We start from the raw sequence: 109,837 nt of genomic DNA on the forward strand, positions 1-109,837 counted from the left end.
CGGCGCGCCGTGGCGTGAGTTCCATATCGGTCCATTCGCGACCACGGTGTTTCTGATTTCGCCTATTCCCACCGCGTTGGAATGGGGTGTTGCGTTAAAGTCCCGTTATTCCTCATGACCGGGTATGGCCGTTGATTCGACAGCAGAGGGAGCCGCGTCCTCTGCCGCGCGCGCGTCCACCGATGGCGGCGTGCCAGCAAACGCGGATTCCCAAGGTGATTCCGGGCAGGCTGACCCCCCGGTGGACTCTATCGTCGGGACGGCCGACGACGGTATCGTTCGCGAACTCGAACACGACGATTTCGACCCGGTCGGGACGCTCGTGCTCGTGCTCATCTACATGGCGATTCTCATCGGCATGTGGGTGTTCATGTACTTCGTCGAGTTCCTCGGACGTGGTCTCACGGTGGTGGGATAGATGGAGATTCACGCCTACGAGAAGCTCTGGTTGGCGCTGGCGCTCGTCCTCATCGTCGGGTTCATCGGGACGATTACCTACGGGGCCGCCGGCGCGGGTATCGAGATGATAGACGACAAAGGCGGCACGGTCGACCCGGCGACGCTCGACCAGCACCCGAAGTTCGGTGACCCCGGCATCGAGCGGACCGGTGAGAACAGCTACGACGTGTACGTGGTCGCCCGCCAGTTCGTCTTCGAACCCGGGACGACCGAGCCGCTTCGCGTTCCCGCCGGCAGCACGGTCACCTTCCACGTGACCGCCGCCGACGTCATCCACGGCTTCGAGGTCGTCGGCACGAACGCGAACACGATGGCGATTCCCGGGCAGGTCTCGGAGTTCACCGTCCAGTTCGAAGAGGCCGGCGAGTACGGGATGCTGTGCAACGAGTACTGTGGCTCCGGCCACCACGTGATGGAAGGGAAGATTGTGGTTATGGAACAAGGAGAATTCGACAGTTGGTACGAACAGCAGCAGGCGCAAGGGGAGGCTGAGAACTGATGGCGACCGCGTCCGGCGGCGGCAGCGAGTTCGTCGATAAGTTCCCCGACGAGGCGGCAATCATCAAGGCGAGTTTCCTCATCGCGTTCGTCTCGCTCGGCATCGGGGCCTTCTTCGGTCTCATTCAGGCGCTTCACCGCACGAACGTCCTCCGCGTCATCGACTCGGCGGACTACTACACGGTGTTGACGGGCCACGGCGTGCTGCTCGCCATCGTCTTCACCATCTTCTTCCTCTGTGGGGTGTTCCACTGGGCGGTCGCCAGGAGCCTCGACCGGCCCGCCGAGAGCGCGCTGTTCTCGTGGGCGTGGGTCGGCCTGATGACGACGGGCACGGTTCTGGCCACCGTCGCCATCCTCGGCGGCCTCGTCCCGAACCTCGGCATGAGCGCGGACGTGCTGTTCACGTTCTACGCGCCGCTCCAAGCCCATCCGATATTCTACATCGGCCTCGCGATGTTCATCGTCGGGACGTGGCTCGCCGGCGCGGACTGGTTCCTCTCCTACCGGGCGTGGCGGCAGGAGCACTCCGACGAACGAATCCCGTTGCAGACGTTCATGGTCCTCACGACCATGATTATGTGGTACATCTCCACCCTCGGCGTCGCCGTCTCGGTGGTGTTCTTCCTCATCCCGTGGTCGCTCGGCCTCATCGAGAGCGTCAACCCGCTTCTGACGCGGACGCTCTTTTGGTACTTCGGCCACCCCATCGTCTACTTCTGGCTGATGCCGGCGTACCTGCTTTGGTACACCGTGCTCCCCAAGCTCGCGGGCGGGCGACTGTTCAGCGACCCGCTCGCACGCGTGGTGTTCGTGTTGTTCCTCCTGCTTTCGACGCCGGTCGGGATTCACCACCAGTACCTCGACCCCGGCATCGCGGAGGGCTTCAAATTCATCGCCATGACGAACACGATGTTCCTGCTCCTCCCGTCGCTGCTGACTGCGTTCACCGTCGTCGCCAGCGTCGAACACGGCGCGCGCCAACGCGGCGGTGAGGGCTACCTCCGCTGGCTCGGCGCGCTCCCGTGGCGCGACCCCGCCTTCACCGGCATGGCCCTCGCGGGCGCGATGTTCGCCGCCGGCGGCTTCTCCGGCATGATTAACGCCGGGATGAACATCAACTACCTCATCCACAACACGCTGTGGGTGCCGGGGCACTTCCACCTCACCGTCGGCACGGCCGTCGCGCTGACGATGATGGCCGGGTCGTACTGGCTCGTCCCGCAGGTCACGGGCAGGAAGCTTTACAGCCGCCCCATCGGCCTCCTGCAGGTCATCATGTGGTTCGTCGGCATGGTGTTCATGTCGAACGCGATGCACCGCGCCGGCCTCGCCGGCATCCCGCGGCGCACCGCCGAACCGCAGTACCAGAACTTCGAGTTCCTGACGCCCATCGGGAGCATCTTCGAGCTTCGGGTGCAGATCGCCCTCGGCGGGACGCTCCTGTTCCTGTCGGTGGTGCTGTTCCTGTTCAACATCCTCCTGACCTCACTCGGTGAGGAGTCCGACCGCCCGGTCGATTCGTACCTCCCCGAGCCGCTTTCGGGGCCCGAGGGAAGCCCGCGCATCCTCGACAACCTGACGATGTGGACCGGTATCGCGGCGGTGCTCGTCGTGCTCGCGTACACGCTCCCGCTGGCCGGCATCATCCAGAACGGCGGCGGGCTGTTCGGCGGCGGCCTCCCCGTCCCGGCGACCGTCTCGGCCGGCGTCGACCTCGTGTTGACGACGGTCACGAGCGCCTTTAACACCCTCTGGGGGGTGGTCGCGTGAAGCTCACGAAGGCGCGGGCGCTCGTCCTCATCGCGATTAGCGTCCCCGTCGCGATCGAACTGCGCACGGTCGCGGGGTTCTTCAACGTCGAACTCCCGCTCATCGCCGTGGCGGTCATCGAGTTCCTGTTCCTCGCCCTGCTGTTCGTGCTGTACGGGCTCTACGGCGAGGGGTCTGAGTCGGCGGCGTAGCCGACGACTCGGGCACACGTTTTCGACGCACGGTTTCGACCCTCTGATTTTCCGGTTCGTCGCCGCGGTCCCGTCGCGGGACGACCCGCGTACCAACATAAATCCCCCGCGATATCGGGGGAGACGCTCGGTCAGTTTCCCGGACGCTGGGAAGCAGTCTCCGTTTATATTCGGTCGTCTCGCGTAGGCTCAAGCGACCATGAGCAACCTCGACTTGATGAAAGCTGGCATCGGCCTCGCGGTCGTCATCGGCATCGTCCTCACGGCGGTCGCCGGCTACGCGCTGTTTACGACGTTCGGCGGCATCGACGGCCTGACCGTCGCTCCGGAGCTCCTCGTCTCCGTCCTCTTCGGCGGCCTGCTCGTCGCGGCCGCCGCGAGCGTCCGCCGGGTCGCCCCCAAACCGCGCACCCGCGTCTGAGGGACTCGACGCCGACCGCTCCGACCGGCTCCGCTGACCTCCATTCTCCGGTTTTCGACCCGTAGAGCGACTGCACCGCCCCGAGAGCCGTCTCTCCGACGAAAAAGACGATATCGTCGGGACGCCAATGAACTGATATGTACGATACCGTTCTCGTCCCCACCGACGGCAGCGCCCGCTCCCGCGCGGCGGCCCGCCGCGCCATCGACCTCGCGGGTACGTCCGGCGGGTCGATTCGCGCCCTCTCGGTCATCGAGGTCGACGACCTCGGGCTGTGGACCGCCGCCGACGTGCCGGTCGAACGAGTGCGCGCGAGCCTCCGCGACGCGGCCGAGATGGCCGTCGAGGAAATCGCATCGCTCGCCGGAGACGCGGGCGTCGACTGCGCGACCGAAATCCGAATCGGCGTGCCGTACCGGGAGATTCTGGACGCGACCGCCGAGACCGACGCGGACCTCGTGGTGATGGCGACCCACGGACGAACCGGGCTCGAACACGCGATTCTCGGAAGCACGACGGAGCGGGTCGTCAGGCTCTCGGACGTGCCCGTGTTGACCGTCAGGGAGTGAGACAAGAGCGAAGCGAGGCCGACTCAGACCAGCGCCCTGAGCCCGTCGCGGAGCGCCCGCCGGCCGTAGACCGCGAGGCCGACGGCCCCGGCCGCGCCCAACAGGAGCGGAATCACGTCGAAGCCGTCGACCGCCAACCGGAGCGCGCCCCAGACGAGGAACGCCGCGGCCTGCGCGACGTAGAACGCGAGGGTTCCGTTGAACGGGACGAACCCGCCGGCGAGGAAGACGACACAGAGGAGCGCGATGCCGACCACGTCGGCGCTCATCGGCGGGAGCCAGCCGACCGCGACCGCGGCGACGGCGAACGCGCAGAAGACGACGCCGACGGCCAGCCGGAACGGTGCGATTTCGGCGAACAGCGATTTATCCGGCGGGACGACCTTCGAACCGCCGTCCGTGGGCGTCGTCGATGTCGGTGACACGGTCGTAGTTCGCACAGAACTGTCAAAAAATTATTCTCTCTCTCTTTCGGGCTCACTCACGAGGATGCGACTGCCGCCGTTCCCGTCGTGCGACCGATGGGATGCCGCGAGGCCCCCAATTTAATACGATATGTAGTAAACGTCGAGACAACGATGGTCGCACTCGACGTACACGAGGACATGCAACGACTCGCCGACAGCGGCGTCGTCGCGGTGATGCGCGGCGCGGACGCGGACACCATCATCGACGTGGCCGACGCGCTCCACGAGGGCGGCGTCACCGCCTACGAAATCACGGCCGACAACCCCGACGCGATGGACCTCATCCGCGAGGTGTCGGCGTCCTTCTCGGACCGCGAGGCCATCGTCGGCGCTGGGACCGTTCTCGACGCCCCGACCGCCAACGCGGCCATCCAGGCCGGCGCGGAGTTCGTCGTCGGGCCGAACTTCGACGAGGGCGTCGTCGAGACCTGCAACCGCTACGGGACGCTCGTCGCGCCGGGCATCATGACGCCGACCGAGGCGACCGACGCGTACGCCGCGGGCGCGGACCTCGTGAAGGTGTTCCCCGCCTCCTCGCTCGGCCCCGGCCACCTCAAGAGCATGAAGGGGCCGCTCCCGCAGATTCCGATGATGCCGACCGGCGGCGTCGGCCTCGACAACGCCGCGGACTACATCGAGGCCGGCGCGGTCGTCGTCGGCGCGGGCGGCGCGCTCATGGACGACGAGGCAATCGAAAACGGCGACTTCGAGGTCATCACCGAGACGGCCCGCGAGTTCTCGAACGTCATCGACGACGCGCGAGACGACTGAGGGAGAGCGGGTGGTCGTCCTAATTTAAATAATAGAATATATAATATGTATTTAGCTATCCAAGACGAGATATAATATAATGACAAAAAGGAACGAAAGGACGGCCGTTTGGAATGGAATTATGTTTAGTTCTGAACCAAAATATAAAAATACAGCAATAAATAAACTAATCTTATCATACCCCTTCAGGTTATACGACTGACTATCTCCGCTTGGGCTGAGTTCGTTTCCTTCCATTTGCGTTAATCACTCCCCTGTGAGAAAATAACCATGCCGGATTTATGATTTCGGCTCGTGAGTACCCATCGATCTGCTTAGAGCTGGTTTCTTAATTTTAGTTTGGGGTATATTGTTTCCCGTTTCTGAGGTCTTCTTGTTCGTAGGCCGGAGATACGGTCCAGGAATCCTCCTCGTTAGTAATACCAAAACTGATTCCATCATCGGATATATTGGTATCTCCTAGACTTGCCGAATCATACAGCATTGAATAGGAGAAATAAATCTCTCGTTCATTTAGGGGAACAGATGTGTCTGGATCAATATAAAGCGTCATGTAATCTTGTAGATCTAAGTCACCTCCGACTTCACCATCTCCAATTAGTGGATTCTGACCTTTGAAGTATAGGCCATTATACCGTGCAATAGCTCCCCCTTCTGGTGTTTGCTTTTTGCCAAGCTCAACCATGTCAGATCCAAAGCTATACCAACTCTCCCCATCTCTCTCCGGGGGTTTACTGTAGTGGTCTGGGTTATAGCCAATCTTAGCTATATCTTTTGGCTTTCCAGTATATGCATCATCTATACCACTGTTATCGAATGACCAGTGTAACTCTACTGCGTCATAACTACCAAGGCTGTAGTAAGTCATTGTTAGAGTAAGGTCTTTTTCCTCAAATCCCGAAATGATCTGTGTTGACGGGCCATCTGTACTTGAACCCGTTTTCAGGTCTACTTTTGTTGTTTTTTGTTCATTCCCGTATTCTATATCTTTATCATCGATGTATTTGAACCATTTATCAAGGCTCCAATCTTTTTTATCCCGATTCTTCATGGCTTTGTCAAATTTCACCACGCTGTCTTCTTTCCCGGAACTGATTGTTGGGACCAAACCAACTCCAGCAGCTGCACCCATAGCTTGTAGAACAGTTCGTCGATTCGGTTGTTCTATGTTCTTATCAGACATCCAACTAGACTCTGACAATCAAAAACCATACTCTTTTCTAAACAGTTGGAAATCCAATATGTGTTTCAGATCTGTAATGTTTATAATATCCATTGGTTCCCACGTATTAACTCTAAGAATTGGTCTTGATTAATATTGATTTGTTGTTATTATCTCCGTTCAATACCTTCCTCTCTGAAACAACCGCTGAGTAGGTGTGTGATACTTGTCGTGGCGGGGTTACTGATACAAGGGGTGCGGTAGACCCACAGTCTCATCCTAACAATTGTTCAATATGAATTGAGTCGAATAAAGGGACAAGGCGTGCTGTATATACTCTCTATTCTGCACGCAATTCAGCTCAGAAATCACGGGTTCCAACGGATCAAATCCCCTCGAACCACCCGCCAATCGCTTCTTACCGAATCGACCGCACGCGTTCTTCGAACCCATCGGGAACCACGTCGGCGAGCGCGTCGGGGTCCGACTCGCCGTTGGCCGCGACGAGGTAGGCCGCGCCGTCGGCGTCGCCGTAGACGCGCTGGAAGTCGTAGACGAAGCCCCAGCAGTCGGTCGCCTCGGGAATCTCGTCGCTCTCGGTGAGGTACTCCACCTGCCGGACGACCGCGTACTCGACGAGTCGGTTGACCGCCTCGCCACCCGGCGTCTCCGCGTCGAACACGCCGAGTTCACGGGCCTCCTCGACGAGCGGGACGAGCCGCGAGACGGCGGCTTCGACCGACGCGGGCAGGTCTCCGACACTCTCGCCGGTGGCCGTCGCGTAGGCGGCCGTCACCGCGCCGCAGCCCGTGTGTCCGAGGACGACCACGTCGGTCGACTTGAGCGCCGACACCGCGTAGCCGACGGCGTCGTTGACGACGAGTCGTCCGTCGACATCGGTCCACACCTGATTGCCGACGTTGACCGACGTGAACAGCTCGCCGGCCTCGTCGGCGCTCCAGACCGCGTCGGCGGGGACGCGGGAGTCCGAACAGCTCACCGAGACGACCGCCGGCGACTGCGCCTCGCGGACGCCCTCGAAGTGGTCGACGCCGAGGCTCTCGACGTGTCGCGCGTTCCCGGTCAAGAGCGACTCCAGCACTGTTCGCGTCATTGGATTACGTTTCGTCCCGACTCTATATAGCATCCCGCTCGTCGCTCGATTCATCGGAGTCGTCCGCTTTTTCGTCGTCCCCGCCCGCTGACTCGACCGGCTCGCCCCAGATGAAGGGGTCGTCTGTCTCCGCCGACTCGTCGGCGTCGGCGGTGTCGGCGTCGGCGGTGTTAGCGTCGTCAGTGTCTCCAGTGTCCGCAGCATCCTCAGCGTCGTCGTCGGCCCCGGCGGCCGCGGGTTCGGCTTCCTCGACGAACTCGGGCGTCTGGCTCACGTCGGCCTCGGCGTCGGTGACTGCCCCCGAATCCGATGCGTCGGCGTCGCGGTCCGGCTCCGCGGCGCGGATGCCGAGTGCGGCTTGTCGGGACTGCTGTCGGGCCTCGCGGCGCGCCGCAAGCGCCTCGCGGAGGCGGTCGTTCAGCGTCTCCCGAAGCTCCGCCGCGTCGGTGACTTCGATGTCGACGGCGGTCGCGTCGCCGCCGACGAGGGAGATGCTCCCCGCGGTGTCGGCCGTGACCGTCGAGACGCGCCAGCGACGCTGGAAAATCGTCCGGCGCTCGATGACCGTCTGCACCCGGTAGTAGGGGACGAAGCGCGTCTCGCGCTTCCAGAACCCGTTTCGGGTGACGATATGGTCCTCGGTGAGCGCGTAGCCGCGGTGCCGCCACTGGAGCGCGCCGGCGACGACGGCCACCGGGACGAGCGCCAGCGGGACGAACCACGGAATCTCCTGCGGGAGGACCCGGTTTGCCCCGTAGAGCGCGAGCGTCGCCGCGCCGAGGACGAGCGAGTAGCGGACGGCGTAGCGCCGGCGGATGCGCGTCGGCGGCCCCTCGAACGTCGGCAGCTTGACGCCTTCGAGGTCGGCAACGAGGCCGAGCACGCGGTCGCGGGTCGCAAGCGGGATGGCCGCCTCGGAGCCGCGACCGCCGCCGCCGGACCCGTTTGTCCCGTCGGAGCTGGGGGCGTAGCCCGCGGTCTCGACGAGGAGCGTCGCGTAGCCGAACCGGCGCTTCAGGGGGTTGTCCTCGACGGTGAGCGTCTGGAGTTTGTCGAGCGGAATCGACCCGTTGTAGCGCTGGAGGAGGCCGCGTTCGTACTGGAGTTCGTCGCCGACGCGGGTCAGCCGGAAGCCGTAGTAGTTCACCACCGCGGAGGCGAAGCCGGCGGCCCACGAGACGAGCGCGACGAGGAGGACGAGCGCGACGATGCCGACCCCCGCGGCCGCGGCGCTCCCGGCGGGGACCGGCACGTCCACGTACGACGCGACGATGGGGAAGACGGTCGACCCGAACACGAAGACGAGACCGGGCAGTCGGAGGTCGAACGACAGCGCGCCGACGATGGCCAACTCGCGGGGCGTCAGTTCGAACAGGAGTTCCCGTTCGGGTTCAGGCGCGTCGCCGTCTTTACCGCCGCGTTTCAGGCGGGCGACTTCAGACTGGATGCGGCGGGCCTCCTCGTAGCTGACGAATCGGAGACTGCCTTCGGTCTCGCCGCCGCCCGCGGTTTCGAGGTCCACGGCGGCGATACCGACCAGTCGCTGGGCGACGTTGCGGGAGATGTCGACGTTCTGGATGCGCCGGTAGGGAATCTCGCGGTTGCGCCGGGAGAACACGCCCGACCGGATGTCCAGCGTGTCCGGCGTGAGTTCGTATTCGAACCGGCGGAAGTAGGCGAGTTCGTAGCCGGCGATGGCGACCACGACGACGCCGACGAGCGCGACCGCGCCGAGACCGCCGAGGAACCCGCCGAACGTGGTCCCGCCGGTGAACGCGAGGAACGCGAGCGCGAAGGCGATGCTGGCGCTGCGCTGGACCGCCCGATAGGGCACCGAGAGCGGCGACAGCCGGGTCATACCGCGTCGTCGCCCTCGGACGCGATTGCGAGGCGCTTCAGTCGGTCCTGAAGGTCCTCTGCGCCCTCCGGAGTGAGCCCCGGAATCGCCACGTCGGCCCCGCGGGAGCCGGCGGTGTAGACGACGGTCGATGCGAGGCCGACGAGCCGTTCGAGCGGGCCGCGGGCCGAGTCGACGTGCTGGACCCGGACGAACGGGACCACGGTGTTGACCTTGGTGAGGACGCCGCGCTGGAGGTACAGCGAGTCGTCGCGGACCTCGTAGCCCCACGCCCGATACCGGAGCAGGGCGACCGCGACGCCGACGACGAGGAAGACGCCGCCGACCGCGACGGGGACGAACGTCGGTATCGGGACGGGCGCGAACAGCGTCGCCGCGGTCGCTACGCCGCCGGCGACGAGCGCGAACACGACCGCTCGGGCGACCCAGAGAAGACGGATACGGGGGTGGAGGCGATTCACGGGAATCCCTCCGAGCGCGTGAACATCGTACACTCCGGCGTCTCCTTGAACGGATAAATAACTGTGGCCGCGCCCGAATCGGCTTACGGGGTGGCGGCGAGGTGGCGCTCGACCCGGCGGGTCGCGGTGGCGAGCGTCGCGCCGACCGCCGCGAACGTCGCGAGCACCGGGTACCGGACCGACAGGTCGGCGTAGAAGAACTCCGTCACGTCCGGCACCAGCCCGGAGAGCGTCCGTCGATGGTGGGAAATCGTCTCCTGTCGCGCCGCGACGAGTCCGTCGAGTCGCTCGCGGAGCGCCGAAAGCTCCCCGTAGAGCGCCAACAGCGCGTCGAAGCCGCGGTCGGACAGCGGCGTTCGGTCGAGGTCGTCGAGGCGTCCGAGGAGGTCCTCGATATCGCCGCGCATCGACGCCACGGACTCGGCCTCCTCGTCGACGATGTCGATGAACTGCCCGCGTTCGTCCAGCGACGAGGCGGCGGCCGCTGCAATCGTGCGCCGGAGCGGGGCCGAGAGAACGCTCGCGGACCGGAACGCGGTCGCAACGTCCGGGCCGAACTCGGCGGCGAAGCTCTCCCCGAAGTCGTCGCCGTACTCCTCGTCGTAGTGCGGGACGGACATCACGGTCCGCTCGTAGCTCCGGCGCAGGCCGGAGAGCGCGGCGTCGGTTCCGCCCCGCCCGCCCCGCTGGCCGACGAGCGTCGCGGCCGCGGGGGTCTGATTCGGAGTCGACGCCGTCGCCTGCGACGCGGCGACCTCGCGGCGGAACGACCGGAACGCCTCGCGTTCGTCCACGCAGCGGCGACGCTCGGCGCGGAGTGCCTCGCGGGCGTCGTCGAGGCGGCCGAGGCTCACCGCCATCGAACCGCCCCCGGAACGTCCGAGCCGACGACCCGTCGCGGCGGCCTCCGCTCGTCGACGAGGGGGAGCGCCGACAGCTGCCCGCGGTCGGCGTGCGCGGCGATGCCCTGCCCGTGGGCGGCCCCGCTGGCGGCGAGGGTGTACGCCTCGGCCATGCCCTTCGGCCCCGCGAGCGGGACGAGTCGGACGGTCGTCCCGCGGCGGTCGATGTCGACCGCGACGAACGACTGCGGGAACGAGCAGGTCGCCGGGGCGATGAGTTCGCGGACGCCGGCTCGCACCGCGGTCGCGGGCCAGTGGATGTGCCCGGAGAGCACGAGCGGCACGTCGTGGCGCGCGAGCACCGCGGCGAGTTCGTCGGCGTTGCGGAGTTGGTAGAAGTCGGCGTCGGGGAACTGGCCGGTGTGGCGGCGAGGGTGGAAGACGTTGTGGTGGAGGACGACGAGTGGGGTCGTCGCGTCAGCGAGGACGGTGTCGAGCCAGCGGAGTTGGGCGTCGGGAACGGCCCCCTCGTGGGTGTCGGTGAGAGCGAGGTCCGGGCCGCCGCCGGCGGAGTCGAGGCCGACGATGTCGACGCCGCCGACCCGGCGGACGAACGGGAGGGAGCCGTCGGCGTAGCGCGCCGCGAACTCGGCCGGCGTCGGGGCGTCGTAGTCGTCCCAGCGCTTCGGCACGTCGTGGTTGCCGGGCACCGCGACCCGCGGCCCCGGCAGGTCGCGGAGGAGTTCGTCGACCACGTCGTACTCCTCCGGGCGGCCGTCGCGGGTCAGGTCGCCGAGCAGGACCGTCGCGTCGACGTCGAGGTCGGAGATGGTCGAGACGGCGGTCCGAAGCCGCGTCTCGCTCCGGTGGTAGGCCTTCCACGTACCGGAGCCCGTCGGCGTGACGTGCGGGTCGGCAACGACCGCGAGTCGAGTCGGCGTCTCCGAGACCGGCCGGCCGAGGCGTGCGAGCACGGGACCGGGACCGCGCTCGTCGGGGCTCCCAACCGGCGTCTCCCCGATTATCGGCGGGGCGTCCGGACTCATCGGTCGATGGTCCGCGTGAACGTCCCCAGCGCGGTTTCCCGGTGGACGCGAATCCGCCCGGTGTCGGGACACAACTCGATTCGAAGCGGCGACTCGGTGGCGCGCGTCTCGTCCCCGTGCATACACGTGGATGCATCCGGAGCGAGATGATAAACATGTCGTACAGAATATATATTTTCGAACGTAGATATAGATACTCTACGGAGTCCTCGGGAGTCGGGGCCGGCGTCAGTTGAGGAGCAGGCCGGCGTCGACGAGGAGCAAGACGGCGACGAGCGCGGCGCCGAGATAGAACGGTGCGGCCTTCTCGGCGGGCGTGCGGACCTTCTTCTCCGCGAGGCCGTCTTTCGCACGGGCGCGGCCGACTTCGACGAGGCCGGTCAGGACGAACCAGAGCGCGAGCATCCCGAGGACGAGGTGGCCGCGGCCGGAGCCGAACAGGCTCTCGGCGGTGTAGCGCGTGCCGGCGAGGTGGCCGCCGGTGGCGAACATCACGAGCGAGGCCCCGCGGGACCACATCGTCAGCCGCGAGACGACCGATTCGAACGCGGCGGCGCGGATGTTCCCGGCGCGGGCGGTCGGCAACACGGCGAGCGCGAAAAAGAGGACGCTCCCCGTCCAGAGACCGCCCACGACGAGGTGGAGCGTTGCCATCACGGTGTCGATGAGTGCCATGTCCGTCGGGTTAGTTCAGCGATGCTTGAAGGTTTCACCTTCGGGCGGGCGAGGCGGGTGGCACAGCCTCATGCGCACGCAGCGAGTGAGCGACAGCGGCGAGGCGACCAACCTCAGCGAAGCACGGCGGGCGGCTTCGCCGTCACGTCGAGGTCGGCCGCGTAGTGGAGTATCTGGTCGCCGCCGGGGTGGTCGAAGCCGCAGGCCTCGAACATCGTGTTCGCGCGAATCTCCGCCTCCACGTCCTGTATCGGCCACGGGTCGTGGTCGATGTCGCCGATGACGACGGGCCAGTCGTCCGTGTAAAAGCGGTAGTTCTCGACGAGGAACGCGTCGAGCGAGCCCGGTTCGAGGGTTCGGACCTCGCCGGTCGGTTGGTAGGTCGCCTCGAACCGCGCCGCCGGCGTCTCGGCGGTCGCCGGTCGGTAGCTCTCGTAGTCGACCGCGCCGTCTCGTTCTTCGACCGAGATGTTCGCGTAGTGGTACGGGAGCCGGTAGCCCAGTCGGGCCATCGTCACGCCGAGGCGGTCCGCGGCGTCGAGGGTGAAGAAGTAGACGCCGCGGGGGCCGCCGTCGGCGGGTTCGACGTAGGTCCGGAGGTTCACCTCGGGGAACCCCAGTCCGATGGGCGACCCGCGCGGGCGGATGTCCGTCATGTCGAACGAGACGACGCCGAGCCACGCCCGCCCGTCGTGAGTCGCCACCGAGAGCGGGTCGGGGAGCCGCGGCTCCACGAGTTCGGGGGCGACCGGCCAGTGGGCGAACAGCGTGTGCCGCCAGCGCATCGACAGGAGGTCCATGGCGGCCGTTAGGACCGAGGATGGGTGTGGGTTTCGGCGGTCCCGGCGGTCGGGAAGCCGCGGTCGATTTCCCCCAGCGAAACGCACAGGTGAGTGGCGACTAACTGACACGCATGGGACTCGAAAACGCCAGCGGCACGTTCGACATCGGCGGCGACCTCACGGTACACCGACTCGGCTTCGGCGCGATGCGAATCACCGGCGACGACATCATCGGCGAGCCCGACGACGTGGAGAACGCGAAGAAGGTGCTCCACGAGACGCTCGTCCACGGCGTTGACCTCATCGACACGGCGGACTCCTACGGTCCCGCCGTCTCCGAGCGCCTCATCGGCGAGGCGCTCGCGCCCTACCCGGACGACCTCGTGGTCGCCACGAAGGGCGGCCTGCTCCGCAACACCGATGGTGACTGGAAGCCCAACGGCGACCCCGACTACCTCCGGAACGCCGTCCTCGGGAGCCTCGACCGCCTCCGAACCGACACCATCGACCTCTATCAGCTCCACCGCCCCGACCCGCACGTCCCCTTCGAGGACTCGGTCCACGCGCTCGCGGAGCTGAAAGACGAGGGGCTGATTCGACACGTCGGCCTCTCGAACGTCTCGGTCGAACAGCTCGACGAGGCGCGCGACATCGTCGACATCGCCACGGTCCAGAACCGGTTCAACATCGGTGACCGCGAGTTCGAGGCCAGCCTCGACGCCTGCGAGAAGTACGGCGTCGGCTTCATCCCGTGGTACCCGCTGGGCGCGGGCGACCTCGGTGACCGAGCCGACGCCGTCGCCGCGGTCGCGGAGAAACACGACGCGACGCCCCAGCAAATCGCCCTCGCGTGGCTCCTGCATCGATCGGACGTGATGCTCCCCATCCCCGGCACGTCCAGCGTCTCGCACCTCCGCGACAACGTGGCGGCCTCGCACATCGCCCTCGACGACGAGGACATGGACCGACTCGCCTGACGTGGAGGCCTAACCGTGGTGGCGCGTGACGTGCGCGACGCGACCGACCCGGACCCGTCGGCGGGAGAAACCGACGCCGACGGAGTCGCCAGCGGAGACGCCGGCCCGGAGCTGTGCCCCGTCTGTTCGACGCCCTACGACTCCGTCTCGCTCCACGACCGCGGTCTGCTCGTCAATCTCCTCGACAACGAGCGCTACCGACGCGTCTGCTTCGAGCCGGTCGAACGCGACGGCCGGCCGCACGTCCGATTTTTCCACCACACGCACGAGCAGGTCGGCGCGGACGACTGACCGGGCGGCGTCGTCGGCGACGCGTTCACCACGTTCGCCCTAACTCCACGGGCGTTCCGTGAACTCGCCGGCCTCGATTTCGCGCTCTATCTCGCGGAGCGTCGCGTCGTCGACGCTGACGAGGTGACAGAGCGGGTGGCCGGGCGCGGCGACCGGGTTCTGGAGGACGCCGGCGACGAGGCCGGTGAAGGGGGCCGAGACGCGCTTTTCTCTCGTCTTGAAGTGGTCCGAGATGGTGCAGATGGTGTCGCCCTCGTGGACGAGGGGCACGTCGCCGTACTGCATCTCGACGAGGCCGCCAACGTCGGCGCGGAGCCACGTCTTGTCCGTCGCGGAGTCGATGACGCGCGTCCAGCCCGGCCAGCTGACCGCCTCGTCAGGGAGGACGCCGTACTCTGCGAGGACGCTCTCGACGCCGTCGAGCGCGCGGTCGACCATCGCCGGCTGGAAGCGGTGGGCGCGACCCATCTCGACGGTGATGGTCGGAATCCCGTCGTTGGTGGCGACGGTGCGGAGCGAACTCGCCTCGGCCTCGCCCGAGAGGATGAGGTTCGCGCCGAACGACCGCGCGAGGCGGGCGACCTCGGGTCGGCTCATGTCGGCGCGGACGTGGTACATGGTCGTCCGGTTGCGCGTCGAGGTGTGGAAGTCGATGCCGAGGTCGCAGGGCTCGACGAACCGGCGGTAGATCTGGTTCGCCATGCGTTCTGCCGTGTTCGCGCCGTCGCGGCCGGGGAACGACCGGTTCAGGTCGAGGTCGTAGATGGGGATGTAGCGCTGTTGGGCGAGGTAGCCCGGAACGTTCGCCACGTGGATGCAGACGATAGTGCCGTGGATGTCCGCGGGGTTGTACCGGCTCGCGACCTCCTGCATCACCTTCACGCCGTTGAGTTCGTCGCCGTGGAGCGCCGCGGTCATGAAGACCGACGGCCCGCCCTGCTCGCCGTTGATGACGGTGACGGGTATCTCGACGGGGTCGCCGAGGTACGTCTCGCTGATTTCGTATCTGAGGTGTCGCACCTCGCCCGGCGGCACCTCCGAGTCGTACCTGAACGGTTCGGGGTCCATGAGACGGTCATCGGCGGCGACAGGCAAGAAGGTTGACCGGCGGCCGACCGCCGCGTCGATTCGATTTACGTCGCTCGCGCGCCACTTCCACTCATGGCGACTCCCCGGCTCGACGACCCGCTCGACATCGGCGGGGTCACGCTCCGAAACCGGCTCTACCGCGCGCCGGTGCTCGAATGCGCGGGCACCGGTCCCGACGCGCCCGAACGCCTCGCGGCCGAACTCGAACCCGCGGCGCGGGCCGGCACGGGCCTCGTCTGTCAGGGGGCGACCATCGTCCGCGAGACGGGCGGCTGTGCCGCGCCGGGGATGACCCGAATCGCGGACCCCGAGTTCGCGGCGTCGCTGTCGGCGGTGACGGAGCGAATCCACGACTACGGGTCGGCTATCGCGGTCCAGTTGGAGTACGGCGGCCTGCGGAGCATGGAGACGTGGCACGCCGCGTACCGACGCGACCACCCGGAGTTACAGCAGCTCGCCGTCTCCCGACCGCCGCGACCCCTCAGACTGCTCGACGCCCTCGGTTTCCTCGACTACGACGCGCGCGTCATGACGACCGACGAGGTGTACGACCTCGCGGCCGACTTCGGTCGCTCCGCGGCGATGGCCGTCGACGCCGGCTACGACGTGGTCCACGTCGCCGGCGCGAACATGGGCGTCGTCCACCAGTTCCTCTCGCCGTTCTACAACCGCCGGGACGACGAGTTCGGGGACGGCGTCCGGTTTCTGGAGGCCGTCTCCGACGAGGTGCGCTCGCGGGCGGGCGACGTGCCGCTCATGACGAAAGTACCGGCCGAGACGGCCGCGCCGCCCGGCATCCGCAGACGCCTGACCGAGGACGACGCGCTCGGAATCTGTCGCCGCCTCGACGACGCGGGCTACGACGCGCTCGTCCCCGTCTCGGGGTCGGTGTTCTGGGACGCGAGCATCGTCCGGGGGTCGTTCCCGGCCCGCGCGTGGCGCGACGACCGCTACCGCGACGGCTACGCCGCGGCCTTCGGCGGCCCGCTCCGGGCGCGGCTCGTCGAACTCGGCAATCGAATCGAGGCCGCGTGGTACGACTTCGACCCGGCGTGGAACGCCGACCTGTGCCGCCGCGTCCGCGACGCCGTCTCGGTGCCCGTGCTCTGCGAGGGCGGCATCCGCGAGCGCGGCGATATCGACCGACTGCTCGGTGACGCCTGCGACGCCGTCGGGATGGCCCGGCCGTTCTACGCCGAACCGGAACTCCCGGCGCGACTGCTCGGCCGCGACGTGTCGGCCGACACGCGGGTCGTCTGCGAGAACTGCAACAACTGCGCGGTGCCGCAGGCGACGGGCGCGCCGGGGGTCTGTCGAACCCCCGCGGTGTTGGCTCGCGCGGGGACCCTCAGAATGGAGGGCGCGTACGATACAGACGCCGAGACCGCGGACGCCGACGAGGCCGACCCGGAGGGTTAATAAGGCTCTCGTCGGTCAATCTGGGTAATGGCGCGCGACCGGTCCGCGATGGAGTCGGCCGAACTGACGGCGGTGCTCGACGCGCTCGACGACGCGGACGCCCGAGCCATCATCAGAGGACTCGAAGAACCCATGACGGCAAGCGAAATCTCAGATACGTGTGACATCCCGCTTTCGACGACGTACAGGAAGCTGGACCTGCTCACGGACGCGGCGCTCCTCTCCGAGGGGACCCAGATTCGCGCGGACGGTCACCACGCGACGACCTACGAGGTCGCCTTCGACGAGGTGCGAATCGCCCTCAACGACGAGCGCGACTTCGACGTCGCGGTCGGCCGCCCCGAGCAGACGCCCGACGAACGCCTCGCCGATATCTGGTCGCGGGTACGGAGGGAGACCTGATGGGGCATCTCACCACATCGCCGACGATTGCGACGATGATTATCGTCGTCAAGACCGGCATCCTCGTCCTCGGCGGGCTCATCACCTACTTCAGCTACAAGGCGTACCGGAACACCGGGGCGGCGTCGCTCCGCGCGCTCGCGCTCGGCTTCGGCGTCGTCACGCTCGGCGCGATGCTCGGCGGCGCGCTCGACGTGATTCTCAACGTCGACCTCGCCACCGGACTGCTCATCGACTCGGTGCTGACGCTCATCGGCTTCGCGGTCATCACCTACTCGCTGTACGTCGACTGAGCCGGACCGAAAGACAGCCTTCGAACTTCCCGAGCCGCCTCCGAACCAACCCGTAACTCGCGGTCGCGTCGCCGCCGTTTCTGTCTCGTCTCTCGGTCGCAACCCACAGCGGCGTCTCCGGAGCGTGCCGTCTGTCACCACGAGCCACTCTCTGCGGATATTATTGCTCAAATTGTGCAAAACCGTTATTACGTCGCGGCCGGTATCGGTAGGTATGTCCGACGACGAACTGACCGACATCCGGAAGCAGAAACGCGAACAACTCGAATCCAAGCTCCGCAGCGACGGCGGGAGTGCGGCGAAAGAAGCCTCTGCTGGCCCGGCAGAGCCCATCCACGTCGACGGCGCGGACGAGCTGGACGACGCCGTCGCCTCGTACGACGTGGTGCTCGTGGACTTCTACGCGGATTGGTGTGGTCCGTGCAAGATGCTCGAACCCACCGTGAAGAAGCTCGCGGAGAACACCGACGCCGCGGTCGCCAAGGTCGACGTGGACGCGAATCAGGAGCTCGCCGCCCAGTACCAGGTTCGGGGCGTCCCGACGATGGTGTTGTTTGCCGACGGCGAGGCGGTCGAACAGCTCGTCGGCGTCCGCGGTTACGACGACCTGAAGAACCTCGTCGAAGCCCATCTCGCGTAAGCGTTCTCTCCCCCCGAGACTCGGGGTCGATTTATTGGCGCTCTCGTCCGACCTTCGGGTATGCAACTCCTCGCCGAGCCCATCGACATCGGAACCCGGTCGCCGACGGTCCTCCTGAACGAGAGCGACGCGGCCGAACTCGGGGTCCACGCGCTCGAACGCGTCCAACTGCGCCGGGACGGGCGGACGACCATCGGCATCGTCGAGCTGACGGACGAACTCGTCTCCGAGGGGACCCTCGGCGTGACGCGCCGCCTCGGCCACATCGAGGGCGACGTGGAGGTGTCGGTCGCGCCGCAGCCCGACTCGGTGTACTACATCCGCAAGAAGCTCGACGACATCGAACTCGAAGCCGACGAACTGTCCCAACTCGTCCGCGACATCCACGAGGAGCGTCTCGCCGACGTGGAACTCGGCGCGTACGTCTCCGCGACGTACACCAACGGGCTGTCCATGGAGGAGACGATGCACCTCACGGAGTCGATGGCGGCGGTGGGCGAGGCCATCGCGTGGGAGGAGCCGGTCATCGTCGACAAGCACTCCATCGGGGGCGTCGCGGGCAACCGCGTCACGCCGATTCTCGTCCCCATCGTCGCCGCGGCGGGGCTGAAGATTCCGAAGACCTCCTCGCGGGCCGTCACCTCCGCGGCGGGCACCGCCGACACGATGGAGGTCCTCTGCGACGTGGCGTTCTCCGTCGCGGAGATACGCGATATCGTCGGGAAGACCGGCGGCTGTCTCGTCTGGGGCGGTGCGGTGAACCTCTCGCCGGTCGACGACCGCATCATCCGCGCCGAGACGCCGCTTTCTATCGACCCCAAAGGACAGCTCATCGCCTCCGTTCTCTCGAAAAAGAAGAGCGCCGGCTCGACCAACGTCGTCGTCGATATCCCTTACGGCGAGGGCGCGAAAGTCGAGAGCCTCGCGGAGGCGCGCGAACTCGCGGAGGACTTCAACCGCGTCGGCGACCACCTCGGGATGGCCGTCGAGTGCGCCATCACGAACGGGGGCGCGCCGGTCGGCCGCGGCGTCGGCCCCGTGCTCGAAGCCCGCGAGGTCCTCGCCACGCTCGCCGGCGGCGGCCCGAACGACCTGCGGATAAAGGCGATTCGCCTCGCCGACCTGCTGTTCGAATCCACCGGCGTCGACGCCGACGCCGCCGAGATTCTGGACTCGGGTCAGGCCGAAGAAACCTTCCGCGAGATACTCGCCGCGCAGAACGGCGACCCCGACGTTGAGGCGGCGGACCTCTCGCCCGGCCGGCACACCGTGTCGGTTCGCGCCGACCGCGACGGCGTGGTCACACACGTCAACAACCGCCTCGTCAACGAGGTCGCCCGCCGGGCCGGCGCGCCGCGAGACCCCGGGGCGGGCCTCGAACTCCACCGGCGCGTCGGCGAGATGGCCGCCAGCGGCGAGACGCTGTTTACCGTCCACGCCGAGTCCGAGGACAAACTCGCCGACGCGAAGGCGCTCACCGAGCGCGTCGAGACCGTCCGGGTGCGACACCCCGACGAGGCGCTGGTCGAGCGGGTGTGAAACCCCTCGCCGCGGCGACCTTTTTCCATTCGACGCCCGTAGTTCTCGCATGGACGACCGCGTACACCCCGAGGTCCGGCGCACCGCGACGGAAATCGACACGATGGAGATTCGCGGCGCGGCGACCATCGCCGACGCGGCCGCGCGAGCGCTCCGGACGCAGGCCACGGAGAGCGACGCCGCCGACGCCGAGGCGTTCAGAAGCGAACTCCGCGCGGCCGCGAGAGCGCTCTACGAGACGCGGCCGACCGCCGTGAGCCTCCCCAACGCCCTCCGGTACGTCCTCCGCGGCATGTCGAGTACGACCGTCGAGGGACTCCGACGGAACGTCGTCGAGTCGGCAGACGAGTTCTGCGCCCGTCTCGAACGCGCGCAGGCCGACCTCGGGGAGGTCGGCGCGAACCGCCTCCGCGACGGCGACACCGTCATGACCCACTGCCACTCGACGGACGCGCTGGCGTGCGTCGAGGCCGCGGTCGAGCAGGGAAAACATATCGAGGCCGTCGTCAAGGAGACTCGGCCCCGAAATCAGGGGCACATCACCGCGAAGCGACTCGACGAACTGGGCGTGCCCGTCACGCTCATCGTCGACTCGGCGGCGCGGCGCTACCTCAACGACGTGGACCACGTGCTCGTCGGCGCGGACGCCGTCGCGGCCGACGGGAGCGTCATCAACAAAATCGGGACGAGCGGCCTCGCGGTCAACGCCCGCGACCGGGGGACGCCCATCATGGTCGCCGCGCAGACGCTCAAGCTCCATCCCGGGACGATGACCGGCCACACCGTCGATATCGAGATGCGCGACACCGCGGAGGTCATCGACGACGAGACGCTCGCGGACCTCGGCAACCCGACCGTACAGAACCCCGCGTTCGACGTGACGCCGCCGCGCTACGTGGACGCCATCGTCACCGAGCGCGGGCAGTTCCCGCCCGAGAGCGTCGTCATCCTGATGCGGGAACTGTTCGGGGAAGGTACCTCGGAGCCGTGGGTCGAACCGTAGTCAGGCCGATTCGACGCCGCCAATCGGAGGCGGTCACGGCCCGCCGACGAGGTCGGCCATGACTTTCATCTCCGCCTTTCGCAGGTGTTCCGCCGCGGTGCTCGTCGAGCAGTCGAGCCGCGCGGCCACGTCGGCGACCGCCCCGGTCCGCGGCTCGCGGTAGTAGCCGCAGTCGACGGCGGCCTCGACGGCCTCGCGCTGGCGGGGCGACAGCGACCCGGCGGAGACGCTCCCCGGTCCCGTGTACTCCCGCACCCGAACGACCTCGAGGCCGCGGCCCTCCGGCAGCTCCTCGACCGCCGACTGGAGAGCGTCGTCGGTGCCGACGAGCGTCACCGACACCGTGCCGTCGCCGTCGAAGACGACCGGCGGAACGACGATGAGGTCCCCCCGCGTGACGGCCGCCGTCTGTCTCGCGCCCGCGGCATCGAGCCGCTCGTTCACCACGATGAAAAACGAGTCGCCGGGGAGCTGTGAGACCTCGTACGACCGGATGCGCTCTGTCTCCGCGAGCGCCGCCTCGTAGGCCTCGATGTCGGAGCCGACGACCTCGAAGACGATGGTGTTTCTGTCGGTCACCGTCGGGTTCCAGTGGTGGAGTTCGGTCCGCTCGAACGCCTCGTGGTCGACGACGAACTCGTGCATCGGATGCAGCTGCCCGTCGTCGGGCGTGAAGCGAAGCCTGACCGATTTCATGCCCGCGGGTTGATTCGACCGCGACATAAAAACTGGCCGCACTCGTGAGGCAGAACGCCGAACCGGTGTTCGGACGAACGAACGGGTGTCAGCCGCCATGTCACTCGAACGCCCGCGACAGACCCCCGACTCCGACGACGACCCCGCCGCGCTCGCCGATGACGACGCCGGTCCCCTCGACGCCGACGCGCTCCGGCGGGCGTTGGGCGACGCCGTCCTCGCCACCGAGGAGCACGTCCACGCGCCCGCGGTGCAGATTCGTCCCGACGCGGTGCAGTCGTCGCTTTCGGCCCTCCGCGAGAACCTCGGCCTCGACCACCTCTCGTGTGTGACCGCACAGGAGTACGAGGACCGCTACGAGTCCGTCTATCACCTGAAATCGTACGACGACCCGACCCGAGAGGCGAGCGTCGTCGTCCCGACGCCGCGCTCGGACCCGGTGAGCGAGTCCGCCGCGCCGGTGTTTCGGACGGCCGAGTGGCACGAACGGGAGGCGTACGACCTCGTCGGTATCGAGTACGACGACCACCCGGACCTGCGTCGCATCCTCCTGCCGGAGACGTGGCAGGGTCACCCGCTCGGGCGTGACTACGACCGGACGCGCCCGCAGGTCGTCCGGTACGACGAGAACGCGAACCCGCTGGCGGAAGACGGCCGCGCCGACACGAACACGATGCTCCTCAACATCGGGCCGCACCACCCGGCGACCCACGGCGTGATGCACCTACAGGTCGCGCTCGACGGCGAGCAGGTCGCGGACGTGGAGCCGGATATCGGATACATCCACCGCTGCGAGGAGCAGATGTGTCAACAGGGGACCTACCGGCACCAGATTATGCCGTACCCCGACCGCTGGGACTGGGGCGGCGGCGGCCTCCTGAACGAGTGGGCCTACGCCCGAACCGCCGAGGCGCTGGCCGACATCGACGTGCCCGAGTACGCGCGGGTGCTCCGGACGCTGGCGGCCGAACTGAGCCGCATCCTCTCGCACATGCTCGCGGTCGGCGCGTACGCCCTCGACGTCGTCGGCGACTTCACCGCGACGTTCATGTACGCCATGCGGGACCGCGAACTCGTCCAGAACGTCCTCGAAGACCTCACGGGCCAGCGGCTGATGTTCAACTACTTCCGGCTCGGCGGGGTCGTCTGGGACCTCCCCGAACCCCGCGAGGAGTTCTTCGAGAAGATTCNNNGCCCGGACGGTCGGGACGGGGGTCCTGCCGCCGGAAGTCGCAAAGAGCTACGGCGCGACCGGGCCGGTCGCCCGCGGCTCCGGCATCGACTACGACCTCCGCCGCGATGACCCCTACGGCTACTACGACGAACTCGACTGGTCGGTCGCCGTCGAGGACGACTGCGACAACTTCGCGCGCCTGCTCGTCCGCCTCCGCGAGGTCGAGGAGTCGGCCAACATCGTCGCCCAGTGCGTCGACCTGCTCGAAGACTGGCCCGACGACGAGCGGACCATCCAGTCGAACGTCCCGCGCACCCTCAAACCGGACGATGACACCGAGGTCTACCGCGCGGTCGAAGCCGCGAAAGGTGAGTTGGGTATCTACATCCGCGCCGACGGCACCGACACCCCGGCGCGGTTCAAGATTCGCGGCCCCTCGTTTTCGAATCTCCAGTCGCTCCCCGAGATGGCCGAAGGCGAGTACATCCCGGACCTCATCGCGGCGCTCGGAAGTCTCGACACGATAATGGGAGAAGTAGACCGGTAGTCGGCGGCGGAACGGCCGGCGTCGCGCGGTGTCGCGCGTCGCCGCCGGCTCAGTCGTCCGAGGGCGAGGCGGGACCGGTTCCCGAGCCGTCGGTGACCGCCTGACTCATCGACTGCGACGACGCGGCGGGACTCGTCTCGCCCGGTGCGGCGTCGCCACCGCGGTCGCTTCCGCCGGCGTCGCCGGCGTCGCCGACGTCGCCGGCGTCGCCGACGTCGAACCGGCCGACGAGGTCCTTGAGCGACTGGGCGGACTCCGACACCTGTTGGATGTTCCGCGTGACCTCGTTTATGGCGGCCGTCTGTTCTTCGGTCGCCGCCGAGACCGTCGCCGTCTCCGAGGTGGTCTCCTCGCTTACGCTCGACACGTCGTCGACCATCGAGACGACCTCCTCGGTCGAGACGGCCTGGTTCTCGGTCGCCTGCGATATCTCCTCGACGCCGTGTTCGGCCTCGCGAATCGCCCCGGAGATGTGGTCGAACATCTCGATGGCGTCGCCGATGGTCTCGGACCCGCTCTCGACGCTGTCCTGCATGGACTGCATGTCGTCGACCGTGTCGTCGGCGCTCTCGCGCACCTCGCCGATTCGGGACTCCACCTCGTCCGTGGCCTCGCTCGCCTCCTTGGCGAGCGCCTTGATTTCGTTGGCGACGACGGCGAAGCCCTCGCCGGCCTCGCCGGCGCGGGCGGCCTCGATAGAGGCGTTGAGCGCGAGCAGGTCCGTCTGCTCCGCGATGTCGTTGATGAGCTGGACGATTTCGTTGATTTCGCCCACCTGCTCGCCGAGGGCTTCGACCCGCTCGACCGCCTCGTCGGCCTCGGTCTCGATGGTCGATATCTCGGCTGTCGCCTCCGCGGCGTGGTCGCGCCCCTCGTCGGCGAGCGACACGGCCTCGTTGGCGGACTGGACGACGCCGTCGGCGGAGGCGGCGACCTCCTCGATGGTCGCTGAGAGGTCGTTCATCTCGTCGGCGACCGTCTGGAGCCGCTCGGTCTGCTGTTCCGCGCCGTGGGCGATTTCCTCGACCGACCGCGCGGTCTCCTGGCTCGCGGACTCGATTTCCTTCGCGCTCGACACCGTCTCGTTGCTCACCGCAGCGAACTCGTCGGCGACCGACTGCACCTCGACGAAGCCGTCTTGGAGCTTCTGAATCCCGGTGTCGAGGTCGGACATGATGGCTCCGAACTCGCCGGGGAGGTCGGTTCGGAGGTCCTGGTCGAGATTGCCGTCTCCGAGTTCCGTCCCGGCGGTCCGAAGCTCGGAGACCTGCCGTTGGAGGTTCTCCTGCATGTCGTCGAACGCCTCGACGAGTTCGCCGAGTTCGTCGTCGTTGGCGTCGATGTCCTCGTCGTCGTCGAACCGCCCGCGGGCGAGCGACTTGGCGCGGTCCCGGAGCGCCTCTATCGGCTCCGAGAAGTACCGCGCGGCGACGTAGCCGACGCCGACGACGACCACGATGATGCCGACGATTAACAGGAGCATGATGTTTCGAGCGGTGTCCGCCCGGTCGTTCATCGCCTGCCCGAGCTGTTCGACCGGGCCCGTCACGTCGGACTCGGGGACGGTGGCGACGAGTTCGTACTGTCCGTTACCGAAGTGGAGCGGCGCGTAGCCGACGAAGTAGCGAGCCGACTCGCCGCCGTCGCCGGTCGTCTCGTGGGTGGTCAGACCGGTCTGGCCGACAATCGCGGTCACGTTCCCCGCGATTTCGGACTCGACGGTGCCGAGCGATTCCCGGGAGTCGGTCAACAGCGTCCCGCGCTCGCTCACGATAGTCAGGTGGCCGGTCTCACCGACCTGGATGTCGTCGATGAGCGTGTTGAGGAGTTCGAAGTTGAACTGGAGCGTGATGGTTCCGGCGAGTTCTCCCCCGCGGTACACCGGCGCGGTGACGTACACCGCGGCGTCGCCGTCGACGGTCGTCACCTCGCTCACCTGGATTTCACCCTTCTGAAGCTCTGTCGCGGTCTCGAACCACGCCTCGTCCGCGAACGAGGTGCCGGACACCGACTCGGTGGCGATGCCGTCGTCCGTGCGCGTCGCTTGGACGATGCCCTGCCCGTTCTCGTCGGTGAACAGAATCTCGTCGTAGGCGGGGTGTTCCTCGCCGTCGATGGTCACGGCGCGGGTTTCGAGGTAGCTCCGGAACGAGTCGTTAATCTGGTCGCGCGCGTCGGTGACGGCGGCCGTCTGGAGTTCGTAGTAGTAGACGCTCGGCGCGAGCACCCATTCGAAGTCCTCGTGGTAGGTGTACGCGACGAACTTCTCTTCGACGGGGTTGCCCTCTTGGGTGGTGTCTTCCCACTCGTACTCGACGATGCCCCAGTCCTCGCCGTTGCGGATATCGGCGTTCGACTCGATTTCGGCGGGCACCTGATTGAACGCCGCTATCCCGGCGTCGTCGACCGTGTTGACCCCGTCTTCGAGGCCGTGGTGGACGACGAAGTCGAGGTTCCTGTCGAGGATGAACGCGTAGCCGGTCGACCCGACGTAGCCCGGTCGGAACGCGTCGGAGAGCGTCCCGCTCTGTTGGACGCCGTCTCCGGCGGTTCCGGCGATTCGAGCCTCGACACGGTCTTTCACCTGCTGTTGTTGCGCCGGCGAGAGGTCCGCCCAGTCCTGCCCGCCGTACTGGTTCGCAAGGACGCTCTGTTTCGTGGTCTCGACGGTGGCGCGCATCTGGAGCGCCATGTAGCCCAACTGCGCTTGGCTCTGTTCTTGGACGAGCTCCATCTCCCCGTCGCGGGCGGCCTCGTAGTTCTGCACCGGCGCCGAGTCAGCCAGCGCGAGCGCGTCGATTCGGCGGGCGTCGAGGAGGTTCTGTATCTCCTCTTGCCGGGCGGCGACGGTCTGATTCAGGTCGCCGGTAATCTGCGATTCGAGCGTCGCCTCGCTTTGGTCTTGTGCGTAGTTTCCAATACTACTCATCCCCTGGACGCCTGCGACGCCGACGACTGACACGGGTATCAGCGAGATGGCGAGACAGAGCGCGATAAGTTTCGTTCGTATCTTCATGGTTTGATTGATATCGTCGGCCCCCGGAGTTCCTCAGTATGCGCCGTTTGACCGAGAAATCGCCCGGTTCACTCTGAATATAGCTCTGCAAAAACAACGGTATAAATCTCACTCGCCGGTTATTATTACCGATACTCGGCCCCCGGATTGCCTCGTAATTCCCACCAAATAGCGGGCCGAGCCCCTCACTCGGTATTGCAGTAATCACTCAACACGTTTCGAACCATTGTCACAAAACAGCAACAATTGCGAACGCGAGGAGACCGCGCCGTTCCTCCCCGCCTACCGCGGCGTCTCCGTCCCCCACTTATCGAGGGCGACGGCGAGTTCGGGCGTCTCTTCGGCGGCCTCGGTGATAGCGCGCCCCTCGACGTAGGCGTCGATGGCCGACCGGAGCGCGACCGCGCCCGCGCGGGTTCCGTCGGGGTGGCCGTGGATTCCGCCGCCGAGCTGGACACAGACGTTCGTCCCCGTGGCGTCGAGCAGGTCGGGGAGCAGACCGGGGTGGAGTCCGCCCGAGGCGACCGGCAGCACGTCGGTCGCGCCGTGGAGGTCGCCCGCGAGCCACTCGTTGATGCCGACGGTGTCCTCGTTGGCGAGTTTTCCGAGGCCGGCGGTGCCGGTGTGGAGCTGGTCGACGCCGCAGAGGCGACTTATCTGCGCGAGCACCCGCATCGAGACGCCGTGGGCCGGAAGCCGGTCGAAGGCGGCGTGCATGGCGCGGTGGGCGTGGATGGCGAGACCGTGTTTCTCGGTGCGCTCGCGGACGGTCTGGAGGCCCGCCCAGCCCGCGGTGATGATGTCCACCATGACGTACTCGCCGCCCTGCGCGGCCACCTCGTCCACACGGTCGAGCATCGTCCGGGTGTCGGCGGTGACGTTGATGAGGTAGGACTTCTTCTCGCCCGTCTCGTCTTCGGCGTCGTCGCGGAGCGACAGCGACTCGGTCAGGCGGTCCGAAAAGGGGTTGAACGCCTGGTCGGTCAGGTTCTCGTCGTCCTTCAGGAGGTCGACGCCGCCGACCCACGCGTCGTAGCCGACCTGCGCGTGCGCCGCCGTCGAGAGGCCGACTTTCGGCTTGGGGACCGTCGCCGTGATGGGGCGGTCGGTGACGCCGAATATCTCCTCGCGGACCGACGACCCGTACAGCGGGCCGGGGTACGCCGAGACGACCGACTCGGGCCACTCACAGTCGAGGAGGCGAATCGTGTCGACCGCCTTCATGCCCATGATGTTGCCGGCGATGCACGACAGCACCTGCGGCATATTGCCGGGTTCGAACAGCCCGGCGGGGTAGGCGACCCGAATCAGGTCGCCGTCGATGTCGAACGTCGTCGCGCCCATGTCGGTGAAGTCCGCGCCGGTCTGGAGGGCCGCCCACGTCCCGTTGGAGGACTCCGAGGCCACGCGGCTCGCCGCCGCCTCCGTCGACATCCCCGTCGCGGGGTCGATGCGGAAGGTGCAGACGAGGTCCTCGTCGGTCGGTTCGTAGTCGAGGTCGAGGAAGTCTTCGTACGTGATACCCATAGCCTCGCCTACGCCCCCGCGAAGCTTAAAACGGCATCCCGAAGCGCCTTTGCCCCCGCGACGCGAAAGGGAACGGCTCGGCGCGAAGCGATGTCATCACGGGAGCGTCACGCGTCCGGGCCTCCGATTCAGGGCGACAGCAGCGCCCGGACCTCGCGGAACTCGGGTACGTCCGCGTCGAGGGCGGTACAGAGGGCGTCGGCCGCGCCCAACAACCACTCGGCGCGCTCGACGCGGGACTCCACGTCGCCCGGCCCGATTCGGTAGCGTTCGACGAGTTCCTCGATGTCGGACCCCTCGGTCCACTCGTGGAGGATGCGGGCGGTCTTCACCGCCGTCAGCCACTCCTCGAAGGGGTCGGCGTCGTGCATCGCGGTGGTGAACTCCGCGGCGTGACTCCGGGCGTACTGATACATCTGCGCCCGCTCTTGGTTGCCGAGGTAGGTGTCGTGCATGTCCGGCGTGTCGCAGACGACTTCGAGGGCGGTCCGGGCGGTGACGTGCTCGTCGGCCATCGTCTCGATGGTTCGGATGCCCGAGACGATGCGCGCCCCGGTCGTCGGCGACACGTACTGTCTGGAGGTCTGTGCGCCCAGCGTCGTCGCCGACAGCGTCTCCCCCGTCGCGTCGAGGAGCTCCATCGCTTCGAGGTCCGAGACCACCTCGGCGACGAGGTCCGCGAGGTCCACGTTCGGGTTCTGGTGGGCGTAGTACGTCGCCGAGAACACGTCGGCGACGCCGTCGAGGCTGTCGGCGAAGCCGGAGGCGACGACCGAGAGGACGTGGGTCCGGAGTGCCTCGGGGTCAGCGAACTGCGAGTCCACGGCCTCGGCGTCGGCGGTGACGTAGCGGTCGACCAGTTCGGCTTTCGTGTCCGCGTCGCCGACGAGAACCGCCTCGCCGAACGGGTCGAGGTGCGGGCGACCGGCGCGGCCGCACATCTGGTGCACGTCGAGGACGGGTATCCATTCCATCGCGTCGCCGGTGTAGCGCTTCTGGTCGCGGATGACGACCCGGCGAGCGGGGACGTTCACCCCGGCGGCGAGCGTCGGCGTCGCGCAGATGACCGCGAGCCGGCGGTCCCGAAACGCGTTCTCGACGGCGACGCGGTGGGCGCTCCGCAGCCCGGCGTGGTGGAAACCGACGCCGGTGCGGGCGCACGCCGAAAGCTGGCGGCCGGTCGCGGTGCCACCGAGTTCGTCGAGCTCGTCGCCGAGGGCGGGCGCGGGCGACAGCTCCTCGTCGGCGAGGCGGTCGGCCAGCGCTTCGGCCTCGCGGCGCGACCGGACGAACGCGAGACACTGCCCGCCCGTCTCGACCGCGTCTTCGACGAGCGCGACGGTCGCCTCGGTCGCCTCGTCGTCGTTCGGGCCGGTCGGGGGGACGACCACGTCGAGGTCGGTGCCGTCGTCGAATTCGACGGTCTCGTCGGCGTAGACGCCGGTGCGGAGCGAGACGGGCCGCCACGTGCTCTCGACGAGTTCCGCGTCGAGCCAGTCGGCGATGGCTTCGGGGTTGTCCACGGTCGCTGAGAGGGCGACGAGTTGGAGGTCCGGGACGCGACGTTGGAGTGTCGAAAGCGTCACTTCGAGCGTCGGCCCGCGCCCCGGCGCGCCGAGCAGGTGGACCTCGTCGACGACGACGCACGCGAGGCGGTCGACCCACGGCGCGCCGTTTCGAATCGCGGAGTCGACTTTCTCGCTCGTGGCGACGACGATGTCGTGGTCGCCGAGTTCCTCCTCGGCCGCGTCGAAATCGCCGGTGGAGATACCGACGCTCACGCCGGGGAGTTGGTCGAACGTCTCGTACTTCTCGCGGGCGAGCGCGCGAAGCGGGACGATGTACAGCGCCGGCCCGTCGGCGGTGAGCATGGCGAGTTCCGCGATGAACGTCTTGCCGCTGGCGGTCGGAATGGCGGCGACGACGCGGCCGCCCGCCGCGACGCCGGCCTCGACGGCGGCGGCCTGCGGCGGGTACAGCTCCTCGATACCGTTCGACTCGTAGTGAGAGACGAGAGCCGCCGACAGCGGGAGGTCGCGCACGCGCATCTGTCACAGAGGTGGCGGCGGACTCACATAAGTATCTTCGCCGGCGGGACGCCTTCGACCAGCGGTCGGCCCGGCGGGCGGTCGGGCGACGAGAAACCGATGTGGCAGGTGGCTAGTGCTGCCGGTGGCGGCGGTGCGACAGTCGGGGCTCTCAGGTGAGCCCGCCGATAAAAAATCGAGAACGTCGGCCGCGTGGTGGCCGATTATCGCGGAGGCGTTTCGTGGTCAGTTACGCGTTAGGGCCGGACCACCGCTGGAGGGTCGCGGAACTCGACCCCGCTTCGTCGGTCCAGACGATGCGGACGGTCTGGTCGGAGAGCGATTCGCCGTCCTCGGGTATGATGGTGACCGAGGTCCCCGCCGTCACGTCGGTCTGCGTATCACCGTTTAGTGCGGTCCAGGTTCGACTCTCCGCTGCATCCCCGGTTGCTTCATCAGGTGCGTAGATGCCGACACCCGTCGAAATGTTCAACTGGTCAGAGTCGATTGCGCCACCGCTCTCGTGGGTGATGTTGAGGTAATCTGCGCTACTCTGGTTGTAGTCGAAGCTGAAGCTCGCTTGCGGAGCGGTTGCGGTCTGTTCACCGAGTCCCAACACGAACGTCCCGATGACGGCCGCGAGGATGACGGTAATCGCGACCATCAGAATCACACCGATGACCGGCGACACCGCGTCGTCGTCTGCGAATAGTTGTTTGAGTTTCATGTGTTGTCTCTCATATACATACGCGGTTTATCCGCGGAAATCCCACCCGGAATGCGGTATGTATGGTTGCTACATGGGCGCTCTCGAACATAAATCTAATCAAGCGTACGACAACAAAAATCACGTTCGCCGCTAGCATACTGTTCAGTCAAAAATCACGACTCGGGGAGCGACCTCGGTGCGTCGCCCGGAAAAATCGGGTCGCCGCGGGCGGCTCAGATGTAGTCGTGGTCGGCGAGGCGCTCGACGGCCTCGCGGAGTCGCTCTTCGCTCGCGGCGTAGGAGATACGGGCGTAGCCCGGGGCGTTGAAGGCGCTTCCGGGGACGGTCGCGACCTTCGCGTCCTGAATCGCGCCCTCGCACCACGCCTGGTCGTCGTCGTCGACGGGGAGCATCATGTAGAACGCGCCCTTCGGGACGGCCACGTCGACGTCGTGTTCGGCGAGGAGGTCCACGAGCATGTCGCGGCGGGCCTCGAACGCCTGGCGCATCTCCTCGACGTCGTCGTCGGTGCGCTCCGAGAGCGCCTCGACGCCGGCGTGCTGGACGAAGTTCACGGCGCAGGAGACCGAATGCGAGTGGAGCTTGCCGGCCTGCGCGATGAGGTCGGACGGGGCGTGGAGGTAGCCGAGCCGCCAGCCGGTCATCGAGAACGCCTTCGAGAAGCCGTTGATGGTGATGGTGCGGTCTTCCATCCCGTCGAGGGAGCCCAGCGAGGTGTGCTCGAAGCCGTCGTAGACGATGCGCTCGTAAATCTCGTCGGAGATGACGGCGAAGTCGTGTTCGACCGCGAGGTCGCGGACGCCTTCGAGCGCCGCGTCGGAGAAGACGCCGCCCGTCGGGTTCGACGGCGAGTTGACGACGAGGAGCTTCGTCTCGTCGGAGACCGTCTCGGCGAGTTCGTCGAGCGCGGGTTCGAGCCTGAAGTCGTGCTGTGCGAGGTCGACGCGGCTGAGCGTGCCGCCGGCGAGTTTGACCATCGCCTCGTAGGAGACCCACGCGGGGTCGAGGAGCACGACCTCGTCGCCGTCGTCGACGAGCGTCTGGAACGTCTCGAACAGCGCCTGCTTACCGCCGGGCGTGACGATGACCTCGTCGGCCTCTGCGTCGACCCCGTTCCCGCGGAGCTTCGCCGCGATCGCGTCCTTGAGTTCCGGAATCCCGTTCGACGAGGTGTAGCTCGTGTGTCCCGCGTCGAGGGCGTCCTTCGCCGCCTGCGTGATGTTGTCCGGGGTCGGGAAGTCCGGCGCGCCGACCGAGAGGTCGACGACGTCTTCGCCCTGCGCTTCCAGTTCGCTCGCGAGGTTCGAGATGGCGAGCGTCGCGCTCGGTTCGACGCGGCCGACTCGGTCGCTGAAATCGAAGTTCATGCCAACGCCTCCACCATATCGGTCGCGGCGTAAACCGCTTCCGCACCTTTGCTGACGCGCTCGCGGGCCTCAGCCCCGCTCATTCCGGGGCCGGAGACGCCGAACGCGACGGGTTTGTCGCGGTCCAGCGAGACCTCCGTCAGCGACTTCGCGGTCGCGTCGGCGATGACGCGGTCGTGGTCGGTGTCGCCGGTGACGATTGCGCCGATGACGACGACGGCGTCGATGTCGTCGCGGCGGGCGAGTCGGTCGGCCGCGAGCGGCGAGTCGTACGCGCCGGGGACCTGAATCGTTTCGACGACCTCCGCGTCGCGCTCGGCGGCCGCGTCGCGGGCCGCCTCCTCCATCTGCTCCGTGACCGACGAGTTGAATCGGGCCACGACGAGTCCGAGAGAGACCATGGCCGACCCTTCCCGTCTCGGATAAAAGAACTACCGACACCGACCGGATTTGGCCCCGTCGACGGGCAAGCACAAAAGTTGTATTGTCGGCGTCGCGATGGGTGGGCATGAGTACTGACAGTGGGACCGAGGCGGTCGCTCGGTCCCGTGCCCTCCTGGCGATTCTCGGCGTGACGGCCCTCGCCCTCCTCGCCCGCCTCGCCGACCTCGGCGGCCGCATCTTCCACTGGGACGAAGGCCGCGTCGGCTACTGGATTCTGCGGTATCACGAGACCGGCGAGTTCTCCTACCGGCCCATCATCCACGGTCCGTTCCTCCCCGTGGTCAACGACTATCTCTTCGCCGTCCTTCCGGCGACCGACTTCACGGCGCGGCTCCCCGTGGCGCTCGTCGGCGGCCTGCTCCCGCTTTCGGTCTGGCTGTTCCGCGAGCACCTCCGCCGCGACGAGATGGTCGCGCTCGCGTTCTTCCTCGCGGCGAACCCGCTTTTGGTCTACTACTCGCGGTTCATGCGCAACGACGTGCTCGTGGCCGCCTTCTCGCTCGCCGCGCTCGGCTTCGTCGTCCGCGCGTACGACACCGGCCGCCTCGCCTACCTCATCCCCGCCGGGGCCTCCTTCGCAACGGGGGCGGCGACGAAAGAGAACTACGTCGTCTACCTCGCTTGTTTCCTCGGGGCGGCGTTCCTCGTCTTCGACCACCGGCTGCTCGCCCGCACGTCGACCGGCGAGTCCGCCCGCGACATCCTCTTTTCCGAACTGCCCGCGAATATCCGCGAGCGACTTCGCGCACGCGGGGCGGGAAGTCTCGGTTACGGCGCGGTTCGCTACGTCGCGGGCGTCCTCGGCGGCCTGCTCGCGTTCCTCGCCGTCTTCGTCTTCTTCTACGCGCCGCGGCCCGACCTCTGGAACGCGCTCGGCGGCTCCGCCTCGATGCTCCCGGTTCTCGAAGCCGGAAGCGTCGGCGCGGTCTCCGAGATGGTCGGCAGTTGGCTCGGCGGTGGCCACCAGTCCCACGAGTACCTCCCGTATCTGAAGGACTTCCTCGAAACGTTCGTCTACGGCGCGCCGGTGCTCATCGTCTTCGCGCTCGTCGGCATCGTCGTCGACCGCTACGGCGTCGTCGCGGGTCGAATCCGGTGGCTCGTCGCCTTCGCTACCTACTGGGGCGTCGTGTGTATCTTCGGCTACCCGCTGGCGACCGACATCCAAGCGCCCTGGGTCGTCGTCCACGCGGTCGTCCCGCTCGCGGTCCCGGCGGCGGTCGGCGCGGCGTTCGTCTTCCGCTCCGGCGTGCAGGCGCTCGACGCCAAAGACACGGTCGGCGTCGGCCTCGCGGCGCTCGTGCTGGTCGCCTCCGTCGGCGGCGTCGCGGCCGCGAACGTCGACTACTGGAACGCCTCGACCGACGAGGACAGCGAGGTGCTCCAGTGGGCGCAACCCGCGAACGACTTACGGGCCACCCTCGACGACGTGGAGCGCGTGTCGGCCGCCAACTCCGGGACGGACGTGCTCCTGTACGGCACGCAGCCGCCGGACAGCGACGAGACGCACTTCTACGTCGAAAACGAGTCTGCCCCCCTCGACGGGCCGTCGTGGCACAGTCGCCTCCCGCTCCCGTGGTACTTCGAGAGCGCGGGCGTCGAGCGCACCAGTAGCGCGCCCGACGCGAACGTCTCCGAGGTGACCGCCGACGCGCCGCCGGTCGTCATCGCCTACGAGTGGGACCGCGCCGAACTCGAATCCGAACTCGACGGCTACGTCGCGCGCCAACACGCCTTCAAGCTCTGGAGCGAGGACGTGGTCGTGTTCATCGACGAGGACGCCCTCGACGCCGCGAACGAGACGCGGGGCTGACGCTCGGTCGGGACGTTCGACCACCTCGATTTTTTTCCTCGCGTTCGACAGGGTGAGCGCCGCGAGCGCCCGGCGCGTTCGGCGTCGGCTTTTGCCCTATTCTATCCACGTATGTGAACATCTAGACGCAGAATGTGGCAACGTTTATGCACCGACGTACTGAATCCGCGACTGTGACCGTCACCGTACCCGGACCCACGCTCGGCGTCGTCGGTGGGGGCCAGCTCGGGCGTATGCTCGGGGAGGCCGCCGCACCGCTCGGCGTCGACATCGTCGTGCTCGACCCGACACCCGACTGCCCGGCGTCGGCCGTCGCCGACCAAATCGTCGGCGGCTTCGACGACCCCGAGGCGATGGCGGAACTCGCCGCGCGGGCCGACGCGCTGACGTTCGAAATCGAACTCGCTGACCCCGACCTGCTCGACGAACTGGCCGCCGAGGAGGGAATCGCGGTCCACCCGTCGCCCGACGCGCTTCGGACCATCGAGGACAAACTGGTCCAGAAGGACACCTTCGGTGAGGCGGGCATCCCGATTCCGCCGTTCCACCGCGTCGACGACGCGGCCGACCTCCGCGACGCGCTCGACGAGTTCGGCTCGGTCATGCTGAAAGCCCGGACCGGCGGCTACGACGGCCGCGGGAACGTCCCCGTGTCAGACCCCGACGAGGCCGAGGCCGCAATCGAGGAGGTCGGCGGCCCGGCGATGGCCGAGGCGTTCGTCGACTTCGAGCGCGAACTGTCGGTCATCGGCGTCCGCGGCGAAGACGAGATTCGAACGTTCCCCGTGGGCGAGAACGTCCACGAGGAGGAGATTCTCCGCGAGACCGTCGTCCCGGCGCGGACGACAGACGCGGTGCGCGAGGAGGCCGACCGCGTCGCCCGCGAGGTGCTGTCGCACCTGCCCGGCCGCGGCGTCTTCGGCATCGAACTGTTCGAGACCGCCGCGGGCGACGTGCTCGTCAACGAGGTCGCGCCGCGCCCGCACAACTCCGGCCACTGGACCATCGAGGGCGCGCTCACCTCGCAGTTCGAACAGCACGTCCGCGCGGTCCTCGGGTGGCCCCTCGGCGCGACGACCCGCCGGTCGCCCACCGTGATGGCGAACGTCCTCGGCACGGTCGACGTGAGCCAGCCGGCGCGACTCGGCGGCCTCGACGACGCCCTCGCTGAATCGGGCGTCTCGCTGCACTGGTACGGCAAAGACGAGGTTCGGCCCCTCCGCAAGATGGGCCACCTCACCGCCGCCGGCGACGACGACGCCGACCTCGGAACGCTTCTCGCACGCGCACGCGAGCTCCGCGACGGACTGCACTTCGACTGATTCACCATGACGACAGAACGGGACCTCATCGACGACCTACACGCACAGGCCGACGCCGACCGCGACCCCGAGACGACGCCCGACGTGGGCATCATCATGGGGTCGGACTCCGACCTCGACGTGATGTCCGGCGCGCACGAGGCGTTGGACACGCTCGGGTTCGGTGAACAGACGGACTTCGACGCGCCGCCCGCAGCGCGATTCACCTACGAGACGTACGTCGTCTCCGCGCACCGGACGCCGGACCTGATGTACGCCTACGGCGACACCGCGCGCGACCGCGGCGTCGAGGTCATCATCGCCGGTGCGGGCGGCAAGTCCGCGGACCTCCCGAACATGACCGCCTCCATCGCGTACCCGATTCCGGTCGTCGGCGTCCCCGTCCAGGAGAAGTCGGTCGACTCGGTCATCGGGATGCCGACGGGCGCGCCCATCGTCGCGGTCGACGCCGGCAAGTCGTTCAACGCGGCTCTGTCGGCCGTACAGGCGCTCTCACGCGGCTACCCCGAACTCGAAGACAGACTCGTCGACTACCACGAGGACCTCGTGTCCGACGTGGCCGAGACCTCGGCCGCGCTCCACGACCTCGGGGTCGCCGGCTTCCGCGAGTCGCGGTAGCGGGGCGCGTTTCGCGGTCGGTCGCCGCCCGGTCGTTTCCGCGTCTGTGGGGGTCGATTCCGGCGGCGAAACCCCGCCCGTGCGGGGTTCCGGGCGTCTCTCGCGTATTTTCCAAATAGAAGCTCTCTCGCGCCCGAAACACACAAATCAATGTTTATAGGGGAGCGCTTCTAACCGCCGCACGTCAGGGAGACACGGCATGAGTGATTGGATTGCAATCGGTGCGATGGGGCTGGTTGGTGTCGGCATACCGCTCGCGATGATGGCGGTGTCGGCGCTGCTTCGCCCAAGCGTACCGGAACAAGGAAAGAGTGCCACGTACGAGAGTGGTGAGGTGCCGACAGGCACGGCGCGCGTCCAGTTTAACATTCAGTACTACATGGTCGCGCTGCTGTTCCTCGTATTCGACATCGAGACCGTCCTCATTTTCCCTTGGACGGTCATCTACCGCTCGGCCCTCGAACAGGGCGCGTCGCTGGCGACGATTCTGACGCCGATGCTCGTTTTCATCGGTGTCCTCGTCGTCGGCCTCGTTTGGGCGTGGCGCAACGGCGCTGTCAAGTGGGTCAAAAGCCCGCAGGCAAACCGTCGTAAGACAGAGAGGCAAGATGCATGAGTAGCGAACAGAAGCCATTCGTCACGGACGACACACAGGTACAGACCGAGACTCGCGACGCCCGGATGGCGGGGGCGGACGACCGGTTCAACTCGAAGCTTCGGGAGGCGTTCGGCTCGTCACCGTTCATCCTCACGAAGTTCGACAAGTTCATGAACTGGGTCCGCGGGTCCTCGATGTTCATGCTGCAGTTCGGTATCGCGTGCTGCAGCATCGAGATGATGCACACCTACTCGGTGAAACACGACCTCGACCGCTTCGCGGCCGGGGTCCCGCGCGCGTCGCCCCGGCAGGCCGACGTGATTATCGTGCCGGGGACCATCGTCTCGAAGTTCGCCCCGCGCATGAAGCGCGTCTACGACCAGATGCCCGAACCGAAGTTCGTCGTCGGCATGGGGTCGTGTACGATTTCCGGCGGCCCGTTCCAGGAGGGCTACAACGTCATCAAGGGCGCAGAAGAGGTCATCCCGGTGGACATCCACATCCCCGGCTGCCCGCCGCGCCCGGAGGCGCTCATCTACGGTATCGCGAAGCTCCAAGAGCGCATCGCCAACGGCGAGTCCAGCCCGGTGACGGTCAAGCCGTACGAGCTGGAGCAGTTCGGCGACCTCGAACGCGACGAAATCGTCGACAAGCTCGCCGCGGAAATCGACGAAGAGGACCTCGTTATGCGGTACAACTGGGCTGATTCGCCATGAGCCTCGAAGAACAGCAGTCCGACGACCCCGCGGAACTCGAATCGGGCGTCAGCCGCGGCGACGAACTCGCAGAGCTGCTCGGCGACCTCGTCGTCGGCCGCGAAGAGCACATGAACGCGCCCGGCCTCGTCATCCGTCCCGACGAGGTCCAAGACGCGCTGTTCAAGCTCCGCGACGAGGCGGGCTTCGACCACCTCTCGTGTGTGACCGCACAGGAGTACGAGGACCGCTACGAGTCCATCTACCACCTGACGAAGTTCGACGACCGGACCGACGAGGTCTCGGTCGTCGTGCCCACGTCGAAGGACAACCCGGTCAGTCAGTCCGCCGAACCGGTGTTCCGGACGGCCGACTGGCACGAACGGGAGGCGTACGACCTCGTCGGCATCCAGTACGAGGACCATCCGGACCTGCGTCGCATCCTCCTGCCGGAGACGTGGCAGGGTCACCCGCTCGGGCTTGACTACGACCAGGACCGCCCGCAGATTGCGACGCTCCGCGAGCACGCCAACCCGCTCGAAGAGGACCACCGCGCCGGGGACAGCAACACGATGTACATCAACATCGGTCCCCACCACCCGGCGACCCACGGCGTGCTGCACGTCGAGACGGTCGTCGACGGCGAACAGGTCGTCGACCTCGAATCCGACATCGGCTACCTCCACCGCTGCGAGGAGCAGATGTGTCAACAGGGGACCTACCGGCACCAGATTATGCCGTACCCCGACCGCTGGGACTACATCTCGTCGGGTCTCCTGAACGAGTGGGCCTACGCCCGCGCCGCCGAGGACCTCGCGGACATCGAGGTGCCCGAGTACGCCCAGATTATCCGCACGATGGGTGCGGAACTGTGCCGCATCGCGTCGCACATGATCGCGCTCGGCACGTTCGCGCTGGACGTCTACGGCGACTTCACGGCCATCTTCATGTACGCCATGCGGGACCGCGAGATCGTCCAGAACATTCTGGAGGACCTCACGGGCCAGCGCATGATGTTCAACTACTTCCGGCTCGGCGGGGTCGTCTGGGACCTCCCCGAACCCCGCGAGGAGTTCTTCGAGAAGATTCGCGACTTCATGGACGGGCTCCCGCAGGCGCTCGAGGAGTACCACGACATGATCACCTCGAACGAGATTCTGCAGGCCCGGACGGTCGGGACGGGGGTCCTGCCGCCGGAAGTCGCAAAGAGCTACGGCGCGACCGGGCCGGTCGCCCGCGGCTCCGGTATCGACTACGACCTCCGCCGCGACGACTCCTACGGCTACTACGACGAACTCGACTGGGACGTCGTCGTCGAGGACGGCTGCGACAACTTCTCGCGCCTTCTCGTGCGCATGCGCGAAGTCGAGGAGTCGGCCAAGATCATCCAGCAGTGTGTCGACCTGCTCGAAGACTGGCCCGAAGACGAGCGGAACATCCAGGCGAACGTTCCGCGCACCCTCAAGCCCGACGAGGACACGGAAATCTACCGCGCCGTCGAGGGCGCGAAGGGCGAACTCGGCATCTACATCCGCGCGGACGGCACGGACAAGCCGGCTCGCTTCAAGATTCGGAGCCCGTGTTTCTCGAACCTCCAGACGCTCCCCGAGATGTCCGAGGGTGAGTACATTCCGGACATGATTGCCTCGCTCGGCAGCCTCGACATCGTGCTCGGAGAGGTGGACAGGTGATGCATCTGCAAGCGGTCCTTCCGGACACGGTCAGCGGCCTCCTCGGTCTCGAAGGCATCCTCGGGGATGTCGTCGGCGGCCTCGTCGGCGCGTTCCTCGTAGCCAACATCATGCTCATCATGACGGCGTTCGCCGGGCCGTGGGCGAAGCGGAAAATCACGGCCGCCTTCGCCGACCGCATCGCGGTCAACCGAATCGGTCCGTTCGGTCTCCTGACCATCGTCACGGACGCGGTCCGTCTGCTGTCGAAGGAACTCGTCGTCCCCGAGGGCGTCGACCGTCCCGCCTGGGACCTCGCGCCGATGGTCATTCCCTTCTCCGCGCTGCTCGGATTCGCCGTCATCCCGATGGGCAACGGCATCCAGCTCGCGGACCCCGAAACCGGTCTCGCCTTTGCCTTCGCCGCGGCGTCTATCGCCTCGCTCGGCATCGTCATGACCGGCTACGCATCGAACAACAAGTTCTCGCTCATCGGCGCGCTCCGCGCCGTGGCGGCGAACATCGCCTACGAGATTCCGCTGGTCGTCACGGCGGCCTCGGTCGTTATCTTCGCCGGGTCGCTCCGCATGAGCGAAATCGTCGCCGTGCAGGCCGAACCGCTGCTTTCGGTCGCCGGCGTGACGATTCCGACCTGGTTCGCGTTCGTGAACCCCTTCGCGTTCGCGCTGTTCGTCATCGCGAACCTCGCGGAGGTCGGCCGCAACCCGTTCGACATCCCCGAAGCGCCGACCGAAATCGTCGCCGGGTACCAGACCGAGTACTCCTCGGTCTACTTCGTGCTCATCTACCTCGGTGAGTTCATCCACATCTTCCTCGGTGGCGCTATCGCGGCGACCCTGTTCCTCGGCGGTCCGGCGGGCCCGGTGCTCCCCGGGTTCGTCTGGTTCACAATCAAAATCTGGGCGTTCTTCCTGTTCACCCAGTGGGCGCGCTCCGCAGTGCCGCGCCTTCGCGTCGATCAGTTCCTCGAAATCGGTTGGAAGGGGATGCTCGTGCTCTCCTTCGCCAACCTGGTTCTCACGGCCATCATCGTGGGGGTGATTGCATGATCGGAATCCTGAAAGGCATGGCAGTGACGCTGAAGCACGCGCTCGACGGGCAGACGTTCACGGTCGAGTACCCCGAGACCGCGCCCGAAGTGAGCCCGCGTTTCCGCGGCGTCCACAAGTTCAGCCAAGAGCGGTGTATCTGGTGTCGCCAGTGTGAGAACGTCTGTCCGAACGACACGATTCAGATCGTTCAGGACGACCAGCGCAACGGCGAGCAGTACAACCTCCACATCGGCCAGTGTATCTACTGCCGGCTGTGCGAGGAGGTCTGTCCCGTCGACGCCATCCTGCTCACGCAGAACTTCGAGTTCACGGCGGACACGAAAAACGACTTCGTCTACAACAAAGAACAGCTCAAGAACGTCCCGTGGTACAAGGATATCGACCCGCTCAACTCCCGCAACCCCGACCGCAACGCGTGGGTCGGCGAGGGCGAAGGAGAGGTCGACTACCAGTAACATGACCGCGAGTGAATCGTTCGAGTCCCGTCAGCCCGCGTCCGCTACCGGACGCTGAGGACGTTCTCGAAATGTTCAAAGGGATATCTCAAGGAGACACACACAATGGTTTATGAAACCATCGCGTTCGCGCTGTTCGCCCTCGTCACCGTGGGTTGCAGCCTGGGCGTCGTCCTCGTGCGGGACATCTGGCATTCCGCACTCCTGCTCGGGGGCGCGCTCTTGAGCGTCGCGGTGCATTACGTGATGTTGCAGGCGGAGTTCCTCGCCGCCATGCAGGTCCTCGTCTACGTCGGCGGGGTCCTGATTCTCATCACGTTCGCCGTGATGCTGACGCGTATCAATCCGGAGGTGAGTAGTACATGACAACCAAACCGCAGCTGAAACTCGGTTCGCACCTCGTGCCCGGACTCGCTGCCGTCGCGCTGTTCGTCGTGATGGCGGTCGTGTTCCTCGGCGCGTCGTTCCCGAACCCACAGGGGTTCCCGGAGGGAGCAAACATCACCGCGAGCATCGGCTATTCGATGTTCAACCTCGGGTTCGGAAGCGTCGACGGCGAGAGCATGCTGGTCGCGTTCGAAATCATCGACCTCGTGCTCGTCGCCGCGCTCGCCGGCGCGGTGCTCCTCGCTCGCCGCGAGGACACCACGGGGCAGATGCGGACCATCCTGACCGACGGCGGTCGGGAGCTCAAGCAGACGCTGTTCGACGACGAGGAGGGTGACAACTGATGGTGCCCGCGCAGTACTACCTCGTTCTGTCGGCCGCCGTGTTCTGCATCGGTATCTTCGGCCTCTTGACCCGTCGGAACGCGCTGTTGTTCCTGATGTCGGTCGAACTGATGCTGAACGCCGCGAACATCAACCTCGTCGCGTTCTCCTACTACTGGGGTAACGTGACGGGCCAGACGTTCGGGCTGTTCACGATGGCGCTCGCCGCCGCCGAGGTGGCGGTCGGTATCGGCATCATCCTCGTACTGTACCGCAACTTCGACGGCGTGGACGTGACCAACGCGACCACGATGAGGTGGTAATCTATGGCAGGTATCTTAGACTTCGCTCCGGCCATCGTCCTCCTCCCGTTCCTCTCGTTCCTGATCGCGCTCGGGGCGGGACGGTACATGCCGAAGGGAGGCGCGCTGGCGGGTATCGGCGCGACGGCGGGCTCGTTCGTCCTGTCCATCGCGACGTTCTTCGCCGTCAGCGGCGGACAGACCTACAACCAACACATCTACACGTGGGCGACCGGCGCCGGCGACGCGGTGACGCTCGACTTCGGCCTACTCATCGACCCGCTTTCGTCGATGATGCTCGTCATCGTGACGCTCGTCGCCGTCCTCGTCCACATCTTCAGCCTCGGCTACATGAACGACGAGGGCGAGACGGGCCTCCCGCGCTACTACGCCGGGCTCGGCCTGTTCACCGCGTCGATGCTGGCGTTCGTCGTGTCCAGCAACCTCCTCATGGCGTTCATGTTCTTCGAGCTGGTGGGGCTGTGTTCCTACCTGCTCATCGGCTTCTGGTTCCGCCAGGAGGGCCCGCCGAGCGCCGCGAAGAAGGCGTTCCTCGTCACCCGCTTCGGTGACTACTTCTTCCTCATCGGCGTCGTCGCGGTGTTCGCGACGTTCGGCTCGGCGGCGTTCGCCGGTCCCGAGGCGTTCCCCGTCCTCGCCGAGGAGGCGCTCCACGGCGAGCACGCGGTCAACACGTTCCTCGGCATGGGTGAACAGGCGTGGTTCACCGTCGTCGGCCTCCTCGTTCTCGGGGGCGTCGTCGGCAAGTCCGCGCAGTTCCCCCTGCACACGTGGCTTCCGGACGCGATGGAAGGCCCGACTCCCGTCTCCGCGCTCATTCACGCGGCGACGATGGTCGCCGCGGGTGTCTACCTCGTCGCCCGGATGTACGGCTTCTACGCGCTGACCCCGACGACGCTCGGTATCATCGCGCTCGTGGGCGGCTTCACGGCCCTCTTCGCCGCGACGATGGGCGTCGTCAAGAAAGAGATCAAGCAGGTGCTCGCGTACTCGACCATCAGCCAGTACGGCTACATGATGCTCGGGCTCGGCGTCGGCGGCTACGTCGCCTCGACGTTCCACCTGCTCACCCACGCCTTCTTCAAGGCGCTTCTGTTCCTCGGTGCCGGTGCGGTCATCATCGCGATGCACCACAACGAGAACATGTGGGAGATGGGCGGTCTCAAAGACAAGATGCCCGTGACGTACTACGCGTTCCTCTCGGGCTCGCTCGCGCTCGCCGGCATCGTTCCGTTCGCCGGCTTCTGGTCGAAAGACGAGATTCTGTACGAGGCGCTCAACCACGGTCTCGGGACCGACGGCGGTCTCGGAACCGTCTTCCTCATCGCGTACGCGATGGGGCTCATCGCCGTGTTCTTCACCGGGTTCTACACCTTCCGGATGGTGTTCCTCACCTTCCACGGCGAACCGCGTAGCGACACCGCGCGCGACCCGCACGGCTTCGGCTGGAACGTCAAGTTCCCGCTCGCCGTCCTCGGCGTGCTCGCGGCCGTCACCGGCCTCGTCAACATGGCTCCGGTGGAGGACCTCACGGGGATTCACCTCACGTTCCTCCACGACTGGCTCGACGGCGGCATCACCTCGCTGACCTCGCACCACTACCTCGAAGTGCTCGAAAGCGGCGTCGGTGCGGGGCTCCACCCGGCCGGCATCGGCTCTATCGCGCCGGGGCTGGTCTCGCTGGCCCTCGCCCTCGCGGGTGCCGGACTCGCCTACCGCCTGTACAACGTCCCCGAGCCCGTCGAACACACGGACAAGCTCGGGAGCATCAAGACCGTACTGTACAACAACTACTACCAGGACGAGTACCAGGTCTGGATTGCGACCGGCGTCGTCCAGCCCATCTCGCGCGCCCTCGATAAGTTCGACCAGGGCATCGTCGACGGCGTCGTCAACGGTATCTCCAGCGTGAGCCTGTTCGCTGGCGGTCGCGTCAAGCGCGTCCAGACCGGTGTGGTGAGCAACTACGCGGCGCTCCTCACGCTCGGTCTGACCGCGCTGCTTCTCGGTCTCGGTCTGCTCGGAGGTTGGTTCGCATGATAATCGAAGCGCTCATCGCAGTCACGTTCCTCGCCGCGCTGGTCACCTTCGTCCTGCCGGACCGGTACGCCGGCAAGGCGGCCTTCGCGCTGAGTCTGGCTCCCGTCGTCGGGAGCCTCTACATGTGGCAACAGTACGACGCGAGCGGGAACGCCCTCCTGGGCGGGAACATCGCGTTCGAGACAGACATCGCCTGGCTGCAACTCGGCCAGTACGACATTCACTGGATGGTCGGCGTCGACGGCATCAGCATGCCGCTTGTCGTCCTCACAACCATCCTCACCACGCTCGCTATCGTCAGCGCGTGGACGCCCATCTCGGAGCGTCAATCCCAGTTCTTCGGCCTGATGCTCCTGATGGAGGCAAACCTGCTCGGCGTCTTCACGGCGCTCGACTTCTTCGTCTGGTTCATCTTCTGGGAGGCCGTGCTCCTGCCGATGTACTTCCTCATCGGCGTCTGGGGCGGCCCACGCCGGAAGTACGCGGCGATCAAGTTCTTCGTCTACACGAACATCGCGTCGCTCGTGATGTTCATCGGCTTCATCTCGCTGGTGTTCGGTCTCGGCGACTCGATATCGTCGTTCCGCCTGCCAGAAATCGCGCAGGCGTTGCAGGCCGGACAACTCGGGAGCTTCGCGGGACTGTCGGCCGGCGCACTCGCGTCTGTCGCGTTCGTCGCGATGTTCTTCGGATTCGCGGTGAAGGTCCCGGTCGCCCCGCTTCACACGTGGCTGCCGGACGCACACGTCGAGGCCCCCACGCCGGTGTCGGTCATGCTGGCGGGGGTCCTCCTGAAGATGGGTACGTACGCCCTGCTCCGGTTCAACTTCACGATGCTGCCGGAGACGGCGCGCGCCTTCGCGCTGCCCATCGCCCTGCTCGCCGTCGCGAGCGTCATCTACGGCGCACTGCTCGCGCTGGCCCAGCAGGACCTCAAGCGCATCGTCGCGTACTCCTCCGTCTCGTCGATGGGGTACGTCATCCTCGGTCTCATCGCCTACACCACCTACGGCGTCGGCGGTGCGACCTTCCAGATGGTCGCCCACGGCCTCATCTCCGGACTGATGTTCATGGCCGTCGGTGTCATCTACAACACGACCCACACGCGCATGGTGTCGGACATGTCCGGCATCGCGGACCGGATGCCGGTCACGGCGGGTATCTTCGTCGCCGGCGCGTTCGGGTACATGGGCCTGCCGCTCATGGCCGGCTTCGCGGCCGAGTTCTTCATCTTCAAGGGCGCGTTCGAGTCCACGGTGATGGAGGCGATGCCGCTGTTCACCGGCGCTGCGATGTTCGGCATCGTCATCGTCGCCGGCTACCTGCTGTTCGCGATGCAGCGGACGCTGTTCGGACCCTTCCGGTTCGACGGCGACTACGACGTCACGGAGGCACCGTTCCACGACGTCGCACCGCTCGCGGTGCTGCTGCTTCTCACCATCGTGCTCGGCGTCTCGCCGGATATCTTCTTCACGATGATTCAGGACGCAGTTACTCCGATTCTCGAACTGGGAGGTGCGTTCTAGATGACGCCCCTCCAGTCCGCTCCCCAGTGGTTCGCAACGGCTCCCGCCATCGTGCTCGCGTTGACGGGGCTCGCGCTGCTGCTCATCGACACCATCGACCCCGACTCCACGAACAACGGCCTCCTGGCCGGCACGGCGACGCTCGGCGCGCTCGCCGCCGGCGGCATCGCCGGCTGGTTCCTCATCGGCGGAACCGGCATGGAGTCAACCGGCGGCGCGATTTCGCTGTACGGCGACGCGCTCGTCGTCGACGGGATGAGCCTGTTCTTCACGCTCATCTTCACCAGCGTCGCCGCGATGGTCTCGGTCGCCTCGTACGACTACCTCGCGGACCAGCAGTACCAAGGCGAGTTCTACGCCCTCGTGCTGTTCGCCGCGACCGGCATGACCCTCATGGGGATGTCGAACTCGCTGGCGACCGTCTTCGTCAGCCTCGAACTGGCGTCCCTGCCCTCGTACGCGCTCGTCGCGTTCCTCAAGAAGGACCGCGGCAGCATCGAGGCCGGGCTGAAGTACTTCCTCATCGGCGCGCTGTCGTCGGCGGTGTTCGCGTTCGGTATCAGCCTCGTGTTCGCCGTCACCGGCTCGCTGGTGCTCCCGGAGATCGCCGCGACGCTCGCTGAGGGCACCGAACTGGTCGGCGTCCTCGGCCTCGGCGTGCTGATGCTCGCCGGCGGCTTCGCGTTCAAGACCGCCTCCGTCCCGTTCCACTTCTGGGCGCCGGAGGCCTACGAGGGCGCGCCAGCGCCCGTGAGCGCGTTCCTCTCGTCGGCGTCGAAGGCGGCCGGCTTCGCCGTCGCCTTCCGCGTGTTCACCGTCGCGTTCCCCCTTGAGACCGTCACCGCAATCGGCGGCGGGAGCGTCGACTGGTCGCTGCTCTTCGCGGTGCTCGCCGTCGTCACCATGACGCTCGGTAACTTCGCGGCGGCGACGCAGAACAACGTCAAGCGGATGCTCGCGTACTCCTCTATCGGTCACGCGGGGTACGCGCTCATCGGTCTCGCGGCCATCACCGCCGACGGCGGTGCCGCAAACGGTGATGTCCTCGGCGCGAGCATGGCTCACCTGTTCGTCTACGGCTTCATGAACACGGGCGCGTTCCTGTTCATCGCCATGGTCGAAAAGTGGGGCCTCGGCCGCACGTTCGAGGACTACAACGGCATCGCGTCGAAGGCACCCATCGCCGCCTCGGCGATGACCGTCTTCATGTTCTCGCTCGCGGGGCTTCCGCCGTTCGGCGGCTTCTTCTCGAAGTACGCCCTGTTCGAGTCGGCCATCGGCTCCGGCTTTTGGTGGCTCGCCGCGGTCGGCGCGGTCAACAGCGCACTGTCGTTGTTCTACTACAGCCGCGTCGTGAAGGCGATGTGGATCGAGGAGCCGTCGAAGCCCCTCGAAATCGGCAGTCAGCCGGTCGGTCTCTACGTGGCGATCGTCTTCGCCGCGGTGGGGACGGTCCTGCTCCTGCCCGGCTTCCAGCCCGTCATCGAGACGGCTCAGACCGTCGCCGCCGCGCTCTTCTGAGCGTTTCGGCGATTCGGATCAACTCCGTTCGGTCTCTTTTATTCCCGCAGTAACTCGCCGAGCGCCGACGCCAACTCCTCGGAGCGCCTGAGCGTCAGGCCGTCGGTCGTGACGAACACACCCTTGTCGTCTGCGGTCACCCGCGTCAGGTAGCCGTGGTCGAACGCGCGAACGGTGTAGCGGTAGTTACCGAGTTCGGAGCCGCGATAGGCGGTTCGGGCCTGAAACCCGTCGGTCTCGTGTTCGACGAACCCGGTGAGGTCGGCGTCGGCTTCGAGGTCGTTCCGGAGGTATATCTGTTCGCAGCGGTCGTGCGTAAAGTACGTCACGCTCCTGAGGTCGTCGCCGACGACGGTTCGACAGGTTCGGACGAACGACTCGGCTCGCGATTCGGGGAGCAGTTGCGTCTCGAGTTCCATCGTGTATGTGTCATGGTATGCCATGACATAATATCATCGCCGGATGGGAGGACGGTAGGGTTTTGCGGCCGGAGTTCGACCGTCCGTGTATGGTACGTCGCCTGATTCTCGGCTGCGGGTCGCTCGGTGGGGGCCTCGTCGGGCAACTCGCCGGCCGCGGCGGGACGGTGACGGTCGTCACCGACCGACAGGGCCGCGCCGAGGACCTCCGCTCGGACGGCATCGCCGCGCGAGAGGGCGACCCCGCGGACCCGTCGACCTACCCCGAGGAGGTGGACCTCGTCGTCGTCGGCGGACAGTCGCCGCAGGGAAATCTCGACGCGGCGCGCGCGGCCCGCGACCACTATCCGGACGCGCCGCTCGTCGTCTACCTCGGCGACGACGCCGCCCCGTCGGTCCGCGCCGACATCTACGACCTCGCCGACGAGGTCATCGACCCGCGCCGAGTGGTCACAGAGCGCATCCTCGACGCCGTCGGCACGTCGCACACGGAGCGGCTGAACCGGCTGATGCGGGTCCTCCGGAACGTCGACGGCAGGCTCGCGGTTGTGATGCACGACAACCCCGACCCCGACGCCATCGCCGCGGCGCTGGCGCTCCAAGCCATCGCCGAGCGGGCGGGCGTCGACGCCGACGTGTGTTACTTCGGCGATATTTCTCACCAGGAGAACCGCGCGCTCGTGAACCTCCTCGAACTGGACCTCCGCGTCCTCGACGAGGTGCCCGCGGACGACGAGTACGCCGGCTTCGCGCTCGTCGACCACTCCCGGCCGGGCGTCAACGACCGCCTGCCGCCGGAGACGACCATCGATGTCGTCATCGACCACCACCCGCCGCGCGCGCCGGTCGAGGCGGCGTACGTCGACCTCAGACGCGGCGTCGGCGCGACGAGCACGCTGCTGGCGGAGTATCTCGAACGGCTCGGTATCGTCCCCGATACGACGGTGGCGACCGCGCTGTTGTTCGGGATTCAGGTCGACACCAACGACTTCACGCGGGAGGTGTCGACCGCCGACTTCGAGGCCGCCGCCTTCCTCATCCCGCACGTCGACGTGGACCTGCTCGAACGGGTCGAGACGCCGAGTCTGACCTCCGAGACGATGGAGACGCTCGCGCGCGCCGTCTCGAACCGCGACGTTCGGGGGAACGTCCTCACGACGAACGTCGGCGACATCCGCGAGCGGGACGCGCTCGCGCAGGCCGCCGACCACCTCCTCGGGATGGAGGGCGTCGAGGTGACGGTCGTCTACGGCCTGATGGACGGGACGGTCTACGTCTCCGGTCGCGCCCGCGGAGCGCGGGTCGACCTCGGTGAGGCGTTCCGAGAGGCGCTCGGCTCCATCGGAAGCGCCGGCGGCCACGCCGACATGGCGGGCGCACAGATTCCGCTCGGCATCCTCGACGACGTGGGCGACGACTCTCGGGAGTCGCTCGCGACGATCGTCACCGACATCGTCGCCGGACGGGTGTTCGAGACGCTCGAACACGCGACGCCGACGCCGAGTCTGGACACCGACGTGGCCTTCGAGTACCCGTTAGATGAGTGAGCGCCCACACGTTTTTGCCGACGGTGGCCCTATCAGGTGGGAGATGACTACTAAAGCGACCGTCAAGGAGTACATGACGCGCGAGGTCCAGACCGTCTCTCCGACCGACACGGTCGCGGACGTCGCCCAGCGCATCGCGGAGAGCGACGGGCACAACGGGTTCCCCGTCTGCGACGGACGCAAGGCCGAGGGCTTCGTCACGGCCCGCGATATCCTCCTGTCTGCGGACGACGCGCCCATCGAGACGGTGATGGCGACGGACCTCGTTGTCGCTCATCCCGAGATGGACGTGAACGACGCCGCCCGCGTCATCCTCCGGTCGGGCATCCAGAAACTCCCGGTCGTCGACGACGCGGGTAACCTCGTCGGCATCATCTCGAACACCGATGTCATCCGGAGCCAAATCGAGCGCGCGACGCCCGAGAAGGTGGGCAAACTCATGCGAACGCTCGAACAGATTCACGGCATCACGGTCCACCAAGAGCGCCGCACGGTCTCGCTTTCGGCCCTCATCCCCACGCAGGCCCGCGTCTACGCCGACGAACTCGACGGTCGCCGGTACGAACTCGAACGCGGTCTCGCCGAACCGCTCGTCGTCATCGACAACAACGGAACGCTGCTCCTCGCGGACGGCCACCACCGCGTCCTCGCGGCCGACCGCATCGGCATCGAGGAGATGGACGCCTACGTCATCGTCGTCGACGACCCCGTCGAACTCGGGATGCAGCGGACCGCGGAAAAGGAGGGCCTCAGTTCCATCTCGGACATCGACATCGTCGACTACGCCCGACACCCGCTTGTCGAGACGACCCGCCGACTCCAGTAGTCCGGCGTCAGTCGTCCACGTCGTACTCGGTTTTCCACGCGTCGACGGTCTCGCGCGCCTCGGCTTCCGACTCGAACCGCTTGCCCTCGTAGCCGCGGCCCTCGGCGGACTGGTAGAGCCGGTCGACTCTGACGTGCCACGTATTCGGCCCGCGTCGGAGCCGAATGGTCGCGTGACCGTCGCTCCGCTCCCACTCCACGATGCGGTCGTCCCGACGGACTTCCGTCCAGCTCACACCGTTGAGTGGCGGCGAAGCCCGAAGTGTCTACCCATCCACCGGCGTCGAGGCGTCGGCCATCGCCGCGGCCGCCGGGCGCGTCTCCGCACCGCACCCCGGACAGACCGCGTACCCGAGTCGGTCGTAGGGAACCTCCGGCGACGGGCGCTCCAGCCCGCACTCCTCGCACGTGAAGTACGAGACCCATTCGAAGGACATACCGGAGCGTAGGATTGTCAACGTATTAATTAATCACCGCTTACCACCCGAGACGGTCGCGTCGGCGACGGCGCGAAAAACGAAGTGCGACGGGGGTTTCGGGGTGTGACGGCGGCGCGCCCCCCGAGATTGGAGCGCGAGTCGTGGCGAGCGAGTCGCCGGTGTTCAGGCGGGCGTCGGGCCTTCCGGGGCCGACGAGTCGTCGTCGGACCGGAACTGCGAGACGAGGTCGAGCGAGTCGTCGGCGCTGCCGAGCAAGAACAGCGAGTAGTACCGGAAGTACGTCACGACGGGCATCTGGACGACCGCGCCGACCGCGATGGCCGCGAGGACGAACAGAACCCCGAGCGCGCCGAAGACGACCAGCCCGGCCGTCGAGAACAGCGCGACGTTCGCGGCGTCGAGCGCGAGGAACGCCCCGCCGCCGACGATGGCGAACGGGATGGCGACGACGAGCAGGGCGAGGAGGGCCGCGATGCCGACAGCGATGCTCGCGAGGATGCCGAGGATGAACCGGACGATGACGTACAGGCCGAACTCGGAGAGTTCGGCGCGGAACACCGGCACGACCCGTCCCCACGACGACAGGAGCGCGCGGTCTTCGGCTATCATCGTCGGGACGACGAAGTCGGTCGTCAACTGCATGACGATGGCGACGACGAACAGTAGCGCGATGGCGAGGAAGACGAGCGGAATGGCGAGGAGGCCCACTGCGGGCGTGACCGCGACGGAACCGAGAAGCACCGCCGCGACCGGGAGCAGGATGACCGCGAGGACGGCGACGAACAGCCCGGCCTGGAAGCCGAACAGCCTGACGCCGAGCCAGAAGCGCTCGCGGAACGGCTTGCGGATGTGCACGTCTTTCGTGACGACGGCGTCCACGAGGACGAACTGCATCACGGAGCCGACGAACATCCACACGAGCCAGAGGACGATACCGACCGCCACGAGCGCGATGACCGCGGCGAAGACGTTTTCGGGCGTCACGAACCCGGGCAGCGAATCGGTCGGGATGTCGGTCGAGCCGCCTCCGGTGGGGGCGGTCGTGCCGGTGTTGCTTCCGGCACCGCCGCTCCCGCCGAGACCACCGATGAAGAGGGCGATGAATGCGAGGCGCGCCCATCGACCCGCGTCGAACGGGAGGAGGAGCGACGTCGTGGCGTCACGAGCGTCGTCGAGGGCGTCGATTGCTTTCCAACTCATGGCCGACAATGCGACGCCCCGCGAGATAAAGCTGTTCGAGCGCTAAGGTGTCTCTCGCACGCCGGTCGCGTCTCCCGCCCGGAAGTGCCACCCATCGGCGTCGTCCGCGAGGCGTTCACACCGCGGGGCCGAGCCGACACCCTCAGGGGAGTCCGGTTCGAACGCTCGCGTCACATGGTAGGTGTCGAAACCGCGCTTCGCCTCGGCGGCGGTCTGGTGTTGTTGCTCGCGAACGCCTTCTTCGTCGTCTCCGAGTTCGCGATGACGCGCGTCCCGCAGTTCGACGAGTCCGCTTTCGAGGGCTCCCGCGGGCTCGAACTCGCGTGGGAGATGACGGAGCGACTCGAAGTGTATCTCTCGGGCTGTCAGGTCGGGATCACCATCGCCAGCGTCGGCCTCGGTGTCGTCGCTGAACCCGCGGTCGCGGCCACGTTCGACGCGGTCCTCGGCGGCGGCGGGGCGGCGGGCTCCCACACGTCGCTTTCGGTCGGGCTGTCGCTCGTCGTCATCAACCTCTCGCACGTCGTCCTCGGCGAGCAGGTGCCGACGTACCTCGGCGTCGAGCGCTCCCGCACGGTGGCGAAGTACACCGCGCCCGTCCTGTACGGCTGGACGAAGCTGATGTACCCGGTCATCGTCGTCGCCGACTGGCTGGCGAAACGCCTGCTGTCGCTCGTCGGCGTCGAGATAACCCGCTCGTGGCAGGAAGCCGAAATCGACGACGAGGACGGCGACGGCTCCGCGGGTGAGGGCACCCGGCTCACGCGCGGCGAGGTCCGCAGCCAGATGGGGGACGTGCTCTCACAGGGTTCGCTCCCCGAAGACCGCCGCGAGGAAGTGCTCAACGCGCTCCGAATCGGTGAGTTGCCCGTCCGCGACGTGATGGTCCCCGCCGACCACGTCGTCGCGCTCTCGGCCGACGCGACCACCGACGAGAGCCTCGAACGCGTCCGGTCGAACCCCCAGCACTCGCGGTTCCCGCTCGTCGGGGACTCGCTGGACGACGTACGGGGCGTCGTCTACGCGCCGACGGTGCTCTCGAACATCGACCGCCTCCAGTCGGGCGACCGCCGCCTCGACGACATCGCCGCGCCCCCGCTTTCGGTCCCCTCGGACCTCTCGGTCAGCGACCTCATCGACCGCTTTCAGGAGGAAAATCAGGAGCTCGCCATGGTCCGCGACCCCGAAAGCGACTCCGTGGTCGGCCTCGTGACCGCCTCCGACGCCTTCGAATCCATCACCGGCCAGCTCTACGACCCGCTCGACCTCGGGGCGTAGGACGCCCGCGGCTGGCGACCCGCCGCGCTCGCGGACCGCCCACGCTTTTCCCCCGGCGCTCGTATCGACTCGCATGACGCCCTTCGAACGACGGACCCGCGCGTGTCAGGACCGACTGGCCGACGCGGACGCCGACGCGACCGTGCTGTTCCCCAGCCGAAACCTGCTGTACCTCTCGGGCTTCGACGAGGAACCCGCAGAGCGCCACCTGCTGCTTTTCGTCCCCCGCGAGGGCGCGCCGGCGTTTCTCGTCCCCGACCTCTACGAGACGCAGGTCCGCGCCGAGTCGTGGGTCGCTGACGTGCGAACGTGGAGCGACGACGACGACCCGCGGGACGCCCTCGCGGACATCGTCTCGGACCTCGGCCTCGCCGGCGGCCGCGTCCTCGTCGACGACACGATGTGGGCGCGCTTCTCGCAGGACCTCCGGGCGGCGCTCCCCGACGCCGACTTCGGGCTGGCGAGCGAGGTCGTCGCCCCGCTTCGCGCGCGGAAGGACGACGCCGAACTCGACGCGCTCCGCCGCGCCGGGGCGGCCGTCGACCGCGCGGTCGAGCGCGTCCGCGACATGGGTGAGGACGCCGTCGGCATGACCGAGAACGAACTCGCCGCGGAAATCGAGCGCCTCCTCGCGGACGAGGGCGGCGAGGGGATTCCCTTCGGCCCGCTCGTCGGCTCCGGCCCGAACGGGGCGATGCCCCACCACAGCCACGGCGACCGCGTCATCGAGTCTGGCGACCCGGTCGTCCTCGACTTCGGGACCGTCGTCGACCACTACCCGAGCGACCAGACCCGAACCGTCGTCTTCGCCGGCGAGCCGCCCGCGGCGTTCGCGGAGGTCCACGGCGTCGTGCAGGCCGCCAGAACCGCCGCCGTCGAGACCGTCGAACCCGGCGTCGCCGCCGGCGACGTCGACCGCGCGGCCCGCGAGGTCATCGAGGAGGCGGGCTACGGCGACCGCTTCATCCACCGGACCGGCCACGGCGTCGGCCTCGACGTGCACGAGGAGCCCTACATCGTCGCCGGAAGCGACCGCGAACTCGAGGTCGGGAACGTCTTCAGCGTCGAACCGGGCGTCTACCTCCCCGACGAGTTCGGCGTCCGAATCGAGGACCTCGTCGTCGTCACCGACGACGGCGCGGAACTCCTGAACGACACCGACCGCGGCTGGCGCTGCTGACCGGGCACTGGTAACGTGACCTGGAACTATTAACTTCCTGACCACCGTAGCGGGCGTATGGTCTCCCGACAGACGCTCGTCGTCACCGGGTTCGTCCTCGCCGCCCTCCCGGTTGCCTACCTCGTCGAAGCGGCTACCGGACAGTTCGTCCTCTCATTTTTCGCGCTCCTCGGCGTCGGCGTCGGCGCGCCGTCGCTCGTCAACGACTATCTCGATAGGCGCGAGGGTGGACAGAACGGGGTCTGAGTCCGAATCCCGAAAAAAGCAGTCGATGCCGACGCGTCGGTCGTTACTCGTCGTCGCCGTCGGCCGCGCCGTCACCGGACGGTTCGATGTTCCCGATGATGGCGTCGATGTCGGCGTGTTCGTACAGCAGGTCGCGCATCCGGTTGACCGTTCGCTCGTCGCGGGTGCGGCCCGTGCTGACGATGTCCTCGGCGCGGTCGGTCACGGAGAGCGTGTCGCCGTTGACGAGCAGCACCGGGACGCCTTTCTCTTCGGCCTTGCCGATGACGGCTCCGACGGGTCGGTGGCCGCCGGTGAGGATGATACATTTGACGCCGGGGGCTTCGAGCGCGGCGCGCTGGATGTTCGCGCGGTCGCCGCCGGTGATGACCGCGGCGTTCTTCGTGCGGCGGAAGTAGCGGAGCGCCGCGTCGCCGCCCATCGCGCCGACGAGGAAGCGCTCGACGAAGGCGTCGGTCGGCGCGTCGGTCGCGAGGTCCGCGCCGAGTTCGTTCGCGAGTTCCTCGACGGTGACGCCCGCGAGGTCCTTTTCGGTCGGGACGACGCCGAGGACGGGGACGCCGCGGGCTTCGAGGAACGGCGCGACCTCGGTTTCGAGTTCGTCGTAGGCAGCGTCGCTCACGCGGTTGAAGACGACGCCCGCGAGGCGGTCGGGGCCGATGTCTTCGACCGCCGCGACCACGTCGTCGAGGTCGCTCGGGTGCTGGTAGTCGGCGACGAGGACGACCTCGGCGTCGAGGAGGTTCGCCACGTCCCCGTCGGTGAGGTCCACGATGCCGCCGGTGCGGTAGGAGCCGCCGCCCTCGACGAGCATCAGGTCCTTGTCGGCCGAGATGTCCTCGAAGTGGTGGGAGATGACCTCCGAAAGCTCCTCGGCATTTTCCTTGCCGCGGACGGCTCCCTGAATGAACGTCGGGGAGTAGACGACGGGTTCGAGCTGGTGCATCTCCGCATCGATGTCGAGCAGTTCGCGGGCGAGCATCGGGTCCTCGTCGAGGGTTTTTCCGGTGCTGGACTGCAGGCGGGTGCCCTTGGGCTTCATGTAGCCCACGTCCAGCCCGCGCTCCTTGGCGAGGACGCCGAGTGCGAGGGTGATTGCGGTCTTCCCGGTGCTTTCTCCGGTCGAGGTGACGAGTACCGTGTTCATTGTTGAGTGATAGGGTGGTGAAGTGTTTAAAGTTCGTCCGGGTCGACGGTGAGTCGAACGTCGACGGCCTTCACGCCGTCCGGCAGCGCGACGAGCGGGTTGATGTCGAGTTCGAGGATGGCCGGGAAGTCGGTGACCAGTTGGGAGAGCCGCTGGATGGTCTCCGTGATGCCGCCGATGTCGACCGGGTCGTTCCCGCGGGCACCGCGGAGCATCGGCGCGGCGTCGATTTCCTTCGTCATGTCTTCCGCTTCCGTCTCGGAGACGGGCGCGACGCGGAACGTCGTGTCTTCGAGGATTTCCACGAAGATGCCGCCGAGGCCGAACATCATGAGCGGGCCGAACTGCGGGTCGCGGTTCATGCCGACGATGGTCTCGACGCCGTCGTCGAGGTTCACCATCTCTTGGACCTGCACGCCGAGGATGTTGGCGTCGGGCTGGTAGTTCTTCGCGCGGGTGATGAGGTCCTCGTAGGCGTCGTAGACGTCCTCGTTTGCGACGCCGACCTTGACGCCGCCGATGTCGGACTTGTGGAGGATGTCCGGGCTGACGATTTTCATCACGACGTTGCCGTCGATGTCCTCCGCGACTTCGAGCGCGTCGGCGGGGTCGTCGACGATGTCGCCGGCCGGCGTCTCGATGCCGTAGGCGTCGAGCAGTTCCATCGCTTCGACGCCGAGACGGGTCTCGTCGCGGTCCTCGACGGTTTCGAGGATTTCCCGGGCGCGCTCGCGGTCCACGTCGAACTCGGTGGGCGCGTCGTACTCGCGCTGGCGGATGTCGGCGTACTCCGAGAGGGCTTCGAGGCCGTCGACGGCGCGCGAGGGGTCGAAGTAGTTCGGGATGCCGGCGTCTTTCATCACGTCGGACGCGGCGTCGACGCGCTCGCCGCCCATGAAGCAGGCGGCGATGGGTTTGTCGTACTCCTGTTGGAGTTCGACGGTGTCGGCGGCGAGTTGGTTGTAGTCGAGGACGGCCGTCGGACAGGTCAAGACGAGCGCCATGCCGACGTTGTCGTCCGCGAGCGCCACGTCGAGGGCCTCCTTGAACCGGGCGTTGTCGGCGTCGCCGACGATGTCGACCGGGTTGTAGATGTTCCCCTCGGCGGGGAGCGACTCGGAGAAGGCTTCGAGCGTCTCGTCGGTGAAGTCGGCCATCCGCAGTTCCGACTCGCCGATGGCGTCGGTCGTCATGACGCCGGGGCCGCCGGCGTTCGTGATGACGGCCACGTCCTTGTTCTCGGGCAGCGGCTGGTCGCCCAGCACGCGGGCGGTGTCGAACAGGTGCTGGACGGAGTCCGCGCGGATGACGCCCGCCTGTTCGAGGCCGGCCTCGTAGGCGGCGTCCGAGCCGGCGATGGTGCCGGTGTGCGAGGAGGCGGCCTGCGCGCCGGCGTCGGTCTTGCCGGACTTGACGAGGACGATGGGCGTGTCTTTCGTCACGTCGCGGGCGGAGTCGATGAACTCGCGGCCCGCCGAGATGCCTTCGAGGTAGCCGATGATGACCTCGGTGTCGGGGTCGTCGTTCCACGCCTCGATGAAGTCGGCCTCGTCGAGGACGGCCTTGTTGCCCAGCGAGACGATGTCCTTGAAGCCGATGTCCTCGTCGTTGGCCCAGTCGATGACGGCCGTGATGAACGCGCCCGACTGGCTCATGAAGGACATGTTGCCGTCGAGGGCCATGTCGGGGCCGAACGTCGCGTTCATGCCCACGTCCGTGTTCATGATGCCCAGACTGTTCGGGCCGACGACGTTGAGGTCGTACTCCTCCGCGATGTCGCGGAGTTCCTGCTCGCGGGCGGCACCCTCGCTGCCCGTCTCGCCGAAGCCGGCGGTGATGACGACCACGTTCTGGATGCCCGCCTCCCCGGCGGACTTCATCGCCGGCAGGACGACCTTCGGAGGGACGACGATGACCGCGAGGTCGGCGTCCGTCTCGCCGACGTCGCCGTAGCACTGGAGGCCGAACAGTTCGTCGTACTTGGGGTTGACCGGAACGACCTCACCGTCGAACTCGTCGATGAGGTTGTCCATGATTGCCCGCCCGATTGCTCCTTCGCGCTCGGTCGCACCGACCACCGCGATTCGGTTCGGCGCGAACAATTCGGATAGCTCTCCCATTGGTTAGTGGTTCCCGTCATTTACTGATAAACTCGGCGGTGTGGGCGGTCTCTCGGCCTTTGGTGGCACGCTACAGTAGCGCAATTAATCGGGATGGTTCGTGGTTTATACCACAGAATTGGGCCGGTTACGCTCGTCAGCCGGAGGGTGTCGCCACCGGCCCGTGGCGGCCAAACAGATAACTCCGTCGCCTGAAAACCACGGGCCATGTCCCCACTACCGGACGACACGCCACTCCACCGGACCGCGGGCGCGAAAGTCGCCGTCGCGGTGTTCCTCGCGCTGACGCTCGCCTACGCGCTTCTCATCGCCCAGCAAGTCCTCGCGTGGGTGTTTCTCGTCGTCATCGTCGTCGTCATCTGGTACGCCGCCAGACTCGTCGTCGCCATGGAAGAAATCGCAACACAGCTCGGCCATCTCGCAGATGAACGCACCGGTTCTCGCGGCCGCGGCGACGAATCAAGCCGAGATTAAATCGCGGCCGACGCGCTCGAACCAGAGACTGTCCCGCTCGCCGGACGGTCGAACCGAACGAACCGAACCGTGACGCACCGACCCTGTGACTCGGCGCTTCGTCCGTTTTTGCCGAGTATCGGAGAAATCGGAGGGTTCCGATTACGAGATAATTTTATTCACGGTTCTTGTATTCTTAACTAACTTCGGGGAGCGCGACGTTCCACCCGCAACAATGTACCCGTTACAAGTCACGCTGACCGAGTCCGTCGCAGAGTTGACCAACGCCGTGCTCGCGTTCGTCCCGCGGCTCGTGGGCGCGCTGTTGATTCTCATCGTCGGCTGGTTCATCGGCAGCATCGCGGCCCGGCTCATCACGCGGGTCGCTGACCGCGTCGAAGTCGACAAGGCCGTGTTGGCGACGCCCGTCGGGAAGATTCTCGGCGGAACCGAAACGGCCGTCTCGGGCGCGTTCGGGACGCTCGGCAAGTGGTTCGTCTACGCCATCGCCGTCCTCGCGGCCGCCGACGTGCTCGCGGTGGACCTGTTTTCCGAATGGGTCTCGACCGCGGCGTCGTACGCGCCGTCGTTCGTGGCCGGCCTGCTCGTCATCGTCCTCGGGTTCGTCGTCGCCGACTTCATCGGTGACGCCATCACCCGCACCCGCGCGGCGACCGAGACGCCGTACACGAGCGTCTTCGCGGTCGGCACCCGGATGTTCCTCTACTTCACCGCCGTCGTCATCGGTCTGAGCACGATGGGCATCGACGTGGCCATCCTGTTCACCATCGCGCAGGCGTTCGCGTGGGGCATCGCCGCGGCCCTCGCCATCGGCGTCGGCGGCGCGGTCGCCTTCGGCGCGCGCGACTACGTCTCGGCCAACGTCGAGCGCTGGATGGGGTCGGCCCGCTCCGTCGCGGCCACGCCCGTCTCCCCGATGGGCGGCGACGGCGACTCGCCCGAAGGCGCGTCGGCGGCCGACGACTGAGCGCAGAGCCTAATATATCAGAATGTCTATCTCATTTTCCCGTCGGAGTTTTTGGCCCGTCTAAACCGTCTAAGGCTTGCTACCCGCAACTCAAATATTTAGGCAAGCCAAAAATATCTAAGATATGATAATACTTATCGGCGCCGAGTGGCTACGTCCGGTATGGACCAGTTTTCCGCTCTCACGTTCGTCTTTCTCGCGGGGCTCGTCACGGCCATCGCGACCGGGGTCGGCGCGATTCCGTTCTTCTTCGTCTCGGACGTGAGCGACCGCTGGAACGTGGCGCTGTGGGGCATCGCCTCGGGCATCATGGTGTCGGCGTCGCTGTTCGGCCTCGTCTTCGAGGGACTCGCAAACGGGACGCCGCTCCAACTCGGCATCGGGATGCTCGCCGGCGTCGCGCTCGTCCTCGTCGCCCACCGCGTCATCGAGGGCGCGGAGGTCAACCCCAAGCAGTACGAGGAGGCCGATTTCCGCAAACTGCTGTTGATTCTCGGCATCCTCACCGTCCACAGCTTTCCCGAGGGCGTCGCCGTCGGCGTCTCGTTTGCCGACCTCGGCCTCGACGGCGGCTTCCAGCTGTTCGGGTTCGTCGTCCCGCTGCTCGCGGTGTTCATGACGATTGCCATCTCGATTCACAACGTCCCCGAGGGGCTCGCCATCTCCATCCCGCTGCGGTCGATGAACGTCTCGAACTGGAAGCTCGTCTGGTGGGCTATCTTCTCCAGTCTACCCCAGCCCATCGGCGCGGTCATCGCGTTCTACTTCGTCCGCATCGCCCGGGAGTTCCTCCCGTTCGGCTTCGGCTTCGCGGCCGGCGCGATGGTCTTTCTCGTCCTCACGGAGTTCATCCCCGAGGCGCTCGAACTCGGAAAGCGCCTCCCGCGCGGCGGCCGGGTCGAACTGCTCGCCGGCCTCGCCGCCGGCTTCGCCGTCATGGTGCCGCTGGCGTTCATCTGACCCCGGCGGACCCGCCACGAGGCCCGGACGCGCGGCTCTCTCCTTCGACTCGGAACGACAGAGAAAACCGCGTAGCCGCGACCCGCGACTTCGACTTAGTGCGAGTGGCCGAGCGCGTCCGACAGCGGGACGCCGAAGCGCTCTTCGAACAGCTCTTCCATCTTTTCGTTGATTTCGGCGATGTCGGCCGGCGCGCCGTCCTCGCTGTGGTGCGCGACGACGTGGGCCTGCTGTGCGAACGCCTGCACGACCACGTCGGCGACGACGTCGGTCGGCTCTTCGCCCTGCTCCGAGAAGATGTCGACGAGGCCCGCGGGGAGTTCGAGCGCCTCGGTGTCTCCGTCCGGTCCCTCGATGGTGTACGTCTCAGTTTCGACCATGCCACCACGTGGGGTCGGCCGCGGGTTAAGGCTTGAGTTTGCGGGCGCATCGGGGGCTGCCGAATCCCCCCGCACCGCAAGCAGGCGGCGCGAGTCGCCTCAGTCGGTCCGCGGAATCGCCAGCGTCCCCGCCGCGAAGAAGGCGACCGCGAGGGCCGCGAGCACCGCGAGGTTCGTGAGCCAGTCGCCGCCGCCGTAGGTGAGCGCCCGGACGCCGCGGGCGAAGTACGTGAGCGGCGAGAGGTTCAGCGCCGGGACGAACCACGCCGGCAGCAGGTCGGGCGTCACGAACGTCTCCGAGAGGAACAACAGGGGCAGCGCGATGGCGTTGCTCGCGGCGATGACGCCGTCCTGCGAGTCCGCGACGCTCCCGATGACGGCCCCGAGGCCGCAGAAGAGCGTCACGCCGAGCGCGACGAAGGGGACGATTGCGAGCGTCGCGGGCGTCAGCGGAATCGACGCGCCCGTCACGAGCGCCGACAGCGCGAGGAGCAACAGCGCCGCGAGGCCGATGACGACGACGTTGACGAGCGAGTGCGCGAGGAGCCACTCGGCGCGCGACAGCGGCGTCGTCGCCAGTTTCTCGAAGCGACTTCCCTCCCGGTGGCGCGCGATGGTGCTGCCGACGCGCGACAGCGGGGTGAACAACACGACGACCGCGAGGTAGCCGGCGATGTAGTACTCCTTCGGCTCGGCGAACAGGCCGCCGCCGGTCGGCTGGGTCTGCACGAGCGCCCCGAAGATGACGACGATGATGGCGGGGAAGAAGAACGTGAAGAAGACCGCCGTCCGCCGCCGGAGGAACGAGTGCCACGAGGCGACGAACTCCGAGCGGACGCGGGCGGCGAGGCTCATCTGTCACCTCCGACCGCGGCGGCCGCGGCGGGGCGGGCCGCCTCGAACTGCTCGCCGGTCAGAGAGAGGTACACCTCTTCGAGGCCGGGCTGTTTCCAGACGAGCGACTCGTAGACGACGCCCGCGTCGTCGAAGGCGGCGACCACGTCGCCGATGTCGCGCGGACCGACGCCGTGGACGGTGATGCCGTCTCCCGACACCGTCGCGTCGAGCGCGGCCGGGAGCGACACCGACCGGAGGGTCGCCTCTGCGTCGGCGTCGCCGTCGGTTCGGACGACGAGGCGGCTCTCGCCGCCGTACTCGGACACGAGGTCGTCCGGCCGGCCGACCGTGACGAGTTCGCCCGCGTTGAGCAGCCCCACGCGGTCGGCGAGGCGCTCTATCTCCTCCATGGAGTGGCTGGTGAGAAACACCGTCGTCCCGCCGGCGGCGAGGTCCTCGACGAGCCCCCACAGCGACCGGCGGCCCGCGGGGTCGATGCCGGTCGTCGGCTCGTCCAAGAACAGCACGTCGGGGTCGTTGACGAGCGTCAGGGCGATGCAGGCGCGGCGCTGTTGGCCGCCCGAGAGGTTCTCGTACCAGGTGTCGGCGGCGTCGGCGAGGCCGACCTCGTCGAGCACCGCGTCGGGGTCGCGGGCGTCGTCGTAGAGCCCCGCGTAGTAGGCCACGAGTTCGCGGGCGGAGAGCCGGCCCGCGGGCCGGAACTCCTGCGGGAGGACGCCGAGGCGCTGGCGGTCCACCTCGGTCGGGTCGCGCCCGAGGATGGCCGCCGACCCCGAGTCAACCGCGGTCGTGCCCGTGAGGGCGCGAACCAGCGTCGTCTTCCCCGCGCCGTTCGGACCGATGAGGCCGAAGACCTCCCCCTCGGCGACCGACAGGGAGACGCCCGAGAGCGCCTCCACGTCGCCGTAGGACTTCCTGAGGCCGTCGGCGGCGAGTACCTCGTCCATGTCGTACCCGTCGTCACTATCGGGTGGTAAGAGATTCGGAATCGCCGCTCGATTCGAGTTGTGGGGGCGGCGGGGTAGCGGGGAGTCCCCCCCGCCCCGACCGGAGCAAGCCTTACTCCACTCGCGCTGTACTACGTTGACATGAACGGGTCTCGACGCGAGTTCCTCGCCGCGACCGGCGCGGCTCTCTTGGGCGGCCTCGCGGGCTGTGCGAGCGCCCCGACCGACGACGGCGCTGGCGGAACGACTGACGGCGACGCGACATCCGACGACACCGATAGCTCGACCGCGACCGCGGACACAGGGGGCGACGGCTCGCTCGCGGGTCTCGAAGTCGCTTACGAGACGGTGGCGACCGGGTTCGCCTCGCCGGTCGACGTGGCTATCCCCGAGGCGTTCGGCGGGAGCCGACGGTTCGTCGTCGACCAGCCCGGTCGAATCTGGTTGCACGACGACTCTGGACTGCGAAGCGAATCGTACCTCGACATCACCGACCGCGTCGTCGACCTCAACGGCTACGACGAGCGCGGCTTCCTCGGCGTCGCCTTCCACCCCGAGTTCGCCGATAACGGGCGGCTCTACCTCCGGTACAGCACTCCGCGGCGGTCGGGGACGCCCTCGAACTACAGCCACACGTTCGTCCTGAGCGAACTGACGGTCGACCCCGAAGCGACGACCGTCTCGGCAGATTCCGAGCGGACGCTCCTCGAACTTCCGCAACCCCAGTCGAACCACAACGCCGGGGCCGTCGCGTTCGGCCCGGACGGCTATCTCTACGTCGCCACGGGCGACGGCGGCGGCGCGAACGACGAGGGCCGCGGCCACGTCGACGACTGGTACGACGCCGTGTCGGGCGGCAACGGACAGGACGTGACCGGGAACCTCCTCGGGAGCGTCCTCCGCATCGACGTGGACTCGACCGGCGGCGTCTCCGGCGACGACGACCGGCCCTACGGCATCCCCGAGGACAACCCGCTCGTCGGCTCCGACGGCCGCGACGAGCAGTACGCGTGGGGCTTCAGAAACCCGTGGCGGCTCTCGTTCGACGGCGAGGACTGCTACGTCGCCGACGTGGGACAGGGCGCGTGGGAGGAGGTGAACCTGCTCGAAGCGGGCGGCAACTACGGCTGGAACGTCCGCGAGGGCGCACACTGCTTCCGCGCGGGCGACTGCCCGACCGAGACGCCCGACGGCGCGCCGCTCATCGACCCGGTGCTGGAGTACCCCCACAGCGGCGACGGGCCGTCCGGGGTGGCCGTCATCGGCGGCCACGTCTACCGCGGCGAGGCGATTCCGGACCTCTCGGGCGCGTACGTCTTCGCTGACTGGCAGTCCGAGGGCAGACTGTTCGCCGCCCGCCCGAGCGAGTCGCGCCCGTGGGACATCGCGGAGCTACCCGTGGCGGACCGCGACGACGGCGGGACGAACGTCCTCGCGTTCGGCCGCGACCCCGACGGCGAACTGTACGTCTGCACCAGCGACCGAGGGGTCGTGACCGGGTCGTCGGGCGCGCTGAACCGGCTGACCGGCGTGTGACGGCCCGAGTCGAGAACGCAAATCACACTCTGCTCAGGCGTCGCCGTCGACGTTGACCCGTCTGCCCGTCGTCGCTGACTCGTAGGCCGCCTCGGTCAGTGCGGTCACCCGCAGGGCGTCCTCGGCCGGGATGGCGAGGTCGGCTTCGTCGCGCGCGGCGTCCACGAAGTTCCGGAGCTTCTTCCGGGTCAACTCCTCGAAGTCGGGCGTCGGCGGCGTCGCGGTGTAGGTCGTTCCGCTCTCCGTCACCTCGATGGTCTCGCCGTCGAAGGCGACCATCCCCTCGGTCCCGATGACGCGGAGCGACTCGCCCGGCTCGGGGACGCTCTGTCCGTCGCCGGAGACGCCCACGCTCGCGGTGAGGCGGTCGCCGTCGCGGTCGAGGACGACCGCGAGCGCCGAGTTCACGTCCACATCGTGGCCGCGGTGGTCGACCGCCGCGGCGACGGTCATCGGTTTCGACCGCGTCACCCAGAGCATCGCGTCGAGAAGGTGTGACCCCGAGTCGTACAGTTGGCCGCCGCCCGACAGCGACGGGTCGCCGCGCCACTCGTCTTTCGTCCAGCGAATCCACTCCTGTTCGAGGTGGCAGACCACCATGTGCGGGTCGCCGATGCGGCCGCTGTCGACGACGCGCCGGAGTTCGTGGAACCGCGGGTCGAAGTGGCGCTGGTAGCCGACCGCGAGGGTGAGGCCGCGGTCCTCGGCGCGGTCGATGAGCGCCCGCGCGCCGCCGAGGTCGGTCACCATCGGCTTTTCGAGGTGGACGTGGAGGTCGGCGTCGAGCGCCGCGAGCGCCTGGTCGAAGTGCTCGGCGTGCGGCGAGGCGATGGTCACCGCGTCGAGGAACTCGGCGTCCAGCAGTTCCGCGGTCGTCTCGTAGGTCGGCACGTCGAACTCGTCCCCGAACCGCGCGCGCACCTCGTCGGCGGGGTCGACGCCGGCGACGACGCGCACCCCCTCCAGTTCGTTGAGGAGGCGGCACTCCAGCATCCCGAGGTTTCCGAGGCCGATACCTGCGACTCTGAACATGGCGTATCAGTCGCGCGGAAGCCGCAAAAGCGTGCGGGCGAGTCGCAAGGGATTCCCGGGGACGGGCGTGGGTCGGCCATGGACGACGCAGTCCTCCGGCGATTCGCCGTCGTACTCGCGTTGGTCGGTGTGGCCCTCCACGTTACGGCCCTCGCCGCGAATCTGTCGCAGAGATACGTCACCGTCGGGGTCGGAGTTCTCCTCCTCGCGCTCGCGCTCAGCGGCGGGCCGGTCGCGCGCGACCTGCTCGCGGCGGACGTGGCCCCCGCCGAATCGCCCGACGCCGACGGAAAACGGTGAACGCCTCGCCGCTACTCGCATCCTTTAGTCGCCGGCCGTCGTGGGGTCGACCATGAGCCTCGACTATCGACGACTCGGGTCGACCGGTACCCGCGTCTCGGAACTGTGCTTCGGTACGTGGCGATTCGGTCGGAAGAGTAGCGGCGTCCTCGAGACCGACGAGGAGGAGGCCCACGAACTCCTCGACGCGTTCGAGGAGCGCGGCGGGAACTTCATCGACACCGCCAACGTCTACGGGAATCCGAACGGCACGTCCGAGGAGTACATCGGCAACTGGCTGGCCGAGCGCGACCGCGAGGACTACGTGCTCGCGTCGAAGGTGTACTTCCCGTTCGACGAGGACAACCCCAACGGGCGCGGCCTCTCGCGGACCCACATCCGCAACCAGATCGAGGGCACGCTCGACCGCCTCGACACCGACTACCTCGACCTCTACTACATCCACCGCTGGGACGAGGAGACGCCCATCGAGGAGACGCTTCGGGCGCTCAACGGCCTCGTCGAGGAGGGGAAGGTCAACTACCTCGGCGCGTCCACGATGGCGTCGTGGCAGCTCACGAAGGCGCTGTGGAAGTCCGACGTGCACGACTACGCCCGGTTCGACGTGACACAGCCGCTGTTCCACGCCGGCTACTACGAGGACGTGAAAGACTACCTCGACGTGTGCGGCGACCAGGACATCGCGGTCTGTCCGTACTCGCCGCTCGCGGGCGGCTTCCTCACGGGCAAATACGAGCGCGCCGACCCCGACGACCCGACCGAGTACGTCGCGCCCGACGGCGCGCGCGGCTCGTTCGACGAGCGCTTCGACCGGTTCTACGTCTCCGAGCGCGGCTGGAAGGTGCTCGACGAGATTCGCGCCGTCGCCGACGAGGTCGACGCCAGCCCCGCGCAGGTCGCGCTCCGCTGGCTGATGGACTACCCCGAGGCGACGGTCGTCCCCATCGTCGGCGCGCGGACGACCGACCAGCTCGACGAGAACGTCGGCGCGGCCGACGTGGACATCTCGACCGACCAGTGGGAGCGCATCATGAACGCCCGCTACGACGAGGACGGCCGACGCTGGGGCCACTAACGGCCACCGGCGACTGCGAGCGGTTGCGGGCGGCTCGACCGATGCCTGCTTTTTTCACGCGATTTCGAGGTCTCGCAGGAAGTCGCAGACGACGTGGACGTAGAGCACGACCGCGAGGAACGCCGCGAGCGACCCGAGCCCCGAGAGCGCGAGCGAGCCGACCGCGACGCCGCCGACGAGGTGGTGGCTCAGGAGGCGTTTGCGGTCGAACTCGGTGTCGAACTCCTCGAACACTCGCTCTTGGTCGAGGAGGCCGACCCGCGGGTTCGTCACCGCGAGCCGCAGGTTCGCCCAGTCGCCGCGCTGGACGCGGGCGATGACGAAGTGGTCGAGGTCGACGAAGACGCTCGCGAACACCGCGCCGGCGACGAGGAGCGGCAGGCTCCCCGGCGGGTCCACGGCGACTGCGGCGGCCGCCCCGGCGACCGCGCCGACGGCGGCGTGTTCGAGTGATTTCACGGCTCGGCCCGGTCAGCCGACGTGCGGGCGGACCCGCCGGAGCACGAGGTCCGGGTCGAACTCGGCTTCCGACTTGTCCCAGACGCGCTCGCCGTCGACGGTGACGGTGAGGACGCCGTGGTCGCCCGTGACGAGCGCCACGCGGTCGAGTCGGTCGCCGAACTGTTCGAGCAGCGCGTGCTGGAGCGTCTCGGCGCGGTCGAGGAAGCCGCAGGGGACGCAGTATTCGATTTCGACCTCGGTCATGGCCGGACGTTCACGGCGCGCGGGTAAAAGCGAGGGGGCGGGCAGCGAGCGCGCCCGCGGGCGCAAACCGCGATTACTTCCCGAATCCGGGTCGCCACCGGAGCAGGACCACGGTGACGAGGAAGACCAGCGTCGAGAGGTCGTACGAGAGCGTCGTCACGGTCGCCGCGACGGCCGTCCCGCCGCCGAAGACGCTCGTGGCGACCGACGCGAGGACGGGCCACGAACACGAGACGCAGGAGAACAGGCCGACGACGCCGGAGACGGCCGCGCCCGCCGCCTCGACGACCGTGTCGTAGACGAGGAACGCGAGCGCCGCGTAGCCGACCACGCGCGCCGGCATGAGCACGAGGTTGAACAGGTCGCCGCCGTAGACGAGCGCCGGGCCCCATCCCGGCGGGAGGAAGGCGACGCGGACGCCGCTCGTGCCGCCGGGCACGGGCGAGGTGACGAGGCCGCCGGCGACCGCGAGGAGCGCGAAGTAGCCGACAGCGACGGCGGCCGCCTTGCGCTTCGTCGCGGTCGAGGCGGGTGCCACGTCGGTGTCGAACAGGACCCAGAGGCCGACGATGACCCACGCGACGCCGTAGACGGCGTAACGCGGCGCGCCGACGCTCGCCTCGGTGAAAAGCAGGTAGACGAACGCCAGAATCAGCGTCGTGTTCACGGCGAAGGCGGCGCGGAGCAGACTGTCCCGCGAGGGGCGGGGAAGTGCGGATGCGGTTGCCATGTGTTTGGGTGGTGTCGCAGGCGAGTCTCAGATGGCGAGCGTGTCGACGACGATGGCGAGCAGCAACATCCCGAGGTAGGCGTTCGAGGCGTGGAACGCCCGGAAGGCGGCGGTGTCGTCGCGCTCGTAGTGCAGGCGAACGACGAAGTAGAGGAACGCGCCGCCGAAGAGGATGCTCGTCACGAGGTAGACGACCCCGAGGGCGTCCATGACCGCGAGGCCGGCGGCGGCGACGAGCGTCGCGCCGAGCCACCAGAGGATGTGCTTTCGCGTCTCGGTCTCGCCGCGGACGACGGGCATCATCGGGAAGCCGCCGCGGGCGTAGTCGTCCTTGTAGGCCAGCGCGAGGTTGTAGAAGTGCGCGGGCGTCCACAGGAAGATGACCACGGCGAGGACGACGCCCCCGAGGCCGACATCGCCGGTGACGGCGACCCAGCCGATGAGCGCCGGGAGCGCGCCGGCCGCGCCGCCGATGACGGTGTTCTGGACCGTGTTGGGCTTCAGGATGAGCGTGTAGACGACGCTATAAAAGGCGATGGCGACGACGCCGAGGACGGCCGCGAGCCAGTTGACGGATGCGAACAGCGCCACCGACGCGACCGTCAGGAGCAGGCCGAACGCGACCGCGTTGCGGACGGGGACGAGGTCGACCGCGAGCGGCCGGTCGCTGGTCCGCTGCATCCGGCGGTCCACGTCGCGTTCGAGGACGTGGTTGAACGTGCCGGACGCGCCGATAGAGAGGACGCCGCCGCCGAGGGTCGCCGCGATGACCTCGGGCGTGAGGCCGGACGAGACGGTGCCGGCGAGCGCCATCGCCGCCGACGCGACGAGACAGAGGAGCCACATCAGCCGCGGCTTCATGAGCCGGAAGTACGCGTTGACCGTCGCCTTCGCGCGGGCGACCGGGTCGGTCGGGACGGACGGTCGCTCGCCGTCGTCGGCCGGAGGGCTCATCGACGGGGTGCCGACCGGCGCGTCGTCGGGGTCGCCGGTGGCCGCTTCGAGCGTCCACGCGAGGGCGGCGACGAGGCCGCCGAAGATGACCATCCCGAGGACCAAGTGGAGCGTCGAGAGCGCGGGGCCGACGCCGACGGTGGCGACGACCGCGCCGAGGCCGGCCTGCGCGGGATAGAGCACGGCCGACGCAGTGACGGTCGCTCGCACCCGGCGAGACGTGTCGGTCCGCCACGCCGAGACGAGCGTGGCGACCGTGAGGAGGCCGACGAGGACGGCCGCGACGCGGTGGCCGAGGGCGACCCAGCCGTCGAGCGTCGCGGGGAGCGAAAAGCCGTCGCCGCACGCGGGCCACGCGCTGCACGCGGCGGTCGCGTCCGTGAGCGCGGTCGTCGCGCCGACGATGAGCAGGAGATAGACGCCCATCGCGGTCGCCGCGAGCAGGCCGTGGAACGTGTTCGAATCGCGATTCGTGGCCACGAAATTCACCTACGGACGTGTTGGGCCGTCCCGTATTTAGGACCCGCGCTTTCCCGCTTCGCGTTCGGGCGCCGCTCCCCGTGATATGAGGGGGAGGGGTTGATAAATGGCGGGCCGAGAGTCGGTACGCATTTATGCGGTTGTTCCTAAGTCTCGCTCAGTATGAGAAAGACGCGTTTCGCGCTCGCGTCCCTGCTCGCGACGGCCGCGATGGCGCTCGTTGCCCCCCCCGCCGCCGCGCAGGCGTCTGCCACGTCGGAACTCATCAACCAGCTGAACGGGGAGCTGCTGTACGTCGCTATCCCGATTACCGTGCTGGTGGAGGTCATCCTCCTCTACACCGTCATCAAGTTCCGCAACAGCGAGCGCGCACTGCCGACCAAGGAGAACCGCCGGCTCGAAATCACGTGGACCATCGCGACAGCGATTATCCTGCTTTTCGTCGGCGTCGCCTCCTACGGCGTGCTGGCCAACGAGAACGTCACGCACCAGGGCAACGACATCGCCATGGACGACGACCCGGTCGTCGTCACGGCGGAGGCCTACCAGTGGGGCTGGAACATGTACTACCCCGAGGAGGGTAACTTCTCGTCCGGAAACGAGATTGTCATCCCCAAGGACCGCCCGGTCTACTTCCAGGTCACCTCAACGGACGTGATACATGGATTCCACGTCCCCGAACTCGGCCTCAAGCAGGACGCGATGCCGGGTTCCACGAACACCATCAAGACCGTCGCCTACGAGGAAGGCACCTACCAGGGCTACTGTACTGAGTACTGCGGCGTCGCGCACTCCCAGATGTACTTCACCGTTGATGTCGTCTCGCAGGACGAGTACCAGAACTGGCTCGACGAACAGCAGTCGGCCAACAGCGAGTCGTCCGGCACCTCGAACTCTACCGCGACGAACTCCACGCAGTAACGCTTCCTCCCTTCTGTTTCGACGCTGCTCCCGAGTGACGACGCTCGCGCTCGTCGCAGTCGGTCGTCGGAGAACTCGTCGCGGGCCGCAGTGCAGTCGGCTATCGGCCGGACGAACGGTGACTCAACAGCGCCGTTCGACGATGCGGTCGATGATGCGACCCGTCGAGAGCAGTTCGTCGTCGTGGCGGGACTCTCGGGGCGTCGCGCGCGTGACCTCGCAGTCGATGCCGCGGGCGTCGAGGGCGGCTTTGATTCCGTCCTCGTCGTGGTGTTGGTCGTAGCCGAGGACGATGACGTCGGGGTCGATCTCCTCGATGGGGACGAAGATGTCCTCGGCGTGGCCGAGATGCGCCTCGTCGACCACGTCGAGCGCGGCGACCATGTCGCGGCGCTGGCGGCCGTCGAGTATCGGTTTCGGCTTGTGCGTCACGTTCTCGCCGCGGGCGATGATGACGTGGAGTTCGTCGCCGAGCGACGCGGCGTCCGAGAGGTAGTGGACGTGGCCGGGGTGGAGGATGTCGAAGGTGCCCTGCGCGATGACCCGTCTCATCGGTCCAACTCCGCGTCGATGTCGTCCTGCGTGAAGTCGAAGAACGATTCGGGGTCGGGGAGGTCCGCGTCGAGCACGTCGAGGTTGCGGACCTCTCCGGACTGGTCGAACGCCTCCCAGTCGTCGGGGCCGTACGGCGAGCCGATGATGATGTGGACCCGGCCGCTCCCGAACGTGTCGAGGTCGGCGTCGCTCGGGCGGAGGACGCCGTTCGGGTGCGAGTGAATCGACCCGACGGCGCGGAAGTCGTTCGGCACGAGGTCGTTCCTGACGGTCGCGCTGTACGGGTCCGAGACCGTCCCCGGGATGATGAGCACGTCCGTCACGACGTAGCCGTCGCGGTCGACGCCGACCCGTCGGGCCTCCTCGCCGCGGAGGAGTCCCATGTACTCGTTCGGATGCGTCTCCGCAGAGGCTTCGAGCGCGAAGTCGAGGGCGTCGGCGGCGATGCCGACGACCTCCCGCGACCGGAAGAGTCGCATACCGAACCGTCCGCGGGCGCTCCATCTAAGGGTTCCGGAACGCCGAGTCGGTCGCCGGAACGGAACCGCCATACTGAGGTCGGCGCTCGCTCGACATCGGGTGTGACGCTCGATTCCGATCTCGTCGCCCGCGTGACGGACGCGCTCGCCGCCGACGCGCCGCCGACCGCGACAACCGAACTCGACGGCGGACACGTCGGCCGCGTCTACCGACTCGATTTCGATGGGCGCGACCCCGTCGTCGCGAAGGTGGGCGACACGCCGCTCGACGTGGAGGCGGCGATGCTCGACTCGCTCGCCGCGGCCGGCCTTCCGGTCCCCGCGGTCCACCACGCCGACGCCGACCTGCTCGTCCTCGACTACGTCGAGGGCGCGTCCGAGTTGACCGCCGCCGCCGAGCGCGACCTCGCCACCCACCTCGCCGCGCTCCACGAGACGACCGCGCCGGCGTTCGGCTTCCCCTACGACACCCTCTCCGGACCGTACCGACAGCCGAACCCGTGGACCGACTCGTGGGTCGCGTTCTTCCGCGACCAGCGCCTCCTGCCGTGGGCCGACGCGGCGCGCGACGCCGGCTTACCGGCCGCGACCGCCGAGCGAATCGAGTCGGTCGCCGCCGACCTCGACGCCCTCCTCGTCGAACCGGCGGCCCCGCGACTCGTCCACGGCGACGTGTGGGGCGCGAACCTCCGCGTCCGCGACGACCGCGTCGTCGCCTTCCTCGACCCGGCGTGTTACTACGGCCACCCCGAGGTCGAACTGGCCTACATCGACTGGTTCGACGCCGCGGGCGACGCCTTCTTCGACGCCTACGACGAGCGCCGACCCATCGCCGGCGGCTTCTTCGAGTCGCGGTCGCCCGTCTACGCGCTGTTTCCCCTCCTCGAACACGTCCGCGTCTTCGGGGCCGACTACGTCCCGTCGGTCGAAGACGCGCTGGACGAACTCGGTTACTGACCGCCCGCGAATGCGAGTGTCGGGCCGAACCGAGCCGTGCGAACCGGCCGCGCACGCGAGATGCTTTTGTAAAGCTTAACACTACCCCCTGACCTAGCGGGACTATGAGCGACGAGCACGCCGGGGATTCCGGCGACGACTCGGGTCCGAATTCGGACGCGCGACCTATCGTCTATGATCTCGCACCGAACTGTACCGCCGACGATGTCGAGACCGACGCGCACTACCACGCCGTCGTCAACGGCGTCGTGGAGTACGGCATCTTCGTCGACGTCTCCGACTCCGTCTCCGGACTCATCCACGAGTCCAACCTCTCGGCCGACTACGAGGTCGGCGACCGACTGGTCGTCCGCCTCGAATCCGTCCGCGATAACGGCGACATCGCGTTCGCCGAGGACACGCCCGACGACTACCGCACCCTGACCGTCGACCACGAGCCGACCATCACGCCTATCTCCAGTCTCTCGGTCGGCGAGTCGGTCACGGTCGAGGGCGTCGTCACGCAGATTAAGCAGACCGGCGGCCCGACCGTCTTCCGCATCGCCGACGACTCCGGCATCGTCGCCGCCGCCGCCTTCGAAGAGGCCGGCGTCCGCGCGTTCCCCGAAGTCGACCTCGACGACGTGGTCCGCATGGCCGGCACCGTCGAAGACCACGAGGGCACCCGTCAGCTCGAAGTCGACGGCCTCACCGTCCTCGACGACGAGGCGGCGGCCGACGCCCGCCAGCGCATCGACGCCGCGCTCGACGAGCGCGCCGAGCCCGAGCCGGTCGAGCCGCTCGTGGAGTGGTCGGCGTTCGAGAAGCTCCGCGACGACCTCGAAGACGTGGCGCGCCTGCTGCGCCGGACGGTCCTCGAGGGCCGCCCGATTCGCGTCCGCCACCACGCCGACGGCGACGGCATGTGCGCGTCCGTCCCGGTCCAACTGGCCCTCGAACGGCTCATCACGGAGGTCCACGACGACCCCGACGCGCCGCGACACCTGTTCAAGCGCCTGCCGAGCAAGGCCCCGTTCTACGAGATGGAGGACGTGACCCGCGACCTGAACTTCGCGCTCGAAGGCCGCGCCCGCCACGGCCAGCGGCTCCCCTTCCTGCTCATGCTCGACAACGGGTCGACCGAGGAGGACGTGCCCGCCTACGAGAACCTCGCGCACTACGACGTGCCCATCGCGGTCGTCGACCACCACCACCCCGACCCCGAGGCGGTCGACCCGCTTCTCGACGCGCACGTCAATCCGTACCTCCACGACGAGGACTACCGCATCACGACCGGCATGATGTGCGTCGAACTCGCCCGGATGATTCACCCCGACGTGACCGACGAACTGCGTCACGTCCCCGCCGTCGCCGGGCTGTCCGACCGCTCGAAGGCGGAGGTCATGGACGAGTACATCGCGCTCGCCGAGGACGAGGGCTACGACCGCGAACAGCTCCTCGACGTGGGCGAAGCGCTCGACTACGCCGCCCACTGGCTGCGCTACAACGACGGTGCATCCATCGTCAACGACGTGCTCAACGTCGGCTGCGACGACGAAGCGCGCCACCGCGAACTCGTCGAGTTCCTCTCGACGCGCGCCGAGCGCGACGTGGACCGCCAGCTCGAAGCGGCCGAGCCGCACCTCGAACACGAGCGCCTCGACAGCGGGGCCAACCTCTACCGCATCGACCTCGACAAGTGGGCCCACCGCTTTACCTACCCCGCGCCGGGCAAGACCACGGGCAAGCTCCACGACCGCAAGGTCCAGGAGACGGGCGAGCCGGTCATCACCATCGGCTACGGTCCCGACTTCGCCGTCCTCCGCTCCGACGGCGTCCGCCTCGACATCCCGCGGATGGTCGCTGAACTGAACGAAGAGGTCGTCGGCGGCGGCGTCTCCGGCGGCGGCCACCTCGTCGTCGGCTCCATCAAGTTCGTCAGCGGCATGCGCGAGGAGGTTATCGACAGCCTCGTCGAGAAGATGGCCGAAGCCGACATCGACGAAGAGCTGTCGACGACGGCGTAAGCCGGCGTTCGACTCTCAGACTGCGACCGCTCAGTTTTCGAACTCCAGTCGCCTGAGCGCCGCGAGTCCGACGACGACCGCGAGGGCCGCCGCGGCGACGAGTCCAGGCTTCGGCTCCGCTCCGCGCCCGCTGGCTCGCCAGTCGGCCGCGAACGCCTCGCGGAAGTACGCCGCGGCGGCCGGGTCCGACAGCGCGAGGACGACTTCGCGGTTCTCGCGGGCCGAGTGCCGGTTCCAGTTGAGACTGCCGACGAGCGCGGTGTCGTCGGCGACGACGCCCTTCGCGTGAATCGCGCCGTACCGCCCGCCGGGGCGCGCGAGGCGGACCGAGAGCGGGCTGCCGGTTCGGTCGGCCCACTCGTTCAGGCGCTCGGCGAGCGCGCGGTTCTCTTCCTCGTCGTACCACGCGCTCCCGAGGAGGAGTCGGACGCGGACGCCGCGGTCGGCGGCGCGCTTGAGCGCGCGGGCGAACGGGCCGTCGGCCTCGACGGTCGGTTGTAGCACGTCGATTCGGCTCTCGGCGGCATCGAGTCGGGCGACGACCGCGGACTCGGCGTTGTCGGGCGCGCGGAGGACGGCGACGCGGTCGACTCGAAGCGTCTCGGGCGCGATGCGCGACGGATACGAGCCGTTCGCCGATTCGGTGCGGACGAACGACCGGCCGACGCGGTACGTCTCCCACGAAGCGGTCTCTGGGAGGCTCGCATCGGTTTCGAACGTGGCCGCGAGGTCGGCCGCGACGGCCGGCGAGCGCGCGACGACGCCCCAGCCGCGGCTCTTTTTCCCGCCCGTTCCGGCGGGTTTCCAGTTTTCGGTCATCACGAGCGCCGCGTCGTCGACGACGGCGTACTTCGGGTGGTGAAACGAGTGCGGGTCGCCGACGACTCGGACCGACACGCCGGCGTCGACGAGGCGGTCGAGGACGCGCGCCGACCGCCGCGGGAAGCCGCCGACCGGGCTGTCCTCGACCAGTACCCCGACCTGCACGCCGCGCTCGCGAGCGGCGACGAGTTCGTCGGCGACGCGCGCGGAGGAGACGACGTAGCCGGCGAGCAGAATCCGCTCGTCGGCCGCCCGGAGCGTCGCTATCGGACGCTCCGGCGAGTCGGGGAGCACGAACAGCGTCGCGTTCGCGGGGCCGTGTGTCGTGACGTTCCGCCGGGGGAGCGTCCGCGGCCACCACGACCACGCGCCGTCCCGCCGTTCGAGGCGCGCGCCCTCGCGGCTCCGGTCGTAGCTGAGGCGGTCCGCGACGACGCCGTTGCCGGCCGTGTCACCGTTGCCACCGACGACGCGGAGCGTGACCGTCTCGCCGCCGTTGGCGAGGTCGAGACCGGGCGCGACCACTGGGAGGTCGGTCAGGTTCGACGCCGCGGCCGGGTCGGTGGCGACGGCGACCGTGCCGCCGGGCGCGACGAAGGAGACGGTGTCTTCCCCGTCGGACAGCGAGAGCTCGGTTCCCGCGGGCGCGGCGACGGCGACGAACTCGCCGCGGTCGCCGGGCGTCGCCGGGTCGGGGAGCGCGGCGACGATGCGCGGTTCACCCGGTACCGGCGGGTCGGCGGCGGTCGCTGATTCTGTCGCGTTCGCCGTTCCCGGCGCGGCCGCTATCGGCGCGGGGACGACGGCCGCGGCCGCGATGAGGACCACGAGCGAGGCGGCGAACGCGGTGGTGAGGGGCCGTCGAGACACACCCCGCGGTGGTCGCGTTTCCCTACAAAAACGTTCGCAACCGGGGACTCAGCGCGAGCGACTGCGAGAGAAAGAGAACGAAAGGGGACCGCAGAGCCGCCGGGCTACCGCATCGGTCGTGCGGTCTCAGACGGTCGCTTCGGCTTCGATGTCGTCGCCGAGGAACTCGGCGGCGAGTTCGGCTTCGCGCTGGACGAGGAACGAGCGGTCGTCGGCGTAGCCGGCGGCCACTTCGAGCGCGTCGTTCGTGCCGATCTGTCGGAGCGCCCACGCGGCGCTGGCGCGGACGGCGTCCTCGTCGTCGTCGGCGACGACGTCCGACAGCGGCTCGACGGCGCGGGTGTCACCGATGAGACCGAGCGCGCGCGCGGCGGCCGAGCGGACGTTGTCGTTTTCGGTGACGAGCTTGTTCGCGATGGGTTGGGTCGCCTCCTCGGAGCCGATTTCGCCGAGCGCCTTGAACACGACCTTCTGGAGCGCGGGGTCGCTGTCGGTGTCGACGTAGTCGACGAGCATCTCGACGCCCTCCTCGGCGGCCATCTTCCCGATGGCCTTGATGACGCCCTTGTCGCGGCGCTTGGCCTGCCCCTCGATGGTCTCGTAGGCGCGGTCGTCGTTCATCCGCGTGAACGCCTCGATGCAGTACTCCTGCATGAAGTCGGACTGGAAGCTCTCGAACGCGAGCGCAATCATCTCGACGTTGCCGCGCTTTTCGTGTTCCTTCAGCGCCGACAGCTCCGGCGGGAAGTCCTTGTAGTGGCCGAGCACGTCGTAGAAGCCCTGCACTTGGAGCTTCTCGCGCGTTTCGAGGTCGTCCCACTCCTGGGCGTCGTCGAGGCCGTCCGCGAGACCGTCGGCGACTTCGATGAGGTCCGCGATGGTTTCCGCGTCCTCGTCGGCGTCGAGGGCGGCCGCCTCGACGGCCGAGACGGCGTCGTCGACGGCGGCGGTCAGCGCGTCCTCGTCGTCGCCGTCGACCGAGACGCCCGCGTCGAGCACGCCGTTGAACTCGTCGGCGAACGTCTCGACCGCGGCGACGATTTCGCCTTCGCCCTGCTCGGTCCACCGGGTGTCCGCGATGGTGGACTTGGCCTCTTCGAGCGTCTCGACGGCGTCGTCGGCGTAGGGACCGCGCTGGGATTCGAGTTCGTCGCGCAGGTCGGACAGGCGCGATTCGAGTTCCTCGGCGGGGTCATCCTCGTCTTCGTCGTCCGGTTCGGGCAGGTCCGCGGCCTCCACGTCGGCCTCGATGTCGTCGAGCGTGGCCTCGACCTCGTCGAGGTCGGCTTCGGTCTCGGCCGCCTCGAGAGCCTCCTCGGCCTCGGTCAGGCGCTCGTCGAAGCTCTCGGGCGAGAGTTCTGTCGTGTCGTCGTCCCCGTCACTCATATGTCGGAAGTCCGTTCGACTGTAAAAAGAGCGTTTCCCTTCGCTCCGCGTCTCGGACCGGGACCGACCGCCGATTCCATCCGGGTCACTTTTTCGCGACCCGTCCGTTCCTCCGAGCGTGACCGGTCCCACTATCGCCGTCCCGCAGCGCGCCGCGTTCGACCTCGACCCGGCGCGAAACGAGGCAGACGTGCGCGCCCGCGCCGCCGACCTCCCCGAGTCGGTCGATATCGCGCTGTTCTCCGAGTACGCGCTCACGGGCTTCGTCGCGGACAACCGCGCCTTCAGTGGCGCGATACCCCGGGAGCGCGCGACCGACTTCCTCGCCTCCGTCGCCGCGGAAAACGGCTTCGACGTACTGGCGGGCTACCTCGAACGCGACGGCGAGACGCTCCACAACGCGGCCGCCTACGTCCGACCCGACGGCTCGGCGACCGTCTACCGCAAGCGACACCTCTGGGGCGGCGAGGCCGATATCCTCACGCCGGGCGACGAACTCGTCGTCGCGGACACGCCCGCCGGACGGGCCGGCATCCTCACCTGCTACGATCTGAACTTCGTCGGCGACAGCGCCGCGCTGACCGACGAGCGAGTCGACGCCCTGTTCGTCGTCGGCGCGTGGCCCGCCGCCCACTCGACGAACTGGCGACTGCTCTGTCGCGCCCGCGCCCTCGACGGGGTTCGCTGGCTCGTCGGCGCGAACCGGACGGGGAGCGGGTCGATTTCGGGAACCGCGGGTTCGGAGTACGCGGGTCGCTCGCTCGTCGTCAGGCCCGACGGCGTGGTCGCAGCCGCGCTGAACCGCGGCGAGCGCGACCTCGTGTGGACGCTCGACCGCGACCTCTTGGCCGAACAGCGCGCGTTCGTCGGCTCGGTCGAGTAGCCGAAACCGGACTGCATCACCGGAACCGAGGGGCGTTTTTCCGACCGCGCCCAATCGGGGGCGATGACGGACTCGCTCTTTACGCCGCTTTCGCTCCGCGAGACGGAGGTTCGAAACCGAATCATGGTCTCGCCGATGTGTCAGTACTCCTCGACCGACGGGTTCGCCGACGACTGGCATCTCGTCCACCTCGGCAGTCGCGCCGTCGGCGGCGCGGGCATCGTGATGTCCGAGGCGACGGCCGTCTCCCCCGAGGGGCGCATCACGCCGAACGACCTCGGCATCTGGTCGGACGACCACGTCGAGAAGCTCAGCCAGATAACCTCGTTCGTCTCGTCGATGGGGAGCACGCCGGCCATCCAACTCGCCCACGCGGGCCGGAAGGCGAGCAAGACCCGGCCGTGGGAGGGGAGCGAGCCGGTCGCACCCGACGACGGCGGGTGGACGACCGTCGCCCCGAGCGACGCGCCGTGGCCCTACGAGGGCGAGGCACCGCCGACCCGAAAGCTCTCGGCCGACGGTATCGAAGGCGTCGTCGACGACTTCCGCGCGGCGGCCGAGCGCGCCCTCGACGCCGGCTTCGAAATCGCCGAGGTCCACGCGGCCCACGGCTACCTCCTCCACGAGTTCCTCTCGCCGGTGACGAACCGCCGCGACGACGAGTACGGCGGCTCGTTCGAAAACCGGACGCGACTCCTCCGCGAGGTCACGGACGCGGTCCGCGGGGTCTGGCCCGACGACAAGCCCGTGTTCGTCCGCATCTCCGCGACCGACTGGCTGGACGACCGCGAGTCGTGGGACATCGAGCAGTCGATTCGCCTCGCGGCCGACCTTGACGACCTCGGGGTCGACCTCGTCGACGTGAGCGCCGGCGGCATCCACCCCGACCAGCGGATTCCGAACACCGGCCCCGGCTATCAGATACCCTTCGCGGAGGTCATCCGCGAGGAGACCGACGCGATGGTCGGCGCGGTCGGCGGCATCCGAACCGCGCGCCACGCCGACGAGGTCGTCAGAAACGGGCGGGCCGACCTCGCCATCGTCGGCCGCGAGCATCTCTACGACCCGTACTTCGCGCTCCACGCCGCGGGCGACCTCGACGCCGACGCGGAGTGGCCGCCGCAGTACCAGCGCGCCGTCCCGCGGCGGTAGCGACGGCGGTACCCTCGAAACGCACCCCGCGTTCGCCCCCTCGAACGCTTATCCCCGCGGCGACCCAACCGTGGGCCATGAGCGACCGACGACGCGACGACGACATCCTCGACGTACTCGACGAACTCGGGGACACGCTCGACGAACTCGGCGCGGAACTCCGCGAGGAGCGCGACCGCAACCTCGGCCGACGCGTCACCGGCGACGACCGATTTCGCCCCCCGCGCCCGCCGACGTTCGGTGAGGTCCTGCGGTTCACCGAGTCGTACACCATCCCGACGGTCATCGCCGTCCTCGAAGCGACTATCGCCTCTCTCGAACTGCTCCGCCGCCTCATGCGGCTTTCCGACCCCGGCCGCGCGATGGACGACGCCAGAGGCGAGACGGAGGCACGGATGCGAAACGTCCCGAAGAGCGCCGTCTCCGGCGTCGACCGCGCCCTCGACGAACTCAGAAACGCGCTCTCGGAGGCCGACCTTCCGTCGAACCCCGAGGCGCGCGACGTGATGGACCGCGCCCGCTCGCTGGCCGACGAACTCGACGCGCGACTCAGCGAGGCCGAACGCGAGCGAACCGCCCGCGAGCGTCGCTGGCGCGAGGACGAACGCACGTTCGAATCCGAGTGGCAACGGCGCGACGACGCCCGGCGCTCCGGTGACGGGACCCGAACCTCACGCGACGCCGAGCCGGTCGGGACCGGACCGGTCCGCATCGACGTGACCGAGGAAGCCGGCCCGGACGGCGGCGACGACGGGAGCGGGAGCGACGAGCCGACTGTCGATGTCGACGCCGAACTGGAGTCGATTAAGCGCGAAGTGAACGGCGACGACGAAACCGACGGAACCGACGCCGGCGCGGGCGACGAGCCGAGCGACCGCTAAGCGGCGACTCCAGGCACCAGCGGTCCAGACGCGAGTGAAAAAGACTCTCGACGCGCCCGCTCAGACCGGCTCGAAGCGGTAGCCGTCCCACTCTTGACTCGCTGGCTCGCGGATGCCCGCGCCGGGTTCGCGGAGTTCCTCGCAGTAGACCGGGCGGACCTCGTCGCCGATGTCGACGTCGTCCTCGCCGGTGACCTGTCCGATGGCGGGGACGGGCTCGCCGTCCACGTCGAACTCGACGATGGCGAGCGTGTTTGGCTGGCGGACGCCCGGCGGCGTCGCGGTGGAGGTGGTCCACGTTAGCACCGTCGCCGTGTAGTCGCTGAGGTCGACCGTGCCGACCGGCTCTTCGCCGCCCGGACCGACCGGGTGGCCGGGGTAGGTGATGCTCCCGTCGGGGTAGCGGTACGCCTCCATCGCGGGTTCGTCGTCGGACATTATCGGGACTCCATGATGGTCGTGGTCACGCAGTTGCCGAAGCCGCCGACGTTGCACGCGAGGCCCACGTCGGCATCGACCTGCCGCTCGCCTGCGTCACCGATGAGCTGTTTGTAAATCTCGTACACCTGCGCGACGCCCGAAGCGCCGAGGGGGTGACCCTTCGACTTCAGGCCGCCGGACGTGTTGATGGGAAGGTCGCCGTCGCGGTCGGTGACGCCCTCCTCGACGGCCTTCCAGCCCTCGCCCTTCTCGAAGAAGCCGAGGTCCTCCGACTGGAGGAATTCGAGGATGGTGAACATATCGTGGAGTTCCGCCACCTCGATGTCGTCGGGTTCGAGGTCGGCCATCTCGTAGGCGATTTCCGAGGAGTTGACGACGCCGCCCATCGTGGTCGGGTCGGCGCGCTCGTGGACGACGTGGGTGTCCGTCGCGCCGCCGATGCCGGAGATGACGGCGTAGTCGTCGGTGTACTCGCGGACGACCGACTCGGGGCAGAAGACGAGCGCCGCCGAGCCGTCGGTGATGGGACAGAAGTCGTAGAGGCGAAGCGGGTCGGCGACGACCGGCGAGTCGAGGACGGTGTCGAGGTCGACTTCCTTACGGAACTGGGCGTGGGGGTTGTCGACGCCGTTTCTGTGGTTCTTGACGGCGACCTTTCCGAGCGACTCCCGCGGGGCGTCGTAGGTGTCGAGGTAGAGCCGGGCGGTCAGCCCCGCGAAGGAGGGGAGCGTGACGCCGTGTTTGTACTCCACCGGGTGCGTCAGCGAGGCGATGACGTCCGTCGACTCGGCGGTCGAGCGGTGGGTCATCTTCTCGCCGCCAACGAGCATCGTCATGTCGGACGCGCCGGAGGCGACCGACTGCCACGCGGCGTAGACGCCCGCGCCGCCGGACGAGGAGGTCTGGTCGATTCGGGCGGTGTAGGCGGGCATCGCCGCGAGGTCGTGGGCGAGGGCGTTCGGGACGCCCGTCTGGCCCTCGAACTCGCCGCTCGCCATGTTCGAGACGTAGAGGTGCTCGATTTCGTCGGGCGAGACGTCGGCGTCCGCGAGCGCGGCCTGCCCCGCCTCCGCGAGCAGTTCGCGAATCCACGCGTCTCGCTGCCCGAACTGGGTCATCGATGCACCGATAATCGCTACGCGGTCCATACGCGCACGTCGTCGCAGCGCGATTTAAAACCGGGCAATCCCTCGCCGGCGCGTCTCAAACCGTTTATCAGTCGGTCGCCCGAACGACCGGCCATGGACGCCGAACGCCTCGCGCCGACCGTCGGAATCGTCGGCGCGCTGCTCCTCGCACTCGCCGTCGCGATTCCCGCCGTCACCGTCGAGGGCGGGGACGGACAGGTGGCCGCCTACTACGCCGCGGGCCCGGTCGGCATCTCGTTCGTCGGACTGCTCGCGCTCCTCGAAACCGTCGTCTTCCTCTCGGGCGGACAGGAGCGGACCGACCCGGCGACGGCCGCCGGCCTCGCCTTCGTCCTCTCGATTTCGATGCTCGGCATCGCCGCGCTGTGGTCGTTTTCCATCGACCAGACGCTCCTGTTCAGCTTCGACCAGCAGTACTCGTGGCTCTCGTACCACCGTTGGTCGGTCGTGGCCGCCGCGTTCGTCACGTTCGTCGGCGGCGCGTGGTACGCCAGCGACGTGTTGTGAGCCGGGTGCGACCGACCGGAACCGGCGACTCGCGGGGCCGCCGCGTCGAACCACCCCGACGGTGTCCCCCGATTTTCCCGCACCCGAGTCGAAAGGCCCTTAACAGTCGGTGGATAATGAGGGAGTGGACTAGGTCGGGCAGTTAGGCCCTGCTCTCCACCCGCGAAATAGGTCTTTAGCGGGGACCGAACACGGGCGCGTCCGGTCAGACCGGCGCGGGCCCCGGAAGCCAACGTAGAAACCTCGTCCTTCGGGGACAGCGGTTCCGCGTACCCCTTCCGCAGGGAAGGGTTCGCGCGGTTCATCGGTGGTACCCCGCCAGGCGCGGAAGCGAGCAGCGGACCATCGGACGTGCGTCGCTCGAGGGATCGCGGGGTGGAGGAGGCAACCGGGATTCCCCACGTCGGAACGCCGGGCAACCTCGCTGTCCACCCATTCATACCTCATGCAGTTACTCGCCGACCGGCCGGTCTCTCGGTCGCAGGCTCGCCGTCGGCCCTCGAAGCCGCGGTCTGGCGTCGTTACCGACCTCGTGAGCGACTGCAAACAGTAGACACTCGCGACCGTAAAAGACCGCACAAGGGGTCCGGTTCCCCGGGGAGACGCGTACTATCTGTTCTCGGCTTCCGTCTCGGTCGCGTCGGCGTCGTCCGCCTCGGCCTCGTCTTCTTTCTCGTCCTCGTCGTCGCCCTCCTCCGCGCCCTTCTTCAGTTCCTCTTCGATTTCTTCGCGGCCGCGACGGAACTCGCCCATCGCCTGCCCAGACGACCGGGCCAGTTGGGGGAGTTTGTTCGCACCGAACAGGAGGACGACGATGAGCAGGACGATGAGCAGTTCTGGGCCGCCCGGCAGTCCGGGGAACAGCGGAATGGAATCCAGCATTACGTTCGGTTACGTTCGGAGGGAAGATAAGAGAGACGGTCCGTCTCGGCGTCTCGAAGTCGCCGTAGTCTCCGTATTTCGGCACTCGTGGGCGTTTAGACGACACGACGCGGGCGGGCGGAGCCGACCGCGTCGGCAACCGAACCGACACCGCGTCGCTCCCGCGTCACCGCCAACTGGTCCAGCCGCCGTCGACGACGATGGACTCGCCGGTGACGTACTTCGAGAGGTCGCTGGCGAGGAACACCGCCACGCCGGCCACGTCGTCCGGTTCGCCCTGCCGGCCGAGCGGAATCATGGCGGTCAACTGCGCGGTCTGTTCCTCGCCCGTCTCTTCGGCCCCCTCGGGGCCGATTTTCGTCCTGATAGCGCCGGGGTGAATCGCGTTCACCCGGACGCCGTCGCCGCCGAGACCGTGGGCGAGCGAGTACGAGAGCGTCCGGACGGCCCCCTTCGACGCGCTGTACGACGGGTAGTTGCCGTTGCCGAAGATGCCGTTGACGCTGGAGACGTTGATGATGCTCCCGCCGCCGGATTCGACCATCCGTTTCGCGGCCGCCTGCGCCCCGAAGTACACGCCCTTCAGGTTGATGTCCAGCATCCCTTGGAACTCGTCTTCCGTGACTTCGAGGAACTCCTCTGGCCGCCAGATGCCGGCGTTGTTCACCATCACGTCCACCCCGCCGAACGCCTCGGCGGCGTCCATCGCCGCCTCGAACGCGGCCGGGTCGGTCACGTCGAGTTCGACGTACGTCGCCGACGAGTCGGTGTCCGACTCGATTTGTTCGTGGGTGGGCGCGCCGCCTTCTTTCGGCTCTTCGCGGATGTCGCAGACCACCACGTCCGCGCCCGCCTCGGCGTAGGCCAGCGCGATTCCCCGTCCGATACCCGAACTACCGCCGGTAACGACCGCGACGCGGCCGTCGAGTAGGCTCATCTGTAATTCACCACACACGATATCGATGGGGTGATAGTTAATGATAGATGGCGATTCCGACGGTGTGAGAGTCGCTGAGTGCTCTCCGCGGCGAGTAGCGATTCGGAGAAGATGCACCGGCTGGGAATCGAACCCAGATAATTGGCTTGGAAGGCCAATGTCTTACCATTAGACCACCGGTGCTCATTGCATTCGCACCGTGCATCGACGGACTCCGTCCGTCTCAACACCGGTGCTCGCTCGCTTCACTCGCTCGCACCGAGCCTCGGCCTCGCTTCGCTCGGCCGAGACACCGGTGCGCGCGAACGTCGCGTCTATCCCTTCATTCTCGACGCCCCAATAAGGATGTTACCTTTTCGGTCAGGCGGCGAGGGTGGTCGATTCGCCGCCCTCGTCGGGGTTGTCGGGGGCGCTCCCGACTACTTCGAACTCGAACTCCGCCTCAGCCTCGGACTCGCCGTCGACGGCGACCACCGTCACGTCTCGCTCGTCGGGGATGGGGACGCCTAGCTCGCCGTCAGCGTCGGTTTCGCCGGCGGCCTCGCCGTTTATCGTCACCGTCGCGTTCTCCACGGGCGTCCCGTTCCGCGTGACGACGACCGTCGCGTTCTCGCCGGCGGAGACGTTCCCGTCGAAGCTCACGGAGAGGTCGCCTTCGGCATCGGATTCGGCGTTCTCACCGGCCTCATCGGTCTCGTTTTCGCCCGCGTCGACCGCAGCCTCAGCTTCGGCGTCGGCTTCCGCTCCCGCGCCGACCTTCGTAATCGGCACGTCCGTCCCCGACTCGCTCACGACGGGCTTGAGGATGTACTTCCCGCTGTTGCCCGCCTCGAACGCCGTGATGTCGAAGACGAAGTCCACGGACTCGCCGTTGCCGACTTCGAAGTCCGTGTTGAGCTGGAGCTTGTTACTGGGGAGCTTCACGTTGACCTGTTCGCCGGTCTTCAGCGTCCCGTTCACGTCGCTCACGTGCACGAAGACCTTCGTGTAGTTGCCCTCCGGCACGTCGTATTCGCCCACGAGACTCGCGTTCTCGCCCTGCAGTTCGGTCAGGTCGACGGTCGCGTTATCGACCTCGTAGGCGACGCTCGACTCGCCTTCGGCCGCGTCGGTGTCGTTCGCGTCGTCCGCTTCTTCGGTTTCGATGTCGGCCTCGGAGTCGGCGTCGGCGTCGGCGTCGGCGTCAACCGACCCGTTGGTTGAGGCCGACCCGTTCGTCGTGTTCGCCGTCGCGTTAGCTTCGATTTCCACCTCGACGCTCGCGTTCGCCTCCGCGTCGGTGTCGTTCGCGGTGTCGGTCTCGGTTTCAGTTTCGGCCCCGGTCTCATTGTCGGCCTCCGCGTCGTCGGTGTCGGCTTCGGTCTCCGAGTCGGCGTCACCGCTCGCGCGGATGAGCGTCACGCGCTCGATGGTGACGTTGAGGTGTTCGAAGTCCGCGATGGCGTTCTGCTCGTCGCTCACGTAGAAGTTCACGGTTCCCGTCCGGGCCGCGTCGTCGCCGCCGTCGGACGACGTGGTCGTCGTCGCGTCGGCGCTTCCGTCGGTCTGCGTCTCGGTCATCGTGCCGGCCCCGCCCGCACAGCCGGCCAGTACGACCATGAGCGCGAGCAGGACAGTCGCAAGTCCAGTACGTTTCATCGTGGGAGACCGTACTGGCCGCGAGAACTTTAGAAGGGTGTTCGTAGACTTCGGTTTTCACCGAATTTCGCTGAATTACGGCCTCAGTCGTCCGCGTGCGACTCGTTGAACTGCTTGGCCTTGTCGAGCAGGCCGGGCGAGATACCGGGCACGTCGTCGACGCTCACCGCGCCCTCGGCGCGAATCTCGTCGAGGCTCTTGGGAAACTCGCGGAGTTCCATGTGGATGGCGATACCTGCCTTCGCGCCCTTGCCCATCGCCACCGGAATCTGGTTGTGGCCGGGGGTGATGTCACCGACCGCGAACACGCCGTCGACGCTGGTCCGACCGTGGTCGTCCACGGGGACCGTTCCGTCGTCGTCGAGGTCCACGTCGAGCGCCTCGAACAGCGTCGTGTTGTAGTTCGAGCCGTACATGGCGAAGCCGCCCTTGTACTCGCGGACGGTTCCGTCTTCGAACTCGAAGCTCTCCAGCCAGCCGTCGTCGCGCTTCGTCATGCCCGAAAGCTCCTCCTCGACGATGTCGACGGGGTGCGCGCGGACGAGTTCGTCCGTCTCGTCGGACCACGTCGGCTCGTCGCCGCGGAGCAGCAGGTCGACCTCGTCGGTGAAGTTGAGCATTATCATGGCGACGTAGGCCGCCGAGTCCGAGTGGCCCATCACGTACACCAACTCGTCGACGAACATGTAGGCGTCGCAGTGGAGGCAGTAGTGCAGGCCCTTCCCGGTGCGGGGCAGCGGCGGCTCGGGGCGCTCGTCGTTGAAGCCGACGCCGAGCACGACGCGGTCGGCGACGAACTCGCCGTCGTTGCCGACGAGGCGGAACCGACCGTCGTCCAACCGTTCCGCGTCGGTCACGAAGTCGCGGTGGATGTCGGTCCCGTAGTCTTCGAGCTGGCCGCGCGCGGTTTCGAGGAACTCGTTGCCCGAGGTGTCCTCGGTGACGCCGATGACGTTGTGCGTGTCGAGCATCATGGCCGCGCGGCCGCCGCCGCGGTCCACGAGCGCGGTGTCGTGGCCCAGTCGCGTCGTGTAGAGCGCGGTCTGGAGGCCCGCGGGGCCGCCGCCCACGACGACAACCTCGTACTCCCGTGGTTCGTCGGTGTCGGTCATACACGGGAATTCGTCGCGGCGCTCTTAAGCCCACATCACCTGTGCGCGGCCGGCATCCACCCGAAACGTGTTAGCAACCAACACGATTTCATCCGTGACGCCCGCAGTCCCAACCAACGCTCAGCAGCCGGCGACGACGGCGTAGCAGTTCCCGCTGGAGACCGTCGACTCGACCACCGTGAGGTCGCTCGCGTCGAGGTCGGCGTCGAACTCGTCGGGCGCGTAGATGTGGTAAAAGCGGGGGACCGTCTCGCCGCCGGGGAGCGTCCAGTCGACCGTCGTGTCGAAGCCGTCCTCGCGGTCGAACGTGTCGTGGGCGGTGCTCCACGCGCTGACGACCGCGCGGCCGTCGGCGTCGAGCACGCGCGCGAGTTCGTTCAGGCTCGCCACGCGCGCCGCCCGCGGCGCGAGGTGGTGAATCGTCGCCACGTACACCGCGAGGTCGAACGCGTCGTCGGTGAAGGGGAGTTGCGAGGCGTCGCCCTGCACGAGTCCGGCGTCGAAGCCGCGTTCCGCCGCCCGCGCGACCGCCTCGTCGAGCAGACCGCGGCTCACGTCGAGGCCGACGACCTCGTCGGCGTGCTCGGAGAGGAGTTCGACGTGCCGGCCGTTGCCGCAGCCGAGGTCGAGCGCGCGGGCGGCCGGTCCCGACTCGGTCGCGTCGGCGACGAACGAATCGACTTCGGGCCACGGATACTCGCGGGTGGACGCGAAGTGCGACGCGATGCGGTCGTACGTCTCGCGGACCCCGTCTCGGGGTTCGTCTCCGTCCATGCCGGTCGGTCGGGGCGGCGGGACAAAGACCGCACGGGTCGCGGGCGTCGGTCGGGGGTCGTCCCCCTGATGAGTCGCGCGCGCTCAGATGAACAGGAACGTCACGTAGGTGATGACGAGCAGGATGGCGGCGTGCTTGACGCCGTCGGCAATCTGTCCCTCACCGAGCTGTCCGGCGATAACCCCCGAGCAGAGCCCCTGAATGGCCGTGACGTGGAAGAACAACAGCGTGTACGACTCGGTGTCCACGTCGCGCAGGCCGGAGAACGCGCCCGAGGAGACGCCGGCGACCTCGCCGGAGCCGACGCCTCCGGCGCTGGCCTGCTCGACCGCCGGGATGAACGACACCGTCAGCGCGGCGATGATACCGAGGAAGACGAGAAACGAGATGTAGATGACGAGGAGGTACGTGAGCATCTCCTGGTTCCGCTCGCGGGCGAGGCGGCGGCTGTCTTGGGCCTCGTTGGCCGCGATGCGGAGCACGGGCGCGAGGTCGCCGCTCGCGCTCATCGCGTTGGTGATGAGCGTCACCGACCGCGACACCATCGGGCTGGCCGTCCGGCGGTCCATCCGCCGGAGCGCGGTCTGTGCGTCGGCCCCCCAGTCGATGTCGCGGACGGCGCGCTCGACCTCGTCGCCGAGCGGCCCGAGATCCGACGCCGACACCCGGCGGAGGCTCTGGACGACCGTCAGCCCGGCTTCGTTGACGCTCGCGAGGCGGTCGAGGAAGTCGGGCATGCTGCGCTCGATGGCGCGGATTCGGCGCTTTCGCAGCTCGTGGAACATCGAGACGACGACGAGCGAACCGATTGCGGCCTCGACGACGTGTTCGTCCACCGCGTCGGCGACGCCGAGTATCGTGGGGGCCGCGGGAATCGTGGCCCGCAGCGCGACCCAGACGAGCCCCAGCGGGACGGTGAGCGCGAACGCGACGAGCGGCTTGCGCCCGAGGGTGTCGAGGGGGCGTTCGAACCAGTTGCGGAGCGCGCGGAGCCGGTCGTAGGCGGCGAGCCGCTCGCGGTTCGCGCGCCACGGGTCGCCTCGGGCGTCGGTCTCGCCGCCGTCGGTCGCGGGGGCTGAGCCGACGCCGCCGGTCGCGTCGATGCGCCGGGCCGACTCGGCCGCGGTGTCGGCGCCGTCGTCGGCGACCGCCGCGCCCCGGAGCGACTCGGTGATACTGTCGATGTAGACGACGAAGCCGAAGCTCGCCAGCGGGATGCCGACGTAGCCGACGACCCGGATGAGCGTCAGCGTGTCCGCGAGGACGAGACCGATGACGACGAGAACGGTGATGAAAAACAGCGGGCCGGCGACGAGGACGGTGACGTACACCTCCGCGAACGTCGAAAGCAAGTCGAGGTACTGCTGTTGTTGGGCTTCGGCTTCCTCCTGAAACCGCTCGTACTGCTCTTGGAGGAACGACGAGAGGTTGCGACCGCTCCCGAGGACGCTGGCGAGGTTCTCGGCGAACTCCTCGAGGCTCGGACTCGGCGTCCGCGTGGCCATCGTCTGGAGCGACGAGAGCACGTCGGTGCCGAAGGCGTCCATGTCGCGGACGACGATGGAGACCTCGCGTGCCGCCTCGCCGTAGATGGCCTCGTTTCGCGCCAGCGTCTCCAACACCTGTGGGAACGGCATCCCCGACCGCGACAGCGCGAAGACGAACGCGACCGTCCGCGGGAGCGTCGCCTCGATTTCCGACGAGCGGGTCCGCGCCCGCTCGGTGAGGACGTACCACCGACCCCAGTAGACGCCGAGCGCGAGGAGCGCCCCGAGCGTCGCGCTCGAAAGCAGCAGTGCGAGAAACAGGTCGCGGAGCGGGAGCGCCTGAATGCTCGTGAGCCCGCCGAGGAAGCCGAGCGCGCCGGGGAGGACCTCTCGAATCGTCTCGGACTGGACGGCGAGGGTGTCGAGCGTCACGGCGGCGAGGTAGACGCCGAAGACGCTCCCGGCGACGCCGAAGACGGTCGCCATGAGGAGCGTCCGCGAGGCGTACACGCGGTGGGTGACGCTTACGTGCGCCGCCCGCAGCTGCGTTCGCTGTTCCCTGCGCCGGGGGTTCTCGTTGGCGACGTAGAAGCCGAAGACGGAGAGCGCGACCCGCGAGACGAGGAGGTCGGCCGCGCGGCTTACCGGCGACAGGACGACGGGCAAGACGAGGAGGACGGCGAGCACGAGCGGGAGCAGATACAGGTACTGTGCGACCATCTCAGGCCTCCGAGCCGGCGTCGACGATGTTCTCGTCGGCCTCGACGCGCCGCATCACGTCTTCCGAGTCCGCGTAGTACTCGTTGATGAGCGCGGTAAAGCGCCGGTAGTCGGTGACGCCCTTGTCGAGGAGGTACCGGAGGAACCCCTCGCGCCGCCGGAGTTCGCGCCGGAGTTCGGTCCGCGACCAGCCGTTTTCGCGCTGGATTTCGGTGAGCAGCGAGCTGTCGTTTTGACTGAACGTGTCCGTCTCGGGCTCCCACGCGAACGCCGACGAGTAGTCGAGCTCGCCGGTCCGCTGGTCGATGTCGCCGATTTCACCGATGGTCTGCGAGCGGCGGACGCGCTCGCCGCCATGACGGGTGAGCGTCTGGACGCACAGCAGGTCGAGCGACTGCACCATCGCGCGCGGGACGTTGATTGGCTCGTTTTCGAGGCGGTTGATGACCGTCTCGATGCTGTCGGCGTGCATCGTCGAGAACGTCGTGTGGCCGGTGTTCATCGCCTGGAACAGCGTCACGGCCTCGTCGCCGCGAACCTCGCCGACGATGATGTACTCGGGGCGGTGCCGGAGCGCCGAGCGAAGCAGGTCGTACATCGAGATGTCGGTCCCCTCGTGGAGTCGTTCGCGGGTGACAGACGACAGCCAGTTGTCGTGGTAGAGCGCGAGTTCGCGGGTGTCCTCGATGGACAGCACCTTCGACCGCGGCGGGACGAACATCGACACCGCGTTCATCGAGGTGGTCTTCCCCGAGGCCGTCCCGCCCGCGAAGATGAGGCTCTTGTTGTGTTCGATACAGAGCCACAGGTAGGCCATCTGCTCGATGGAGAACGTGCCGTAGCGCACGAGGTCGATTGGCGTGAACGGCTCTTCGGCGTAGAGGCGGATGGTAAACGCCGACCCGCGCGGCGTGACCTCCTCCCCGAGGGCTAACTCGGCGCGCGCGCCGTTCGGGAGCGTCGTCCCGAGGACGGGGTCACCGACGCTGATGTGCTGGCCGGAGCGCTGGGCGAGGCGGATGACGAAGTTGTCGAGTTCCTCGGCGGCGAACGAGACGTTCGTGGCGATGTCGGTGTACTCGTCGTGGTAGACGAAAAGCGGCAGGTCGTAGCCGTCACACGAGATGTCCTCGATGTGGGGGTCCTTCATCAGCGGGTCCAGCGGGCCGTAGCCGTGGAAGTCGCGCCGGAGGTAGTACAACAGCGTGTAGAAGGTGTTCATGTCGAGTTCCAGCCCGTACTGTTCGAGAATCGACTGAAGCTCCTCGACCAGCGCCGTCTCGGTTCGGGGGTCCGCCTCGCGGCGGTACAAAAGCGGGTCGCGCACGTCGGTGCGGACGCGTTCGAGCAGCGACGCCTCGAACTCGTCGAGGTCGGGTTCGACGGTGTGGTACTGGTGGGCGGTCGCGTCCGTGTCGTAGGTGACGACGACGTAGGCGAAGGGGGCGTTCACCCAGTAGCGCTCGACCTCCTCGTGGCCCCCGGGGACCTCGTACGTTCCGAGCGGCGTGTCGTCGGGCGAAAGCGGGCGCACGTCGAGGTCCGACCCCCGAAGCATCTCGGCGGTTCGGCGCAAGAGCCGCTCTGCTTCGGCGGCCGCGGCGTCGAACTCCCCGCTGGCGAGGAGTCTCCACACCCCTCGTTCCACCGACGGGTCGCGCATTCCCCTCGTCTCGCTCGTCGTATCTCGTGGCATCGTCACCCGGTCAGTTGGTCGGGGATATGGTGGGTCGAGACTTAAAAGGTCCGCGCGGGAGACTGTCATTCGACGAGCACGACCGGTCGCGACTCGCCGTCAGGTCCGGTCGACGGTCAGGAGGACGCCGGCGAGGACGAGCGAGATGACGACGCCGAGCGGGAGCGGAATCCCCGGAATCCCGCGCGTCACGAGGAGGTACGTCGCGGCGGCGAGGACGACGCCGGCGACGCCGAGGAGGCCGCCGAGCACCCGAACGGGGTCGACCGGGCCGGCTTCGACCCGCTCGTCGCGCAGGTAGTAGACGAGCGAAAACAGGACCGCGAGCGCGAGGACGGCCGCGCCGACGACCCACGCCTGATACGCGACGGCGACGGTCTGCCCCGATTGGAGCGAGAGCGCGGACAGCGGGCTTCTCATCGCGACACGGTTGGACAGGCCCCACGAGAACTGCACCTCCGCGAAGGGGAACCGGACGAAAAGCAGGCTCACGCCCGAGAGGTTCGGCGTGTACGTGACGTTCCACGGGAGGAGCGCACAGAGCCACGTCGAGACGACGGCCAGCGCACCCGCGTGTTCGGAGCGGACCCAGACCATAGGACAATCGCACGGTCTGATAGGTAAAAACTACCGACGGTCCGGGGTGCGCCAGTGGGGCGGCAGGACGGGAGCGGACGCGCCCGGTCGACCCTCAGGAGAGCCGTTCGGGGTCGCCGTGCGTCAGGTCGCTCTCGTCTGCGTCGCCGGTGTTGAGCGTCTCGGTCGGTTCGACGAGCAGCACTTCGGTCGGTTCGAGCGCCACGGGGCGGTGTTCGACGCCGCGGGGGACCACGAGGAGGTCGCCCGGGCCGAGGTCCGCGTCGTCGCGGTCGCGGAACTCGATTCGGAGCCGTCCGTCGCGGACGAGGAACAGTTCGTCGGTGTCGTCGTGGGCGTGCCAGACGAACTCGCCGTCGAGTTTCGCGACTTTCACCGCGTGGTCGTTCAGCTCCGCGGCGATTCGCGGGGCCCACGTCTCGTCGAACGACGCGAAGCTCTCGTCGAGGTTGACGGGTTCCATATCCGGTTCGCTCGCGGCGGCGGCCGATAACCGTTGTGCCGAGCGCGCGTCGAACCGGCGTAATCGGCCGGTTTCGACGCCGGAACCACGCTTCGGGCGGCGTCACGTTAATAGGCGGCGCAGTACAACCAACGGTACGGAATGCGGCGTGACTACTTCGAACTCGATGTCCGCGATGTCGATTGGTACGAGGACGACGGCGACCCCCGCCAACCGACGGTATCTATCGACTTCTACGGCCCGGCCGAGGAGCTTCGGTCGCGGTTCCTCTCGACCAGCGGCGACGTGCTCGCCGCGGAGGAACTGGACGTCTCCTTTCGGCTGCAAGACTCCGTCGACGCCGACGACGCCCGCGGCGTCGTGAGCGTGACGGACCGACTGACCGGCGACTACGTCCTCGAACTCAACGCCCGCGCCGACGACGTGCTCGACTTCATCCGCGCGGCCCGCGAGTACGGCCGCGCCGCGGGCGACGACGAGGGTCGCTACCGCGTCGACGTGGCCATCGAGGGGGACCACTTCGAGACCTTCGAGAAATCGACGTTCCTCGTCTACGACGGCGACGGGACGCTCCTGCGGAGCCAGAGCCTCATCCCCTCCGGCGTCGAACTCTGAGCCGGAGCCCGTCGGTCGACGGTCGACGGTCGACGGTCGACGGTCGACAGCGCGGACGACGTTTTCTCTCGATGCGTTCCTCACGCTCGTTCGTGTACGATATCGGGCCGAACCACGTCTTCTTTACCGACCGCTCCCACAGAGAGTACCGTGAGAAACGTAACCGACCGCACGAGAAACCCGTTCGACATGCGACCGTCGTGTGACCGGTACGTCCCCGGCTACGGCGACGCCAACGCCGACTTCCACGTCATCGGTGACCACCCCGGCGTCCACGGCGGCATCGAGACCGGCGTCCCCTTCGCGGGGGGCGCAGGCGAGAAGCTGTTCCCGGCGCTCGAAGACGGCGAGTTGCTGGCCGAGGCCGGCGACGAACCGACCGTGAACAGCACGTTCTTCTCGTATCTGCATATGTGCGTGCCGGACGGCACGCCGTCGGCGGCCGACTACACCGACATGGAGCGCTTTTTCGACGCGGAGCTCCGCGCCATCGCCGCGCACGTCCTCCTGCCGGTCGGCGCGGTGGCGACGAAGCACGTCCTGAACAACTACACGTCGGTCGGCTGGAAGACCGAGGTGGATATGGAAGCACTCCACGGCGAGGAACTCCGCGGGAGCGGCTTCCTCGTGTTGCCCATCAAGGACCCCGCCGAGTGGGACGACGGCGACCACGACGAACTCGTCGCCGGTCTGCTGGAGCTTCAGTCGACCGACTTCCGCCGCGAGTCCGACCTCGGCCGCTTCATGCCCGGAGCGGACCCGTATCTGGTCAGATAGCGTATTTTCGGCCGCGTTCGACTCTCGTCCGCGGATTCGATAGATTCTTCACCATTCTGGCGTCCGTTCGTCCAGTAACAACCATGAAGGTTACTGGGTGTCCAGTTAATGAGGCTAAATGAATCACATAAGAGCATATTTATCCAGTCGTTCTGGAGGCCGTGGTTCTAATTGGCGATAACAAAGGACTTTTTACAACTAGTGTCCAACGTGGTGTTGACGCGCGTGGTTCGATTCACTTCCGCCGGGCGCGTCAGGCAGCTGTGAGACTGGTGCTCCTCACAGTGGCTTGGTCAGTCCGGGGACCTGCGCTCGGCCGCGGTCCCCGCTCTTAACTCAGACACGAGCGATAGCTCGGCGTCTCGTCACGGAGAATCGCGCGCCGAAAGCGACCGCGCTCCGATTAGAGTTTGTCCGCGAGTCGCTTGAGCGCGCCGTATCCGTACTCAGTGACCGGCTCGCCGTGTCCCATGGCGACCACGTCGACCGGCGGGCAGCGCGCCGCGAACTCGCGGACGCTTCGCCTGTTCTCCGCGGCGTCGGTCGCGAGGATGCCCGGCAGCAGCCCGAGGCTCCCGTTCGACTCGCGGACCATGTCGCCGACGAACGCGACGCCGTGGTCCTCGTGGACGAACGCGGTGTGGCCGGGGGTGTGTCCCGGCGTCCGGTACGCGACGAAGCCGCCGAGTTCGTCGCCGTCGCGGACGACCTCCACGGGGTTCGTCGGTCGCTCGACGAACGCCGCGAGCGCGCGCTGTGCGACGCCTTTCAGCGAGCGAGGCGACGGCTTCGCCGCGCCGGTCAGGTGCGAGGCGTCCGGCTCGGCGAGGTGAATCGGCACGTCGTCGCGGAGGCTGAGCGACGCGAGCGTCCCGACGTGGTCGAGGTCGAAGTGCGTCACGAGCACCCGGTCGATAGCGCCGGGGTCGAGGTCGGAGCGGGCGAGGCCGCGGAGGAGTCGGTCGCGGTCCCGCGGCGTCCCGGCGTCGACGAGCACCGTCTCCGAGCCGTCGGAGACGAGGTACGCGTTCACGCCGCGGAGTCGGAACCGCCGGACCGAGTCGGTCGGGATGGCCATACCGGCCCGTCGGGCGCGGGCGACAAAAATCGTGGGCGAGGGCGGCCCGCACGCCGCGACTTCCGAGGGGACCGCCTGCCGGGACGCCCCGCACCGCGCCAGCTATCGCGAGGCGAAGAGATACCACCCGGCGTCGACGACGAACCCGCCGCCCCCGAGAAGCGGGCAGACGACGAAGCCGAGGAGGTCGACCGCGACGGGGCGGCCGACGCCGACCGCGCCGGCTACCACGAGCGCCAGCGGGACGGCCGCCGCGAGCGCGTAGCCCCACGTCGTCCACGCGTGGCCGAACCGGGCGATGACTCCGGCGACCGAAACCGCGAGGAGCGCCGCCGCGACCGGGAGGACGACCACCGTCGGCGTCGCCGCCGCGGTCCGCAAAGCGGCGAGGCTCGGCACCGACAGCGGTGACGACGCGAGAAGCGCCGAGGCGGGCGCGGCGGTGTCGAGCGACGCGAGCGCGGTCACGAATCCCGTGCCGTCGCCCGCGAGGTGCCACGCCAAGCCGCCGAGATACGCGAGCAGCGCGAGGAGCGAAACGCCCCACCCGTACCAAAGCGGGTTCGTCTCCCCGGACGCTGACGCGGACGCCGGCTCGGAGCCGTCGCGTTCGCGTTCGAACCGGCCGGTCGTCCCGGTCCGACCAGAGCGACCGGACCCCGAGGTTCGAGTGCGGCCGCGCGACGCCCCGCTCGCGGCCGACGACTGCGATGCGCCCGTAGTCCGCGACGGCGACCCGGAGGCGCGCGACGAGGAAGCCGACCCCGAGCGGCGCGACCGACCCGACCGCGACGAATTCGCGGTCGAAGACGAAGACGATGCGCGCCCGGACGACGACCGGGACGACGAGGAGGACGACCGACCGGAAGAAGACGAGGAGGACGATGTGGACGAGGACGACCGGCCGGTCGAGGACCGCGACGAACCTGACCGCCCGCCGGCGTCGGCGCTTCCAGAGCCGCCGGACCCGGCCTGCTCGTCGGCCTTGCCGGGGTATCTGAACTTCGTCAGGCCGTCGAGGCGCTTTTCGACGTACGCCCCGTGGCCCATCCGGTCGTAGTCGGCGCGCTCGGCGTCGTCGGTGAGGACTTCGTAGGCCTTCCGGACGACGGTGAACTGCGCCGTGGCTCGCTCGTCGTCGTTGACGTCGGGGTGGTACTCCCGAGCGCGCTGACGAAAGGCCTGCTTTATCTCCGCCGTCTCGGCGTCGCGTTCGACCCCGAGGAGTTCGTAGAAGTCCACCGGCATTCGACGTGCGATTCGATGCGACGCCGGCCTTTGAATGTACCGGGCGTTCGCCCGGCGAATCGAGCCGGTAACCGACCGTGTGCCGGCGAGCGCGCGACAAACCGCGGGACGCCGCTCCCCCGCGACCATTCGGAATAATCATGCACCTCGGCGGTCAGGTGGCCGCATGGAACGGATACGGCTCGGCAACACCGTCTTCGAGGGCCTCAACAACGCCTATCTCCTCCCCGGCGACCGACCGACGCTGGTCGACGCCGGCGTGGCGACCGACTCGGTCCGCCGCGACCTCCGCGAGGGACTCGACGCAGCCGGGTACGGGGTTGCGGACCTCGACGCCATCGTCCTCACCCACTGGCACGCCGACCACGCCGGACTGGCGGGCGAACTCCAGGCCGAGAGCGGCGCGCCGGTCTACGTCCACGCCGACGACGCGGGCATCGTCGCGGGCGACCCCGACGCGGTCGCGGCCGAGCGCTCGATTCGCGAGCGCCGCTTCGACGAGTGGCGTATCCCCGACGAACCGCTCGCTGAGGTGACCGCGTTCCTCGACGGCCACGACGACCTCCGGGGCGACCGCGTCGACGTGACGCCCGTCGAGGACGGCGACCGCATCGCCGCCGGCGACGGCGAACTCGAAGTCGTCCACCTCCCCGGCCACGCCGCCGGCCTGAGCGCCTTCGCCTTCGACGGCGAACCCGGCGCGGGTCGCGAGGCGTTCGTCGGCGACGCGATTCTCCCGAAGTACACCCCGAACGTCGGCGGCGCCGACCTGCGGGTCGACCGCCCCCTCGAAACCTATCTCGACAACCTCGCGCGCCTCGCGGCCCTCGACTTCGAGCGGGCGTGGCCCGGCCACCGCGACCCCATCTCCGACCCCGCCGGCCGGGCGCGCGTCATCGCGGAGCACCACCGCCAGCGCACCGAGCGCGTCGTCTCCGTCCTCGACGACCACGGCCCGGCCGACGCGTGGACCGTGAGCGCGCGCCTGTTCGGCGACCTCTCGGACATCCACATCCTCCACGGCCCCGGCGAGGCGTTCGCCCACCTCGACCACCTCGTCGCCGAGGGCGTCGTCGCGTCCCCGGACGGCGAGGACAGATACGAACTCCTCGACGCGGACCCGGACTTCGACGAACTGGTCGCGGTCCCCGAGACGAAACGTTAAAACGCCGCTGGAGGGAACGGAGAGCCATGGAACTGCGGGTCATCGACAAGACCGACGAGGAACTCCGCATCGAAATCGGCGGCGAGGACCACACCTTCATGAACGTCCTGAAGGGCGAACTCCTCCAGACCGACACCGTCACGGCCGCGACCTACGACGTGAACCCCGAACAGTCCGGCGGACAGACGGACCCCGTCCTCTCTATCAAGACGGAGTCCGGCGTCGACCCCCTCGACGCGCTCGCGGAGGCCGCCCGCGGCGTCCAGCGCACCGCCGACGACTTCACCGACGCCTACCGCGCCGGTATCGACGCGTAATCTGCGGGTTCTCTCTCGTTTCTTCCGGCCGCGAGCGGCGCGTCTCTCAGTTCTCGGCTTCGGTTACTCGTCGCCGCCGCCCGGCCCTTCGTAGTCCTTCTCGCCGGCCTCGATGCGGACTTCGAGCCAGTTTTCCATCGGAACCAGCGGGCACTCGTAGCGCGGCGAGTAGGCGCAAAACGGGTTGTACGCGTCGTTGAAGTCGACCACCCAGCGACCGTCGTCGGTCCGGTCCGCGGCTTCGAGGTCGAGGTAGCGACCCGCTCCGTACGTCTCCTCGGCGTTCGTCTCGTCGCGGAACGGAACCCACAGGCGGTCCTCGTCGGCGTCGGCGCGGTAGGCGTCGAGCGCGTAGGACTCGCCGTCGACCTCGAACTCGAAGCGCCCCCACGCGAGGTACTCGCGCTCGCCGTCGGTCGAGGTACCGATGGTGATGCGCTCGGGGTCGTCGTATTCCCGGAGTTCGAGTTCGAACCGGAGGTCGGGGTCGGGGTCGAAGTAGTCGAGGCCGTCGAAAAACTCCCGCTGGTCCGGCGGAATCGGTGAGTTGCGGTCCCCAGCGAGATAGCGGTCCTTCTGTTCGCGGTGCGTGCGGAGGGCGTCGAGCCACGCGTCGTCTGTCATCTCGGTCGAGATACGACGCGCCGGCGGGTTAAGATTGGTTTCGACTGCGCGAGCGGCGCACGACCGGCGAACGGAATCGGTGTGTAGAGTCGGTAACGGGGCGCGAAAAGAGAGACGAAGAGAGGCGGCACAGAACGGCTGTGGAGGCGGGGCTTACAGGCGAACCGGCACGTCGCGCTCGTCGAGGTACTCCTTGACGTCTCGAATCGTGTACTCGTCGAAGTGGAAGATGGAGGCGGCGAGCCCGGCGTCCGCGCCGGCCTCGGTGAACACCTCGTACATATCCTCGGGGCCGCCGCAGCCGGAGGAGGCGATGACGGGCGTCGAGACGCTGTCGCAGACGGCCTTCGTCAGCGGGATGTCGTAGCCGTCTTTCGTGCCGTCGGCGTCGATGGAGTTGATGAACAGCTCGCCCGCGCCGCGGGACTCAGCCTCGTTGGCCCACTCGACCACGTCGACGCCGGTTCCCTCGCGGCCGCCCTTGACGGTGCACTCGAACCAGCAGGACTCGCCGTCGACCTCGGCGTAGTGCTCGCCCTCCTCGTCGAAGCGCCGGCGGGCGTCCACCGAGATGACGATACACTGGCTGCCGAAGGAGCGCGCGCCCTCCTCGATGAGGTCGGGGTTCTGGAGCGCCGCGGTGTTGATAGAGACCTTGTCCGCGCCGGCGCGGAGCGTCTCTTTGATGTCGTCGCGTGTGCGGATACCGCCGCCGACCGTCAGCGGGATGAACACCTCGTCTGCGACCTTCGAGACGGTGTCGAGCATCGTCGCCCGCCCCTCGGCGGAGGCGGTGATGTCGAGGAAGACGAACTCGTCCGCGCCCGCCTCGTTGTACCGTTTGGCCATCTCGACCGGGTCGCCGGTGTACTTCAGGTCCTCGAAGTTGACGCCGGTGTAGACCGCGGGGTTCCCGTCCTCGTCGAGGTCGACGTCGATACAGGGGATGATGCGCTTCGTGAGCATTCGCTACCGGATTGTTTGCGAAAGAGCCGTTTCACCGTTTCGACTACGGCAGGTGGTGGCCGAACGCCGACCACTTCTCCGAGTCGTCCGATGACCGCGAGACCCCCTCGGGCCTCGGCTGGTCCCGGTGTGGAGTCAGCTTGATGACCCGTCCGCGAAAAGCCCGACACGGGTTCCGATTCGAACGATGCCGGATTCAGCCGAACTCCTCAGCCTGCTCGTGGTCGTCGAGTTCGTGGTGATGGCCGCGATAGTGGCGCTGTTTGTCCCGCTCGACGCCGCGATTCCGTTCCTCCCGCTCGCGCTCGTGTTTCTGGTCGTGCTGTACCTGTACCGGTCCTGACCCGTCCGGCGCGACGCCCGCCCGCCAGCCCGCGAGACCGGTCGCAAGCGATGCAGTGGTGGGGCTCGCGGACGACGGTTAGGTGCGTTTTTGTACCGCGAACCCGTCGCCCCGCGTATGAGCGACGACCACGACCACGGACACGACGACCACCACGAAGGCGAACAAGAAGGCCGCGTCACCTCCCCGATGCAGGAGTTCTCGATGAGTCAAGTCACGACCGGCGTCCTCGTCTTCGTCGTCGGCCTCGTCGTCACGTTCGGCATCCCGCTGGCGCTCGCGTAAGCGCGCCCAGAACCGGTCGAGACCGCTTGGAACCGGCAACCCGCACGAACTTCCGCGTTCTCTCCCCTTTTCAAGCCCCCGCGGCTACGGCCGGTGTGAAATCTATCGTCGTCACCGAGTACGGGAGCACCGACAGCCTCGAACTGCGCGAGACCGAAACGCCCGAACCGGCTCCGGGCGAGGTCCGCATCGACGTCGAAGCCGCCGGCATCAACTTCGCAGACATCATGCAGCGGCGCGGGACCTACCGAGACGGCCCGGAACCGCCGTACACGCCGGGGATGGAGGCCGCCGGCACCATCGACGCGGTGGGCGAGGGCGTCGACCGCGAGGTCGGTGAACGCGTCGTCGCCATGACCGGCGGCGGGGCGTACGCCGAGTCCGTCACCACGCCGGCCCCGACGCTGTTCGACGTGCCCGAGTCGATGTCGTTCGCCGAGGCCGCCGGCTTCCCCGTCCAGTTCCTCACCGCCTACAACTGCCTCCACGAGTGGGGCGACCTCGACGACGACGAGCGCGTGCTGATTCAGGCGGCCGCCGGCGGCGTCGGCACCGCGGCGGTCCAGCTCGCCTCCCACGCCGGCGCGGAGACGTTCGGAACGGCCAGCACCGAGGCGAAACTCGACCTCGCGGCCGACCTCGGTCTCGACCACGGCATCCAGTACACCGAGGCGGACTTCCGCGAGATCGTCGCCGACGAGACCGACGGCGCGGGCGTCGACCTCGTCCTCGACGGTGTCGGCGGCGAGACGTTCGAGCGCAGTCTGGACGCCCTCTCCGACTTCGGCCGACTCGTCACCTACGGCGCGGCCTCCGGCGACTCTGCCGCGGCGGACCCGACGCGCCTGCTGTTCGAGAACAAGTCCGTCATCGGCTTCCACCTCGGCAGCGCCATGGAGCAGCGCCCCGAATCGATTCTCGGCGCGGTGCCGGAGCTGTCCGAACTGCTCGCCGCGGGCGAACTCGACGTGGTCGTCGGCGAGACGTTCGACCTCGAAGACGCCGCGGCGGCCCACGAGTACATCGAGGACAGAAAGAGCAGCGGAAAAGTCGTCCTCGAACCGTAACGAGCGTCGCGCGACGCGGGACCGCGTTTTTCGTTCAGTCCGGGTTTCGGCTCAGTCGAGTTCGCGGGCGAGCACGTCGCGCAGGGCTGCGATGTCGCCCGCGGCGTAGGCGACCTCGTCGCCGTCGACTGTAAGCGAGAGCGTCGCGTCGTCGGTCGTCGTTCCGAGTTCGACCACGGGCACCTCGCCCGCGAGGTCGCGCAGCGCGGCTTCGTCGGTCGTCTCGACGACGACGCGACCGGGCGTCTCCTCGAACAGCGAGACGTAGTCGGAGACGGACACGTCCGCGCCGACGTCGTCTGTGACCATCTCGGCCAGCGCGACCGCGAGGCCGCCGTGGCTCACGTCGTGGACGGCGACCGTGGACTCGTCGGCGGCGACGGCCCGAATCGTCTCGACCGCCGTCGCGGCGTCGGCGTCCGCGGGGAGCGCCGGGAAGGCGTCGGAGCCGCCGGCGTGTTCGAGGACCGCCGAGCCGCCGAGCGCGCCGCCGGAGCGGCCGACGAGGAACAGGTCGCCCTCGCCCGAAAGCGAGAGGCCGGGCGAGGAGCCGTCGGCCTTCCCCACCATCGCCAGCGTCGGCGTCGGCGGAATCGGGCCGGAGACGGAGTCGTTGTACAGCGAGACGTTGCCGCCGACGACCGGGACCGAAAGCGCCCGGCACATGTCGGCGAGGCCGTCGACGATGCCCTTGAAGCCGCCGTACACGTCGGGTTTCTCGGGGTTGCCGCCGTTGAGACAGTCGACGGTGGCGAGGGGCGACGCGCCCTTCGCGGCGAGGTTGGTCGCGTTCTCGAAGGCGACGGCGCGCGCCCCGTCGTAGGGGGCGGCGCTCGTCCAGTTGGGGTCCGCGCCGCCGGTGAACGCGAGTTTCGTGTCGGCCTCGGGCACGTCGAGGAGCGCCGCGTCGTCGCCGGGCCGGCGGGCGGTCCGCAGGCCGACCTCGTGGTCGTACTGCCGGTAGACCCAACGCTTCGACGCCGTGTTGGGGTCGGAGACGACCGCCTCGAACGCGTCTTCGAGGTCGAAGGCGGGGAGGTCGCGCTCCGCCGACTCGGGTTCGACCGAGTCGAGGTCGTTCATCGGCGCGCCCTCCGCGAGGAACTCCGACGGCACGTCGACGACCGGTTCGCCGTCGAAGGTGCAGACGTAGTTGCCCTCGGCGACCTCGCCGATGACGGCGCTCCCGAGGTCGAAGCGCGCGGCGAGTTCCCGCACGCGCTCGACGTTCTCGGGGGTCACCTCGTAGCACATGCGCTCTTGGGACTCCGAGAGGAGAATCTCGAAGGCGTTCATGTTCGGCTCGCGCTGGTGGACCTTCTCGAGGTCGATTTCCGCGCCGAAGCCGCCCTTGGCGACGAGTTCGGAGGACGCGCCGCCGAGGCCGGCGGCCCCGAGGTCGCGGGCGGACTCGACGAGGTCCTCGTCGATGAGCGCCTCGTTGCACTCGATGAGCAGTTTCTCCGTGTAGGGGTCACCGACCTGCACCGCGGGCCGGTCTTCGGTTTCCGCGTCCTCCGCGAGGTCCTCGCTGGCGAAGGACGCACCGCCGAGGCCGTCTCGGCCGGTCGAACTGCCGACGAGAACGAGCTTGTTGCCGGCCTCCTGGGCTTCGGCCGTGACGAGGCGGTCGGCCGACAGCAGGCCGACGCAGGCGACGTTGACGAGCGGGTTGCCCTCGTAGTTCTCGTGGAACGAGGTCGAACCGGTCACCGTCGGGACGCCGATGGCGTTGCCGTAGTCGGCGATGCCCTCGACGACGCCGTCGAGGAGGTACCGCGAGTGCTCGCGGTCGAAGTCGCCGAAGTAGAGGCAGTCGGCCAGCGCGATGGGGTACGCGCCCATCGAGAGGGTGTCGCGGACGATGCCGCCGACGCCCGTGGCCGCGCCGTCGTAGGGGTCGACGTAGGAGGGGTGGTTGTGGCTCTCGATACCGAGCGTGATGTAGGTGTCGTCGTCCAGAGCGACGACCGCCGCGTCGTCACCGGGGCCGATGACGACCTGGTCGCCCCCGGAGTCGAACGCCGACAGAAGCGGGCGAGACGACCGGTAGGCGCAGTGTTCGCTCCAGAGGTTTTCGAAGAGTATCTCCTCGGCCGGCGTCGGGTCTCGACCGAGCTCGGCGACGACGAGGTCGCGGTCCGCGTCGGAAAGCGTCATTCACTGGTATGGTCAGAACGCACATTGTAAACCCTTTCTATGTGCACGAACGTGCGTAAAACATGGTCGAAATCGCCGTCGCCCCTCGCATCCGGCTCGCGTGGGCGTGTACGACGACGACTCGGACCGTCCCGGACCGGCTCGGGTCGCCCCGAACGCCCGTCGACCACCGTGCGTGAGGTCCACACGCCAATCACACCGGGACCGGGGCGCTTTTTTAGCCTCCATCGTTAGGAGACGGTGTGTTATCGGTCGAGTTGCACTCGCATTCGTCTCTGTCCTACGACGGGCGGGACCCAATCGAGTACCTCCTCGAACAGGCGGTCGCGGTCGGCTTGGACGCCCTCGCCGTGACCGACCACGACGAGATAGACGCCAGCCTCGAAGCCGCGGAGCTCGCGGCCGACTACGGGCTGGTCGGCATCCCCGGGATGGAGGTCACCTGCGCCGCGGGCCACGTCCTCGCTTTGGGCGTCGAGGAGCTGATTCCCGCGGGGCTGTCGTACGACGAGACGCTCGACCGCATCCGCGACGCGGGCGGCATCGCCGTCATCCCGCACCCGTTTCAGAAGTCGCGCCACGGCGTCGCGCCGCACATCTCCAGCGCGCAGCTCGCCAGCGCCGACGCCATCGAAATCTACAACTCGCGGCTCCTCACCGGCATCGCCAACCAGCGCGCCGAGCGGTTCGCCAAGCGCCGGAACCTCCCGATGACCGCCGGCAGCGACGCCCACATCGCGGAGATGGTCGGACAGGCCGTCACCGAGGTCGGAACCGACACCCGAAGCGCCGACGCCATCCTCTCGGCCGTCGCCGAGGGGCGAACCAGCGTCGTCGGCAACAAGACCCCGTGGCGCATCTCGTTCCGGCAGGCCGCGGGCGGCGCGACCCGGCGCCTGAAACACGCCCTGACGGACCTCTTTTGATGCGCGGCGCGTCCCCCGACCTCGTCCGGCGCGCCCTTACCGAGCGCGACCCGCTTCCCGGAACCGCGGGCTTCGCGGGCGAACTCGACGGCCGACTCGTCCGCGACGTGCTCGGTCGCCAACCGCTCTTCTCCGAGCGCGCCGACCCAGAGCGGTGGTCGTTCGACCACCGCGACCTCGACGACCCGGTCGCCGTCCCCGCCGGTCACGCCCGCGGGACGACCGGCGAGGCCGCCGGCGACGACGAACGCGTCTGGTCGCTTCCCGACCCGCCGGCCGCCACCGACCGCGACGCCGCGCTCGACCGCGTCCGCGACGCGGTCTTCGAATCGGTCCGGTCGGTGGACGACGACGGCCTCGCCGTGGCCTTCTCCGGCGGCGTCGATTCGGCGGTCGTCGCGGCCGGCGTCCCCGACGCCCCCTGTTACGTCGCCGGTTTCGAGGGCTCTCACGACGTGGCCGCCGCCCGCGAGGCCGCCGACGCGATGGACCGCGACCTCACCGTGGTCGAACTCACTCACGCGGCGCTCGAACGCGCCGTCCCGGAAATCGTCGCCGCGCTCGGCCGAACGAACCCGATGGACGTGCAAATCGTCCTGCCCCTGTACCTGCTCGCGGAGCGGGTCGCCGCGGACGGCTACGACCGCCTCGCGGTCGGGCAGGGCGCGGACGAACTGTTCGGCGGCTACGCCAAAGTCCAGAAGGCCCCCGACGACCCGCGCGTCGAGGCCGAAACCGTCCGCGGGGCCGCCCGCGAAATGATTCTCACGCTCCCCGACCAGCTCGAACGCGACCTGCTCGTCCTCCGCGCCGCCGGGGTCGACCCCGTCGCGCCGCTCCTCCACGACCGGGTTGTCTCGGCTGCGCTCCCGCTCCCCGGAGAGTTACTCGTGGACGGCGACCGGCGGAAGGTCGCGCTCAGGGAGGCTGCGAGCGGCGTGCTCCCCGAGTCGGTCGCGGAAGCGGACAAGAAGGCGGTCCAGTACGGCACCTACGCCTCGCGCGAACTCGACCGGCTCGCGCGGCAGGCGGGGTTCAAGCGGCGGATGGAGAACCACGTCCAGCAGTACGTCGAATCGCTCGTCGAGTAGGTCGAAGTCGCGGGGTCCCCGCTATCTCTCTCGCTCGTCGGCGCGCACGACCTCGATGGCCTCCAGCGCGAACTGCACCGTGTCGGGGTCGATATCGCTCTCGCGGAGGTCGGACTCGTCGTACCACGCCCAGACCTCGGGGTCGGCCTCGCCCGGCGCGGGGTCGATGTCGCGGGAGTCCACGCGGGCGTAGAAGACGTGGTCGATGTGCTGGTGGCCGACCGAGCCGTCGCCGTGGACGTTGATGTCGTAGAGCATCTGCTGGCGAGGCTGGGGGAGCGCTCGGCCGGCGGGCGCGGGGACCGACGGCGTGTCGTCGACGAGTTCCGGGTCGAGCCCCGTCTCCTCGCGGACCTCACGCAGGCCGGCCTCGTGGGGGAGTTCGTCGCGGTCGACGTGCCCGCCCGGCGGGATGCGGATGCCGAGGCGCTCGTGTCGGTGGAGCGCCACCGCGCCGTCGTTGACGATGTACACGGTCGAGGTGAAATGTCGCGTCGTCTCCATGGCTGTGGCTCCGGAGCGAGCGGCATGGCTGTTGCGAAACGAGGCGGGACGGAGCGAGACAGGACGGAACGGAACCGCGGAACCGAGCGGGACGAAACAGACGAACGGACCGGCCGAGTTAGGGCAGTTGGACCTGCTCTTCGGCTTCGAGGAGTTCGTGGTAGCGGTTGCGGATGGTGACCTCGGAGATGTTGGCGACCTCGGAGACCTCGTTCTGCGTCACCTTCTCGTTGGTGAGAAGCGAGGCCGCGTAGACGGCGGCGGCGGCGAGGCCGACCGGCGACTTGCCCGAGTGGACACCCTGTTCTTTGGCGTTCTTCAAGAGCTGTCGGGCGCGCCGCTCGGACTCGTCGGAGAGGCCGAGGTCGCTGGCGAACCGCGGGACGTACTGCTCGGGGTCGGCGGGCTTGATTTCGAGCGAGAGTTCGCGGACGACGTAGCGGTAGGTGCGGGCGATTTCGTCCTTCTCGACGCGCGAGACGCTCGTAATCTCGTCGAGCGAGCGCGGGGTGCCGGCCATCCGTGCGGCGGCGTACAGCGCCGAGGTGGCGACACCCTCGATGGAGCGACCGGGCAGTAGGTCGTCGTCGAGCGCGCGGCGGTAGATGACCGAGGCGGTCTCGCGGACGTTGTCCGGAAGCCCGAGGGCCGAGGCCATGCGGTCGATTTCACCGAGCGCCTGCTTGAGGTTGCGCTCCTTGGAGTCGCGGGTGCGGAACCGCTCGTTCCACGTTCGAAGCCGTTGCATCTTCTCGCGCTGGCGCGACGACAGCGAGCGCCCGTAGGCGTCTTTGTTCTGCCACCCGATGTTGGTCGACAGCCCCTTGTCGTGCATCATGTTCGTCGTGGGCGCGCCGACGCGGGATTTCTCGTCTTTCTCCGAGGAGTTGAACGCGCGCCACTCGGGGCCGTGGTCGATTTCGTCTTCCTCTACGACGAGGCCACAGTCGTCGCAGACCGTCTCACCGTGTTCGGTGTCGGAGACGAGACTCTCCGAGCCGCACTCGGGACACGTGGGCGTCTGCTCCCGCTCGGTGTCGGTCTGCTCGGTATCTTTCGTATTCTCATTGCGCACGCGCGCGTTACCGGTCGTGAAACGTCGGACACTTTCTGTCATTGTGTGCGAGAGAAGCAACTGGGAACGGTCGTTCTCCGTCTATTCGTATTGACCCTCGTTACTTATATCTGACGGCGACGAGAGGACGGAATGAGCCGTGTTCGCACGGTCGGAGCCGGCCGTCTCGCCGGCGGTCTCGGCCGGGGACCGGACGAAACGACCCACACCGAAACTCTTACTCCCGGTCTCCCATTCCTCCGATACATGAGCGATACGCCCGTCGACGCCGACGAGGTTCGACACGTCGCCGAGTTGGCGCGGGTCGACCTCGACGAGGACGAGGTCGAGGAGTTCGCGGCGCAGTTCGCGGACATCCTCGGCTACTTCGACGCCCTCGACGAGGTCCCCGAAGTCGACCGCGAGGACGAACTGGTGAACGTGATGCGCCCCGACGAGGTCCGCGACGGCCTCACCCAAGAGGAGGCGCTGTCGAACGCCGCAGAGACCGAAGACGGCTTCTTCAAGGGCCCGCGGGTGTCGTAGATGTCGCTGAACGCCTTCATCACGAAAGAGACGCTCGACGGCTCCGACGGCGGCCCGCTTTCGGGCAAGACCGTCGCCGTCAAGGACAACATCTCCACGGAGGGGCTGCGGACGACCTGCGGCTCCGCGATGCTCGAAGACTACGTCCCGCCGTACGACGCGACCGTCGTCGAACTCCTGAAGGACGCCGGCGCGACCATCGTCGGCAAGGCCAACATGGACGAGTTCGGCATGGGCACGACGACCGAGACCTCGGCGTTCGGCCCGACCAAGAACCCCGTCGACGAGTCCCGCGTCCCCGGCGGCTCCTCCGGTGGCTCCGCGGCGGCCGTCGCCGCCGGCGAGGCCGACCTCGCGCTCGGCACCGACACGGGCGGCTCCATCCGCTGTCCCGCCGCATTCTGCGGCGTCGTCGGCATCAAGCCGACCTACGGCCTCGTCTCGCGCTACGGCCTCGTCGCCTACGCGAACTCCCTCGAACAGATCGGCCCCATCGCGCCGACCGTCGAGGACGCCGCCGCGCTCCTCGACGTCATCGCCGGCCCCGACGACCGAGACGGCACGACCCGCGACGCCGGCGCGGACTCGAACTACGCCGCGGCCGCCGACGGCGACGTCGAGGGCCTCACCATCGGCGTCCCGACCGAGTTCGTCGAGGGCGCGGACGAGGGCGTCGAGGCGGCGTTCTGGGACGCGCTGGACGACCTCGAAGCGCAGGGCGCGGAGTACCGCGAGGTCAGCATGCCCTCCGTCGAGAAGGCCGTCGCCGCCTACTACGTCATCGCCATGTCCGAGGCGTCGTCGAACCTCGCTCGCTTCGACGGCGTCCGCTACGGCAAGTCCGGCGGCTACGACGGCAACTGGAACGAGGCGTTCGCCCGCGCCCGCGAGGAGGGCTTCGGCTCCGAGGTCAAACGCCGCATCCTCCTCGGCACGTACGCCCTCTCCGCGGGCTACCACGACAAGTACTACGCGAAGGCGCAGGACGCCCGCGCGTGGGTCAAACAGGACTTCGACGAGGCGTTCGAGGACGTGGACGTGGTCGCGTCGCCGACGATGCCCGTCCCGCCGTTCGAACTCGGCGAGAGCCTCGACGACCCGCTCCAGATGTACCTCGCAGACGCGAACACCGTGCCGGTGAACCTCGCGAACCTCCCCGCCATCTCGGTTCCGGCGGGCGAGACCGACGGCCTCCCGGTCGGCCTCCAACTCATCGGCCCCAAGTTCGGCGAGGAGACCATCGTCCGCGCCGCGTCCGCGGTCGAGAACTGAGTCGGCCGCGCGGCTCTCGTTCGGTTCTCACGCGGTTCTCTCGCGTTCGAGCGACGGAACGCCATGCCGATAGTTTTTCCACCGCCCCACGCCCACGCCGGAACGTCATGTACATCATCGTCGTCGGCGCGGGCAACATCGGCACGCCGCTCATCGAAATCGCCACCGAGGGCGGCAACGAGGTCGTCGTCGTCGAGCGCGACGAGGCGAAGGCCGAGGCGGCCGCCGCGACGTTCGACTGTCTCGTCCTCAACGACGACGCCACGGTCAAACAGACGCTCGACGAGGCCGGCGCGGACCGCGCCGACGCCATCATCACGACGACCGACAAGGACGCGACAAACATCATGGTCTGTCTGTTGGCGAAGGAACTCGACATCCCCGACATCGTCTCGGTCGTCCACAACCCCGAGCACATGAGCCTCTACCGGCAAATCGGCGTCAACACGATGGAGAACCCCCAGCGACTCATCGCGGAGTACCTCTACCGGGCGGTCAAACGCCCCTCTATCGTCGACTACATGCGCATCGGTGAGCACGCCGAGGTGTTCGAAATCCGCGTCGACGAGGACGCACCGATTACGGGAATGACGATTCAGGAGGCGGCCCAAGAGAGCCTCCTCGACGGCGACACCCTCATCGTCGCCGTCGAGCGCGGGGGCGACGACGACCCCGTGACGCCCCGCGGGAACACCACCATCGGCGCGGGCGATCTCCTGACGGTCTACTCCGCGAAGGGCGCGACGCCCGAGGTGACTGACGTGTTCGGCCACTACGAGGACCACTGATGCCCCGCCGCGGACGAACCGTCTCGGGGTGGCCCGCCGACCTCGCGGTTATCGGCCGCGACGTGGGGTCGCTCCTCGCCATGGAGTCGGCCCTGATGACCGCCTCGGTCCTCGTCGCGGTCGGCTTCCGCGAGTGGTACGCCGCGCTCGCGTTCCTCGCCGCCGGGGGCGCGACGGCGTTCGTCGGACTCGGCGCGCGAAAGGCGTTCGCGGACGCCCCCGCCCCCCGGATGAAACACGGGATGATAATCGCCGCCGCGGGCTGGTTCGCCACGGCCACCTTCGGGTCGCTTCCCTTCTTCCTCACGGCGCAGTTCGCTCCGCAGAGCGTCTTCACGGCGCTCGTGCCCGCCGGCGTCGACTACGCCCAGTCGAGTCTCGTCTACTTCCGCGACCCGTTGCACGCCCTGTTCGAGAGCATGAGCGGCTGGACCGGGAGCGGGCTGACGATGGGCATCCACGAGCCGTCGCTTCCCCGGACGATTCAGTGGTGGCGCTCGCTCATCCAGTGGGTCGGCGGCGTGGGCGTCATCGTCCTCACCGTCTCCATCCTCTCGCGGCCCGGCAGCGGGAGCTACGCGCTGTACCGCGGCGAGGCCAGAGAGGAGAAGATTCACCCGAGCGTCGTCTCGACCGTTCGGACGGTCTGGAAGATTTTCGTCGGCTACACGCTCCTGTCGGTGGTCGTCCTCTTCGTCGCCATCCGCGCCAGCGACTACGGGGCGACGCTCCCGCTGTGGGAGGTCGCGTGGCAGGCGCTCAACCACGCGATGACCGGGCTCTCGACCGGCGGGTTCGCCGTCACCGACGGCTCCATCGGCACGTACGACTCGCCGCTCATCGAGACGGTGTTGCTCCCCATTATGGCGCTTGGCGCAATCGCCTTCCCCGTCCACTACGCCGTCCTGAAAAAGCGCGACGTCGACCGCCTCTGGGCCGACCTCCAGACACGCTGGCTTCTCGTTCTCTTCGTCGTCGGCGCGGTCGCGCTCGCCGTCCAGAACCTCGTCAGCCTCCCGGCGACCGCGGGGTCGGCGTTCGTCGAGACCGCGGACTACTTCGGACTCTCGGGCGTCGTCGGCGGGGCGCAGGCGGACGCCGTCCGCGACGCCGCGTTCCACTGGGTGAGCGCGCTCACCTGCACCGGCTTTCAGGCCGCGCCGCTCGGCGCGTGGTCAGACGGCGGGAAAATTCTCCTGTCGGGGGCGATGACCCTCGGCGGGGCCGCCGGGTCGACCGTCGGCGGCATCAAAATCATCCGC

At 67.9% G+C, this 109,837-nt stretch carries 115 protein-coding genes, 1 tRNA gene, 1 other RNA gene and 1 pseudogene (2 of these 118 cut by a window edge); 62 read left to right on the forward strand and 56 right to left on the reverse strand.

The genetic code is table 11. The features are described 5' to 3' along the window. On the reverse strand, window positions 1-25 hold the 5' portion of the coding sequence (locus tag C458_RS03995) for a hypothetical protein (RefSeq protein ID WP_004064201.1). Its footprint begins 194 nt before the window's first position; only the first 25 of its 219 coding nucleotides appear in the window; its start codon is at window positions 23-25; the stop codon falls past the left edge of the window. Between the two features lie 165 nt (window positions 26-190). On the opposite strand from C458_RS03995, the gene C458_RS04000 reads away from it, so the two are divergent. From C458_RS04000 to C458_RS04025, 6 genes are all read left to right on the forward strand, one after another. After that, window positions 191-418, forward strand: a complete 228-nt coding sequence (locus tag C458_RS04000; protein WP_058565934.1) for a hypothetical protein — start codon at window positions 191-193, stop codon at window positions 416-418. Further along, on the forward strand, window positions 419-958 hold the full coding sequence (locus C458_RS04005) for a cytochrome c oxidase subunit II (protein WP_008573451.1): 540 nt from the start codon (window positions 419-421) through the stop codon (window positions 956-958). Next, the gene (locus C458_RS04010) at window positions 958-2,730 is read left to right on the forward strand and encodes a b(o/a)3-type cytochrome-c oxidase subunit 1 (protein WP_008573452.1); all 1,773 of its coding nucleotides are present in this window, start codon (window positions 958-960) and stop codon (window positions 2,728-2,730) included. The genes C458_RS04005 and C458_RS04010 overlap by 1 nt, the downstream gene beginning before the upstream one ends. Next, window positions 2,727-2,921 (forward strand): hypothetical protein, encoded by a 195-nt coding sequence (locus tag C458_RS04015; RefSeq protein WP_004064193.1) that lies wholly within the window; start codon window positions 2,727-2,729, stop codon window positions 2,919-2,921. Before C458_RS04010 ends, C458_RS04015 begins: the two co-directional genes overlap by 4 nt. Before the next feature lie 199 nt (window positions 2,922-3,120). Further along, window positions 3,121-3,342, forward strand: coding sequence for a hypothetical protein (locus C458_RS04020; protein WP_008573453.1), 222 nt, complete (start codon window positions 3,121-3,123; stop codon window positions 3,340-3,342). Between the two features lie 137 nt (window positions 3,343-3,479). Further along, window positions 3,480-3,911 (forward strand): universal stress protein, encoded by a 432-nt coding sequence (locus C458_RS04025; protein ID WP_008573454.1) that lies wholly within the window; start codon window positions 3,480-3,482, stop codon window positions 3,909-3,911. A 23-nt stretch (window positions 3,912-3,934) separates the two neighbouring features. Here the strand turns inward: C458_RS04025 and C458_RS04030 are convergent, their stop codons facing one another. Next, window positions 3,935-4,336, reverse strand: a complete 402-nt coding sequence (locus C458_RS04030; protein WP_008573455.1) for a hypothetical protein — start codon at window positions 4,334-4,336, stop codon at window positions 3,935-3,937. A 153-nt stretch (window positions 4,337-4,489) separates the two neighbouring features. Here C458_RS04030 and C458_RS04035 point away from each other — a divergent pair, with 153 nt between their 5' ends. After that, window positions 4,490-5,149, forward strand: a complete 660-nt coding sequence (locus tag C458_RS04035; protein ID WP_008573456.1) for a bifunctional 4-hydroxy-2-oxoglutarate aldolase/2-dehydro-3-deoxy-phosphogluconate aldolase — start codon at window positions 4,490-4,492, stop codon at window positions 5,147-5,149. Between the two features lie 334 nt (window positions 5,150-5,483). Here C458_RS04035 and C458_RS18040 read toward each other — a convergent pair whose 3' ends face one another. The 9 genes from C458_RS18040 to C458_RS04070 all read right to left on the reverse strand — a co-directional run bounded on the left by C458_RS18040 (window position 5,484) and on the right by C458_RS04070 (window position 13,107). Next, window positions 5,484-6,281 carry a hypothetical protein gene (locus tag C458_RS18040; protein WP_152418117.1) on the reverse strand — a complete coding sequence of 266 codons (798 nt, stop codon included), beginning with the start codon at window positions 6,279-6,281 and terminating at the stop codon, window positions 5,484-5,486. Window positions 6,282-6,729: 448 nt separating this feature from the next. Continuing rightward, complete coding sequence (locus tag C458_RS04040) at window positions 6,730-7,425, reverse strand: carbonic anhydrase (protein ID WP_008573457.1); 696 nt, start codon at window positions 7,423-7,425, stop codon at window positions 6,730-6,732. Window positions 7,426-7,447: 22 nt separating this feature from the next. Further along, window positions 7,448-9,283, reverse strand: a complete 1,836-nt coding sequence (locus C458_RS04045) for a PH domain-containing protein (RefSeq protein ID WP_008573458.1) — start codon at window positions 9,281-9,283, stop codon at window positions 7,448-7,450. Continuing rightward, the gene (locus tag C458_RS04050) at window positions 9,280-9,744 is read right to left on the reverse strand and encodes a PH domain-containing protein (RefSeq protein WP_049897052.1); all 465 of its coding nucleotides are present in this window, start codon (window positions 9,742-9,744) and stop codon (window positions 9,280-9,282) included. Before C458_RS04050 ends, C458_RS04045 begins: the two co-directional genes overlap by 4 nt. Before the next feature lie 83 nt (window positions 9,745-9,827). Beyond that, window positions 9,828-10,604, reverse strand: coding sequence for a hypothetical protein (locus tag C458_RS04055; protein WP_008573460.1), 777 nt, complete (start codon window positions 10,602-10,604; stop codon window positions 9,828-9,830). Beyond that, window positions 10,595-11,632, reverse strand: a complete 1,038-nt coding sequence (locus C458_RS04060; protein ID WP_008573462.1) for a metallophosphoesterase — start codon at window positions 11,630-11,632, stop codon at window positions 10,595-10,597. Before C458_RS04060 ends, C458_RS04055 begins: the two co-directional genes overlap by 10 nt. After that, entirely contained in the window at window positions 11,629-11,754 is a 126-nt protein-coding gene (locus C458_RS18775; RefSeq protein ID WP_004043988.1) for a hypothetical protein, read from the reverse strand. Before C458_RS18775 ends, C458_RS04060 begins: the two co-directional genes overlap by 4 nt. 106 nt (window positions 11,755-11,860) lie before the next feature. Next, complete coding sequence (locus tag C458_RS04065) at window positions 11,861-12,307, reverse strand: hypothetical protein (protein ID WP_008573466.1); 447 nt, start codon at window positions 12,305-12,307, stop codon at window positions 11,861-11,863. Between the two features lie 113 nt (window positions 12,308-12,420). Then, complete coding sequence (locus tag C458_RS04070) at window positions 12,421-13,107, reverse strand: YqjF family protein (protein ID WP_008573468.1); 687 nt, start codon at window positions 13,105-13,107, stop codon at window positions 12,421-12,423. 113 nt (window positions 13,108-13,220) lie between these two features. Here C458_RS04070 and C458_RS04075 point away from each other — a divergent pair, with 113 nt between their 5' ends. Further along, window positions 13,221-14,066: an aldo/keto reductase gene (locus C458_RS04075; RefSeq protein ID WP_008573469.1), complete on the forward strand. Its 846-nt coding sequence runs from the start codon at window positions 13,221-13,223 to the stop codon at window positions 14,064-14,066. Between the two features lie 30 nt (window positions 14,067-14,096). Continuing rightward, window positions 14,097-14,357: a hypothetical protein gene (locus tag C458_RS04080; protein WP_239638777.1), complete on the forward strand. Its 261-nt coding sequence runs from the start codon at window positions 14,097-14,099 to the stop codon at window positions 14,355-14,357. A gap of 39 nt (window positions 14,358-14,396) precedes the next feature. On the opposite strand, the gene C458_RS04085 is transcribed toward C458_RS04080, so the two are convergent. Beyond that, window positions 14,397-15,425, reverse strand: a complete 1,029-nt coding sequence (locus tag C458_RS04085) for a succinylglutamate desuccinylase/aspartoacylase family protein (RefSeq protein ID WP_008573471.1) — start codon at window positions 15,423-15,425, stop codon at window positions 14,397-14,399. Between the two features lie 93 nt (window positions 15,426-15,518). Between C458_RS04085 and C458_RS04090 the strand changes: the two genes are divergently transcribed. From C458_RS04090 to C458_RS04115, 6 genes are all read left to right on the forward strand, one after another. After that, a complete protein-coding gene (locus C458_RS04090) occupies window positions 15,519-16,865 on the forward strand; it encodes an NADH-dependent flavin oxidoreductase (RefSeq protein WP_008573472.1) in 1,347 nt (448 codons plus the stop codon). Window positions 16,866-16,892: 27 nt separating this feature from the next. Next, window positions 16,893-17,267 carry a helix-turn-helix domain-containing protein gene (locus C458_RS04095; protein ID WP_004043983.1) on the forward strand — a complete coding sequence of 125 codons (375 nt, stop codon included), beginning with the start codon at window positions 16,893-16,895 and terminating at the stop codon, window positions 17,265-17,267. Then, window positions 17,267-17,560: a hypothetical protein gene (locus C458_RS04100; protein ID WP_049897040.1), complete on the forward strand. Its 294-nt coding sequence runs from the start codon at window positions 17,267-17,269 to the stop codon at window positions 17,558-17,560. The genes C458_RS04095 and C458_RS04100 overlap by 1 nt, the downstream gene beginning before the upstream one ends. Window positions 17,561-17,774: 214 nt before the next feature. Further along, a complete protein-coding gene (gene trxA / locus C458_RS04105; RefSeq protein WP_008573475.1) occupies window positions 17,775-18,200 on the forward strand; it encodes a thioredoxin in 426 nt (141 codons plus the stop codon). Between the two features lie 60 nt (window positions 18,201-18,260). Next, a complete protein-coding gene (locus C458_RS04110; protein ID WP_008573477.1) occupies window positions 18,261-19,739 on the forward strand; it encodes an AMP phosphorylase in 1,479 nt (492 codons plus the stop codon). A gap of 49 nt (window positions 19,740-19,788) precedes the next feature. Next, on the forward strand, window positions 19,789-20,742 hold the full coding sequence (locus C458_RS04115; RefSeq protein ID WP_008573478.1) for a ribose 1,5-bisphosphate isomerase: 954 nt from the start codon (window positions 19,789-19,791) through the stop codon (window positions 20,740-20,742). A gap of 33 nt (window positions 20,743-20,775) precedes the next feature. Here C458_RS04115 and C458_RS04120 read toward each other — a convergent pair whose 3' ends face one another. After that, a complete protein-coding gene (locus tag C458_RS04120; protein WP_006600513.1) occupies window positions 20,776-21,438 on the reverse strand; it encodes a helix-turn-helix domain-containing protein in 663 nt (220 codons plus the stop codon). A 97-nt stretch (window positions 21,439-21,535) separates the two neighbouring features. On the opposite strand from C458_RS04120, the pseudogene C458_RS04125 reads away from it, so the two are divergent. After that, a pseudogene (locus tag C458_RS04125) lies at window positions 21,536-23,159 on the forward strand (NADH-quinone oxidoreductase subunit C). Window positions 23,160-23,208: 49 nt separating this feature from the next. Here C458_RS04125 and C458_RS04130 read toward each other — a convergent pair. The 6 genes from C458_RS04130 to ribH all read right to left on the reverse strand — a co-directional run bounded on the left by C458_RS04130 (window position 23,209) and on the right by ribH (window position 32,227). Beyond that, complete coding sequence (locus C458_RS04130; protein WP_008573479.1) at window positions 23,209-26,175, reverse strand: methyl-accepting chemotaxis protein; 2,967 nt, start codon at window positions 26,173-26,175, stop codon at window positions 23,209-23,211. 282 nt (window positions 26,176-26,457) lie between these two features. Further along, a complete protein-coding gene (gene rbcL, locus C458_RS04135; RefSeq protein WP_008573480.1) occupies window positions 26,458-27,702 on the reverse strand; it encodes a type III ribulose-bisphosphate carboxylase in 1,245 nt (414 codons plus the stop codon). Window positions 27,703-27,830: 128 nt separating this feature from the next. After that, window positions 27,831-29,750, reverse strand: coding sequence for a DEAD/DEAH box helicase (locus C458_RS04140; protein ID WP_008573481.1), 1,920 nt, complete (start codon window positions 29,748-29,750; stop codon window positions 27,831-27,833). Window positions 29,751-29,979: 229 nt separating this feature from the next. Next, window positions 29,980-30,456, reverse strand: coding sequence for a type IV pilin (locus C458_RS04145; protein WP_008573482.1), 477 nt, complete (start codon window positions 30,454-30,456; stop codon window positions 29,980-29,982). A 215-nt stretch (window positions 30,457-30,671) separates the two neighbouring features. Then, on the reverse strand, window positions 30,672-31,826 hold the full coding sequence (locus C458_RS04150) for a pyridoxal phosphate-dependent aminotransferase (RefSeq protein WP_008573483.1): 1,155 nt from the start codon (window positions 31,824-31,826) through the stop codon (window positions 30,672-30,674). Next, a complete protein-coding gene (gene ribH, locus C458_RS04155; protein ID WP_008573484.1) occupies window positions 31,823-32,227 on the reverse strand; it encodes a 6,7-dimethyl-8-ribityllumazine synthase in 405 nt (134 codons plus the stop codon). The genes C458_RS04150 and ribH overlap by 4 nt, the downstream gene beginning before the upstream one ends. Before the next feature lie 107 nt (window positions 32,228-32,334). On the opposite strand from ribH, the gene C458_RS04160 reads away from it, so the two are divergent. The 14 genes from C458_RS04160 (at window position 32,335) to C458_RS04225 (ending at window position 46,634) form a co-directional block, all read left to right on the forward strand. Next, entirely contained in the window at window positions 32,335-34,083 is a 1,749-nt protein-coding gene (locus tag C458_RS04160) for a flippase activity-associated protein Agl23 (protein ID WP_008573485.1), read from the forward strand. A gap of 173 nt (window positions 34,084-34,256) precedes the next feature. Then, window positions 34,257-35,405 carry a 5-(carboxyamino)imidazole ribonucleotide synthase gene (locus C458_RS04165; protein WP_049897038.1) on the forward strand — a complete coding sequence of 383 codons (1,149 nt, stop codon included), beginning with the start codon at window positions 34,257-34,259 and terminating at the stop codon, window positions 35,403-35,405. Between the two features lie 6 nt (window positions 35,406-35,411). Continuing rightward, the gene (gene purE, locus C458_RS04170; RefSeq protein WP_008573489.1) at window positions 35,412-36,023 is read left to right on the forward strand and encodes a 5-(carboxyamino)imidazole ribonucleotide mutase; all 612 of its coding nucleotides are present in this window, start codon (window positions 35,412-35,414) and stop codon (window positions 36,021-36,023) included. Between the two features lie 199 nt (window positions 36,024-36,222). After that, window positions 36,223-36,639 (forward strand): NADH-quinone oxidoreductase subunit A, encoded by a 417-nt coding sequence (locus C458_RS04175; RefSeq protein ID WP_004043965.1) that lies wholly within the window; start codon window positions 36,223-36,225, stop codon window positions 36,637-36,639. After that, complete coding sequence (locus C458_RS04180) at window positions 36,636-37,337, forward strand: NADH-quinone oxidoreductase subunit B (protein WP_008573492.1); 702 nt, start codon at window positions 36,636-36,638, stop codon at window positions 37,335-37,337. The genes C458_RS04175 and C458_RS04180 overlap by 4 nt, the downstream gene beginning before the upstream one ends. After that, window positions 37,334-39,007, forward strand: coding sequence for an NADH-quinone oxidoreductase subunit D (locus C458_RS04185; RefSeq protein ID WP_008573494.1), 1,674 nt, complete (start codon window positions 37,334-37,336; stop codon window positions 39,005-39,007). The genes C458_RS04180 and C458_RS04185 overlap by 4 nt, the downstream gene beginning before the upstream one ends. Further along, complete coding sequence (locus C458_RS04190; RefSeq protein ID WP_004043962.1) at window positions 39,007-40,056, forward strand: complex I subunit 1 family protein; 1,050 nt, start codon at window positions 39,007-39,009, stop codon at window positions 40,054-40,056. The genes C458_RS04185 and C458_RS04190 overlap by 1 nt, the downstream gene beginning before the upstream one ends. Continuing rightward, window positions 40,053-40,514, forward strand: a complete 462-nt coding sequence (locus C458_RS04195) for an NADH-quinone oxidoreductase subunit I (protein ID WP_004043961.1) — start codon at window positions 40,053-40,055, stop codon at window positions 40,512-40,514. Before C458_RS04190 ends, C458_RS04195 begins: the two co-directional genes overlap by 4 nt. A 105-nt stretch (window positions 40,515-40,619) precedes the next feature. Then, complete coding sequence (locus C458_RS04200) at window positions 40,620-40,880, forward strand: NADH-quinone oxidoreductase subunit J (protein WP_004043960.1); 261 nt, start codon at window positions 40,620-40,622, stop codon at window positions 40,878-40,880. Further along, on the forward strand, window positions 40,877-41,245 hold the full coding sequence (locus C458_RS04205; protein ID WP_004043959.1) for a hypothetical protein: 369 nt from the start codon (window positions 40,877-40,879) through the stop codon (window positions 41,243-41,245). The genes C458_RS04200 and C458_RS04205 overlap by 4 nt, the downstream gene beginning before the upstream one ends. Then, on the forward strand, window positions 41,245-41,547 hold the full coding sequence (gene nuoK / locus C458_RS04210) for an NADH-quinone oxidoreductase subunit NuoK (protein ID WP_004043958.1): 303 nt from the start codon (window positions 41,245-41,247) through the stop codon (window positions 41,545-41,547). Before C458_RS04205 ends, nuoK begins: the two co-directional genes overlap by 1 nt. A gap of 3 nt (window positions 41,548-41,550) precedes the next feature. Next, entirely contained in the window at window positions 41,551-43,587 is a 2,037-nt protein-coding gene (gene nuoL, locus C458_RS04215) for an NADH-quinone oxidoreductase subunit L (protein ID WP_008573498.1), read from the forward strand. Continuing rightward, window positions 43,584-45,113, forward strand: coding sequence for a NuoM family protein (locus C458_RS04220; protein WP_008573500.1), 1,530 nt, complete (start codon window positions 43,584-43,586; stop codon window positions 45,111-45,113). The genes nuoL and C458_RS04220 overlap by 4 nt, the downstream gene beginning before the upstream one ends. After that, entirely contained in the window at window positions 45,114-46,634 is a 1,521-nt protein-coding gene (locus C458_RS04225) for an NADH-quinone oxidoreductase subunit N (RefSeq protein ID WP_008573502.1), read from the forward strand. A 38-nt stretch (window positions 46,635-46,672) separates the two neighbouring features. Here the strand turns inward: C458_RS04225 and C458_RS04230 are convergent, their stop codons facing one another. Continuing rightward, entirely contained in the window at window positions 46,673-47,053 is a 381-nt protein-coding gene (locus tag C458_RS04230; RefSeq protein WP_008573504.1) for a hypothetical protein, read from the reverse strand. An 89-nt stretch (window positions 47,054-47,142) separates the two neighbouring features. Between C458_RS04230 and C458_RS04235 the strand changes: the two genes are divergently transcribed. Beyond that, entirely contained in the window at window positions 47,143-48,600 is a 1,458-nt protein-coding gene (locus C458_RS04235) for a DHH family phosphoesterase (protein ID WP_008573505.1), read from the forward strand. Window positions 48,601-48,643: 43 nt separating this feature from the next. Further along, on the forward strand, window positions 48,644-49,426 hold the full coding sequence (locus tag C458_RS04240) for a CBS domain-containing protein (RefSeq protein WP_004064102.1): 783 nt from the start codon (window positions 48,644-48,646) through the stop codon (window positions 49,424-49,426). Window positions 49,427-49,433: 7 nt separating this feature from the next. Here C458_RS04240 and C458_RS04245 read toward each other — a convergent pair whose 3' ends face one another. From C458_RS04245 to C458_RS04250, 3 genes are all read right to left on the reverse strand, one after another. Further along, the gene (locus C458_RS04245; protein WP_008573506.1) at window positions 49,434-49,661 is read right to left on the reverse strand and encodes a hypothetical protein; all 228 of its coding nucleotides are present in this window, start codon (window positions 49,659-49,661) and stop codon (window positions 49,434-49,436) included. Between the two features lie 30 nt (window positions 49,662-49,691). Further along, a complete protein-coding gene (locus tag C458_RS18360; RefSeq protein ID WP_004043950.1) occupies window positions 49,692-49,862 on the reverse strand; it encodes a hypothetical protein in 171 nt (56 codons plus the stop codon). Window positions 49,863-50,027: 165 nt separating this feature from the next. After that, complete coding sequence (locus C458_RS04250; RefSeq protein WP_008573507.1) at window positions 50,028-51,065, reverse strand: hypothetical protein; 1,038 nt, start codon at window positions 51,063-51,065, stop codon at window positions 50,028-50,030. A 174-nt stretch (window positions 51,066-51,239) separates the two neighbouring features. On the opposite strand from C458_RS04250, the gene C458_RS04255 reads away from it, so the two are divergent. The 3 genes from C458_RS04255 to C458_RS04265 all read left to right on the forward strand — a co-directional run bounded on the left by C458_RS04255 (window position 51,240) and on the right by C458_RS04265 (window position 53,769). After that, a complete protein-coding gene (locus C458_RS04255) occupies window positions 51,240-52,343 on the forward strand; it encodes a CNNM domain-containing protein (protein WP_008573508.1) in 1,104 nt (367 codons plus the stop codon). A gap of 73 nt (window positions 52,344-52,416) precedes the next feature. Then, on the forward strand, window positions 52,417-53,523 hold the full coding sequence (locus tag C458_RS04260; protein WP_008573509.1) for an aminopeptidase P family protein: 1,107 nt from the start codon (window positions 52,417-52,419) through the stop codon (window positions 53,521-53,523). A 57-nt stretch (window positions 53,524-53,580) separates the two neighbouring features. Continuing rightward, window positions 53,581-53,769 (forward strand): hypothetical protein, encoded by a 189-nt coding sequence (locus C458_RS04265; RefSeq protein WP_008573510.1) that lies wholly within the window; start codon window positions 53,581-53,583, stop codon window positions 53,767-53,769. 43 nt (window positions 53,770-53,812) lie between these two features. Here the strand turns inward: C458_RS04265 and C458_RS04270 are convergent, their stop codons facing one another. Together C458_RS04270 and C458_RS04275 are read right to left on the reverse strand one after the other, a co-directional pair. After that, the gene (locus C458_RS04270; RefSeq protein ID WP_008573511.1) at window positions 53,813-54,916 is read right to left on the reverse strand and encodes a phosphotransacetylase family protein; all 1,104 of its coding nucleotides are present in this window, start codon (window positions 54,914-54,916) and stop codon (window positions 53,813-53,815) included. Window positions 54,917-54,942: 26 nt separating this feature from the next. Further along, a complete protein-coding gene (locus C458_RS04275; RefSeq protein ID WP_008573513.1) occupies window positions 54,943-57,036 on the reverse strand; it encodes an acetate--CoA ligase family protein in 2,094 nt (697 codons plus the stop codon). Window positions 57,037-57,243: 207 nt separating this feature from the next. Between C458_RS04275 and C458_RS04280 the strand changes: the two genes are divergently transcribed. The 3 genes from C458_RS04280 (at window position 57,244) to C458_RS04290 (ending at window position 59,437) form a co-directional block, all read left to right on the forward strand. Continuing rightward, window positions 57,244-57,510: a hypothetical protein gene (locus C458_RS04280; protein WP_008573515.1), complete on the forward strand. Its 267-nt coding sequence runs from the start codon at window positions 57,244-57,246 to the stop codon at window positions 57,508-57,510. A gap of 214 nt (window positions 57,511-57,724) precedes the next feature. Further along, complete coding sequence (locus C458_RS04285) at window positions 57,725-58,477, forward strand: hypothetical protein (protein WP_008573518.1); 753 nt, start codon at window positions 57,725-57,727, stop codon at window positions 58,475-58,477. A gap of 162 nt (window positions 58,478-58,639) precedes the next feature. Continuing rightward, window positions 58,640-59,437 carry a ZIP family metal transporter gene (locus tag C458_RS04290; protein WP_008573519.1) on the forward strand — a complete coding sequence of 266 codons (798 nt, stop codon included), beginning with the start codon at window positions 58,640-58,642 and terminating at the stop codon, window positions 59,435-59,437. 95 nt (window positions 59,438-59,532) lie between these two features. On the opposite strand, the gene C458_RS04295 is transcribed toward C458_RS04290, so the two are convergent. The 3 genes from C458_RS04295 to C458_RS04305 form a co-directional block, all read right to left on the reverse strand. Further along, the gene (locus tag C458_RS04295) at window positions 59,533-59,817 is read right to left on the reverse strand and encodes a hypothetical protein (RefSeq protein ID WP_008573523.1); all 285 of its coding nucleotides are present in this window, start codon (window positions 59,815-59,817) and stop codon (window positions 59,533-59,535) included. Window positions 59,818-59,916: 99 nt separating this feature from the next. Continuing rightward, the gene (locus C458_RS04300; RefSeq protein ID WP_007274734.1) at window positions 59,917-60,672 is read right to left on the reverse strand and encodes an ABC transporter permease; all 756 of its coding nucleotides are present in this window, start codon (window positions 60,670-60,672) and stop codon (window positions 59,917-59,919) included. Beyond that, the gene (locus C458_RS04305; RefSeq protein WP_008573526.1) at window positions 60,669-61,622 is read right to left on the reverse strand and encodes an ABC transporter ATP-binding protein; all 954 of its coding nucleotides are present in this window, start codon (window positions 61,620-61,622) and stop codon (window positions 60,669-60,671) included. The genes C458_RS04300 and C458_RS04305 overlap by 4 nt, the downstream gene beginning before the upstream one ends. 141 nt (window positions 61,623-61,763) lie before the next feature. On the opposite strand from C458_RS04305, the gene C458_RS04310 reads away from it, so the two are divergent. After that, window positions 61,764-63,158 carry a sorbosone dehydrogenase family protein gene (locus C458_RS04310; RefSeq protein ID WP_008573528.1) on the forward strand — a complete coding sequence of 465 codons (1,395 nt, stop codon included), beginning with the start codon at window positions 61,764-61,766 and terminating at the stop codon, window positions 63,156-63,158. 33 nt (window positions 63,159-63,191) lie between these two features. Here C458_RS04310 and C458_RS04315 read toward each other — a convergent pair whose 3' ends face one another. Next, window positions 63,192-64,190 carry a Gfo/Idh/MocA family protein gene (locus tag C458_RS04315; RefSeq protein ID WP_008573529.1) on the reverse strand — a complete coding sequence of 333 codons (999 nt, stop codon included), beginning with the start codon at window positions 64,188-64,190 and terminating at the stop codon, window positions 63,192-63,194. A 78-nt stretch (window positions 64,191-64,268) separates the two neighbouring features. On the opposite strand from C458_RS04315, the gene C458_RS04320 reads away from it, so the two are divergent. Continuing rightward, complete coding sequence (locus C458_RS04320; RefSeq protein WP_008573531.1) at window positions 64,269-64,490, forward strand: hypothetical protein; 222 nt, start codon at window positions 64,269-64,271, stop codon at window positions 64,488-64,490. A gap of 52 nt (window positions 64,491-64,542) precedes the next feature. After that, window positions 64,543-65,565: an aldo/keto reductase gene (locus C458_RS04325; protein ID WP_008573533.1), complete on the forward strand. Its 1,023-nt coding sequence runs from the start codon at window positions 64,543-64,545 to the stop codon at window positions 65,563-65,565. 54 nt (window positions 65,566-65,619) lie between these two features. Here the strand turns inward: C458_RS04325 and C458_RS04330 are convergent, their stop codons facing one another. From C458_RS04330 to C458_RS04345, 4 genes are all read right to left on the reverse strand, one after another. Next, window positions 65,620-66,024: a metal-dependent hydrolase gene (locus tag C458_RS04330; protein ID WP_008573534.1), complete on the reverse strand. Its 405-nt coding sequence runs from the start codon at window positions 66,022-66,024 to the stop codon at window positions 65,620-65,622. 12 nt (window positions 66,025-66,036) lie between these two features. Beyond that, complete coding sequence (locus C458_RS04335; RefSeq protein ID WP_008573536.1) at window positions 66,037-66,270, reverse strand: SelT/SelW/SelH family protein; 234 nt, start codon at window positions 66,268-66,270, stop codon at window positions 66,037-66,039. A gap of 73 nt (window positions 66,271-66,343) precedes the next feature. Further along, window positions 66,344-67,000, reverse strand: coding sequence for a hypothetical protein (locus C458_RS04340; RefSeq protein ID WP_008573538.1), 657 nt, complete (start codon window positions 66,998-67,000; stop codon window positions 66,344-66,346). Between the two features lie 27 nt (window positions 67,001-67,027). Continuing rightward, window positions 67,028-68,434 (reverse strand): heme o synthase, encoded by a 1,407-nt coding sequence (locus C458_RS04345; protein ID WP_008573540.1) that lies wholly within the window; start codon window positions 68,432-68,434, stop codon window positions 67,028-67,030. A 162-nt stretch (window positions 68,435-68,596) separates the two neighbouring features. Here C458_RS04345 and coxB point away from each other — a divergent pair, with 162 nt between their 5' ends. Next, complete coding sequence (coxB, locus tag C458_RS04350) at window positions 68,597-69,355, forward strand: cytochrome c oxidase subunit II (RefSeq protein WP_008573542.1); 759 nt, start codon at window positions 68,597-68,599, stop codon at window positions 69,353-69,355. Between the two features lie 123 nt (window positions 69,356-69,478). On the opposite strand, the gene C458_RS04355 is transcribed toward coxB, so the two are convergent. Both C458_RS04355 and C458_RS04360 read right to left on the reverse strand, forming a co-directional pair. Then, window positions 69,479-69,907, reverse strand: a complete 429-nt coding sequence (locus tag C458_RS04355) for an adenylyltransferase/cytidyltransferase family protein (RefSeq protein WP_008573545.1) — start codon at window positions 69,905-69,907, stop codon at window positions 69,479-69,481. Next, window positions 69,904-70,389, reverse strand: coding sequence for a Mov34/MPN/PAD-1 family protein (locus tag C458_RS04360; protein ID WP_008573547.1), 486 nt, complete (start codon window positions 70,387-70,389; stop codon window positions 69,904-69,906). Before C458_RS04360 ends, C458_RS04355 begins: the two co-directional genes overlap by 4 nt. A gap of 102 nt (window positions 70,390-70,491) precedes the next feature. Here C458_RS04360 and C458_RS04365 point away from each other — a divergent pair, with 102 nt between their 5' ends. Both C458_RS04365 and C458_RS04370 read left to right on the forward strand, forming a co-directional pair. Beyond that, the gene (locus tag C458_RS04365) at window positions 70,492-71,346 is read left to right on the forward strand and encodes a fructosamine kinase family protein (protein ID WP_008573548.1); all 855 of its coding nucleotides are present in this window, start codon (window positions 70,492-70,494) and stop codon (window positions 71,344-71,346) included. 104 nt (window positions 71,347-71,450) lie between these two features. Next, a complete protein-coding gene (locus tag C458_RS04370; protein WP_008573550.1) occupies window positions 71,451-73,352 on the forward strand; it encodes a DHH family phosphoesterase in 1,902 nt (633 codons plus the stop codon). Between the two features lie 30 nt (window positions 73,353-73,382). Here the strand turns inward: C458_RS04370 and C458_RS04375 are convergent, their stop codons facing one another. Together C458_RS04375 and C458_RS18835 are read right to left on the reverse strand one after the other, a co-directional pair. Then, window positions 73,383-75,044, reverse strand: coding sequence for a phosphatidylserine/phosphatidylglycerophosphate/cardiolipin synthase family protein (locus C458_RS04375; protein ID WP_008573551.1), 1,662 nt, complete (start codon window positions 75,042-75,044; stop codon window positions 73,383-73,385). 126 nt (window positions 75,045-75,170) lie between these two features. Continuing rightward, window positions 75,171-76,430 carry a HEAT repeat domain-containing protein gene (locus tag C458_RS18835; RefSeq protein ID WP_008573552.1) on the reverse strand — a complete coding sequence of 420 codons (1,260 nt, stop codon included), beginning with the start codon at window positions 76,428-76,430 and terminating at the stop codon, window positions 75,171-75,173. A gap of 118 nt (window positions 76,431-76,548) precedes the next feature. On the opposite strand from C458_RS18835, the gene C458_RS04385 reads away from it, so the two are divergent. From C458_RS04385 to C458_RS04395, 3 genes are all read left to right on the forward strand, one after another. Beyond that, window positions 76,549-77,313 (forward strand): carbon-nitrogen hydrolase family protein, encoded by a 765-nt coding sequence (locus C458_RS04385; RefSeq protein ID WP_008573553.1) that lies wholly within the window; start codon window positions 76,549-76,551, stop codon window positions 77,311-77,313. Between the two features lie 63 nt (window positions 77,314-77,376). Further along, window positions 77,377-78,465 (forward strand): NADH:flavin oxidoreductase/NADH oxidase, encoded by a 1,089-nt coding sequence (locus tag C458_RS04390; RefSeq protein WP_008573557.1) that lies wholly within the window; start codon window positions 77,377-77,379, stop codon window positions 78,463-78,465. Window positions 78,466-78,542: 77 nt separating this feature from the next. Next, complete coding sequence (locus C458_RS04395; protein ID WP_008573559.1) at window positions 78,543-79,346, forward strand: hypothetical protein; 804 nt, start codon at window positions 78,543-78,545, stop codon at window positions 79,344-79,346. 60 nt (window positions 79,347-79,406) lie between these two features. Here C458_RS04395 and C458_RS04400 read toward each other — a convergent pair whose 3' ends face one another. Both C458_RS04400 and C458_RS04405 read right to left on the reverse strand, forming a co-directional pair. Then, window positions 79,407-79,784 (reverse strand): OB-fold domain-containing protein, encoded by a 378-nt coding sequence (locus C458_RS04400; RefSeq protein ID WP_008573561.1) that lies wholly within the window; start codon window positions 79,782-79,784, stop codon window positions 79,407-79,409. After that, window positions 79,784-80,935, reverse strand: coding sequence for an acetyl-CoA acyltransferase (locus tag C458_RS04405; RefSeq protein ID WP_008573563.1), 1,152 nt, complete (start codon window positions 80,933-80,935; stop codon window positions 79,784-79,786). Before C458_RS04405 ends, C458_RS04400 begins: the two co-directional genes overlap by 1 nt. Before the next feature lie 93 nt (window positions 80,936-81,028). Here C458_RS04405 and C458_RS04410 point away from each other — a divergent pair, with 93 nt between their 5' ends. Next, the gene (locus tag C458_RS04410) at window positions 81,029-81,442 is read left to right on the forward strand and encodes a hypothetical protein (protein WP_008573565.1); all 414 of its coding nucleotides are present in this window, start codon (window positions 81,029-81,031) and stop codon (window positions 81,440-81,442) included. Between the two features lie 122 nt (window positions 81,443-81,564). Further along, an RNA gene (gene ffs, locus C458_RS17785) (signal recognition particle sRNA) lies at window positions 81,565-81,876 on the forward strand. 175 nt (window positions 81,877-82,051) lie between these two features. On the opposite strand, the gene tatAo is transcribed toward ffs, so the two are convergent. The 10 genes from tatAo to C458_RS04460 all read right to left on the reverse strand — a co-directional run bounded on the left by tatAo (window position 82,052) and on the right by C458_RS04460 (window position 91,749). Further along, entirely contained in the window at window positions 82,052-82,324 is a 273-nt protein-coding gene (gene tatAo, locus C458_RS04415) for a Sec-independent protein translocase protein TatAo (protein WP_008573567.1), read from the reverse strand. A 166-nt stretch (window positions 82,325-82,490) separates the two neighbouring features. Further along, window positions 82,491-83,261 (reverse strand): SDR family oxidoreductase, encoded by a 771-nt coding sequence (locus tag C458_RS04420; RefSeq protein WP_008573568.1) that lies wholly within the window; start codon window positions 83,259-83,261, stop codon window positions 82,491-82,493. A gap of 112 nt (window positions 83,262-83,373) precedes the next feature. Beyond that, window positions 83,374-83,444 (reverse strand) — tRNA-Gly (locus C458_RS04425). Window positions 83,445-83,621: 177 nt separating this feature from the next. Next, the gene (locus tag C458_RS04430) at window positions 83,622-84,860 is read right to left on the reverse strand and encodes a DUF4382 domain-containing protein (RefSeq protein WP_008573570.1); all 1,239 of its coding nucleotides are present in this window, start codon (window positions 84,858-84,860) and stop codon (window positions 83,622-83,624) included. Window positions 84,861-84,982: 122 nt separating this feature from the next. Continuing rightward, complete coding sequence (locus tag C458_RS04435; RefSeq protein ID WP_008573572.1) at window positions 84,983-86,011, reverse strand: NAD(P)/FAD-dependent oxidoreductase; 1,029 nt, start codon at window positions 86,009-86,011, stop codon at window positions 84,983-84,985. A 120-nt stretch (window positions 86,012-86,131) separates the two neighbouring features. Then, on the reverse strand, window positions 86,132-86,785 hold the full coding sequence (locus C458_RS04440; RefSeq protein ID WP_008573574.1) for a class I SAM-dependent methyltransferase: 654 nt from the start codon (window positions 86,783-86,785) through the stop codon (window positions 86,132-86,134). Between the two features lie 84 nt (window positions 86,786-86,869). Next, window positions 86,870-88,993, reverse strand: a complete 2,124-nt coding sequence (locus C458_RS04445; protein ID WP_008573576.1) for a type II secretion system F family protein — start codon at window positions 88,991-88,993, stop codon at window positions 86,870-86,872. Between the two features lies 1 nt (window position 88,994). Then, the gene (locus C458_RS04450) at window positions 88,995-90,656 is read right to left on the reverse strand and encodes a type II/IV secretion system ATPase subunit (protein ID WP_008573577.1); all 1,662 of its coding nucleotides are present in this window, start codon (window positions 90,654-90,656) and stop codon (window positions 88,995-88,997) included. A 132-nt stretch (window positions 90,657-90,788) separates the two neighbouring features. After that, a complete protein-coding gene (locus tag C458_RS04455; RefSeq protein WP_008573579.1) occupies window positions 90,789-91,286 on the reverse strand; it encodes a hypothetical protein in 498 nt (165 codons plus the stop codon). Window positions 91,287-91,380: 94 nt separating this feature from the next. Beyond that, on the reverse strand, window positions 91,381-91,749 hold the full coding sequence (locus C458_RS04460) for a cupin domain-containing protein (protein ID WP_008573581.1): 369 nt from the start codon (window positions 91,747-91,749) through the stop codon (window positions 91,381-91,383). Window positions 91,750-91,890: 141 nt separating this feature from the next. Here C458_RS04460 and C458_RS04465 point away from each other — a divergent pair, with 141 nt between their 5' ends. Both C458_RS04465 and C458_RS04470 read left to right on the forward strand, forming a co-directional pair. Then, a complete protein-coding gene (locus C458_RS04465) occupies window positions 91,891-92,364 on the forward strand; it encodes a DUF5793 family protein (RefSeq protein WP_004043906.1) in 474 nt (157 codons plus the stop codon). Window positions 92,365-92,514: 150 nt separating this feature from the next. Next, window positions 92,515-93,141, forward strand: coding sequence for a uracil-DNA glycosylase family protein (locus tag C458_RS04470; protein ID WP_008573583.1), 627 nt, complete (start codon window positions 92,515-92,517; stop codon window positions 93,139-93,141). Window positions 93,142-93,544: 403 nt separating this feature from the next. Here C458_RS04470 and C458_RS04475 read toward each other — a convergent pair whose 3' ends face one another. Together C458_RS04475 and C458_RS04480 are read right to left on the reverse strand one after the other, a co-directional pair. Next, window positions 93,545-94,219, reverse strand: coding sequence for an MBL fold metallo-hydrolase (locus C458_RS04475; RefSeq protein WP_008573585.1), 675 nt, complete (start codon window positions 94,217-94,219; stop codon window positions 93,545-93,547). 102 nt (window positions 94,220-94,321) lie between these two features. After that, entirely contained in the window at window positions 94,322-95,467 is a 1,146-nt protein-coding gene (locus C458_RS04480) for a J domain-containing protein (RefSeq protein ID WP_008573588.1), read from the reverse strand. 166 nt (window positions 95,468-95,633) lie between these two features. Here C458_RS04480 and C458_RS04485 point away from each other — a divergent pair, with 166 nt between their 5' ends. Beyond that, window positions 95,634-96,632: an MBL fold metallo-hydrolase gene (locus C458_RS04485; protein WP_008573589.1), complete on the forward strand. Its 999-nt coding sequence runs from the start codon at window positions 95,634-95,636 to the stop codon at window positions 96,630-96,632. Between the two features lie 26 nt (window positions 96,633-96,658). After that, complete coding sequence (locus C458_RS04490; protein ID WP_004043899.1) at window positions 96,659-96,949, forward strand: DNA-directed RNA polymerase subunit L; 291 nt, start codon at window positions 96,659-96,661, stop codon at window positions 96,947-96,949. A 63-nt stretch (window positions 96,950-97,012) separates the two neighbouring features. On the opposite strand, the gene C458_RS04495 is transcribed toward C458_RS04490, so the two are convergent. Both C458_RS04495 and hisF read right to left on the reverse strand, forming a co-directional pair. Then, window positions 97,013-97,573 (reverse strand): DUF1684 domain-containing protein, encoded by a 561-nt coding sequence (locus tag C458_RS04495; protein ID WP_008573590.1) that lies wholly within the window; start codon window positions 97,571-97,573, stop codon window positions 97,013-97,015. A gap of 153 nt (window positions 97,574-97,726) precedes the next feature. Next, window positions 97,727-98,539 carry an imidazole glycerol phosphate synthase subunit HisF gene (hisF, locus tag C458_RS04500; protein WP_008573591.1) on the reverse strand — a complete coding sequence of 271 codons (813 nt, stop codon included), beginning with the start codon at window positions 98,537-98,539 and terminating at the stop codon, window positions 97,727-97,729. A gap of 187 nt (window positions 98,540-98,726) precedes the next feature. Here hisF and C458_RS18365 point away from each other — a divergent pair, with 187 nt between their 5' ends. The 3 genes from C458_RS18365 (at window position 98,727) to C458_RS04505 (ending at window position 100,234) form a co-directional block, all read left to right on the forward strand. Continuing rightward, complete coding sequence (locus tag C458_RS18365; RefSeq protein ID WP_008573592.1) at window positions 98,727-98,882, forward strand: hypothetical protein; 156 nt, start codon at window positions 98,727-98,729, stop codon at window positions 98,880-98,882. A gap of 117 nt (window positions 98,883-98,999) precedes the next feature. After that, window positions 99,000-99,167 (forward strand): hypothetical protein, encoded by a 168-nt coding sequence (locus C458_RS18370; RefSeq protein WP_008573594.1) that lies wholly within the window; start codon window positions 99,000-99,002, stop codon window positions 99,165-99,167. Window positions 99,168-99,262: 95 nt separating this feature from the next. Then, window positions 99,263-100,234, forward strand: coding sequence for an NADPH:quinone oxidoreductase family protein (locus C458_RS04505; RefSeq protein ID WP_008573597.1), 972 nt, complete (start codon window positions 99,263-99,265; stop codon window positions 100,232-100,234). A gap of 51 nt (window positions 100,235-100,285) precedes the next feature. On the opposite strand, the gene purL is transcribed toward C458_RS04505, so the two are convergent. Next, entirely contained in the window at window positions 100,286-102,394 is a 2,109-nt protein-coding gene (gene purL, locus C458_RS04510; protein ID WP_008573599.1) for a phosphoribosylformylglycinamidine synthase subunit PurL, read from the reverse strand. 242 nt (window positions 102,395-102,636) lie between these two features. Between purL and C458_RS04515 the strand changes: the two genes are divergently transcribed. Continuing rightward, window positions 102,637-103,320, forward strand: a complete 684-nt coding sequence (locus C458_RS04515; RefSeq protein ID WP_008573601.1) for a PHP domain-containing protein — start codon at window positions 102,637-102,639, stop codon at window positions 103,318-103,320. Then, window positions 103,320-104,411, forward strand: a complete 1,092-nt coding sequence (locus C458_RS04520; protein ID WP_008573602.1) for an asparagine synthase-related protein — start codon at window positions 103,320-103,322, stop codon at window positions 104,409-104,411. Before C458_RS04515 ends, C458_RS04520 begins: the two co-directional genes overlap by 1 nt. A 21-nt stretch (window positions 104,412-104,432) precedes the next feature. Here C458_RS04520 and C458_RS04525 read toward each other — a convergent pair whose 3' ends face one another. Both C458_RS04525 and C458_RS04530 read right to left on the reverse strand, forming a co-directional pair. Continuing rightward, window positions 104,433-104,915, reverse strand: coding sequence for an NUDIX hydrolase (locus tag C458_RS04525; RefSeq protein ID WP_008573603.1), 483 nt, complete (start codon window positions 104,913-104,915; stop codon window positions 104,433-104,435). A 118-nt stretch (window positions 104,916-105,033) separates the two neighbouring features. Beyond that, entirely contained in the window at window positions 105,034-105,990 is a 957-nt protein-coding gene (locus tag C458_RS04530; RefSeq protein WP_004043889.1) for a transcription initiation factor IIB family protein, read from the reverse strand. Between the two features lie 246 nt (window positions 105,991-106,236). Here C458_RS04530 and gatC point away from each other — a divergent pair, with 246 nt between their 5' ends. The 4 genes from gatC to C458_RS04550 form a co-directional block, all read left to right on the forward strand. Beyond that, entirely contained in the window at window positions 106,237-106,515 is a 279-nt protein-coding gene (gene gatC / locus C458_RS04535) for an Asp-tRNA(Asn)/Glu-tRNA(Gln) amidotransferase subunit GatC (protein ID WP_004064004.1), read from the forward strand. Further along, the gene (gatA, locus tag C458_RS04540) at window positions 106,516-107,787 is read left to right on the forward strand and encodes an Asp-tRNA(Asn)/Glu-tRNA(Gln) amidotransferase subunit GatA (protein WP_008573604.1); all 1,272 of its coding nucleotides are present in this window, start codon (window positions 106,516-106,518) and stop codon (window positions 107,785-107,787) included. Between the two features lie 107 nt (window positions 107,788-107,894). Further along, the gene (locus C458_RS04545; RefSeq protein ID WP_008573605.1) at window positions 107,895-108,575 is read left to right on the forward strand and encodes a TrkA family potassium uptake protein; all 681 of its coding nucleotides are present in this window, start codon (window positions 107,895-107,897) and stop codon (window positions 108,573-108,575) included. After that, window positions 108,575-109,837, forward strand: the 5' portion of a protein-coding gene (locus C458_RS04550; protein WP_008573606.1) for a TrkH family potassium uptake protein. 399 nt of this gene lie beyond the right edge of the window; the window shows 1,263 of its 1,662 coding nt (coding positions 1-1,263); it begins with the start codon at window positions 108,575-108,577; the stop codon falls past the right edge of the window. Before C458_RS04545 ends, C458_RS04550 begins: the two co-directional genes overlap by 1 nt.

It is taken from the genome of Haloferax sp. ATCC BAA-644 (assembly GCF_000336975.1).
Lineage (GTDB): Archaea > Halobacteriota > Halobacteria > Halobacteriales > Haloferacaceae > Haloferax > Haloferax volcanii.

Excerpts from the sequence above, each read along its gene's own strand:
- C458_RS04005 (WP_008573451.1), top strand. The coding sequence starts at position 419 with ATGGAGATTCACGCCTACGAGAAGCTCTGGTTGGCGCTGGCGCTCGTC.
- C458_RS04010 (WP_008573452.1), top strand. The coding sequence starts at position 958 with ATGGCGACCGCGTCCGGCGGCGGCAGCGAGTTCGTCGATAAGTTCCCC.
- C458_RS04020 (WP_008573453.1), top strand. The coding sequence starts at position 3,121 with ATGAGCAACCTCGACTTGATGAAAGCTGGCATCGGCCTCGCGGTCGTC.
- C458_RS04025 (WP_008573454.1), top strand. The coding sequence starts at position 3,480 with ATGTACGATACCGTTCTCGTCCCCACCGACGGCAGCGCCCGCTCCCGC.
- C458_RS04035 (WP_008573456.1), top strand. The coding sequence starts at position 4,490 with ATGGTCGCACTCGACGTACACGAGGACATGCAACGACTCGCCGACAGC.
- C458_RS18040 (WP_152418117.1), bottom strand. The coding sequence starts at position 6,281 with ATGGGTGCAGCTGCTGGAGTTGGTTTGGTCCCAACAATCAGTTCCGGG.
- C458_RS04040 (WP_008573457.1), bottom strand. The coding sequence starts at position 7,425 with ATGACGCGAACAGTGCTGGAGTCGCTCTTGACCGGGAACGCGCGACAC.
- C458_RS04045 (WP_008573458.1), bottom strand. The coding sequence starts at position 9,283 with ATGACCCGGCTGTCGCCGCTCTCGGTGCCCTATCGGGCGGTCCAGCGC.
- C458_RS04055 (WP_008573460.1), bottom strand. The coding sequence starts at position 10,604 with ATGGCGGTGAGCCTCGGCCGCCTCGACGACGCCCGCGAGGCACTCCGC.
- C458_RS04060 (WP_008573462.1), bottom strand. The coding sequence starts at position 11,632 with ATGAGTCCGGACGCCCCGCCGATAATCGGGGAGACGCCGGTTGGGAGC.
- C458_RS18775 (WP_004043988.1), bottom strand. The coding sequence starts at position 11,754 with ATGCACGGGGACGAGACGCGCGCCACCGAGTCGCCGCTTCGAATCGAG.
- C458_RS04065 (WP_008573466.1), bottom strand. The coding sequence starts at position 12,307 with ATGGCACTCATCGACACCGTGATGGCAACGCTCCACCTCGTCGTGGGC.
- C458_RS04070 (WP_008573468.1), bottom strand. The coding sequence starts at position 13,107 with ATGGACCTCCTGTCGATGCGCTGGCGGCACACGCTGTTCGCCCACTGG.
- C458_RS04075 (WP_008573469.1), top strand. The coding sequence starts at position 13,221 with ATGGGACTCGAAAACGCCAGCGGCACGTTCGACATCGGCGGCGACCTC.
- C458_RS04085 (WP_008573471.1), bottom strand. The coding sequence starts at position 15,425 with ATGGACCCCGAACCGTTCAGGTACGACTCGGAGGTGCCGCCGGGCGAG.
- C458_RS04090 (WP_008573472.1), top strand. The coding sequence starts at position 15,519 with ATGGCGACTCCCCGGCTCGACGACCCGCTCGACATCGGCGGGGTCACG.
- C458_RS04095 (WP_004043983.1), top strand. The coding sequence starts at position 16,893 with ATGGCGCGCGACCGGTCCGCGATGGAGTCGGCCGAACTGACGGCGGTG.
- C458_RS04100 (WP_049897040.1), top strand. The coding sequence starts at position 17,267 with ATGGGGCATCTCACCACATCGCCGACGATTGCGACGATGATTATCGTC.
- trxA (WP_008573475.1), top strand. The coding sequence starts at position 17,775 with ATGTCCGACGACGAACTGACCGACATCCGGAAGCAGAAACGCGAACAA.
- C458_RS04110 (WP_008573477.1), top strand. The coding sequence starts at position 18,261 with ATGCAACTCCTCGCCGAGCCCATCGACATCGGAACCCGGTCGCCGACG.
- C458_RS04115 (WP_008573478.1), top strand. The coding sequence starts at position 19,789 with ATGGACGACCGCGTACACCCCGAGGTCCGGCGCACCGCGACGGAAATC.
- C458_RS04120 (WP_006600513.1), bottom strand. The coding sequence starts at position 21,438 with ATGAAATCGGTCAGGCTTCGCTTCACGCCCGACGACGGGCAGCTGCAT.
- C458_RS04130 (WP_008573479.1), bottom strand. The coding sequence starts at position 26,175 with ATGAAGATACGAACGAAACTTATCGCGCTCTGTCTCGCCATCTCGCTG.
- rbcL (WP_008573480.1), bottom strand. The coding sequence starts at position 27,702 with ATGGGTATCACGTACGAAGACTTCCTCGACCTCGACTACGAACCGACC.
- C458_RS04140 (WP_008573481.1), bottom strand. The coding sequence starts at position 29,750 with ATGCGCGTGCGCGACCTCCCGCTGTCGGCGGCTCTCGTCTCTCACTAC.
- C458_RS04145 (WP_008573482.1), bottom strand. The coding sequence starts at position 30,456 with ATGAAACTCAAACAACTATTCGCAGACGACGACGCGGTGTCGCCGGTC.
- C458_RS04150 (WP_008573483.1), bottom strand. The coding sequence starts at position 31,826 with ATGAACTTCGATTTCAGCGACCGAGTCGGCCGCGTCGAACCGAGCGCG.
- ribH (WP_008573484.1), bottom strand. The coding sequence starts at position 32,227 with ATGGTCTCTCTCGGACTCGTCGTGGCCCGATTCAACTCGTCGGTCACG.
- C458_RS04160 (WP_008573485.1), top strand. The coding sequence starts at position 32,335 with ATGAGTACTGACAGTGGGACCGAGGCGGTCGCTCGGTCCCGTGCCCTC.
- purE (WP_008573489.1), top strand. The coding sequence starts at position 35,412 with ATGACGACAGAACGGGACCTCATCGACGACCTACACGCACAGGCCGAC.
- C458_RS04175 (WP_004043965.1), top strand. The coding sequence starts at position 36,223 with ATGAGTGATTGGATTGCAATCGGTGCGATGGGGCTGGTTGGTGTCGGC.
- C458_RS04180 (WP_008573492.1), top strand. The coding sequence starts at position 36,636 with ATGAGTAGCGAACAGAAGCCATTCGTCACGGACGACACACAGGTACAG.
- C458_RS04185 (WP_008573494.1), top strand. The coding sequence starts at position 37,334 with ATGAGCCTCGAAGAACAGCAGTCCGACGACCCCGCGGAACTCGAATCG.
- C458_RS04190 (WP_004043962.1), top strand. The coding sequence starts at position 39,007 with ATGCATCTGCAAGCGGTCCTTCCGGACACGGTCAGCGGCCTCCTCGGT.
- C458_RS04195 (WP_004043961.1), top strand. The coding sequence starts at position 40,053 with ATGATCGGAATCCTGAAAGGCATGGCAGTGACGCTGAAGCACGCGCTC.
- C458_RS04200 (WP_004043960.1), top strand. The coding sequence starts at position 40,620 with ATGGTTTATGAAACCATCGCGTTCGCGCTGTTCGCCCTCGTCACCGTG.
- C458_RS04205 (WP_004043959.1), top strand. The coding sequence starts at position 40,877 with ATGACAACCAAACCGCAGCTGAAACTCGGTTCGCACCTCGTGCCCGGA.
- nuoK (WP_004043958.1), top strand. The coding sequence starts at position 41,245 with ATGGTGCCCGCGCAGTACTACCTCGTTCTGTCGGCCGCCGTGTTCTGC.
- nuoL (WP_008573498.1), top strand. The coding sequence starts at position 41,551 with ATGGCAGGTATCTTAGACTTCGCTCCGGCCATCGTCCTCCTCCCGTTC.
- C458_RS04220 (WP_008573500.1), top strand. The coding sequence starts at position 43,584 with ATGATAATCGAAGCGCTCATCGCAGTCACGTTCCTCGCCGCGCTGGTC.
- C458_RS04225 (WP_008573502.1), top strand. The coding sequence starts at position 45,114 with ATGACGCCCCTCCAGTCCGCTCCCCAGTGGTTCGCAACGGCTCCCGCC.
- C458_RS04230 (WP_008573504.1), bottom strand. The coding sequence starts at position 47,053 with ATGGAACTCGAGACGCAACTGCTCCCCGAATCGCGAGCCGAGTCGTTC.
- C458_RS04235 (WP_008573505.1), top strand. The coding sequence starts at position 47,143 with ATGGTACGTCGCCTGATTCTCGGCTGCGGGTCGCTCGGTGGGGGCCTC.
- C458_RS04240 (WP_004064102.1), top strand. The coding sequence starts at position 48,644 with ATGACTACTAAAGCGACCGTCAAGGAGTACATGACGCGCGAGGTCCAG.
- C458_RS18360 (WP_004043950.1), bottom strand. The coding sequence starts at position 49,862 with ATGTCCTTCGAATGGGTCTCGTACTTCACGTGCGAGGAGTGCGGGCTG.
- C458_RS04250 (WP_008573507.1), bottom strand. The coding sequence starts at position 51,065 with ATGAGTTGGAAAGCAATCGACGCCCTCGACGACGCTCGTGACGCCACG.
- C458_RS04255 (WP_008573508.1), top strand. The coding sequence starts at position 51,240 with ATGGTAGGTGTCGAAACCGCGCTTCGCCTCGGCGGCGGTCTGGTGTTG.
- C458_RS04260 (WP_008573509.1), top strand. The coding sequence starts at position 52,417 with ATGACGCCCTTCGAACGACGGACCCGCGCGTGTCAGGACCGACTGGCC.
- C458_RS04265 (WP_008573510.1), top strand. The coding sequence starts at position 53,581 with ATGGTCTCCCGACAGACGCTCGTCGTCACCGGGTTCGTCCTCGCCGCC.
- C458_RS04270 (WP_008573511.1), bottom strand. The coding sequence starts at position 54,916 with ATGAACACGGTACTCGTCACCTCGACCGGAGAAAGCACCGGGAAGACC.
- C458_RS04275 (WP_008573513.1), bottom strand. The coding sequence starts at position 57,036 with ATGGGAGAGCTATCCGAATTGTTCGCGCCGAACCGAATCGCGGTGGTC.
- C458_RS04280 (WP_008573515.1), top strand. The coding sequence starts at position 57,244 with ATGTCCCCACTACCGGACGACACGCCACTCCACCGGACCGCGGGCGCG.
- C458_RS04285 (WP_008573518.1), top strand. The coding sequence starts at position 57,725 with ATGTACCCGTTACAAGTCACGCTGACCGAGTCCGTCGCAGAGTTGACC.
- C458_RS04290 (WP_008573519.1), top strand. The coding sequence starts at position 58,640 with ATGGACCAGTTTTCCGCTCTCACGTTCGTCTTTCTCGCGGGGCTCGTC.
- C458_RS04295 (WP_008573523.1), bottom strand. The coding sequence starts at position 59,817 with ATGGTCGAAACTGAGACGTACACCATCGAGGGACCGGACGGAGACACC.
- C458_RS04300 (WP_007274734.1), bottom strand. The coding sequence starts at position 60,672 with ATGAGCCTCGCCGCCCGCGTCCGCTCGGAGTTCGTCGCCTCGTGGCAC.
- C458_RS04305 (WP_008573526.1), bottom strand. The coding sequence starts at position 61,622 with ATGGACGAGGTACTCGCCGCCGACGGCCTCAGGAAGTCCTACGGCGAC.
- C458_RS04310 (WP_008573528.1), top strand. The coding sequence starts at position 61,764 with ATGAACGGGTCTCGACGCGAGTTCCTCGCCGCGACCGGCGCGGCTCTC.
- C458_RS04315 (WP_008573529.1), bottom strand. The coding sequence starts at position 64,190 with ATGTTCAGAGTCGCAGGTATCGGCCTCGGAAACCTCGGGATGCTGGAG.
- C458_RS04320 (WP_008573531.1), top strand. The coding sequence starts at position 64,269 with ATGGACGACGCAGTCCTCCGGCGATTCGCCGTCGTACTCGCGTTGGTC.
- C458_RS04325 (WP_008573533.1), top strand. The coding sequence starts at position 64,543 with ATGAGCCTCGACTATCGACGACTCGGGTCGACCGGTACCCGCGTCTCG.
- C458_RS04335 (WP_008573536.1), bottom strand. The coding sequence starts at position 66,270 with ATGACCGAGGTCGAAATCGAATACTGCGTCCCCTGCGGCTTCCTCGAC.
- C458_RS04340 (WP_008573538.1), bottom strand. The coding sequence starts at position 67,000 with ATGGCAACCGCATCCGCACTTCCCCGCCCCTCGCGGGACAGTCTGCTC.
- coxB (WP_008573542.1), top strand. The coding sequence starts at position 68,597 with ATGAGAAAGACGCGTTTCGCGCTCGCGTCCCTGCTCGCGACGGCCGCG.
- C458_RS04355 (WP_008573545.1), bottom strand. The coding sequence starts at position 69,907 with ATGAGACGGGTCATCGCGCAGGGCACCTTCGACATCCTCCACCCCGGC.
- C458_RS04360 (WP_008573547.1), bottom strand. The coding sequence starts at position 70,389 with ATGCGACTCTTCCGGTCGCGGGAGGTCGTCGGCATCGCCGCCGACGCC.
- C458_RS04370 (WP_008573550.1), top strand. The coding sequence starts at position 71,451 with ATGAGCGACGAGCACGCCGGGGATTCCGGCGACGACTCGGGTCCGAAT.
- C458_RS18835 (WP_008573552.1), bottom strand. The coding sequence starts at position 76,430 with ATGAGTGACGGGGACGACGACACGACAGAACTCTCGCCCGAGAGCTTC.
- C458_RS04390 (WP_008573557.1), top strand. The coding sequence starts at position 77,377 with ATGACGGACTCGCTCTTTACGCCGCTTTCGCTCCGCGAGACGGAGGTT.
- C458_RS04395 (WP_008573559.1), top strand. The coding sequence starts at position 78,543 with ATGAGCGACCGACGACGCGACGACGACATCCTCGACGTACTCGACGAA.
- C458_RS04400 (WP_008573561.1), bottom strand. The coding sequence starts at position 79,784 with ATGTCCGACGACGAACCCGCGATGGAGGCGTACCGCTACCCCGACGGG.
- C458_RS04405 (WP_008573563.1), bottom strand. The coding sequence starts at position 80,935 with ATGGACCGCGTAGCGATTATCGGTGCATCGATGACCCAGTTCGGGCAG.
- C458_RS04410 (WP_008573565.1), top strand. The coding sequence starts at position 81,029 with ATGGACGCCGAACGCCTCGCGCCGACCGTCGGAATCGTCGGCGCGCTG.
- tatAo (WP_008573567.1), bottom strand. The coding sequence starts at position 82,324 with ATGCTGGATTCCATTCCGCTGTTCCCCGGACTGCCGGGCGGCCCAGAA.
- C458_RS04420 (WP_008573568.1), bottom strand. The coding sequence starts at position 83,261 with ATGAGCCTACTCGACGGCCGCGTCGCGGTCGTTACCGGCGGTAGTTCG.
- C458_RS04430 (WP_008573570.1), bottom strand. The coding sequence starts at position 84,860 with ATGGTCGTACTGGCCGGCTGTGCGGGCGGGGCCGGCACGATGACCGAG.
- C458_RS04435 (WP_008573572.1), bottom strand. The coding sequence starts at position 86,011 with ATGACCGACACCGACGAACCACGGGAGTACGAGGTTGTCGTCGTGGGC.
- C458_RS04440 (WP_008573574.1), bottom strand. The coding sequence starts at position 86,785 with ATGGACGGAGACGAACCCCGAGACGGGGTCCGCGAGACGTACGACCGC.
- C458_RS04445 (WP_008573576.1), bottom strand. The coding sequence starts at position 88,993 with ATGGTCGCACAGTACCTGTATCTGCTCCCGCTCGTGCTCGCCGTCCTC.
- C458_RS04450 (WP_008573577.1), bottom strand. The coding sequence starts at position 90,656 with ATGCGCGACCCGTCGGTGGAACGAGGGGTGTGGAGACTCCTCGCCAGC.
- C458_RS04455 (WP_008573579.1), bottom strand. The coding sequence starts at position 91,286 with ATGGTCTGGGTCCGCTCCGAACACGCGGGTGCGCTGGCCGTCGTCTCG.
- C458_RS04460 (WP_008573581.1), bottom strand. The coding sequence starts at position 91,749 with ATGGAACCCGTCAACCTCGACGAGAGCTTCGCGTCGTTCGACGAGACG.
- C458_RS04465 (WP_004043906.1), top strand. The coding sequence starts at position 91,891 with ATGCGGCGTGACTACTTCGAACTCGATGTCCGCGATGTCGATTGGTAC.
- C458_RS04475 (WP_008573585.1), bottom strand. The coding sequence starts at position 94,219 with ATGGCCATCCCGACCGACTCGGTCCGGCGGTTCCGACTCCGCGGCGTG.
- C458_RS04480 (WP_008573588.1), bottom strand. The coding sequence starts at position 95,467 with ATGCCGGTGGACTTCTACGAACTCCTCGGGGTCGAACGCGACGCCGAG.
- C458_RS04485 (WP_008573589.1), top strand. The coding sequence starts at position 95,634 with ATGGAACGGATACGGCTCGGCAACACCGTCTTCGAGGGCCTCAACAAC.
- C458_RS04490 (WP_004043899.1), top strand. The coding sequence starts at position 96,659 with ATGGAACTGCGGGTCATCGACAAGACCGACGAGGAACTCCGCATCGAA.
- C458_RS04495 (WP_008573590.1), bottom strand. The coding sequence starts at position 97,573 with ATGACAGACGACGCGTGGCTCGACGCCCTCCGCACGCACCGCGAACAG.
- hisF (WP_008573591.1), bottom strand. The coding sequence starts at position 98,539 with ATGCTCACGAAGCGCATCATCCCCTGTATCGACGTCGACCTCGACGAG.
- C458_RS18365 (WP_008573592.1), top strand. The coding sequence starts at position 98,727 with ATGCCGGATTCAGCCGAACTCCTCAGCCTGCTCGTGGTCGTCGAGTTC.
- C458_RS18370 (WP_008573594.1), top strand. The coding sequence starts at position 99,000 with ATGAGCGACGACCACGACCACGGACACGACGACCACCACGAAGGCGAA.
- purL (WP_008573599.1), bottom strand. The coding sequence starts at position 102,394 with ATGACGCTTTCCGACGCGGACCGCGACCTCGTCGTCGCCGAGCTCGGT.
- C458_RS04520 (WP_008573602.1), top strand. The coding sequence starts at position 103,320 with ATGCGCGGCGCGTCCCCCGACCTCGTCCGGCGCGCCCTTACCGAGCGC.
- C458_RS04525 (WP_008573603.1), bottom strand. The coding sequence starts at position 104,915 with ATGGAGACGACGCGACATTTCACCTCGACCGTGTACATCGTCAACGAC.
- gatC (WP_004064004.1), top strand. The coding sequence starts at position 106,237 with ATGAGCGATACGCCCGTCGACGCCGACGAGGTTCGACACGTCGCCGAG.
- gatA (WP_008573604.1), top strand. The coding sequence starts at position 106,516 with ATGTCGCTGAACGCCTTCATCACGAAAGAGACGCTCGACGGCTCCGAC.
- C458_RS04545 (WP_008573605.1), top strand. The coding sequence starts at position 107,895 with ATGTACATCATCGTCGTCGGCGCGGGCAACATCGGCACGCCGCTCATC.